Annotated in this window: 121 protein-coding genes, 1 other RNA gene and 1 pseudogene (2 of these 123 cut by a window edge); 23 read left to right on the plus strand and 100 right to left on the minus strand. The window is 43.3% G+C overall.

Annotation, left to right across the window (positions count from 1 at the left end):
* A protein-coding gene (locus tag CHH48_RS02960; protein WP_095217836.1) for a GAF and HD-GYP domain-containing protein crosses the window boundary here: on the plus strand, positions 1-611 show its 3' portion. Its footprint begins 496 nt before the window's first position; 611 of the gene's 1,107 nt are visible here — the last part of the coding sequence; the start codon falls outside the window, past its left edge; the stop codon is at positions 609-611.
* 194 nt (positions 612-805) lie between these two features.
* Here CHH48_RS02960 and brnQ read toward each other — a convergent pair whose 3' ends face one another.
* On the minus strand, positions 806-2,155 hold the full coding sequence (brnQ, locus tag CHH48_RS02965; RefSeq protein ID WP_095217837.1) for a branched-chain amino acid transport system II carrier protein: 1,350 nt from the start codon (positions 2,153-2,155) through the stop codon (positions 806-808).
* Between the two features lie 199 nt (positions 2,156-2,354).
* Between brnQ and CHH48_RS19405 the strand changes: the two genes are divergently transcribed.
* Positions 2,355-2,504 (plus strand): hypothetical protein, encoded by a 150-nt coding sequence (locus CHH48_RS19405; RefSeq protein ID WP_175073074.1) that lies wholly within the window; start codon positions 2,355-2,357, stop codon positions 2,502-2,504.
* Positions 2,505-2,543: 39 nt separating this feature from the next.
* Here CHH48_RS19405 and CHH48_RS02970 read toward each other — a convergent pair whose 3' ends face one another.
* The gene (locus CHH48_RS02970; protein WP_095217838.1) at positions 2,544-3,764 is read right to left on the minus strand and encodes a DHH family phosphoesterase; all 1,221 of its coding nucleotides are present in this window, start codon (positions 3,762-3,764) and stop codon (positions 2,544-2,546) included.
* 65 nt (positions 3,765-3,829) lie between these two features.
* A complete protein-coding gene (spoVB, locus tag CHH48_RS02975; RefSeq protein WP_176466353.1) occupies positions 3,830-5,356 on the minus strand; it encodes a stage V sporulation protein B in 1,527 nt (508 codons plus the stop codon).
* Positions 5,357-5,772: 416 nt separating this feature from the next.
* On the opposite strand from spoVB, the gene CHH48_RS02980 reads away from it, so the two are divergent.
* The 4 genes from CHH48_RS02980 (at position 5,773) to abc-f (ending at position 10,546) form a co-directional block, all read left to right on the plus strand.
* Positions 5,773-6,477: a DUF5058 family protein gene (locus CHH48_RS02980; RefSeq protein WP_245840290.1), complete on the plus strand. Its 705-nt coding sequence runs from the start codon at positions 5,773-5,775 to the stop codon at positions 6,475-6,477.
* Positions 6,478-6,495: 18 nt separating this feature from the next.
* Positions 6,496-7,230 (plus strand): small-conductance mechanosensitive channel, encoded by a 735-nt coding sequence (locus CHH48_RS02985; protein ID WP_095217840.1) that lies wholly within the window; start codon positions 6,496-6,498, stop codon positions 7,228-7,230.
* Positions 7,223-8,641: an amidohydrolase gene (locus tag CHH48_RS02990; RefSeq protein ID WP_095217841.1), complete on the plus strand. Its 1,419-nt coding sequence runs from the start codon at positions 7,223-7,225 to the stop codon at positions 8,639-8,641. The genes CHH48_RS02985 and CHH48_RS02990 overlap by 8 nt, the downstream gene beginning before the upstream one ends.
* A gap of 270 nt (positions 8,642-8,911) precedes the next feature.
* The gene (gene abc-f / locus CHH48_RS02995; RefSeq protein WP_095217842.1) at positions 8,912-10,546 is read left to right on the plus strand and encodes a ribosomal protection-like ABC-F family protein; all 1,635 of its coding nucleotides are present in this window, start codon (positions 8,912-8,914) and stop codon (positions 10,544-10,546) included.
* A 469-nt stretch (positions 10,547-11,015) separates the two neighbouring features.
* Here the strand turns inward: abc-f and CHH48_RS19410 are convergent, their stop codons facing one another.
* Positions 11,016-11,162 (minus strand): hypothetical protein, encoded by a 147-nt coding sequence (locus CHH48_RS19410; RefSeq protein ID WP_176466759.1) that lies wholly within the window; start codon positions 11,160-11,162, stop codon positions 11,016-11,018.
* 324 nt (positions 11,163-11,486) lie between these two features.
* Between CHH48_RS19410 and CHH48_RS03000 the strand changes: the two genes are divergently transcribed.
* The 5 genes and pseudogenes from CHH48_RS03000 (at position 11,487) to CHH48_RS03020 (ending at position 17,003) form a co-directional block, all read left to right on the plus strand.
* Positions 11,487-13,406, plus strand: a complete 1,920-nt coding sequence (locus CHH48_RS03000; RefSeq protein WP_095217843.1) for a glycoside hydrolase family 3 protein — start codon at positions 11,487-11,489, stop codon at positions 13,404-13,406.
* 49 nt (positions 13,407-13,455) lie between these two features.
* Entirely contained in the window at positions 13,456-14,673 is a 1,218-nt protein-coding gene (locus tag CHH48_RS03005) for an exo-beta-N-acetylmuramidase NamZ family protein (protein ID WP_095218084.1), read from the plus strand.
* A gap of 249 nt (positions 14,674-14,922) precedes the next feature.
* Positions 14,923-15,269: pseudogene (locus tag CHH48_RS03010) on the plus strand (recombinase family protein); the annotation flags it as partial.
* Positions 15,270-15,332: 63 nt separating this feature from the next.
* On the plus strand, positions 15,333-16,295 hold the full coding sequence (locus CHH48_RS03015; protein WP_095217844.1) for a helix-turn-helix transcriptional regulator: 963 nt from the start codon (positions 15,333-15,335) through the stop codon (positions 16,293-16,295).
* A gap of 75 nt (positions 16,296-16,370) precedes the next feature.
* The gene (locus CHH48_RS03020; protein ID WP_095217845.1) at positions 16,371-17,003 is read left to right on the plus strand and encodes a type 1 glutamine amidotransferase family protein; all 633 of its coding nucleotides are present in this window, start codon (positions 16,371-16,373) and stop codon (positions 17,001-17,003) included.
* A gap of 500 nt (positions 17,004-17,503) precedes the next feature.
* Here CHH48_RS03020 and CHH48_RS03025 read toward each other — a convergent pair whose 3' ends face one another.
* From CHH48_RS03025 to CHH48_RS03040, 4 genes are all read right to left on the minus strand, one after another.
* Positions 17,504-18,475: an NAD(P)H-quinone oxidoreductase gene (locus CHH48_RS03025; RefSeq protein WP_095217846.1), complete on the minus strand. Its 972-nt coding sequence runs from the start codon at positions 18,473-18,475 to the stop codon at positions 17,504-17,506.
* Between the two features lie 202 nt (positions 18,476-18,677).
* Positions 18,678-19,832 (minus strand): glycosyltransferase family 4 protein, encoded by a 1,155-nt coding sequence (locus CHH48_RS03030; RefSeq protein ID WP_095217847.1) that lies wholly within the window; start codon positions 19,830-19,832, stop codon positions 18,678-18,680.
* Positions 19,833-19,841: 9 nt separating this feature from the next.
* A complete protein-coding gene (locus CHH48_RS03035) occupies positions 19,842-20,990 on the minus strand; it encodes an NAD-dependent epimerase/dehydratase family protein (RefSeq protein WP_095217848.1) in 1,149 nt (382 codons plus the stop codon).
* Positions 20,991-21,110: 120 nt separating this feature from the next.
* A complete protein-coding gene (locus CHH48_RS03040) occupies positions 21,111-22,628 on the minus strand; it encodes an FAD-dependent oxidoreductase (RefSeq protein ID WP_095217849.1) in 1,518 nt (505 codons plus the stop codon).
* Positions 22,629-22,743: 115 nt separating this feature from the next.
* On the opposite strand from CHH48_RS03040, the gene CHH48_RS03045 reads away from it, so the two are divergent.
* Positions 22,744-23,016 carry an acylphosphatase gene (locus CHH48_RS03045; protein ID WP_095217850.1) on the plus strand — a complete coding sequence of 91 codons (273 nt, stop codon included), beginning with the start codon at positions 22,744-22,746 and terminating at the stop codon, positions 23,014-23,016.
* A gap of 36 nt (positions 23,017-23,052) precedes the next feature.
* Here CHH48_RS03045 and CHH48_RS03050 read toward each other — a convergent pair whose 3' ends face one another.
* Together CHH48_RS03050 and CHH48_RS03055 are read right to left on the minus strand one after the other, a co-directional pair.
* Complete coding sequence (locus CHH48_RS03050; protein WP_095217851.1) at positions 23,053-24,564, minus strand: FAD-dependent oxidoreductase; 1,512 nt, start codon at positions 24,562-24,564, stop codon at positions 23,053-23,055.
* An 88-nt stretch (positions 24,565-24,652) separates the two neighbouring features.
* Positions 24,653-24,892 (minus strand): indolepyruvate ferredoxin oxidoreductase subunit alpha, encoded by a 240-nt coding sequence (locus CHH48_RS03055; RefSeq protein ID WP_095218085.1) that lies wholly within the window; start codon positions 24,890-24,892, stop codon positions 24,653-24,655.
* A gap of 232 nt (positions 24,893-25,124) precedes the next feature.
* Between CHH48_RS03055 and CHH48_RS03060 the strand changes: the two genes are divergently transcribed.
* Complete coding sequence (locus tag CHH48_RS03060; RefSeq protein ID WP_175073061.1) at positions 25,125-26,312, plus strand: M14 family metallopeptidase; 1,188 nt, start codon at positions 25,125-25,127, stop codon at positions 26,310-26,312.
* Here the strand turns inward: CHH48_RS03060 and CHH48_RS03065 are convergent.
* The 11 genes from CHH48_RS03065 to CHH48_RS03115 all read right to left on the minus strand — a co-directional run bounded on the left by CHH48_RS03065 (position 26,309) and on the right by CHH48_RS03115 (position 36,482).
* On the minus strand, positions 26,309-26,860 hold the full coding sequence (locus tag CHH48_RS03065; protein ID WP_095217853.1) for a histidine phosphatase family protein: 552 nt from the start codon (positions 26,858-26,860) through the stop codon (positions 26,309-26,311). The two genes, CHH48_RS03060 and CHH48_RS03065, sit on opposite strands and share 4 nt — an antisense overlap.
* A gap of 131 nt (positions 26,861-26,991) precedes the next feature.
* A complete protein-coding gene (locus CHH48_RS03070; protein WP_095217854.1) occupies positions 26,992-27,195 on the minus strand; it encodes a DUF6501 family protein in 204 nt (67 codons plus the stop codon).
* Positions 27,195-28,265: an AbrB family transcriptional regulator gene (locus CHH48_RS03075; RefSeq protein WP_095217855.1), complete on the minus strand. Its 1,071-nt coding sequence runs from the start codon at positions 28,263-28,265 to the stop codon at positions 27,195-27,197. Before CHH48_RS03075 ends, CHH48_RS03070 begins: the two co-directional genes overlap by 1 nt.
* A 5-nt stretch (positions 28,266-28,270) precedes the next feature.
* Complete coding sequence (locus tag CHH48_RS03080) at positions 28,271-29,029, minus strand: TerC family protein (RefSeq protein ID WP_095217856.1); 759 nt, start codon at positions 29,027-29,029, stop codon at positions 28,271-28,273.
* A gap of 76 nt (positions 29,030-29,105) precedes the next feature.
* Entirely contained in the window at positions 29,106-30,059 is a 954-nt protein-coding gene (gene msrA / locus CHH48_RS03085) for a peptide-methionine (S)-S-oxide reductase MsrA (RefSeq protein ID WP_095217857.1), read from the minus strand.
* 67 nt (positions 30,060-30,126) lie between these two features.
* Positions 30,127-30,690 (minus strand): VrrA/YqfQ family protein, encoded by a 564-nt coding sequence (gene vrrA / locus CHH48_RS03090; RefSeq protein WP_095217858.1) that lies wholly within the window; start codon positions 30,688-30,690, stop codon positions 30,127-30,129.
* A 167-nt stretch (positions 30,691-30,857) separates the two neighbouring features.
* Positions 30,858-31,106 carry a DUF2584 family protein gene (locus CHH48_RS03095; RefSeq protein ID WP_095217859.1) on the minus strand — a complete coding sequence of 83 codons (249 nt, stop codon included), beginning with the start codon at positions 31,104-31,106 and terminating at the stop codon, positions 30,858-30,860.
* Positions 31,107-31,119: 13 nt separating this feature from the next.
* On the minus strand, positions 31,120-34,227 hold the full coding sequence (locus tag CHH48_RS03100; RefSeq protein ID WP_095217860.1) for an AAA family ATPase: 3,108 nt from the start codon (positions 34,225-34,227) through the stop codon (positions 31,120-31,122).
* Position 34,228: 1 nt separating this feature from the next.
* Positions 34,229-35,380 (minus strand): exonuclease SbcCD subunit D, encoded by a 1,152-nt coding sequence (locus tag CHH48_RS03105; protein WP_095217861.1) that lies wholly within the window; start codon positions 35,378-35,380, stop codon positions 34,229-34,231.
* Between the two features lie 72 nt (positions 35,381-35,452).
* Entirely contained in the window at positions 35,453-36,190 is a 738-nt protein-coding gene (locus CHH48_RS03110; RefSeq protein WP_095217862.1) for a YqcI/YcgG family protein, read from the minus strand.
* A gap of 73 nt (positions 36,191-36,263) precedes the next feature.
* Positions 36,264-36,482, minus strand: coding sequence for a transcriptional regulator (locus CHH48_RS03115; RefSeq protein ID WP_095217863.1), 219 nt, complete (start codon positions 36,480-36,482; stop codon positions 36,264-36,266).
* A gap of 113 nt (positions 36,483-36,595) precedes the next feature.
* Between CHH48_RS03115 and CHH48_RS03120 the strand changes: the two genes are divergently transcribed.
* On the plus strand, positions 36,596-36,928 hold the full coding sequence (locus CHH48_RS03120; RefSeq protein ID WP_095217864.1) for a YolD-like family protein: 333 nt from the start codon (positions 36,596-36,598) through the stop codon (positions 36,926-36,928).
* Positions 36,929-36,976: 48 nt separating this feature from the next.
* Here the strand turns inward: CHH48_RS03120 and CHH48_RS03125 are convergent, their stop codons facing one another.
* From CHH48_RS03125 to CHH48_RS03165, 9 genes are all read right to left on the minus strand, one after another.
* Positions 36,977-38,368 carry an L-cystine transporter gene (locus CHH48_RS03125; protein WP_245840291.1) on the minus strand — a complete coding sequence of 464 codons (1,392 nt, stop codon included), beginning with the start codon at positions 38,366-38,368 and terminating at the stop codon, positions 36,977-36,979.
* 197 nt (positions 38,369-38,565) lie between these two features.
* Positions 38,566-40,401, minus strand: a complete 1,836-nt coding sequence (locus tag CHH48_RS03130; protein WP_095217865.1) for an LTA synthase family protein — start codon at positions 40,399-40,401, stop codon at positions 38,566-38,568.
* A complete protein-coding gene (locus CHH48_RS03135; RefSeq protein ID WP_095217866.1) occupies positions 40,401-41,999 on the minus strand; it encodes a GNAT family N-acetyltransferase in 1,599 nt (532 codons plus the stop codon). Before CHH48_RS03135 ends, CHH48_RS03130 begins: the two co-directional genes overlap by 1 nt.
* Positions 42,000-42,005: 6 nt before the next feature.
* Positions 42,006-42,722 (minus strand): glycerol-3-phosphate 1-O-acyltransferase PlsY, encoded by a 717-nt coding sequence (gene plsY, locus CHH48_RS03140; RefSeq protein WP_095217867.1) that lies wholly within the window; start codon positions 42,720-42,722, stop codon positions 42,006-42,008.
* A 9-nt stretch (positions 42,723-42,731) separates the two neighbouring features.
* On the minus strand, positions 42,732-42,947 hold the full coding sequence (locus tag CHH48_RS03145) for a YozE family protein (protein WP_095217868.1): 216 nt from the start codon (positions 42,945-42,947) through the stop codon (positions 42,732-42,734).
* 111 nt (positions 42,948-43,058) lie between these two features.
* A complete protein-coding gene (locus tag CHH48_RS03150) occupies positions 43,059-43,553 on the minus strand; it encodes a dihydrofolate reductase (RefSeq protein WP_095217869.1) in 495 nt (164 codons plus the stop codon).
* Positions 43,554-43,565: 12 nt separating this feature from the next.
* Positions 43,566-44,522: a thymidylate synthase gene (locus CHH48_RS03155; protein ID WP_095217870.1), complete on the minus strand. Its 957-nt coding sequence runs from the start codon at positions 44,520-44,522 to the stop codon at positions 43,566-43,568.
* Positions 44,523-44,536: 14 nt separating this feature from the next.
* Positions 44,537-45,154 carry an HD domain-containing protein gene (locus CHH48_RS03160; protein ID WP_245840293.1) on the minus strand — a complete coding sequence of 206 codons (618 nt, stop codon included), beginning with the start codon at positions 45,152-45,154 and terminating at the stop codon, positions 44,537-44,539.
* 12 nt (positions 45,155-45,166) lie between these two features.
* A complete protein-coding gene (locus CHH48_RS03165) occupies positions 45,167-46,018 on the minus strand; it encodes a DUF72 domain-containing protein (protein WP_095217871.1) in 852 nt (283 codons plus the stop codon).
* A gap of 381 nt (positions 46,019-46,399) precedes the next feature.
* Between CHH48_RS03165 and CHH48_RS03170 the strand changes: the two genes are divergently transcribed.
* The 3 genes from CHH48_RS03170 (at position 46,400) to CHH48_RS03180 (ending at position 47,818) form a co-directional block, all read left to right on the plus strand.
* Complete coding sequence (locus CHH48_RS03170) at positions 46,400-46,600, plus strand: cold-shock protein (protein ID WP_095217872.1); 201 nt, start codon at positions 46,400-46,402, stop codon at positions 46,598-46,600.
* 129 nt (positions 46,601-46,729) lie between these two features.
* Positions 46,730-47,413, plus strand: a complete 684-nt coding sequence (locus CHH48_RS03175) for a queuosine precursor transporter (RefSeq protein WP_095217873.1) — start codon at positions 46,730-46,732, stop codon at positions 47,411-47,413.
* 12 nt (positions 47,414-47,425) lie between these two features.
* The gene (locus tag CHH48_RS03180) at positions 47,426-47,818 is read left to right on the plus strand and encodes a ribonuclease HI family protein (RefSeq protein ID WP_095217874.1); all 393 of its coding nucleotides are present in this window, start codon (positions 47,426-47,428) and stop codon (positions 47,816-47,818) included.
* Here the strand turns inward: CHH48_RS03180 and CHH48_RS03185 are convergent.
* Positions 47,812-48,093, minus strand: coding sequence for a DUF6123 family protein (locus CHH48_RS03185; protein ID WP_095217875.1), 282 nt, complete (start codon positions 48,091-48,093; stop codon positions 47,812-47,814). The two genes, CHH48_RS03180 and CHH48_RS03185, sit on opposite strands and share 7 nt — an antisense overlap.
* A gap of 191 nt (positions 48,094-48,284) precedes the next feature.
* Between CHH48_RS03185 and CHH48_RS03190 the strand changes: the two genes are divergently transcribed.
* Positions 48,285-48,812, plus strand: a complete 528-nt coding sequence (locus CHH48_RS03190; protein WP_095217876.1) for a hypothetical protein — start codon at positions 48,285-48,287, stop codon at positions 48,810-48,812.
* Between the two features lie 34 nt (positions 48,813-48,846).
* On the opposite strand, the gene CHH48_RS03195 is transcribed toward CHH48_RS03190, so the two are convergent.
* From CHH48_RS03195 to CHH48_RS03280, 18 genes are all read right to left on the minus strand, one after another.
* Entirely contained in the window at positions 48,847-50,337 is a 1,491-nt protein-coding gene (locus CHH48_RS03195) for a carboxypeptidase M32 (protein ID WP_095217877.1), read from the minus strand.
* A gap of 17 nt (positions 50,338-50,354) precedes the next feature.
* The gene (locus CHH48_RS03200; protein WP_095218088.1) at positions 50,355-51,488 is read right to left on the minus strand and encodes a THUMP domain-containing class I SAM-dependent RNA methyltransferase; all 1,134 of its coding nucleotides are present in this window, start codon (positions 51,486-51,488) and stop codon (positions 50,355-50,357) included.
* Between the two features lie 94 nt (positions 51,489-51,582).
* An RNA gene (gene rnpB / locus CHH48_RS03205) (RNase P RNA component class B) lies at positions 51,583-51,956 on the minus strand.
* A 62-nt stretch (positions 51,957-52,018) separates the two neighbouring features.
* A complete protein-coding gene (gene gpsB, locus CHH48_RS03210) occupies positions 52,019-52,393 on the minus strand; it encodes a cell division regulator GpsB (protein WP_095217878.1) in 375 nt (124 codons plus the stop codon).
* Positions 52,394-52,468: 75 nt separating this feature from the next.
* On the minus strand, positions 52,469-53,038 hold the full coding sequence (locus tag CHH48_RS03215; protein ID WP_095217879.1) for an SLOG family protein: 570 nt from the start codon (positions 53,036-53,038) through the stop codon (positions 52,469-52,471).
* 80 nt (positions 53,039-53,118) lie between these two features.
* A complete protein-coding gene (locus CHH48_RS03220) occupies positions 53,119-53,559 on the minus strand; it encodes a CotD family spore coat protein (RefSeq protein ID WP_175073045.1) in 441 nt (146 codons plus the stop codon).
* A gap of 80 nt (positions 53,560-53,639) precedes the next feature.
* Positions 53,640-54,680, minus strand: a complete 1,041-nt coding sequence (fni, locus tag CHH48_RS03225) for a type 2 isopentenyl-diphosphate Delta-isomerase (protein WP_095217881.1) — start codon at positions 54,678-54,680, stop codon at positions 53,640-53,642.
* Positions 54,681-54,703: 23 nt separating this feature from the next.
* A complete protein-coding gene (locus tag CHH48_RS03230) occupies positions 54,704-56,173 on the minus strand; it encodes a phytoene desaturase family protein (protein ID WP_095217882.1) in 1,470 nt (489 codons plus the stop codon).
* Positions 56,170-57,291 (minus strand): glycosyltransferase, encoded by a 1,122-nt coding sequence (locus CHH48_RS03235; protein WP_095217883.1) that lies wholly within the window; start codon positions 57,289-57,291, stop codon positions 56,170-56,172. Before CHH48_RS03235 ends, CHH48_RS03230 begins: the two co-directional genes overlap by 4 nt.
* 16 nt (positions 57,292-57,307) lie before the next feature.
* Positions 57,308-57,970: a lysophospholipid acyltransferase family protein gene (locus CHH48_RS03240; protein WP_095217884.1), complete on the minus strand. Its 663-nt coding sequence runs from the start codon at positions 57,968-57,970 to the stop codon at positions 57,308-57,310.
* Positions 57,936-58,667, minus strand: a complete 732-nt coding sequence (locus CHH48_RS03245; protein WP_095217885.1) for a carotenoid biosynthesis protein — start codon at positions 58,665-58,667, stop codon at positions 57,936-57,938. Before CHH48_RS03245 ends, CHH48_RS03240 begins: the two co-directional genes overlap by 35 nt.
* A complete protein-coding gene (locus tag CHH48_RS03250) occupies positions 58,664-59,518 on the minus strand; it encodes a phytoene/squalene synthase family protein (protein ID WP_095217886.1) in 855 nt (284 codons plus the stop codon). Before CHH48_RS03250 ends, CHH48_RS03245 begins: the two co-directional genes overlap by 4 nt.
* Entirely contained in the window at positions 59,487-60,968 is a 1,482-nt protein-coding gene (locus CHH48_RS03255) for a phytoene desaturase family protein (RefSeq protein WP_176466355.1), read from the minus strand. Before CHH48_RS03255 ends, CHH48_RS03250 begins: the two co-directional genes overlap by 32 nt.
* Entirely contained in the window at positions 60,965-62,488 is a 1,524-nt protein-coding gene (locus tag CHH48_RS03260; RefSeq protein WP_095217888.1) for a phytoene desaturase family protein, read from the minus strand. The genes CHH48_RS03255 and CHH48_RS03260 overlap by 4 nt, the downstream gene beginning before the upstream one ends.
* 126 nt (positions 62,489-62,614) lie before the next feature.
* Positions 62,615-63,031: a cytidine deaminase gene (locus CHH48_RS03265; RefSeq protein WP_095217889.1), complete on the minus strand. Its 417-nt coding sequence runs from the start codon at positions 63,029-63,031 to the stop codon at positions 62,615-62,617.
* On the minus strand, positions 63,009-63,416 hold the full coding sequence (locus tag CHH48_RS03270) for a DUF1798 family protein (protein ID WP_245840294.1): 408 nt from the start codon (positions 63,414-63,416) through the stop codon (positions 63,009-63,011). Before CHH48_RS03270 ends, CHH48_RS03265 begins: the two co-directional genes overlap by 23 nt.
* A gap of 45 nt (positions 63,417-63,461) precedes the next feature.
* On the minus strand, positions 63,462-63,677 hold the full coding sequence (locus CHH48_RS03275) for a hypothetical protein (protein WP_038560843.1): 216 nt from the start codon (positions 63,675-63,677) through the stop codon (positions 63,462-63,464).
* 268 nt (positions 63,678-63,945) lie between these two features.
* Positions 63,946-64,905, minus strand: a complete 960-nt coding sequence (locus CHH48_RS03280) for a DUF2515 family protein (protein WP_095217890.1) — start codon at positions 64,903-64,905, stop codon at positions 63,946-63,948.
* Positions 64,906-64,997: 92 nt separating this feature from the next.
* Here CHH48_RS03280 and recU point away from each other — a divergent pair, with 92 nt between their 5' ends.
* Together recU and CHH48_RS03290 are read left to right on the plus strand one after the other, a co-directional pair.
* Positions 64,998-65,606 carry a Holliday junction resolvase RecU gene (gene recU / locus CHH48_RS03285; protein ID WP_428848876.1) on the plus strand — a complete coding sequence of 203 codons (609 nt, stop codon included), beginning with the start codon at positions 64,998-65,000 and terminating at the stop codon, positions 65,604-65,606.
* Positions 65,606-68,227 carry a transglycosylase domain-containing protein gene (locus CHH48_RS03290; RefSeq protein ID WP_095217892.1) on the plus strand — a complete coding sequence of 874 codons (2,622 nt, stop codon included), beginning with the start codon at positions 65,606-65,608 and terminating at the stop codon, positions 68,225-68,227. Before recU ends, CHH48_RS03290 begins: the two co-directional genes overlap by 1 nt.
* A 49-nt stretch (positions 68,228-68,276) precedes the next feature.
* On the opposite strand, the gene nth is transcribed toward CHH48_RS03290, so the two are convergent.
* The 15 genes from nth to CHH48_RS03365 all read right to left on the minus strand — a co-directional run bounded on the left by nth (position 68,277) and on the right by CHH48_RS03365 (position 81,710).
* A complete protein-coding gene (gene nth, locus CHH48_RS03295) occupies positions 68,277-68,930 on the minus strand; it encodes an endonuclease III (RefSeq protein WP_095217893.1) in 654 nt (217 codons plus the stop codon).
* Positions 68,931-68,946: 16 nt separating this feature from the next.
* Positions 68,947-69,654, minus strand: coding sequence for a DnaD domain-containing protein (locus CHH48_RS03300; protein ID WP_095217894.1), 708 nt, complete (start codon positions 69,652-69,654; stop codon positions 68,947-68,949).
* 72 nt (positions 69,655-69,726) lie between these two features.
* Entirely contained in the window at positions 69,727-71,019 is a 1,293-nt protein-coding gene (gene asnS / locus CHH48_RS03305) for an asparagine--tRNA ligase (RefSeq protein WP_095217895.1), read from the minus strand.
* Positions 71,020-71,058: 39 nt separating this feature from the next.
* On the minus strand, positions 71,059-71,589 hold the full coding sequence (locus CHH48_RS03310) for a cell wall elongation regulator TseB-like domain-containing protein (protein WP_095217896.1): 531 nt from the start codon (positions 71,587-71,589) through the stop codon (positions 71,059-71,061).
* Positions 71,555-71,728 (minus strand): YpmA family protein, encoded by a 174-nt coding sequence (locus CHH48_RS03315; RefSeq protein WP_084160690.1) that lies wholly within the window; start codon positions 71,726-71,728, stop codon positions 71,555-71,557. The genes CHH48_RS03310 and CHH48_RS03315 overlap by 35 nt, the downstream gene beginning before the upstream one ends.
* 200 nt (positions 71,729-71,928) lie before the next feature.
* On the minus strand, positions 71,929-74,694 hold the full coding sequence (dinG, locus tag CHH48_RS03320) for an ATP-dependent DNA helicase DinG (protein ID WP_095217897.1): 2,766 nt from the start codon (positions 74,692-74,694) through the stop codon (positions 71,929-71,931).
* 78 nt (positions 74,695-74,772) lie between these two features.
* Entirely contained in the window at positions 74,773-75,159 is a 387-nt protein-coding gene (gene panD, locus CHH48_RS03325) for an aspartate 1-decarboxylase (RefSeq protein ID WP_095217898.1), read from the minus strand.
* 16 nt (positions 75,160-75,175) lie between these two features.
* Positions 75,176-76,045 (minus strand): pantoate--beta-alanine ligase, encoded by an 870-nt coding sequence (gene panC, locus CHH48_RS03330; protein ID WP_095217899.1) that lies wholly within the window; start codon positions 76,043-76,045, stop codon positions 75,176-75,178.
* Positions 76,046-76,047: 2 nt separating this feature from the next.
* Positions 76,048-76,878: a 3-methyl-2-oxobutanoate hydroxymethyltransferase gene (gene panB, locus CHH48_RS03335; protein WP_095217900.1), complete on the minus strand. Its 831-nt coding sequence runs from the start codon at positions 76,876-76,878 to the stop codon at positions 76,048-76,050.
* 4 nt (positions 76,879-76,882) lie between these two features.
* Positions 76,883-77,863 (minus strand): biotin--[acetyl-CoA-carboxylase] ligase, encoded by a 981-nt coding sequence (locus tag CHH48_RS03340; protein WP_095217901.1) that lies wholly within the window; start codon positions 77,861-77,863, stop codon positions 76,883-76,885.
* On the minus strand, positions 77,847-79,016 hold the full coding sequence (locus CHH48_RS03345) for a CCA tRNA nucleotidyltransferase (protein ID WP_095217902.1): 1,170 nt from the start codon (positions 79,014-79,016) through the stop codon (positions 77,847-77,849). Before CHH48_RS03345 ends, CHH48_RS03340 begins: the two co-directional genes overlap by 17 nt.
* Positions 79,016-80,140: an N-acetyl-alpha-D-glucosaminyl L-malate synthase BshA gene (bshA, locus tag CHH48_RS03350; RefSeq protein ID WP_095217903.1), complete on the minus strand. Its 1,125-nt coding sequence runs from the start codon at positions 80,138-80,140 to the stop codon at positions 79,016-79,018. Before bshA ends, CHH48_RS03345 begins: the two co-directional genes overlap by 1 nt.
* Positions 80,137-80,550, minus strand: a complete 414-nt coding sequence (gene mgsA / locus CHH48_RS03355; RefSeq protein ID WP_095217904.1) for a methylglyoxal synthase — start codon at positions 80,548-80,550, stop codon at positions 80,137-80,139. The genes bshA and mgsA overlap by 4 nt, the downstream gene beginning before the upstream one ends.
* 10 nt (positions 80,551-80,560) lie before the next feature.
* Positions 80,561-81,367: a 4-hydroxy-tetrahydrodipicolinate reductase gene (gene dapB / locus CHH48_RS03360; RefSeq protein WP_095217905.1), complete on the minus strand. Its 807-nt coding sequence runs from the start codon at positions 81,365-81,367 to the stop codon at positions 80,561-80,563.
* On the minus strand, positions 81,360-81,710 hold the full coding sequence (locus tag CHH48_RS03365) for a nucleotide pyrophosphohydrolase (RefSeq protein ID WP_095217906.1): 351 nt from the start codon (positions 81,708-81,710) through the stop codon (positions 81,360-81,362). Before CHH48_RS03365 ends, dapB begins: the two co-directional genes overlap by 8 nt.
* Before the next feature lie 144 nt (positions 81,711-81,854).
* Between CHH48_RS03365 and CHH48_RS03370 the strand changes: the two genes are divergently transcribed.
* Together CHH48_RS03370 and CHH48_RS03375 are read left to right on the plus strand one after the other, a co-directional pair.
* Positions 81,855-82,727, plus strand: coding sequence for a YitT family protein (locus tag CHH48_RS03370; protein ID WP_095217907.1), 873 nt, complete (start codon positions 81,855-81,857; stop codon positions 82,725-82,727).
* Between the two features lie 66 nt (positions 82,728-82,793).
* Positions 82,794-83,318 carry a type 1 glutamine amidotransferase domain-containing protein gene (locus CHH48_RS03375; protein ID WP_095217908.1) on the plus strand — a complete coding sequence of 175 codons (525 nt, stop codon included), beginning with the start codon at positions 82,794-82,796 and terminating at the stop codon, positions 83,316-83,318.
* A gap of 25 nt (positions 83,319-83,343) precedes the next feature.
* Here the strand turns inward: CHH48_RS03375 and CHH48_RS03380 are convergent, their stop codons facing one another.
* From CHH48_RS03380 to CHH48_RS03435, 12 genes are all read right to left on the minus strand, one after another.
* Positions 83,344-84,030 carry a zinc metallopeptidase gene (locus tag CHH48_RS03380; protein ID WP_095217909.1) on the minus strand — a complete coding sequence of 229 codons (687 nt, stop codon included), beginning with the start codon at positions 84,028-84,030 and terminating at the stop codon, positions 83,344-83,346.
* Positions 84,031-84,096: 66 nt separating this feature from the next.
* Positions 84,097-84,417 carry a sporulation protein YpjB gene (locus tag CHH48_RS03385; protein WP_095217910.1) on the minus strand — a complete coding sequence of 107 codons (321 nt, stop codon included), beginning with the start codon at positions 84,415-84,417 and terminating at the stop codon, positions 84,097-84,099.
* Positions 84,418-84,490: 73 nt separating this feature from the next.
* The gene (locus tag CHH48_RS03390; RefSeq protein ID WP_095217911.1) at positions 84,491-85,069 is read right to left on the minus strand and encodes a DUF1405 domain-containing protein; all 579 of its coding nucleotides are present in this window, start codon (positions 85,067-85,069) and stop codon (positions 84,491-84,493) included.
* Between the two features lie 143 nt (positions 85,070-85,212).
* The gene (locus tag CHH48_RS03395; protein ID WP_095217912.1) at positions 85,213-85,782 is read right to left on the minus strand and encodes a ReoY family proteolytic degradation factor; all 570 of its coding nucleotides are present in this window, start codon (positions 85,780-85,782) and stop codon (positions 85,213-85,215) included.
* A gap of 44 nt (positions 85,783-85,826) precedes the next feature.
* Positions 85,827-87,080: a tetratricopeptide repeat protein gene (locus CHH48_RS03400; protein ID WP_095217913.1), complete on the minus strand. Its 1,254-nt coding sequence runs from the start codon at positions 87,078-87,080 to the stop codon at positions 85,827-85,829.
* 119 nt (positions 87,081-87,199) lie between these two features.
* Positions 87,200-88,489, minus strand: a complete 1,290-nt coding sequence (aroA, locus tag CHH48_RS03405) for a 3-phosphoshikimate 1-carboxyvinyltransferase (protein ID WP_095218090.1) — start codon at positions 88,487-88,489, stop codon at positions 87,200-87,202.
* Between the two features lie 11 nt (positions 88,490-88,500).
* On the minus strand, positions 88,501-89,598 hold the full coding sequence (locus CHH48_RS03410; protein ID WP_095217914.1) for a prephenate dehydrogenase: 1,098 nt from the start codon (positions 89,596-89,598) through the stop codon (positions 88,501-88,503).
* 1 nt (position 89,599) lies between these two features.
* Positions 89,600-90,700 carry a histidinol-phosphate transaminase gene (hisC, locus tag CHH48_RS03415; RefSeq protein WP_095217915.1) on the minus strand — a complete coding sequence of 367 codons (1,101 nt, stop codon included), beginning with the start codon at positions 90,698-90,700 and terminating at the stop codon, positions 89,600-89,602.
* Entirely contained in the window at positions 90,697-91,071 is a 375-nt protein-coding gene (aroH, locus tag CHH48_RS03420) for a chorismate mutase (RefSeq protein ID WP_095217916.1), read from the minus strand. Before aroH ends, hisC begins: the two co-directional genes overlap by 4 nt.
* Entirely contained in the window at positions 91,068-92,147 is a 1,080-nt protein-coding gene (gene aroB / locus CHH48_RS03425; RefSeq protein ID WP_095218091.1) for a 3-dehydroquinate synthase, read from the minus strand. Before aroB ends, aroH begins: the two co-directional genes overlap by 4 nt.
* Entirely contained in the window at positions 92,147-93,313 is a 1,167-nt protein-coding gene (gene aroC / locus CHH48_RS03430) for a chorismate synthase (protein ID WP_095217917.1), read from the minus strand. The genes aroB and aroC overlap by 1 nt, the downstream gene beginning before the upstream one ends.
* Positions 93,314-93,419: 106 nt before the next feature.
* Positions 93,420-93,713, minus strand: coding sequence for a MerR family transcriptional regulator (locus CHH48_RS03435; protein ID WP_095217918.1), 294 nt, complete (start codon positions 93,711-93,713; stop codon positions 93,420-93,422).
* 117 nt (positions 93,714-93,830) lie between these two features.
* Here CHH48_RS03435 and CHH48_RS03440 point away from each other — a divergent pair, with 117 nt between their 5' ends.
* On the plus strand, positions 93,831-94,064 hold the full coding sequence (locus CHH48_RS03440) for a DUF2798 domain-containing protein (protein ID WP_095217919.1): 234 nt from the start codon (positions 93,831-93,833) through the stop codon (positions 94,062-94,064).
* Between the two features lie 21 nt (positions 94,065-94,085).
* On the opposite strand, the gene CHH48_RS03445 is transcribed toward CHH48_RS03440, so the two are convergent.
* The 24 genes from CHH48_RS03445 to CHH48_RS03560 form a co-directional block, all read right to left on the minus strand.
* Positions 94,086-94,868: a CheR family methyltransferase gene (locus CHH48_RS03445; RefSeq protein WP_095217920.1), complete on the minus strand. Its 783-nt coding sequence runs from the start codon at positions 94,866-94,868 to the stop codon at positions 94,086-94,088.
* Between the two features lie 110 nt (positions 94,869-94,978).
* On the minus strand, positions 94,979-95,428 hold the full coding sequence (gene ndk, locus CHH48_RS03450) for a nucleoside-diphosphate kinase (protein ID WP_038560909.1): 450 nt from the start codon (positions 95,426-95,428) through the stop codon (positions 94,979-94,981).
* Positions 95,429-95,492: 64 nt separating this feature from the next.
* Positions 95,493-96,464 (minus strand): heptaprenyl diphosphate synthase component II, encoded by a 972-nt coding sequence (gene hepT / locus CHH48_RS03455; protein ID WP_095217921.1) that lies wholly within the window; start codon positions 96,462-96,464, stop codon positions 95,493-95,495.
* Between the two features lie 35 nt (positions 96,465-96,499).
* Positions 96,500-97,219: a demethylmenaquinone methyltransferase gene (gene menG, locus CHH48_RS03460; RefSeq protein ID WP_095217922.1), complete on the minus strand. Its 720-nt coding sequence runs from the start codon at positions 97,217-97,219 to the stop codon at positions 96,500-96,502.
* Positions 97,220-97,221: 2 nt separating this feature from the next.
* Positions 97,222-98,004 carry a heptaprenyl diphosphate synthase component 1 gene (locus CHH48_RS03465; RefSeq protein ID WP_095217923.1) on the minus strand — a complete coding sequence of 261 codons (783 nt, stop codon included), beginning with the start codon at positions 98,002-98,004 and terminating at the stop codon, positions 97,222-97,224.
* A gap of 150 nt (positions 98,005-98,154) precedes the next feature.
* Positions 98,155-98,427, minus strand: a complete 273-nt coding sequence (locus CHH48_RS03470; protein ID WP_038560918.1) for an HU family DNA-binding protein — start codon at positions 98,425-98,427, stop codon at positions 98,155-98,157.
* 226 nt (positions 98,428-98,653) lie between these two features.
* The gene (gene spoIVA, locus CHH48_RS03475; RefSeq protein ID WP_095217924.1) at positions 98,654-100,132 is read right to left on the minus strand and encodes a stage IV sporulation protein A; all 1,479 of its coding nucleotides are present in this window, start codon (positions 100,130-100,132) and stop codon (positions 98,654-98,656) included.
* Positions 100,133-100,469: 337 nt separating this feature from the next.
* Positions 100,470-100,730 (minus strand): stage VI sporulation protein F, encoded by a 261-nt coding sequence (locus CHH48_RS03480; RefSeq protein ID WP_095217925.1) that lies wholly within the window; start codon positions 100,728-100,730, stop codon positions 100,470-100,472.
* Positions 100,731-100,787: 57 nt separating this feature from the next.
* Positions 100,788-101,825, minus strand: coding sequence for an NAD(P)H-dependent glycerol-3-phosphate dehydrogenase (locus tag CHH48_RS03485; protein WP_141230048.1), 1,038 nt, complete (start codon positions 101,823-101,825; stop codon positions 100,788-100,790).
* A 21-nt stretch (positions 101,826-101,846) separates the two neighbouring features.
* A complete protein-coding gene (der, locus tag CHH48_RS03490) occupies positions 101,847-103,157 on the minus strand; it encodes a ribosome biogenesis GTPase Der (protein ID WP_095217927.1) in 1,311 nt (436 codons plus the stop codon).
* A 105-nt stretch (positions 103,158-103,262) separates the two neighbouring features.
* A complete protein-coding gene (locus CHH48_RS03495) occupies positions 103,263-103,850 on the minus strand; it encodes a YphA family membrane protein (RefSeq protein WP_095217928.1) in 588 nt (195 codons plus the stop codon).
* Positions 103,851-103,958: 108 nt separating this feature from the next.
* A complete protein-coding gene (gene rpsA / locus CHH48_RS03500; protein WP_095217929.1) occupies positions 103,959-105,104 on the minus strand; it encodes a 30S ribosomal protein S1 in 1,146 nt (381 codons plus the stop codon).
* 108 nt (positions 105,105-105,212) lie between these two features.
* Entirely contained in the window at positions 105,213-105,797 is a 585-nt protein-coding gene (locus CHH48_RS03505) for a lysophospholipid acyltransferase family protein (protein WP_095217930.1), read from the minus strand.
* A 12-nt stretch (positions 105,798-105,809) separates the two neighbouring features.
* Complete coding sequence (gene cmk, locus CHH48_RS03510; protein ID WP_095217931.1) at positions 105,810-106,490, minus strand: (d)CMP kinase; 681 nt, start codon at positions 106,488-106,490, stop codon at positions 105,810-105,812.
* Between the two features lie 85 nt (positions 106,491-106,575).
* Positions 106,576-107,250, minus strand: coding sequence for a flagellar brake protein (locus tag CHH48_RS03515; protein WP_176466356.1), 675 nt, complete (start codon positions 107,248-107,250; stop codon positions 106,576-106,578).
* Between the two features lie 85 nt (positions 107,251-107,335).
* A complete protein-coding gene (gene ypeB, locus CHH48_RS03520; RefSeq protein ID WP_095217933.1) occupies positions 107,336-108,688 on the minus strand; it encodes a germination protein YpeB in 1,353 nt (450 codons plus the stop codon).
* A gap of 15 nt (positions 108,689-108,703) precedes the next feature.
* The gene (sleB, locus tag CHH48_RS03525) at positions 108,704-109,534 is read right to left on the minus strand and encodes a spore cortex-lytic enzyme (protein WP_095217934.1); all 831 of its coding nucleotides are present in this window, start codon (positions 109,532-109,534) and stop codon (positions 108,704-108,706) included.
* 106 nt (positions 109,535-109,640) lie between these two features.
* Positions 109,641-110,309 carry a glutamic-type intramembrane protease PrsW gene (gene prsW, locus CHH48_RS03530; RefSeq protein WP_095217935.1) on the minus strand — a complete coding sequence of 223 codons (669 nt, stop codon included), beginning with the start codon at positions 110,307-110,309 and terminating at the stop codon, positions 109,641-109,643.
* A 101-nt stretch (positions 110,310-110,410) separates the two neighbouring features.
* Positions 110,411-111,373 (minus strand): asparaginase, encoded by a 963-nt coding sequence (locus tag CHH48_RS03535; RefSeq protein ID WP_095217936.1) that lies wholly within the window; start codon positions 111,371-111,373, stop codon positions 110,411-110,413.
* Positions 111,374-111,387: 14 nt separating this feature from the next.
* Positions 111,388-112,365, minus strand: a complete 978-nt coding sequence (locus tag CHH48_RS03540; RefSeq protein ID WP_095217937.1) for a YpdA family putative bacillithiol disulfide reductase — start codon at positions 112,363-112,365, stop codon at positions 111,388-111,390.
* 88 nt (positions 112,366-112,453) lie between these two features.
* Entirely contained in the window at positions 112,454-113,725 is a 1,272-nt protein-coding gene (locus CHH48_RS03545; protein ID WP_095217938.1) for a Glu/Leu/Phe/Val family dehydrogenase, read from the minus strand.
* Positions 113,726-113,887: 162 nt separating this feature from the next.
* Positions 113,888-114,469 (minus strand): genetic competence negative regulator, encoded by a 582-nt coding sequence (locus CHH48_RS03550; protein WP_095217939.1) that lies wholly within the window; start codon positions 114,467-114,469, stop codon positions 113,888-113,890.
* 194 nt (positions 114,470-114,663) lie between these two features.
* On the minus strand, positions 114,664-115,026 hold the full coding sequence (locus CHH48_RS03555) for a hypothetical protein (RefSeq protein WP_095217940.1): 363 nt from the start codon (positions 115,024-115,026) through the stop codon (positions 114,664-114,666).
* Positions 114,990-115,343: the end of a RecQ family ATP-dependent DNA helicase gene (locus CHH48_RS03560; protein WP_095217941.1), read on the minus strand. 1,167 nt of this gene lie beyond the right edge of the window; the window shows 354 of its 1,521 coding nt (coding positions 1,168-1,521); the start codon falls outside the window, past its right edge; the stop codon is at positions 114,990-114,992. The genes CHH48_RS03555 and CHH48_RS03560 overlap by 37 nt, the downstream gene beginning before the upstream one ends.

A 115,343-nucleotide genomic window follows, 5' to 3' on the forward strand; every position in this document is an offset into this window, starting at 1 on the left:
TTTATAAGATGTTTCTCAGTATGATACGTATGCTTGCAGAAGCACTTGATGCACGTGATCCCCTGACAAAAGGGCATTCGGAACGAGTAGCCCGCTATGCCTGGCTGATAGGAAAAAGGATGAAGCTCGATCCACAGGTTTGCTTCGAACTATATCAGGCAGCGATTCTGCACGATATCGGAAAAATCGGAATTGAAGATCGGATATTACGTAAAACGACTGGCTTAACCGACAGTGAATACGAGCTAATGAAGAAGCATACCGAAATTGGAGCCCGTATTCTTTCCGCAATCAAACCGAACCGCTTCTTCCAGAAGTCCATTGATACTGCGTTGCTCCATCATGAAAGGATGGATGGCAGCGGTTATCCGAACAAGCTGAAAGGGGAAGAGATACCGTTGTTTGCGCGCATTGTCGGTGTGGCGGATGCTTTTGACGCAATGACAACAGTACGTACTTACAGTGAAGGTATGTCTGTCCAAGAAGCGGCAGCTGAATTGATACGCTGTAAAGGCAGCCTATTCGATTCGGAAATCGTCGACACCTTCATCGAGATCCTGGATGACTGTTCCTATGATCTGCAAGCTTTTCCAACAGAAGACGCTGTTTAAGAAATTATTTATACGCGAAAAAGACTGATTTTAAAGTCATTATTAATCCGTGGTAACACTACTGTCAAAGGTTGTGTTTACCATTTTTGTATTAGCTTTGTTATTTCATGAATTAAGCTTCATAACAATCCTGGTAAACGAAAAAACGCCTGGAAATTATCCAGGCGTTTTTTCGTTTTAACATATTGATGCAATTATCTTGCATCTGCTTTTTTAAGTTCACTCTGACTCGGCTTTGTAACTAGGTAAATGATGTACCCGATAACCGCTCCAATAATCGCTGGTAAGAGCCAACCAAGACCTAAACTGTACATTGGCAGGTTATCTGTTAAAAATTCCTGTACACCAGGAATCGGAATTCCAGCTGCATTCAAGCCTTCCATTAAGCTTACTGCAAAAGTGAAAAGCAGACTAATCAAGTAGACGGCTCTGCTGCCACCAATAACATTATGCAGGAATGTCAAGAAAATAAGAACGATCGCCAGCGGATAAATGATAGTCAGTACCGGTACGCTGAATGTGATGATGTTAGCCAAACCTGCATTCGCAATAACAGCACTAAAGACGGATAGAACAACAGCAATAACATTGTAAGAGACTTTAGGAAACAGACGGCTGAAATAGCTGCTGCATGCTGTAACCAGCCCTATACTTGTTGTAAGGCAAGCGCCGAGTACAATCAGACCAAGCAAGACGTTGCCCAGTGATCCATAGTAGAAATCGGAAACCCCAGCCAGTACGGCACCGCCATTGTCCAGCTGGCCGATTCCAGCTACACTTGTTGCCCCTAGATAGGATAAGGAAGTGTAGATTATAGCAAGCAGGATAGCAGCAATTACAGCTGCTTTCCATGTGAACCCAAGAATACTTTTGCGATCAGTGATACCAATATTCTTAACAGAATTGATAACGATGATTCCGAATACGAACGCTGCCAAAGTATCCATTGTCAGATAACCTTCCTGGAAGCCTTTGAAGAAAGCGTTGCTGCTATATGCTTCCGCTGGTTCCTGCGGGCTGCCAATTGGATTGACAAGGACAGTGATGATTAAAACTGCAATGGATATCAATAAAGCGGGTGTCAAATATTTACCAACAACATCGACAATTTTAGCTGGCTTCAAAGAGAAGAAGCAGGTAATCCCGAAGAACAAGACAGAATAGATGATCAATGGCCATGGGCCTGCATCAGGAGATAAGAAAGGCTGGATGCCAATTTCGTATGATACAGTACCTGTACGCGGCATTGCAAAAAGCGGACCGATGGATAAATACAGAATGACCGTGAATGCAAGTCCAAAAATCGGATGAGCTCGGCTCGCTAAGTCCTGCAAATCATTTTTCCCAGAAATAGCAAAGGCCAGGATACCGAGTAGTGGCAGTCCGACACCAGTGATGATAAATCCAAGATTGGCGGTTAATACATTAGTTCCAGACGATTGGCCAAGCAGAGCAGGGAAAATTAGGTTACCCGCTCCAAAAAATAAAGCGAAGAGCATGAAACCAGTAATAATGACATAAGAAAATGGAATTGATTTTTTCATGATAAATGCCTCCAAGCAAGTGACGTTTTCTAAATAGTTAGACAATTTAATAGATAATATTTTGAAAATATTTAAAACTATGTTAAAGATTCTACCATAGTTCATTTATTGCAACAACTATAAATAATATTACATAAGATGTATAATTTCTGCTGTATTCGGCATATATAAGTAAAAAAGCCATTTGGAGGCAGGAATCGTGCACTATACTGAGATGGACATATTCTACGCAGAACTGAAGCGACTGGAAGATGAGTATAAGAGATGCCCTGAACCACAAATCCGGAGCTTGATTCATGATGATATCCTTTTAATAGAACAAGCAATCGCAACTGCTGAAGGACCATAAAGAAAAGGCGGAAAACACTTAGGTGCTTCCGCCTTTTTATTAGTTATCTTGATTTTTTTGGATCGGCTGATTTACTATGAGATCTTGTTTCTTCACTCGTTCACTTAAGTATCTCACATAACGGTGATCAGTAACGAGAAAAGCAAGCTCTTCCCGTTTTAGATGCTTCTCAGCCTCTTCGAAGGAATCGAATCCAATCTCTGCAGGCTGTTGATTTTTCATAATATAAAATTTGCGGTTTTGCTGCACAATGAGGAACTTGTCATTCTGCTCATTAACATACAACGTCCCAAGATCGTTCTCTGGTACGTTAAATTTGTTATCTACGGCATCAGGTCGCAATGTCTGCAAGTCGAAAGCATTCTTCACAAACAATTCAAAAGCTTCGTCAGTTAGCGAAGCCCCAGAAGCCTTCTGATGGCCGCCTCCACCGTAATTACCTGCAATAGCGGATACATCCACATCATCATGGATTGTCCGGAGGCTCAACCGTTTTGTCCCCATCATAATCATGATGATCAAATCCAGATGCGGGAACGTCTTACCTAAATCATTACCTAATTCAGAGAGATAAGATTCTGCATGTACGACACCAGCCAGATATGTATCTGTCTTAACAGGAACAACTTGTTTCCTTTTCTTTCGAATATAGCGAGCAGTCTGAGCGTCTTGTACTTGGAGCAATTTTTCCTCCAAGTCGCTGAAAACGAATGTATCATTATGCTGCAGACGTTGTATCATCTCATCAGCAAATTCTTCGATGCTTTGGAGGAAGAGCAGTGCGTTCAGCTGTTTGGCAGCTTCATTATTGCGTTTCTCCCATTCCCATGTATCGTATTGGCGAACAAGCTCGACAAATTCGCTTACCGCCTTGTTTTTTTCCATATATCCTTCTTTGACAAGGACGTCATATAACATACTTGTAGCTGACGTAAGTGTTCCATCATCTTCCTTTGTCGAGATCCACGCCCAGTCATGGGCATTCAAATGCTCACTTGTTTTGTGATGGTCCACAAGTCGGGCTTTACCGCCAGATCTAATGAAATTGCTGATAGCAGCCTCATTTTCTTCATTCACAGCTAAATCCGTTACCCAAAGTTCTTTCTCATGCTGTGTTTCATCGGCTAGGAATTTCTTTACTTCTTCATTCAGACTGCTGATGGAATTATACCGGATATCAACATCCTCTCCAAAAGCAAGTGTAGCCAAAATACCGCAGCCGACACCGTCCAGGTCATTATGTGTTAATAGTTTATACAATTTCTTCACCTCAATTACTAGTATAAGTATAACCCAGCGGAATTATCGGCTTCAAGCATGATTCTTTACAGCTCTTGTTTGAACAGTCGGAATCTGTGAAGAAGGAGCATATAGAAACTGGCAGAAACGAGTAGTACACTGCTTAGCAGCACATAACCATTTGAAATGTATGAGTCCAGTGTCATATAAAGGAAGATTGCACATGATGCCATACAAACTATGGCAATAAGCAGCTTATAGAACCTGGCAAAGCTAAATGGAAAGCGTACAGCCTGGTATAGACTCGCAAAGTGAAGCACTGTCCCGAGAACCTCTCCTAAGTTAAGGCCGAGTATGACTCCATTTACACCCATGCTCGGTTGAGAAGCAACAAAGTAGATCATCACCAGACTGGCAAAAGCAGCAATTAAATTGTTGTAAAGGACGACACTGCTTTTCCCGATACCAATCAGAACTGCCTGCAGCGGAATCTGCAAATAGCTGAGCATAAAGCAGAAGATCATCTTCTGAATAAGAAGACCTGCCTCCTCAGAGTGATAGAATAAACTCGTCAAATCGGTTGCGAAGAAGTAAAGAAACAGCGCCCAGGGAATACAGATCATCATCGTAACGTTGATTACTTGGTTTATATTGCTGTACATCTGCTGAAATTGACGACGGGCATACAAGTCACTGATGGACGGGAGCAGATTGGTTGATAAGGAATGTGTGATGAATGTCGGTACGAAAACCAATGGCATGACATAGCCCATTAATAGGCCGTATGTTTCAGTAGCTGTCTCGGCAGTAAGCCCAGCTGTTAAAAAACTATGGGTAATAATTATCGGCAATAGGACACCTGCAAAGCTATTGACCAAATGACTGCCGGTATTCGGTAATGCGACACGGATCAAGTCTCTTGTATGCTGCTTTCCGTCGCGGACGAGATCCCGGATAATATGAAAGAAGCGCCATTTGAATTCTCTTTGCCTGTTAAATGCTACGATTAATACACCTAAAGAAATTGCTTCACCGATGACCATGCTGATCACTGCACCTGCCGCGGCAACGCCTAATCCGTAAGGAAGCAAATATTGAACGAGCATATAGGTGACGACTAGCTGTACACTCTGCTCAAGAATCGAAGCGAAGGCTCCAGGCGACATATACTGTTTTCCATGAAAATAGCCTTTTAAAATGGATGAAATTGCAACTATCGGGATAATCGGGATGATAGCTGTGAATGTGTATATAGCACGTTCATCAGCAAATAAAAGTCCTGGAACATAGTGGATCAGTCCTAGCAGCAATAAGGATGTGACAATACTTAATGTCCCTGTTATCAAAAAGGAGATTGAAAGGACATGCCGAAGTCTTGTCCGATTATTCGTCGCATTATTCTCTGCCACCAAATTGGCTACGGCCACTTCCAAACCGAAGCCTGTGATCGCGATCAGCAGACCGGTTATCGGCATTGCCATCATCGCAAGTCCAATTCCTTCTGGTCCCAAAAGCCGTGACAAAACGATTCCGTTTATGAATCCGATCAACTTGCTGTAGCAAGCAGCAACTGCAAGAATGATCGTACCTTTCAATAATGATTGTTTTCCCACATTTGTCACCTCAACTTGTCCATGGTTTAGATGTATGTGGGGAAGGGGTTGTTTATGTCATGGAGTAGTAAGCGGACAGTTTAAATGCCATTGTTAGATAAAGGTAAGTACTTATTAATCGAACTTTCTTTTAAAATAGAGTCATTAAATCAGGGCATTACTGGGACAAAGCCCGGAGTTGCTCTCTTATGCATGAGGGCAAGCACTTAATAGTCGTTAGCCAAAGGATCATCAATGCTTGTTACTTATCGAATGTCTCTTGATAAAGAAACTGACAAGTGATAGGTACGATTCCGTATTGATTTATCTGCATCCTTACTCAGAAAGGCCTGTTTTTCATAAAGGTTTTGACAGTGGGGAACAACACAATTAACATAATAATCAGAATTATTAATTATATTAAAGGAGGCGAAAAATTGCCGATATCTGAGATCATGAACAGCGGTGTTATATGGGTGTTCTGTCTGCTCGTCGTATCTATCGTTATTTTTCAAGGTGTTGTATTCATGCGATCAGCGTTTCAGGTGAAAGAGGCGGTTGGTATGACAGATCGTGAGGCCCGAAGTGCGATGAAGACAGGTGCTATTGCAGCCATCGGTCCTGCCTTAGGCAATATTATCATTGCCGTCTCACTGATGACTTTGATCGGAAATCCGCTTACGATGATGCGCAGTGCAATTATCGGATCCTCCGCAACCGAGTCACTTGGTGCCCAGATGGCATCGACAGCTTATGGCACAGAGCTGGGATCAGCTAATTTCGGTCCTGAGGCTTTCACAACTATCGCTTGGACGTTGTGCATAGGCGGTGCAGGTTGGCTGATCGTCACATTTTTCTTTACGAAGTCGTTAGGGTCATTTCAAAAGAAAATTACAGCACGTAAGAATGGTACAAAGAAGATGGTTATTATTTCGACCGCAGCCATGCTTGGTGCATTCGGTTACTTTGCAGCAAATGAAGCAGTGAAAAGCAGCGGCCATACCTTAGTCATCATGACAAGCATCATAATAACAATCGGAACCTTACTGCTGGCAAACAAATTGCAAATGAACTGGCTGAAAGAATGGGCTTTAGGCTTTGCTATCATCGGCGGACTCACAGTCGGCTACTTTATTGGATAAGAAAGGGAGGAGAAGAAAATGGCTAAAACAGCGGAACATGTAGTAGTACAGGAACAGCTGATTGAAACGCAGCAGCAATCATTCGATGCTTTTCATGTGAACGCTCATTTCTGGGGCAGGCTCACGATTGGCTGTGTGATCGTCTTATCGGCAGCATTGCCTCTTTACCTATCATTTGTCGCAGGCTATCATCCCGGCTGGCAAGCCATATTCGCAGCCTTTCTTGCGTATATCGCCCTTGTTGGATTTGCTTGGGTGGTGGAGCCGGTCAGCTACTACGCAACACTAGGAGTCTCTGGAACGTATCTTAGTTTCCTTACAGGAAACATCGCTAATATGTGTCTGCCGTCTGCAGCAGCTGCTCAGCAGGTAATTGGCGCAGAGCCAGGTACAAGGAAAGGAGAGGTAGCAGCAACCCTCGCAATCGCAGCTGCCAGCTTTATGAATATTGCAGTGCTCATTCCTGTTATATTGGCAGGTTCTTATATCCTTTCCGTTATCCCGGAATCCGTTCAGGCTGCATTCACCTATATCATTCCTGCAATCTTTGGTGGGATGATCGCTCAATTAGCTATGAGAAAACCACTTTTCGGTGTGATCGGTATCGTTTTCGGCATCCTGATGACACAGCTGCCAATCCCAGTCTTCTTCAAAGGCTTGGTCTGTATGTTCCTGACCGTCATTATCTGTGTTCTTTTAGATAACAAGCAGGGATCTAAAACTAAAAATGAAGGAGAGATAGTTCATGAGTAAAAAAGAGCTGGTTCGTAATCTAGAGGAGTTGGAGCACGTCACAGGAAGTTTAGCACTAGATATATGGCAGCATCCTCAAATCGCTTATGAAGAGACGTATGCAAGTGCGGCGCAGAAGAGCGTACTTGCTGACGCTGGTTTCCGCATTACAGAAAACATCGGTGGTATGCAAACTGCTTTTTATGCGGAATACGGGAGTGGGTATCCAACCATCGGCATACTAGGCGAATTTGATGCACTGCCAGGTTTGTCGCAATCGAGCAAGCCTTACAAAGATCCTGTCAGTGAGAACGGACCTGGTCACGCGTGCGGCCATCATCTGCTTGGGACCGCTGGTGTAGAGTCCGTGCTAGGGCTTAAGCAGCTCATCGATCAAGGCAAGGTGAATGGTACGATCCGCTATTATGGCTGTCCCGCTGAAGAGGTGCTCTCTGGAAAGACATTTATGGCCAGAGAAGGTGTATTTGATGATTTGGATTGCTGTCTCACCTGGCATCCAGGAACGAGCAATGTGGTTCAAAATTATAGCACTCAAGCAATGATCTCCATCAAATTCCGTTTTCATGGTGTCCCGGCACATGCAGCAGGTGCACCGCATGCGGGAAGAAGTGCGCTTGATGCTGTTGAGATCATGAACATCGGTGCCAATTATCTGCGGGAGCATTTAGTAGACGGCACACGCATTCACTATAGCATCACTAACGGTGGTCAAGCGCCTAATATCGTTCCGGATGAAGCCGAAGTTTGGTATTACCTGCGAGGAGCGAACCGGGATCAAGTAGAGGATATGCTGATGCGAATGCATGATATCGCCAAAGGGGCAGCATTGATCACAGGCACGAGCACTTCTCATGAACTTTTGGCGAATTGCTATCATATGCTGACAAATGACACAATGGATACGCTGAACTATCGCAATATGGAGGATTACCCTATGGAAAGCTTCACTTCGGATGAAGTTGCTTATGCTGCCATTCTGCGTAAGTCAATGGATCCGAAACTCATCGAAGCATCTCGTCGTCAGCTGCAGCTTGATTCAAATGATATACTTCCTACCAAGAATTTCTATAACATAGCAATGAAAGATACAACGATGCCTGGCTCGACAGATGTAGCCGACGTAAGCTGGATTACACCACTTGCCAGTATCGGTACAACTTGCGGACCGATTGGAACCCAAGTACATGCATGGCAGGCTACGGCAGTATTCGGAACAAGTATTGGACTGAAGGGTATGCATTATGCTGCGCGTATCATGGCTTTAACAGCATATGATCTTCTGACAGAACCGGCATTCGTCGAGCAAGCGAAAGCGGAATTCATAGAGGCGACTGCTGATAAACCTTATCAAGTCGGACTTGATGAGACAGTATTAGCGCCAGGAACAGAACGAAAAGAGCAATTAATCTAATTGTAATTGACTTCGATTTTACTTTTGATATACTGTAACCAACAAACACGAGAGGATGATGGGTGACCGATGATTGATTAATCTTATTTTTTCACGAATTGAAAAGTCATTTTCAACGCGTACAAAATAGGATTAGTCTGCCCATTTTCAACTCAAACGGAAACGTATACTTCTCGTTCAGATGTATGTGTCTTTCTGGTACGGCTAATCCTTCCAATTTATTTTGGGAGGATTTTTTTCTGTCCTCCTATCATTAAGGAGAGGTTATTTATGAAAGAATTAATCAAATTACAGCAAATCAGCTACATGTACGGGGAACGTCTTATTGTACAGCAAGCGAATGCAACTGTTCATCAAGGTGATGTGATCGGTATAACCGGAAGGAATGGCGTTGGTAAAAGTACATTGTTGGAACTTTTGGCAGGCAAGAAGCATGTGACCGAAGGGGCAGTATGGAAAGAAGATTCAATTGAGATAGAAATGGTAGAGCAGGAAATGGATATTTATAGTACTGATTCAGTTCAGTCCGAAGCAGCAATACTGCGCGGCAAATGGCGAGTTCCATATGTTTCTTATCGTAATATGAGCGGCGGTGAGAAATTGAAAGCAAGGCTTGCGAACGGCTTTTCAAGTAGGGCAGACGTATTGCTGCTTGATGAACCAACTAATCATTTAGATGAAGACAGTGTGAACTTGCTTGTGGAAGAAATTAAAAAAACTGACAAAACAATTCTGATTGTCTCTCATGACCGCTATTTACTAGATCAAGTGGCTACAAAGATATGGTCTATAGAAGAACAAAGGCTTTATACTTTTGCTGGAAATTATACTGCTTATGCAGATCATCGACAAAAAGAAAAAGCGGCACAGCAGCATGCCTATGAAAAACAGCAGAAACGCATCAAACAAGTAGAGGGCCAAATTTCTTCGCTACAAAACTGGAGCGCCAAAGCACATGCACAATCCACCAATCAGGAAGGCGCCAAGGAATACTACCGAAAGAAAGCAAAACGAATGGATAAAGCAGTAAAATCTAAGCATAAGAGACTGGAAAAGGAATTGGAAAAAGAGAAGGTCGAAGCAGTCGTACCTGAGCAAGGCATATCCTTTGAACTAAGCTCCGTCCGTAAAAAAGGGAAACGATTTTTGGAATGCAAAAACGTAACCAAGCAATATGATGGTAAGATACTCTTTCAAGAAGCCAATTTCACAATCAAACATGGGGAGAAAATTGGTTTGCAAGGTCCAAACGGATGCGGAAAAACAACTTTTTTCCGCATGATAACGGATAACGAACCATATACAGGAGAAATATGGATTTCGCCAACAGCAAACATCGGGTATCTTTCACAGGATGTCTATGATCTCCCCTTAGATAAGGCACCTACAGAGATCTTTCACCAGGAATCATTTGCAGAAAGGGGAAGGGTACAAACGCTGCTTCTGCATCTTGGTTTTGAGACAGAAAGCTGGACGCTTCCGATAGCAGAAATGAGTATGGGAGAGCGGGTGAAGCTGAAGCTAATGCAGCACATCTTGGCAGATAAGGATGTCCTTTTGCTAGATGAACCGACAAACCACATGGACCTTCCATCCCGGAAGCAGTTGGAACAAACACTCGCAGCGTACAGCGGGACATTGCTTGTTATCTCACATGACCGCTATTTCCGAGAGAAAGTGACAGATACGCAGTTAATCATACAGGAAGGCACTATATGGAAGAATCTAGGTACTACAGCAGCGGAATCAGACACAGAGGATGATGTTCTTCAAATGCAGCTGGAAAACGAACGTCAGGAAGTGTTAGGGAAGCTGAGTATGCTGACACCTGGAGATACGGCGTACAAGGATTTGGATGAGCGTTTTAATCAACTGACAAAAAGAATTAGACAACTGAAGAATTAGGTAAAAAATAGAAGAGCTGTGAATTCAAAAACACAACTCTTCTTTCCTGATATATTCTGAATTGCAGACCTTCAGTCCTATATAATAGGTAATAGTCAAGTTTTCCTGAATTTAAAAGAAATTCTAATATTGAACCATCTTATAATGGAGTATGTTAAACTTGGGAAAAAAATAAATATGGAGGTCATAATATAACAGAAAATACTACCACTTAGTTTTAGTATCTATCGTTTACTGCCGATCCCTCCTCAGAGTTTTCAATTATATTTGAAGCTTCCCGCTGATTAAAGCACCCAGCTTTAGAATAGCCCAATTCTCAATTATAAGAACCAATATTCAGGGTTAATAAAAGAAAAATCGTTCGTTTTTGTAGTATAGGTGCTTCAAATACAATAGCGAATGCCCAACAGAAATTACTCCGCATTTATTAAGGTACAACAGCTTTACTATTAAGTATCAAATTGCAAGCTTAATAGCCAATGTAAATCTGGACGATGTCTAGTCCGTTACCTCTTTTTCCTACAAAATAAAGAAAATCCTTTAAGTGCTCAATCTTGTAAAAGAGAGTGGCGATAAAACCATCGGGCTTACTCACTTTGATCGATCGCTTTTTCAATGTGCGATGTTCCCCTCAATATCTTTTAAATGAAGCTCTTTTCCCGATTGCAGCTATCAAATCCAAGACAAAAAATATAAATAGGTATCTTCAAAGGACCCTAGGATCTGAAAGGAAAACAGAACCTATTTTCAAACACTTAATGGTATCTCATTTTCGATCTAACCATCATTGACTTGGGAAGTGTCCTGACTAACGCCTGTCAATCCTACTGAAAACTGCAATCCAATTTACGGAGATCTTGTCACAACAGGAAACTACCGGAGTGTAGTGATAGCTATTTACAAAGCTTTAGCATCAAATAATTCATAAGGGGATGGGAATATGTTTAAAAAGAAATGGGCAGCGGCCGCTTTGGTTGCAGTTCTTTCAGTTACAGCTTTAGTTGGAATCAAACCTACAGATGTGAAGGCTGAAACAGATGTGAAGGCAATTGTTGAAGGAATGTCGGTCGAACAAAAAGTGGGTCAAATGCTTATGCCGGACTTTCGCAACTGGCAAAAGCAAGGGGAAAGCAAAGCAACTGGTTTTACAGAGATGAATGATGAAGTGGGAACTATCATTCAGAAATATCATTTAGGAGGCGTTATCCTATTTGCCGAAAACGTCGTGGGTACTAAGCAAACAGTCCGTTTAATAGATGGCTTGCAAAACGCAAGCCCGGAACTACCGCTCTTCATCACCATTGATCAGGAAGGCGGAATCGTGACACGTCTACAAACGGGAACGAACCTACCCGGCAACATGGCGTTAGGTGCAACAGGAAGTGAAAAATATGCTTATCAAACTGGCAAAATCATTGGGGAAGAATTATCGTCTCTTGGTGTGAATGTAAATTTCGGCCCGTCATTGGATGTAAACAACAATCCTGAAAATCCTGTAATCGGTGTCCGTTCATACAGCTCTAATCCAGAGCTCGTCTCAACGCTAGGTATTCAGACTATAAAAGGACTGCAACGCCAGAATGTTGCTGCTACGGCAAAGCATTTTCCCGGACATGGCGATACCGCTACTGACAGTCATTATGGTCTGCCGCTTGTTACGCATGACAAGGATAGATTACAGGCTGTAGAGCTTCTGCCTTTTCAGAATGCAATTGATGAAGGCGTAGATATGATTATGACAGCACACGTTCAATTTCCTGCTTTTGATGATACAACGTATATCAGCAAAAAAGACGGTCAGGAGATTTTGGTTCCAGCCACACTTTCCAAAAAAGTTTTGACAGGTTTGCTACGTGAGGAAATGGGGTTCGAGGGTGTCATTGTCACAGATGCTCTTAATATGAAAGCGATTTCAGATAACTTTGGCCAGGAAGAAGCCGTAGTATTAGCTTTAAAATCAGGTGTAGATATTGCGTTAATGCCTGCACAAGTAAACTCTTTGGAAATGGAAAAGAATTTGGCTTCCGTTTATAACGCAGTACTAGAAGCAATCGAATCCGGAGAACTCCCAATGGAGCAAGTAAATGCATCGGTTGAGAGAATTCTAAAATTAAAAGAAAAACGCGGTATTTTGGATCCTGCCAAAGCACCAATTGAAGAAAAAGTAACTAAATCGTTAAAAGTAGTAGGCAACAAGGAGCATTTGAAGAAAGAAAAGAACATGGCGGAGGATGCTGTTACTCTTTTGAAAAACGAAGACAAGACACTCCCTTTTAAACCGAAAAAAGGTGACAATGTTCTTGTGCTCGCTCCATTTGATGATCAAGTAGAAGCGATGACAAGAAGCATAAATGAATTAAAAGGCAAGAAGAAAGATGTTGAAATTACTGGCTATGCTTTCTCTGAAAAGTCTTTCAATGAAGAGGTGGCAGCCATGATTGATGAAGCAGACTATGTTATTACCGGTTCCTATGTTGTGAAAAATGACCCTGCTGTAAACGATGGCGTCATTGATGATAGTATTCAGGATTCAAGCAAATGGGCAACGGCTTTTCCAAGAGCTGTCATGAAAGATGCTGAAGCAAAGAATAAAAAGTTTGTGTTAATGAGTCTGCGCAATCCTTATGATGTCGGAAATTTTGAAGAAGCAAAAGCTGTGCTTGCGGTCTATGGTTTTAAAGGCTATTCAAATGGAGCATATAGACAGCCGAACATTCCGGCCGGTATTAAAACGATTTTTGGTGAATCAAAGCCAAAAGGTAAATTACCAGTAGATATTCCATCTGTCAATCAACCTGAAGAAATTCTTTACCCATATGGTTATGGACTCGATATTCGTTCAGGCAAGCTGCTTAAATAATCCGATTTAAAGGGGAGGAGTTCCATTGAAAAGGGGATTGTTGCTGGTCATGATGCTGATGCTCGTTCTAAGTGCTTTTCCTGCAGACAAAGAGGTTGCTGCCCATAAAAAAAAGAAAGATAATAAAGTAACGCCTGGTGTTGAGGTCCTTTTAGATGATCAGAAAGAACTTTTAAAAGGCAAAAAAGTTGGCTTAATCACCAATCCGACCGGTATTGACTCAAAAATGAACAGCATTGTTGATTTGCTGCATGATGATTCGGATATTGAACTGACAGCTTTATTCGGCCCTGAGCATGGCGTACGCGGTGATGCTCAGGCAGGGGAATATGTTGAATCTTATATTGACGAAAAAACAGGACTACCTGTATACAGTCTCTACGGACAAACAAGAAAACCAACACCTGAAATGCTTAAAAACGTAGAAGTGCTTGTCTTTGATATTCAGGACGTCGGCACACGCTATTACACATACATCTACACAATGGCTTATGCCATGGAAGCAGCAAAAGAAAACAATATTCCAATTGTCGTGCTTGACCGTCCGAATCCTCAAGGCGGACTTACAGTTGATGGTCCTGTACTTGAGCCTGAGTTCTCTTCTTTTATAGGGATGTATCCAATTCCAACAAAGCACGGAATGACAGTCGGAGAGCTTGCTTCCTTCTTCAACGAAGAATTTAATATTGGAGCAGATTTGAGAGTCGTTAAAATGAAAGGTTGGAGGCGTTCCATGGATTTCGATGATACTGGACTTCCATTTGTCCTACCGTCACCAAATATGCCGACAGTATCAACAACATTTGTTTATCCTGCAACTGGTCTAATTGAAGGAACAAACCTGTCAGAAGGGCGGGGAACAACCAAGCCATTTGAACTGATAGGCGCACCTTTTATCAACAGCACAAATCTTGCTGCAGAATTGAACTCACTTAGTCTATCAGGTGTGAAATTCAGGGCTGCATCCTTTACACCGACATCTTCAAAACACGCTGGAAAACTCAGCCATGGTGTTGAAATTTATGTAACAGATCGCGCTGATTTCGATGCGGTAACTACAGGACTTTACATCATTAAAACAATTCATGACATGTATCCGGACGATTTCGAATTTCTTTCAAACAACTTCTTTGATAAATTGATTGGAAACGATCGGGTCAGAACAATGATTCTTGAAGGGGCATCCGTTGAAGAAATCATGAAAGGACATCAGAAAGAACTGCATGAATTTAAGAAGGTTCGAAAAGAGTACTTAATTTATAAGTAATTGTTTAAGAAAGGGTGAAATCATTGAGATTCACCCTTTCTTAGTATAGGAAAATACTTGTTTCTCCATCGACTTTGAAAAAGGCAGCTGAAGCGGACGTCTCCAAGGGGTATTAACATGGGGAAGCGATCACTTGTACACTCTATTGATATATAATTGAACTAATTAACTGAATAATCACAGAAACGAGATGATACTGTATGAAAATGGCGAGAGGTAGAGAATTACTTACAGCGGAATAGCGACAATTTAATCGATAACATACGGAGTAAAAAGGCAAATTTAAAATCCTTAAAAGATACATGGCTAGATTTATCAGAAGATAATCCCTACAGCCAATTCTTAATTACGGTTATGGCGGGTATAAACCAATTAGAACGTGATCTTATCCGTATGCGGCAGCGTGAATGGATTGAACTGGCTAAGAAAGATGGAAAGTTTAAAGGTCGGTTAAAGAAGTACCATAAAAATCATGCAGGAATGAATAGTGCAGTAAAGCTTTATAAAGAGGGAGATATGACTGTAAATCAAATTTGTGAAATTACAAATGTGTCTAGGACTCATTATATAGAAAGCTATCGGAAAAGAACAGTTGATCAGTTATACCAAAAATCGGAAATATAAAATGGAAAATAAATTTCATATAGAGGTGGAATTATATGGCTAAAATTGACAATGTGTTAGCAATTCTATGGATGCTTCGTTCAGGTGAAAAAATTACTGCAAAACAAATCTCAGAAAAGTTAGAGATGAATATAAGGACTGTGTATCGTTATATTGATACAATTTCAACAAGTGGCGTACCTATAATTTCAGAACCAGGACATAACGGTGGATACACTTTACTGAACAATTTTATTGAGGCTCCTCTTTTTTTTGATTTTGAGGAGCAAACTTCACTATTTCACGCTGCTGTTTTTGCAGAAGAAGCCGGATATTATGGAGGTGAAGCACTAAATAGGGCCATTTCAAAACTAAGCAATTACTCAAATCAAGAGCAGGAAACAAAGATAAACCAACATTTAACTAGTCTTGAAGTAATAAGTCGATTAAGTTCACTCTCTATGGAAACTTTTTTGAAGGAGTTGGAGCAGGTCGTAGCTGACGGGTACTCAGTAAAAATTCTTTACCGTAAAAGTGGCGAAAAGCAATTAAATTATAGATTGGTCGATCCGTACAGAATTATCTATTGGAATAATAAGTGGTATGTAATTGGATTTTGTCATCTTAGGAATGATATCCGTAGTTTTAGAGTAGATCGAATTGAAAATCTAATGCTAACCGAAAATAAGTTTAACCGGCCAGAAAATTTTTCAGCACGTGACTTTTTTATGAAAAATCTTCTTCCAACTATCGAAAATAAAGAAGGGATTATTTCTTTGGTTATTAAAGGGGATAAAAGTGTATTGGCAGATATCAGCCAACATTGGTTTTTAGGACATTATTTACAAGAGTGGAATTCAAATCAAGCAGTATTTCTTCTTGAGAAAGATATGATACATACATATGTACCTTATTTACTTTTAACGTACGGTAAATCTATTCGAGTTATTGAGCCAATCAGCCTTAAGAAAAGAATGATTGAAGTTTTGTCGGAATTAATAAATTTTCATCAAATTTGAATACTTCCCTGACGCTAGATGTCAGGGAAGTATTGTTATATTTGGCTATATCAATTGTGATTGGAGTGTTATTAGATGCAAACAAAAAAAGTTTTTCTATATGTATTTAATACAATGTCGGACTGGGAATATGGATATTTAATTGCTGAACTAAACTCAGGAAGATATTTCAAAAAAGATTTAGCACCTTTAAAAGTAATTACAGTAGGAGCTAATAAAGAAATTATTACTACTATGGGAGGACTGAGCATAGAACCAGATATTTCCCTTGAAGAATGTACTCTTGATAATACAGATCTTTTAATTTTACCAGGAGGGAATTCTTGGAGTGAAGAAATTCATCAACCTATCTTGGATAGAATTGGCCAAGCTTTAAAGCTTGGCACTATTGTTGCTGCAATTTGTGGTGCAACTGAAGGCCTTGCGAATATGGGATACTTAGATACTAGAAAGCATACAAGTAATAACTTAGAATATACTAAAATGGTATGTCCTAACTATAAAGGAGAAAAGTTCTATAAGTTAAAATCTGCGGTATCTGATGCGAATTTAGTTACTGCATCAGGAATAGCTCCTCTGGAATTTGCAATGGAGGTACTGAAAAAAATAGATGTATTTGCACCAGATGCATTACATTCATGGTATAACCTAAATAAGACTCATAAACCCGAATACTTCTTCCAGTTAATGGATTCAATAAATAGATGAGCTAAAAAAAGCAACTTAGCAGATTTATATTAGTTTAAATAAATACCATGCTTTAGACAATGTCAAAGCATGGTATTTGAATATAATGCTTATGGAGTAAGAACAATAGTGTTTAATAAAACTAACGCAGGTAACGATGAACATTAGTTCTTATCCAGAACAAATGAAGAAATATCATCTGGAAACACAGTAGCTATCGACAGCTGAAATTAAAGGGATATCAAAGAACAGAGCTCGATAATACTGTGAGAAAGAGAATTTATAATAAGTACAGGTGAATCCACAACTGCAAATCATTGATATTTGATATGAAGGAGTAAGCCGAAGTAAGTTAACTATTAGTAATCGTTATTAAATAACTTAGTTTACATAATATATATTATCGGAAGTTATAGAAAAATGCTGTTTCACATCTCATAATCCAAGTATTCTTAAGATAGTGAGACAAAATAAAAAAATCAGACTGCGCAACGAGTTTACTGCACAATCTGATTTTTTTATCAATCTGCTACATGTAATACAATTTTGCCTGTGTTCTTGTTGCTTTCCATATACTCATGCGAATCTGCAACTTCTGCTAACGGAAATACTTTGTCGACAATTGGTTTGATTGCTTGAGATTCAAATAATGGCAATACATTATCAATCAGATCAGCCGTTAATCTGGCTTTGTAATCAATGCTTCTTGTACTTAATAATGTTCCTTTTACATGTAAGCGTTTTGCAAGTAATGGCGTGATATTCGCATTTTCAAGCTTTGTACCACCTAGGAAACCAATTAAGATCAATCTGCCATCTGTTTTGAGCGTTTTTATATTCTGATCCCAGTATGTTGCTCCAATGAAATCCAATATAACATCAGCACCTGTATCGGCAAGTTTTTCAGCAAAATCTTCTTCTTTATAGTTAATGGTGATGTCAGCGCCTAGTTCTTTGCAGAAATCAAGCTTTTCTTTAGATCCGGCTGTAACTGCAACTGTTGCACCTGCTTGTTTAGCTAATTGAATGGCAGCTGTTCCGACGCCGCTAGCACCAGCATGAATTAAGACAGTTTCACCTTGTTTAAGCTCACCGAGCCAATGTAGCGTCTGATAAGCTGTCATAAACACTTCTGGCACCGCCGCTGCCTCTTCGTAGCTCAAATGCTCCGGAATGGGCATTGCAAGCTTGCTGTTAAGTACAGCGTATTCTGCGTAGCCGCCGGATGGAATGAGTCCGAATATACGTTCTCCCTTTTCCCATCCGTATGCTTCCTCTCCTGCTTCTTCCACAACACCAGCAATTTCCAATCCTAAAATTGGATCAAAATCACTTGAAGGGTAATTTCCTTTTCTTTTTTCTATATCTGCACGGTTAATTGCTGAAGCCTTTACGGAGACAAGAATTTCGTCTGGTTTTATTTTAGGTTTATCGGCTTCTTCCAGTTTTAGTTTCTCTGTGCCGCCGAAACCTTGTAATGTGATTGCTTTCATAGTTATTACTCCCTTTCACTCTTCATTCTCAACCTTTACGGAAGAAAAGTAAATAAATCAGCACTATCCAGAATGGTATAGCTAACAAGATCCCGATTAGCAGTCCTTTGAAGAATTTCATGCTGCTGCACCTCATTTCGTGTGCTTTTTCTTATTGTTAACCATATGATAAAAAGCTTAAACATGCAAAAACCCGGCTCCGTTATCTGGAGCTCGGGTTTTGCACTGCTTGATATACGGGGGATCTTGCTTGAATAGTCTCTAAATAGTAATCGAATAATTCACTAGAAGCATTCGTCCAGGAATGCTTCTCAGCTTCAATTCGTACATTCTGTTTCATTTTAGCTGTTAAATCTTGATTATCAAGTTTACCAACCGCTTTACTCATACTCGCTACATCTTCATTCTCAAAGAGGAACCCTGTCTTACCTTCCTCTATTTGTTCCAATGTCGGTCCGCTTTTAGCAGCAATGACAGGAATTCCGGAAGCCATTGCTTCTAGTATGACTAGACCTAGTGTCTCGGTAATAGACGGAAACAGAAAAGCATCAGCAGAAGCAAACGCCTGGGATAGCTCTTCTCCATGAAGAAAGCCTGTAAATAGCGTGTTTGTTCCCGCAAATATCTTCTCCAATTCTTTACGTGCTGGACCGTCTCCGATAATAGCTAATGCTAAGTCATCCCGTTCATCCAATAAAGGACGAATCTTATGGATTTCCTTCTCAATTGCCAGTCTACCGACAAAGATGAGCAGTTTCTTACTATGGTCTCCTTGCAAAAGCCGCTCACGCATACTTTCTGAATAAAAATCCGGATGACGCTTCTCTACATCGACACCTCTGCGCAACACATGCATCCGCTCAAAGCCATGCGCATCAAGCTCTTGCTTTATAGCAGCAGACGTACACAGATTGATGTCAGCTGTATTATGAAGCCTTCGGAAATGCCACCAGAATAATGGTTTCAAAGGTTTATAAAGCTTGTAGTAATCAAGGTATTTCGGTACATGCGTATGATAGGATGCCAAAAGCGGCAGTCCTTTCTTATGTGCATAATGGATTCCTGCTACTCCGACTAAGGCCGGATTCGCTACATGCACGAGATCCGGCTTGTGCTTCTCCAGCAGAGTTTTAATACGTCTTGTCGGCATGGAGAATTTCTTGGAACGGTAAAATGGCATTGTTACTGTTCCAACCCCTTCCACAAGCGCACCTTCATATTCAGTTACACCTAAATCCGGAGCAATGACGACGACTTCATGCTTCTGGCTGCGTAGGTACTTAATCGCTTCGGTGAGCCGGGTGACGACACCGTCAGTCGATGGCAGAAATGTCTCGGTGATAATGACGATTTTCAAAGTGTACTCCTATTTCCACGTAACCGTAGGAAGCACATTTTCTTTAATGACGCGATCTTTATGTTCAAGAGCCGTCTCCAAAATCTCGCGTAGCACATCGTCAGTAAGCAGATTAGGCTCGAGACCAAGATCACGCAGCTTTGTATTTACCGCGTTATAGTAATGATCCTCTGCTTCCACCCTCGGATTTTCGATAGATTTGATCTCTGGATCAAGACCTTTCTCCCGGCTGACTTTCTGCACCTTCTCAGCAAGCTCCTTCACAGAGAAGCTCTCCGTGAATTGGTTGAATACACGGAATTCCCCTGCATCTGCTGGATTCTCTGCAGCGATTTCCACACAGCGGATCGTATCGGTAATATTCAAGAAGCCTCGTGTCTGACCGCCGCTGCCGTAAACAGTGATGTCATGGCCGGTAGCAGACTGAATGAGGAATCTATTCAATGCTGTACCGAAGACACCGTCATAATCAAATCGGTTTGCTAGAACCGGATCGAGTTTTGTTTCTTCTGTGTGAAGACCATATACGACACCTTGGTTCAAATCTGTTGCACGAATGCCCCAGATTCTACAAGCAAGCATGATGTTATGACTGTCATGCACTTTGGATAAGTGATAGAAAGATCCCGGCTGTTTCGGGAATGGCAGTTTATCCTTCCTGCCTTTATGTTCGATTTCAATATAGCCTTCTTCAATATCGATATTAGGGGTACCGTACTCTCCCATCGTACCAAGCTTGATCAGATGACAAGATGGAGCGAATTCCTTGATTGCATAAAGTACATTCAAGTTGCCGATCACATTATTCTGCTGTGTATAGACAGCATGCTCACGATCAATCATGCTGTACGGAGCTGACCGCTGTTCCGCAAAGTGAACGAATGCGTCAGGCTGTGTCTGACGGAATACTTCCGCTAGAAAATCATAATGATTTAAGTCGCCTATGTATGTCTTGATTTCCTTGCCAGTCTTCTCTTTCCACTTCGCGACCCGCTCTTTCAAGGAATAGATTGGTGTTACGGAATTGGATCGTAATTCTTCATCATACTTACGTCTTACTAAGTTATCGACGATTGCTACTTCATGACCTTGCTTGGATAGATAAAGCGCTGTCGGCCATCCACAGAAACCATCTCCACCAGCTACAACAATTTTCATGACTCATCCTCCTGTGACATCAACATTTCTTGGTACGTTCGTTAACAATTATATGCTAACGATGCTGCAATGAAAAACAATATGGTGTTAAGGAAGATTTGAGAATTTGTAAACAAGTTGTTAACTGTTTAGCCCACGGTCCAATTTTTTTAGTGGTTTTTTCGCTGGACCTTCGAGAACTTCTCCTGTTCCAGAAAAACGTGATCCGTGACAAGGACAATCCCAGCTGGATTCAGCACTATTCCAATTGACTTCGCATTTCATATGGGTACAAGTTGTATCGACTTGGTGAATTTCTCCACTTTCGTCCTTATAGACACCTAGCAGAAGGCCATTAAACCGTACTTTGGTCGCTTCGCCCCGCTTCAGGTTAGGGACATACTCATAAGGCTGTTCCAGTTTACCTATCACAAATTCCTTCGCCACTTCCATAACATTCTTAGTTACACTACCCAAATCCGGGTCAGCCTGAAACCTTGATGGCTGATAAATATTTTTGTAACGGCTGGTACCTGCTGTAATAAGCGACGTAATTTCCAATCCGGCAACGATACCGCTTGTCATTCCCCATTTGCGATATCCTGTTGCGACGAAGATATTATCGTTGCCTTTGCTGATATGTCCTATATAAGGAAGATTATCTAGTGTGACGATATCCTGTGCGGACCACATATAGATAGGAGTCTCGGTACCCATATACGCAGCAAAGTCCGTTAGCTCCTTATAGTATGTTTCTTCTGGATGACCTTCGCCTGTACGGTGAGATTCCCCGCCTATGAGAAGCAAGGTGCCGTGTTCTTCTGTTTCAATGCTGCGTATAGACCGGGAAGGTGTATCTGCATTGATATACATGCCGCCTGGATAAGCCGTTTTTGGCTTAGCAGCTACTACGTAAGATCTATCTTGATACAATCTGGCAAAGTAAAAGCCTTTACCGTCGTAGAATGGAAAATGAGAAGCGACGACTACCTTTTTACAGTTTACCTTCAATCCGCCCTTTGTAACGACGACGGGGTCTTGTCCTTCTTCAATAGTGTCGACTGGAGTATCTGTATATACCTTACCTCCATTATCCAGAAACACTTGCAGCAGGCCATTAAGAAATTTCAGCGGATGATATTGATACTGTCCCTTCATAGTCAATGCTTTCTCTATGTCAAAGCCAAGTGGAATCGAATCAGTTAGTTCTCCTTGGATTCCGAGCTTCTGATATGCTTCGTATTCTTTCTCCAGCTTATTGATGTTCTGCTTTTCCTTAGTATAGATATAAGCGTCCTGTTCCGCTAAATGACAGTCAATGTTATGGTCCTTTGTTGACTCTTTGACAAATTCGATCGCATTCATGCAAGCTTCATAATGTGTTTTAGCTGTATCGGTATTAAAATGCTGGATATATTCATCATAAATGATTCCATGCTGTGCAGTTAGCTTTGCTGTCGTATAGCCAGTTGTTCCGCTATAGAGACTGTCTGCTTCCAGTATGGTAACCTGCCGACCTTCCTTGGCAAGCATATAGCCTGTGACAACACCGGTAATACCACCTCCAACAATGACGATGTCACTTTCTGTGTCGTAACGGAGTGGTTCAAATTGGGGAATCTCCGTCTTCTCCCGCCAATAGCTTTTATTATGTGTCATGATTATCACTCCATCTGTTGTAATAGCACCATTTTTGCCAAAGAAATGATGTGTTAATCAGACGTTTTTTGTATACGCTATCAGGGAAGACTTTCTGCAAGGAGGCGGTATAGAGATGAAATGTGTACAGATGATAGTCGGCGGAAAGGTTCAAGGTGTCGGTTTTCGGCTTTCTGCTGCAGAAATAGCCCGAAATCTTGAATTAGTAGGTTTTGTCCGTAACGAAGCAGATGGTACTGTTCGAGTTGATGCTGAGGGAGATCCAGACCGAGTGGAACAATTCATCCAGCAGATCCGCAAAGGTCCGAATACTTTTGTAAAAGTGAAACAAGTAGATTTGAAATACTTAGAAAAACAGCAAGGCTTCAAACGTTTTGAAGTAAGATAACCTAAAAACGCCCGGCTATTATGCCGAGCGTTTTTTTCAATCTACTTTTTTCAAGTCTTTTACTGCTGGTCCTTCAATGACTTCGCCGCTTGCTCTGAAGCGGGAGCCATGGCAAGGACAATCCCATGTCGTTTCCGCATCATTCCAGTGCACTTCACACCCCATATGGGTACATGTGGTGTCTACTTTATGGACAGTACCTTCGTTATCTTTATAAATGCCTATAAGCTTTCCGTTCTGCCGGATTTTCCCTGCTTCTCCACGATCCAGCTCTTCAATGGTCTTCTCTGTTTTCTCAAGCTTACCAGACACGAGCTCCTTACCTACTTCAACCATGTTTTTAGCTAGTGAGCCGATTCCTTTTAACGCGTCCTGCCGCGCTGGATCATAGATATCGTTGTACAAGCTCTTGCCTTTTTCAATCAAGGAAGTGATTTCCTTTGCTGCAGTGATTCCCCCTGACATTCCCCATTTACGGAAGGCGGTTGCAACATACAGATTTTGTGTTCGTTTTGTTATACGACCGATATAGAAAAGCTGATCCAAGCTCATAAAGTCCTCAGAGGACCAATTATACTCATACTCACCTATATCAAATTCAGAGTGTCCCCAATTACGAAGATTGCTATAATGCTCCTTCATGCTGCTCCCTTTACCAGTGCGATGTCCCTCACCGCCTATCAGCCAAATTGTATCTCCATTTTCATCCTGGGCACTTCGCACAGATCTGGACGGGCTATCAATAGAGATATACATGCCGCCTGGATAAGCAAGTGGACTTTTACCTGCAACAATATAAGATCGTGCAACCTCCAAACGTGCAAAGTAAGCTCCTTTGAAATCATAAAATGGGAAGTGAGTAGCTATTACCACATGCTTGGCTGTTACACTCCCGCCATCCTTCAGCTTAACAGTAGCTAGTTCACCTTCTTCAATCGTCTCTGCACGAGTGTCTTCGTAGATACGGCCTCCGTGGGAGCTGATGTACGCTGTCATTGCTTGAAGGAAACGAAGCGGATGGAATTGCGCCTGATTTTCCATCCTTACTGCCTTTTGTACGGAAACAGGAAGCGGCATTTCATCTTCTAAAGCTCCTGGTATTCCAAGCTTCTTATATGCGTTCCATTCCTTCTCAATTTTGCGGACATTTTTTTCTTCATCAGTGAAGACGTAAGCTGGCTCTACACTCAATTGAAAGTCTGCTTGCAATTCCTTTTCTGTTTCCCTTACGAAGTCGATTGTTTCCATTGCTGCTTCATAATGGATCCTGGCAGTTTCTTCTCCAAACTTGCTGATAAGCTGATCATAGATCAAGTCATGCTGAGCTGTCAGTTTGGCGGTTGTATAACCAGTTGTTCCATGGCCAAGTTTCAAGGCTTCAATTAAAGTGACTTTGTAGCCCTTTTTTGTAAGTAAATAAGCAGTCGTGATTCCTGCGATGCCACCGCCGACTACGCATACCTCTGTTTCCGTATCCTCTTGCAGCTTCTCGTAGTTCTGAAACGCGCTTGTTTCAATCCAATAAGATTCATGCTTGCCAGTCGACATATAGCGACAACTCCTTTTTTTGTTACACTTAACCTATTTGAGGAAAAGATAAACAAAAAAATCCACTGCCTCTTGGCAGTGGATTTGCTTAGTTTTCCTGGAAGAACTTGCGGTTGATTTCAATATACTTACTTTCTTCCGCTGGAACTTCATCTTCCATGAAGATCGCTTCAACTGGGCATACCGCTTCACATGCACCACAATCGATGCAGATGTCAGGATCGATATAGAACATATCTTTGCCTTCCGCGATACAGTCAACCGGGCAAACTTCCATACATTCGCCGGCTTTCTCCACTTCACATGGAGAAGTAATGACAAAAGCCATGTGTACAGCCTCCTCTACTACTATAAATGAACCGATCATTCGACGCGGTTTTTATCCAGGTATACTGCGACTTCGCAAAATACAACGAACTATATGTATTTATACCCTATCGATTCAAATTATAACAACAATATTCGATAATAACAACGGGCGTACTCAATATTTGACAGCTTGCCCGTTCTGCCTAAATACTTCATACTTGACATACACTGTAGCAAAGGAGGCGATTCAGATGGAAATAACTCTACAGGAAAGCTGTCAGTTAAGCACGGTGGCAACACTATTCCACCTCCCGACGTATGTCCTGTTCGCTGCAAATCCGTTTCTTTCCACGCACGTAAAATCACAGCACCCTATTCAGGTCCCTGGCTATGCTCCCAAGTCAGTTACACTCGATAAGGAGATGACAGATTCTGTGTTTGCATCTGCTTATAAGCTTCCGCTTCGACTAGTTCATCTATTGTATAACGCATCCTATTTCCCAGCAGGTGCTGAGCTCGTACTCCCCCAGCGGGTGACCTATCCAGTAACTTGCTTCCGTCAGCACTATGATTATGCCACTTGCCTTCACGATATAAGAGCGCTTCATCAGCTTTTTCCATTTTTTCGTATGCGTACAGTATACAAATCGATACTGGGAAAACCAGTAACGGAACTCCAAATTGGCAAAGGAAAGAAAAAGATTCATATAAATGCGAGTTTCCACGGCAATGAATGGATCACTTCTTTGGCTCTTATGCGGTTCGTAAATGAGTACTTGCTTGCAGTCACCCATGACAAAAAGATTTTCGGGCACCCTGCAAGCAAATTATATCGTGATGTGACGCTCTCTATTGTACCAATGGTTAACCCGGATGGTGTTGATCTTGTTATTCACGGAAGTAAGGCTGCGTATGATTATGAAGAACTTGTCCACTTCCTAAACGAAGGTTCTTATGACTTTCAAGGGTGGAAGGCAAACATAGCAGGTGTGGATTTGAATAAACAATATCCCGCCAAGTGGGAATATGAGCAGCTGAGGAAACCGAAATTGCCTGGACCTCGCGACTTTCCGGGCCTTACGCCTTTGACAGAAGCGGAATCAATCGGTATGTATGAGCTCGTTGTATCAGAAGATTTTGATTCTGTTGTGGCGCTGCATACGCAAGGAGAGGAAATCTATTGGAGCTTTGAGGAAAAAGAGCCGCCTTCAACGGAAGATTTAGTGACTCAAATGGAGCATATCAGCGGATACAGAGCTGTTAAGGAACTTGATAATTATGCGGGATTCAAGGATTGGTTCATTGGTTCCTATCAGCGATCTGGCTTTACGATTGAACTGGGCAAAGGACAAAATCCCTTGCCCCTTGAACAAGTTGATACAATTTATGAAAAGCTGTGTACCATTTTAATGGTCATACTCGCAAGTGATACTATTTAAGCATTCCAGATACGTTCGACCATATAACTGCCACCAGTGCGCTGCACGAGAAATACATCCGGATTAGAAAAACCTTTCCAATGGGAAAAACCTATATCAGTCTGGAATTCCTTCATAAGGATTGCCAGAAGATTTCCATGTGTGACTAGAACTACATTTTCCAGTTTGTCTTCTGCTTCCAGTTCATCGAGCAGGGCACGTACCCTGACTCTGGCATCATTTGATGATTCACCGCCAGGCAGCCGCATATCAAAGTCAGCGAACGACTCTTCCAATACTTCCAGCCAATCGTCAACAGGTTCTTCGCTCAATATGCGCTCCTGCAACCGCCGGTCTAGCTCTATTGGTACATCTGCTGCATCGGCGAAAGGTTTAATTGTCTCGACGGCCCGGAAGAAGGGACTGGAGAGGATGCGTTGAATTGGATAATCCAACCTTTTTAGAAAAGCAGCAAGCAATCGGGCTTCATTGATTCCTTCATACGTTAGCGGCGAGTCTTTATGCTGTCCTTGTGCATTGCAATGACGAACAAGAATAATCCTTTTCACAAGCCCCATCTCCTTCTAGCTATGCTTAGCCTTATTATCGGTTAACCATTAGACAATTACAAGCATAGGAAAAAACTAGCCAACAAAAAAAGGCTAACCTCTACTAGGTTAGCCTTTACTCTGTCAATTTATTACACTTCCTTGAAATAATCTTTCCTGAAAGCTCCAACGCGGTTCGTGTTGTCGATGATGAAGATGAATTCTTCTGTTTCATTTTTAACATCGTAGATCTTTCCTGGTGTCAGAGTTGTATTAACAACATATTTTTTTGCGTTAGTGTGGATGCATTCCACTTGTTTGATTGTTTCTGTATCTTGCCAGTTTTTATGGATCATTACGTTTCTTCCTTTCGTTGATGTTTCTCAAGCTTCGGTAGCGTCCATTGCAGCAGAAGCGGCAATATAAGTACGACCAGAAGTAGCCTGATCGTCTGCAAAGAACTGACAATAGATGGGTCTCCGCCAGTTGTCTGTGCTGTGAGCGCCATTTCAACTAGTCCTCCTGGTGCCATGCTTAGCACGGAGGTAGCCATGTTCAATGATGTTAACTTACTGAACAAAAACCCTAGTCCAAAGCAAAGTAAAATAAGTAGTATAGACAGACCAGTATAATAGAGACAAAGTCTGCCAGCTTTTTTTAAATCTCTTATAGAAATAGAATGACCTAAGTAGACGCCGATTGTCAACTGTGCCGCGACAAAAAACAGATGCGGAAACTGATACAAATGCATCCCGCTTACTTGCAGTATTGCTGTAAGCAGCATCGGGACGATAACAAGCGATGATGGAATGACTCTGTTTGTCAGACGAGCGATTATGTACATGATGACATATAACCCGATTGTCCACCAAGCTCCTTGCTCTGTCTGTGGCAGCTGTACTGGTCCTTGACTCCCTGCATCCATGAACAGATGCGTAGCGGCAAACGGAATGATGAATAGAATGCTGACAAGACGAATTGTCTGGAATATGGTCACAAGGCCGGTATTTGCCTTCATAGACTCGCTCAGTGCCGTTACAGCAGACAAACCGCCAGGTATACTGCCGAGCATGCTTGTTTTCATATCCACGTTCACCCATTTACTCACCATATAAGCATTGACCATGCAAATTGCAATCAATAGTAATGTCAAAAGTGTATAGATCAAAAGATAAGGCTGTACATTATGGAATGTATGCACCGTAAATGTGTTACCAATCTGGATACCAAGCAGCCAATAGCTCACTTTACGAAGCGGCTGTGATGCAGCTGTCCGGTTATTCCAGAAGATTTTGGAGAGCAAAAGGCCCGTTACCGGACCAAGTATCCAAGGAAGCGGCAAATGCAGCAAAGTGAAAAGGCCGCCGCCTATCAAGGCAATCAGATAAGACTTTACGATGGAACGTAATTGACCGTTTTCCCCCATCAAAGTCAGGCTCTTTCGCTTTTAGGTTTATAGAACCAGCCGGTAATGGCAATAACAGCCATCACAATCCAGAATGTAGCATTCCAGCCCGTAGATTCAGGGAATTGTTCTGCAATGATCTCTAATGCAGGGTGCGCCAATGTGTGGATAGCCAATTTGATTGCTACCCAGCCGATGATTAGATATGCAGCTGCCTCAAGGCCAGGACGCTTGTCCAGGATTTTTACGATATAAGAAGCCGCAATTCTGATTAGAATTAGGCCTATCATGCCGCCTGCTAATACAACAAGGAATTGACCGCCATCCATTCCGCCAATATGAGGAAGTGGTGTAGCTGATAGGGAAGCTGCAAGTGCTACTGCAGTAAGAATAGAATCCACCGCAAAAGCGATATCCGCTAATTCGACTTTTAATACTGTCATCCAGAATCCGGAGTTTTTCTTGCTGAACGGACTTTCGCCATCTTCCTCGCCGCTGTTTTTCTTCAGTTTAATAAGGTTCGATACACAAATATAAAGTAGATAAAGAGCACCTAAAGCCTGGATTTGCCAAATGTTCACTAAGAAGCTGACAAAGAACAAGGAAGCGAAACGGAAGATGAACGCCCCTCCAAGACCGTACAATAGAGCTTTGCGCTGCTGTTCAGCAGGCAGATGTTTTACGATAAGCGCCATTACAAGCGCATTATCGGCTGCTAGTAATCCTTCCAGTCCAATCAGGACTAGCAAAATCCAGCCATATTCAATTAATAATGAAGAATCCATTCTCCTACCCCTTGTCCAAAACAATGCTCTTGTTCCATTGTGTAGCGAACAAGAGCATTGTTGTTACTGTATTTATTTACTTGAAGAGATACAAATACTCTCCATAACCTTCTTTTTCCATATCGGTGACAGAAATGAATTTCATTGCTGCAGAGTTCATGCAGTACCGCAATCCGCCTGTCGCTTTCGGACCGTCATCGAAAACATGACCGAGATGGGAATCACTCTCAGCCGATCTTACCTCCGTCCGAACCATTCCGTGTGAAAGATCCATATTCTCCTTCACTTCGTATGAATCAAGCGGTCTAGTAAAGCTTGGCCAACCACAGCCAGCGTCATATTGGTCCTTGGAAGAAAACAATGCTTTGCCGGATACGACATCCACGTAGATTCCTTCCTTGGTATTGTTCCAATACTCGTTCTCGAAAGGACGTTCTGTTCCATTCTCCTGCGTAACGTGATACTGGATCGGAGTCAATGTTTCTCTCAGCTTCGCTTTGTCCTTTTTAGGAGCCCAGTTCTTCTTGATGAAATCCTCCCGACCGGAACCACGCTTGTACATCTTATAATGGTACTTATTCTTCTTGTAATAATCCTGGTGTTTCTCTTCTGCCGGATAAAACGGCTTGGCAGGCAGGATCGGGGTCACGATATCCTTCTGGAAACGTCCGCTCTCCTGCAGCTTCGCTTTGGATGCCTCTGCCACTTGCCGCTGCTGTTCATCATGGTAAAAGATCGCAGTTTTGTAAGATTCGCCACGGTCGTGGAACTGACCGCCAGCATCTGTCGGGTCGATCTGCTGCCAAAACGTTTCCACCAGTTTCTCATAAGAGAAAACATCTGGATCGAAAGTAATCTGAACGGCCTCGACATGACCAGTTGTGTTCGAGCACACTTCCTCGTATGTGGGATTTGGTTTGTCGCCGCCTGTGTAACCGGAAACTACTGCTTCGATCCCAGGGCGCTCCGTAAATGGTTCGACCATGCACCAGAAACAGCCTCCTGCAAAGGTAGCGTGTTGTAATGCCATAATAAATCCCTCCTTCATCGTATGCTATATATTTTCCTCTTTTGCAGAAAAAAATCAAGTAGCACGCTTAAATATACATTTTCGGAAGAGACTCTCCAGATCCGCTTTTCTTCGGTTCCTGTTTAGATGGTGGTTTTTCATCCTTAGAGATAGAGGTTAAGATCTTGTCGCCTTCGCCTTCCTCGCTTTTATCCTTTACCTCATCCTTATCCTTTGCTTCGGTCTCAGATGCTGTTTCCTCATCGTCTTCATCAAAGTTGATGTCCTTTAAAGCTTTCATCATCTTAAGCATGGAAGGCAAGTTCTTCACCATCGGCCCATATTCCTGTACCATCGGCATGAAGGACTCAGCCGCTCTTAGTGCGCTTTGTGTATGATTCAGCATGTCAAGTAACGATACTCCGCCAGTAGAACTGCTCCTAGCAGGAAGAGCTGCCCCAACCCCAGTTTGTGCGCCTCTGCTTCCCCGGTTGAGAATCTTTTGCAGAACACCAGGTAAACCGCCAGATGTACGCTGAGGCTGAGGTTGGGGCTGAGGTGCAACTCTTTGGTGGGAAAGAAATGGGTTCCTTCTTACAGGTGGCTGGCCTCGTCGCCCAAAGGCGGAAGGACCGAATAGATTTCTTGCCATTCACATACCTCTTCTCACGTCAATATTTCTACCAGTCTACGCAAGCAAGAAGTATTTTGTTCCATTCTATTCCGTAAGCAGGCAATATATTTCCCTATCCAGCTCCTATTTCCCGGGCAAGCGCAAAATTCTCCCTCTATCTCCTTTTAAAGCAGGGTATTATGTCGTTAATTGACACTTGATAACGAAACAAGCTGATAAGTACAAATAGTTTGCTCCTCTTTCAACGTCAATTCGACAATGATTGCTCTGCCAATTTCGTCGGTATCTTTCGCTCGCTTGATATCAATCGGTTGATGAAGGGGAAATATATGATATCCCTGCAGTTTTAGCTGAAAAATATTTTCTTTGCTGTCAATTCGTTTTTCTTTTCCTTCTGTACGCAGAACTGTTTCAAAATTGATTGGTGTTCCCAAATTGTCTTCCTCCTTATTGGAAAATAAATTTTGCAGATGACCCTGTCGGCGAAGTATCAATCTGCAGTTTTGTATGAATCTCCTCTTTCAGCTGTGGTACATGTGAAATGATGCCGAGTACACGATTGCTCGCCTGCAATCCTTTCAAACTGTCAATGGCCTGCTCAAGTGACACTTCATCCAGTGTACCAAAGCCCTCATCAATGAATAAGGTTTCGAGTTCAACCCCGCCTGCATGCGCTTGAACAACATCAGACATGCCAAGAGCAAGCGATAATGCTGCTTTAAAGCCTTCCCCGCCGGATAATGTCTTGACTGGGCGTTCCTGTCCAGTGTGATGGTCGATCACTTCCAAATCCAATCCGCTTTGAGCACCACGTTTGGCAATCTGCCCGCTTCGTTGGAGCTGATAGCGGTGATCTGTCATTTCTTCTAATCGAATATTCGCCTGAAGAATGATTTCATCCAAGAAGCTGGTTAGCACATAGCGCTCAAAGGAAAGTCGCAGGCTGTTATCTCCTTTTGCTAAATTAGCTAGTTCGCCAATATCGTAATACTGTGTTTTTTGCTCTGCGGCTTCTTCCTGAAGACGTATTAAGGATGTCATAATATCTTTATGGTGAGAGGCGTAGCTTCTTGCCATATTCAGGCTGCTATTTTTTGCTTCGAATACTTTCTCCGCTTCTGTCACTGCTTGTTCAAACAGATTTAAATCTGGCTTTTCCTTTTTATCGGTTTGCTTGAGCAGTGACTCAATCTGTTCAGTAACACTGCGGCGCTGCTGTTCATGCCGCTCCAATTCTTCTTGAAGCTTCCTTACGTTTAGCTCCGAACCGCTGGCTTGCCTGAAAGATTCCGTATCAGAAAATCCTGCTTCTTCGAGCTTAGCGAGAAAAGCTTTTTCCTCCTGGAAGTATGTTTGCTCCAAATCTGCTGTGAATTTTGCAGTTGATTCCAGAGCTGCTGCTATTTGCTGTCTGCTTCTGGAGATCTCCTCGAATTGGTGCTGCAATGCTTCCCATTCGTTATTTGCAGCTTCGATTGCAGCTTCTTCTTGCTTGATTTGATGTTCCCATTCGGAATGATCCTGAAGCACTTCAGGCAGCTGTTTGCGTTGATAACTTATTTCTGCCTCAGCGCGGGTATACGTTTCTTCTAATATACGCAGATCATTTTGGAGCTCTTCTGCGGCCTTCTGCTCTTGTTCAAACGTTTGTTTAAGCTGCTCAAGTGTCTGTCTTTTCTGTTCCAGCTGCTTACGCTCTGCCTGCTTCACACGAAGGGAACCAGTTATTTTGTCCTTTTTCGTTTGTATATCTTGTTTCAGCTCATCCAGTTTTATCTGATCATAAGAAGCTTCTCCAGTGATGTTCTGGTATAGCTCATCTGTCACCTGGCGGATAGCCTGCCCATTCGATTTTGCTTCTACATATTTTTTCTGTACTTCATCATATGCACGCTGGGCCTCTTCGAGCATCATTCTCTTTTGTTTCAGCATCTCAAATGATTGGATATGTGTTGTTGTCTGAGCCGGTGATGGATGCTCGGTAGATCCGCAAACAGGACAAGGTTCACCAGATGCAAGCTGTCCGGCAAGATGGGCGGCGTGATGGGCAGCCTGAGCTTCTTCCATCTCAGCAATCTCACGCCGCAGTTGCTGCACGTTGTTCTCGTTTTCTTGCAGCAGCTGTTTGGTTTGCTGATAAACGGTGCGCATTTCCTGTAACTGGCGGAAAGCATCTTTCAATCGCGCTGCTTCCTCCAATTGTCGTCCAAGTTTCTCAAGTTTTCCCTGATCCTCATAGAATGCTTGAATCAGAGCAGCTTCCTGGCTTAAATCTTGTTCCAGTTTATTTTGCTGGCTCTTTTTATCTGTGTGTGACTCTTTTAACTTATGCAAACGCTGCTGCTTATCTTCAAGCATCTTTTGAAGGCGTGATAACTCTAGTTTGCGCTTCTCATATTCTTTCCATTGTTCGAGCTGCTGCTTTTGTAGCTGCAGCTTTTCTTGGCGGCTTTTTCGCTGCGGTTCCTGCTCTTTTGCTTTTGTGTAAGAAGAGGAGATGGTGGTGTACCGCTGCTCTAGCACATCTTTTCTTTCTTTTGTCTCTTGCTGGGCTTTTACTTGACGCTGCCATTCCTGTTTACGGGTGACGAGCTGCTGCTCGTACGGCACTAAGCGGTTTGCGCGCTCCATATCATGAAGGCGCTGCTGTTTTTGTTTGATATCAGGAAGCTTGTGCACGAGCTGTTCTTTTTGAACAAGCGCTTGCTCCAACTGTTTGAACGTGTCAAGAAGGTGCTTTGCTTCATAATATTGTTGCTGACGTTCCTGCCAAATATTTTTATGCTGTACAAGTTCCTGCTCGCCCTGCCTAACAGCAGTTGTTATAGCCTCAAGTTCTATTTGCAGCTTCTGCATCGTCTCGGGTACACTGTCTGTCTCCGCTGGCTCCTGTGTACGCCATTCGATTTTGCTGATTTGCTGCTGTTCTTTCCATTCAGTCTGCTGCAAACTATCTTTCAGTTGTTTGGCTTCGTCCTTTAGTGCATCTGTCATTCGTTCATAAAAGTACGTGCGGAAGATGCGTTGAAGAATTTCTTCCCGTTCTTTGCTGTTCTCAGAGATGAGCTTCCGGAATTCTCCTTGAGGAATCATGATCATTTTACGGAATTGTTCATAATCGAGGCCAATTTTCTCTTCGATTGCCTCGTTCACTTCCTTGATCCTGGAAGTGATGAGTATCTGCTCCCCATCTTTCCACTCATAAAATTCTGCTCTTGCCGGATCATCCGTAAAGCCGTCTCCGCGTTCTTTCTTTTTCTGCTGTTTCGGATAACGGATGACTTCATATTCCGTACCGCGAAGTGCAAAACGGTATCGTACCTCTGTTGTTTCACCTGGTGCTGCGTAATGGCTGCGAAGAGAATCTTGGTCACGATCACTTCCACTGGCCCGTCCATACAAACTGTAACATATCGCATCAAAAATGGTTGTCTTTCCTGCACCTGTCGGACCTGTGATTAAGAAGATGGATTCTGCTCCAAGCTCTCTGAAATCAATGGTCTGTGGTTTATGATATGGACCGAAAGCGGTCATATTCAATGTAATGGCACGCATATCAGCTTCTCCTCTCTTGCTCGATCAGACGCTGGATGACCGCTTCCATATGAGTCTGACGGTGTTCCGGTATAGCTTCACCTTTCATTTCCTCATAAAAGGCAGCAAATAGCTGCATATGCGACATGCGCTGCTTTTCCTTGATTTGTTTGATATCAGACATGGAGCTGGCGCCGACCTTAGCCTTTCGTTCTAATCGAAGGATATTTGGATACAGTTTACGGAGTTTCCCCATAGGATCCAGCAGCTGCCCGTCATCCAATAAACGTATATGCAAGTAATCGTTTGGATTTCCTGCCGATCCTTCCATTAAATCATCAAAGTATCCTTCCACAATGCGCATATCACGTTCAGGTACAAGATCAATCTTCTCAAATGATTTGAATCCGGCAGCATCAAGCTCCACCATCGTCACCGATTTCTTATGATTTGCCTCCGAAAAGGAATACTTGAGCGGTGAACCGCTGTAGCGTATATGATCACTGACGATTCGCTGTGCCTGATGCAAATGCCCAAACGCTGCATACGTAAATGGTTTAAAAAGAGCTGCATCCACATACGGACTTCCGCCAATCATGGAGAGACGTTCTTCAGAGTCAGATTCCATACCGCCTGCCAAAAAGGCATGTCCAACAAATACATGACGTTCTGTCATGTCATATGTGTCTGTAATATAGGAAATTATTTGCTCCATTGCTCGTTGATGGGTAGTAATGCTGTTATCTCCAAAGAACGCACGTACATCAGCTGGCTCTGTATATGGAATAAGGTGAAAATGGACGGGACCATGTGCATCTACCAGTGTGACTGATGTCATTCCAGGCCTCAGCTTCGTTTCAATGTACAGCTTACTTGCCTTGAACAGTTGGCTGCCAAAATCGAGGCGATCCGGGCTGTCATGGTTGCCGCTAATGGACAATACAGGTATTTCCTTATCACCGATAAGCCAGTTCCATGTATTGTTGAGCAGTTCCACTGCATCTCGGGGCGGAATAGCCCGATCATATAAATCGCCTGCTACGATGACCGCATCAGGCTGTTCTCTATCAATTATCGTTTTGATCTGCTCCAGGATAAGAGCTTGGTCTTCTGTCATATGTACGCTATTGACAATCTTACCAAGATGCCAATCAGCGGTATGCAATAGTTTCATAACGAATTCCTCCTGCTATTATTCTAGCATGATTTAGAAAAGGGTGGTATGGGAAGAACCGGCAGGAAACTGCTAGTCTTGCTTTCTTCTATGAAAAGGGCATTTGGAAGGCGAACTATTGTCATCATGGAGAAAGTACTGCTTCCATTCGAGATTGTCCTTATTGCCGTATGCATTCAAATCCGGATGTATATCACTTGAATCGTATTTGAGGATACGTTCCCGGATTTTCTGCTTGATACCAGCAGCAGCTTTTGGTTTTGATTCGAATGTCTCCAGTACCCATCTTGGTGTTATGGCTAACATCATACACGGGAAATGCCGGCTTTTCTTATTGGAATGTACTGGCGTGGCACAATACATGAAATATTGCTCACCCCCAAAGCAATATTCCCACAATGCATTTGCTGGATCATTTGGAATGTGAATTGGCCAGCTCTGTTGATCGTGAGCTGTCGTCTTGCTGAGCAGATTCCAAAAAATATCGAAATAAGCAGGTACATCAAGGTGTAGCTCCTGCTGCTTCGTTGTATCAAAGAAAATAATGAGGGAAGTATAAGAACCAAATTCCTTTGCTTGCTGTCCGTATGTGTGCAAAAAATCCGCCAGCTGCTTAGTTGCATCCTCTGTCGTAGGATCAACCGCAAAACCGTAACGGAATTGTCCAAGCCTATGGCCTACCGTGGCCGGTATGCAAGGGAACAGGGATTGCTGATCGTATAATTTACTATGGAAGGCGAGTAGTGCTTCTTGCTGCCAAGAAGTCTTGAGGTGATTTTCAGCATTAGAGCTGTCGAACAAGATCGTCATCACATGTTCTCCTTTTCCTGGGTTTATCCCTAGTAATTTATTCAGGATGGAGATAGCAGGTGAATAACAGGAATTATGAAGATATGCGCCAAACGTTCTGCTGTGGATGAATGGCAAGAATTCGGTCCAGTCTGAATGTGCGCAGCTGTTTGCGCAAAAAACAATAGCCAGTCACTGATGCGTCATTGATTCGTTCGATCTTTACCTGGCGCTTCGTCAAGGAGCCATCCTTTGCCATATAAATCATCGTAACCTGCTGCTCTATGAATTTCGCCAATGCGGCTCTTTCCATTAAGATCCCTGCTTTCTGTATAAATTCATATATTTATTATATACGAACGTATGTTCCGTGTCACTTGAAAAAGAACACACGTTCGATTATACTATTTACAGGAGGAATGACGTATGGTGAATGATCGCGGGAAAATCAAATGGACATCCTTGATGCTGCCTGAGCATGTGGAGATGCTGCAGCAAATGGGGCGGGAGATCGGAAAAGCAACTCCCCCGATCATGGATGAACAGCAGCTGGAAGAATTGGAACAGAAGGTTCGTTATATTCAGGTAGGCAAAACGAAAGCCAGTATGATGTACCGAAAAGGGCGCAATGTGGAAAATGCGTCAGGCATCGTTACAGGACTGAAGCAGTCCGAGCAATATTTGCTTCTGGATACAATGGATAGGCTGTATCCTATTCGCATTCCATTCGACCATATTATAGATATCACATTGCATTAAAAAGAGCCGCTCCCATCTGGGAGCGGCTCTTTTAGTGCAGCAGAAAAATTAATGTGTCATATTTTCCGCTGGAGCTTCATTGGAAGTATATGTTTTTGTGTCCAATTCGCCAAGTGTTCGGCTGGTAACAAGTCCTGATACCATTGATCCGCTAACGTTGAGTGCTGTCCGCCCCATATCAATCAGTGGTTCAACCGATATTAACACTCCTGCTAAAGCTACGGGTAAATTCATCGTAGAAAGAACAATCAAAGAAGCAAATGTTGCTCCTCCGCCTACTCCTGCTACACCGAATGAGCTGATCATAACAACTAGTATTAAGGTTACAATGAATGACGGTGATAAAGGATTTATTCCTTGAGAAGGCGCAATCATAACCGCGAGCATAGCTGGATAGATTCCAGCACATCCATTTTGTCCGATTGTGATACCAAATGATGCTGAGAAATTGGCGATAGATTCTGGTACACCTAATTTATTTCGCTGTGCTTCAACGTTCAGCGGCAGAGTTCCAGCACTCGTACGGGAAGTGAAGGCAAAAGCCAATACCGGAAAGACCTTTTTTAGATACTGCTTTGGACTTAGTCCAAGTACAGCCAGAACAATCAAATGAACAACGAACATAGCAATCAGCGCGACGTAAGAAGCGATAACAAACTTACCTAATGTTGCGATTGCGTTAAAATCACTGCCTGCAACTGTCTTTGCCATCAAAGCAAGTATGCCATATGGCGTTAAACGCAATACCAATGTGACAATACGCATGACAAGACTATGCAGCGCTTCAATTATTTTTTGGAAGAAAGCAGCATGCTCAGGTGTCTTTCTCTTTATTCCAAGGTAAGCTACTCCAACAAATGCCGCAAATATGACTACTGCAATCGTGGAAGTAGGTCTTGCTCCTGTCAAATCCAAGAATGGATTAGCAGGTAGGAATTCTAATATTTTTTGTGGGACTGTTGTACTTTGTACTTCAGTCAGGCTTGTTTCCAAATCTTCTCCGCGCGTTATTTCCGCATCACCAGCAGTTATATCAATTGCTTTCAGATCGAAACCTGCAGCAGCTGCAATACCGATTGCTGCGGCGATTGCTGTAGTCACCATAAGTGTACCGATGACAAGTCCACTTATCTTTCCAAGATTAGAAGACTTCTCTAGTCTCGTGAAAGCAGCTACAATCGAAATGAAAACTAGCGGCATAACGATCATCTGCAAAAGCTTCACATATCCGCTTCCCACCAACCCAAACCAATCATTTGTCATGACGATGGTTTCAGAAGCCGAGTCATAAACCAACTGCAATATAACTCCGTATACAATACCGAGACCTAACCCGGTCAGTACTCGTTTAGAAAAGGAAATATGCTTCTTCTGCATGTAAAAGAGTAAGCCGATTAAGCCTAAAAGAATAATAATGTTCACAAATGTGAATAAGTCCAATTAAATCATCCTCCTTATTAAATGATATAATTCCAATCAACTAAGTATGAATTGACCTTTTACACAATACCATGATGGAAAGATTATGTAAATATGAATCTGTGATTAGGAAATGAGCAGGTAAGGTGTTGGATACTGTTTAATCATATGAATTCACCACAACAAAAACCGGTTCCTCTAATCGGAACCGGTTTTCATCAATCAGCGAAACGTAGAAGATTACCATTCAGGATTGCATCTGAATAATATAAATCTTTATTGCGCTTTTCAAAATAAGGAGAGCATTTTTCCATTTTTGTCTGTTCAGCTGAAGTCTTATCATAGCAAAGCTGTTTTGTGTAGATAACTTCCTCCGAAACAAAATCACCATCTCGAAAAACAACGAATGGATCACGATCAACAGCTAGCAGATCCTGGCCGAAATTAGGAAAAGCAGCCGTATCCACGCCAAGCAGATGCAAGATGGTTGGCTGGATATCAATCTGTCCTCCAGGACTATGAAAGGTTTTTCCCTCCTGTCCAGGTACATGAATGATCAGCGGAACCCGCTGCAAGTCAAGCTCTTCCGGTGTCGAGAGATTCTCATTCAGATAGGATGCAATTCCATCATAATAATTCTCTGATATCCCATAATGATCACCAACTAGCACAATGATGGAATCTTCGTATAAGCCGGTGCGTTTCAGTTCACCAAAAAATTCTTTAAGTGCTTCATCCTCATATCGTACAGTCTGGAAGTAGCGGTCCACGACATCGAGACCTGTATCTGCTTCTTCTATTAGTATATCCTCTTCATCCAACAGAAATGGGAAATGGTTCGTAAGCAACAGAAACTTGCTGTAAAACGGCTGTTTCAGTTCTTCCAGATAAGGCATGGATTGCTCGAGGAAAGCCTCATCCTTTATACCGTAATTAACGGAATTTTCTTCGGAAACTTGATAAGAATCCTTAGAGAAGAATTCATCATAGCCAAAAGCATCATATGCTTCCTCCCGATTCCAGAAACTGCCGACATTGCCGTGGAACGAAGCGCTGTGATATCCAGATTTTGTAAGGATTTCGGGCATAGCAATAAACTCATTCTCCGGCCGTCTTACATAAACAGAACCGCTTGGAAGCGGATAGAAAGACTGATCGAACATGAATTCAGCGTCCGAGGTCTTTCCCTGAGCAGTCTGGTGATAAATCTGATCGAAATAGAAACTTTCCTCTATCAAACTGTTCAGGAAAGGAGTGATTTCCTCTCCTTTCACTTTTCTATCGATGACAAATTGCTGGGTGGATTCCAAGTTAACTAAGATGACGTTCTTTCCTTTTGCAACGCCAAAATATTCTGATGTGATATCTGTGTCGGCAGCTGCCAAGTACGCTGCAGCTTTCTTGTAATCCTGTTTTGTCGCAAATGTACTGCTGAGCTCTGCGCGCGTTGTTTGGTAAATGTCATATCCATGATAATATACAGGTCCTAGTGTACTCACCATTGCTGATCGGTTATAACTGCCATCATGCTGATCTCCTCCGCCGATAAAGGAACATCCGACATTAATACCAATTAATAACGCAGTGCACACAACGAGAATACCCTTTCGTTTCCACTTGAAAGCTGCAGGATGCGGACGTTTGAAGATCCACCATAAAAGAAGAATCATAGCATCTGCAAAAAGCAATAAGTCCAGCGGATCAATCAATTCAGCAGTGCTTTGGCTGAGTCCCCCGACATTTTTGAACTGAAAAAGAATAGGCAGTGTTACAAAGTCGATATAAAAACGAAAATACAGCAGATTTCCGTATAAAATTCCAGTTATGATGATATGTAAAATAAGAAATGCGCCTGCGCGCAGCTTTCTGGCAAATAGATACAACAGGACAAACAATACTGCAACGGATGACATACAGGACAGGAATAGCAGCATGTAATCAAATGGTTCATATAGAGGTAAATCGAAATAGATGATACAAATAAAGTACATTTTACATAAAAGGAGAACTGCCCCTACCGAGCAGAATCCTTTAGCGGTAGCAAGAAAATTCATTAGGCGATTGTTTCCTTCTTTCCGATCAGAACGGCAAGCGCATCTGTCACATGCTCCAAATCCTTCTCCTTATGATGTCCCATGACGGAAATCTGCACCCAATTGCGTTCGATAAGGTAACTGCTATTGCAGCTTATCAAATAGCCTTTCTTTGCGAGCTCACGGCCTACGATGTCCGCGCGCTGCTCCTTCGGCAGAACGATAGTAACAATTCCAGGTGCCCAGGCTGCATCTGCTAAGAGTGTCAATCCCTTCTCTCTGCAAAGTTTGATCAGTATTTCTGTCAATTCACCGACCCGATGCAGCAGCTTTGCATCTTCCCATTGATCTATTGCAGCAGACAAAGCTCTGGTCAAGTTAGATGAATGCGTGAACGGCGCGCTGTCATATGTATGGTAAAGACCGAGGTCCAGATATCGCGGCATGCTATTAGATATTTCAATTGTGTGGTGATAAAACACGAAAGCCAATCCAGCATAAGACGCTATGCCCTTTCCGCTGCCTGCGGTGGCTAGGAACACATCTTGCAAATTAAGTGGTACATTGCCTAGGGAGCTGCAGCAGTCCAGAACCAACCTGCTGCCTGTCTTCTTCGCAATGTACTTCAGCTGATCTAAGTCTTGCAGCACACTGGTTGAGGTTTCCAAATGGACAGCCCATATCCAGTCGGCATTACAAGCTTTTGCCTCTGCCAATATGTGTTCATAATCAAAGCTTTCACCCCAGGGTATTTCCACTGTGCTGAAATGCAGACCCGCCCGCTGCGCATGATCTGTCAGCCTCGAGCCGAACTCTCCATTAACAAGAATCAGGCCCCGCTGATTCAATATGTGTAACTGAGCTGCTACGGCATCGTTTCCTAGTGTCCCGGTTCCAAGCAGTATTTGGACATGCCTTGTTTGGGTCAAACTTTTCAATCGCCCTCGCAGGTGATGGAGCTGATCAAGAAACGCAGGTGCACGGTGAGAGCATGCTGTCTCACCCATTGCCTTTTTTACTTGGTCAGCCATTGGAACAGGACCTGGCAGGAAACTGATCGGATCTTGGCTTTGTAGAATGCGCTGAAAAGCTCGCGCTTTGCGCTGGAACAGTTCTTCCGTCACATACATCGGTTGGTATTGTGCCTCTCCTGACCCAGTTAACGGTCCGAATGGAACGAATCCCATATGCTTATACAGCTTTTGCTGACGCAAGATGCCGGAAATTACAGCCATATCAAACCCATTATTAAGACAGTATTGGATAATCGCTTCTGCAAGTCTGAAAAATACAAATCTATCCCGATATTCTTTTTCGACTGCCAGCAATCTGATCTCACATTTAGTATCATGAGGAGGCAAATAATCGTCCAACCCCTCTACTTTTTCATCAAGTGAAAACGGCCTGACAGAGCGGATAGCGATCATCGCAACGACCTTCTGATCATCAAGCCCAATAATATATGTATTTTCCAAATTGAACTTATCGATTCTTTTACGTTCCTGATTGGGTTCGAACTGTGGAATTTCCTCCGTGAAGGTGCGGTAATTTAGCGCATGCACCTGTTCAATCTCCCAAGGTTCTGTGGCAATCTTGTATTGTAGTTGTGTCGAATTCATCGTATGTCACCTTTCGTTACGTAATAGCATATAGCTCCAAGCAGCTTTCAGATGCGTATGGTGGGCTACCAGGATAAGGACAGTCACTACAACGTAAACAGCGATAGTTAGCATGTCCAATCGTAAAAATGGGAGCAGCAGAGCAGTGCATGCATAAGCAAGTAACCCTGAGATGCTAAATTTTCTAACAAAAAGATAGATACATAGAAAAACAGCGAGCAGCAGGAAAGTTGCTTGGTTAGAGAAGATGACAAGTGCTCCGAGGGAAACTGCTATTCCTTTGCCTCCTTTAAAACGAAGCTGAATGGGAAATATATGACCCAGAACTGCTGCAATCACACCCAAACCTGCAATAATCTCAGTCTGACCGCTCCAGCGGATAAGCAGCACAGCTAGCATACCCTTAGCTAAATCGAAAACAAGCACCCACAAGAAACCTTTCTTTCCCATCGCTCTTCCGGCATTCGTTGCTCCTGCATTCCCGCTTCCAGTCGAGCGTATATCGATTCCATGCTTCCATTTCACCATATAATAGGCTCCATTTAGAGAGCCCAGCAGATATGCCAATATGAGACTTATTATAGCAAGCCCGACGACTTCCATAAACTTACACCACCTTGCATTAGTTCCATAGTATAAATAAATATCTGAAACTTCAATGACATTTGACAAAATTTTACCTAAAGATGGAATAAAAATGCCTGTATCTGCTGATACAGGCATAATAATCACTTATTCTGTTGTTTCATAAGTTCGCCATAGACGATCAAAAACCTGCAGCGCTCCATGGAAAGGACTGTTCCATTCCAAGTATTCGCTGATTTCGTCATAGGATGAGCTATGCTTCGGAAAATTATGATCTCCAAACATCCAGTCAGCAAGACGACTCTCATCTGTTGGCTTCTTCCGTCCTCGGTATGTCATCATAAAATGATAAAAAGAACGCATTTATTCACCTTCTTTCGGTAGTACTCCTCTCTTCTTCCTCCACACAGGATAATAAATTGTCAGCACTATAAGTAAGAAGAAAAAAACAGGTGGCAAAAATACATACAACATTTAGTGCCCTAACCGATCATATTGAATGAAGTAGTAATCGTATGGATTTCGTTCATCTTTGACGCCCTTCTCACGTGATGTTTCCTGCCACTTATTCAAAGGAAAGTCAGGGAAGTACGTATCTGCCGGAAAGCTTTCCTCTATATACGTCATATAAATACGATCAGCGATCTCCAATGTCTGGGAAAAAATCTCGCTTCCACCGATAATGAAAATCTCTTTTTCGGAGTGCTCGTCCGCTAATTCCTTTACTGCATTCACATCATGCAAAATTGTAACACCATCTGCTTTGAATGCTTTATCCCTCGTGAGCACGACATTCGTCCGATTCGGCAGTGCACCATTCATAGAATCGAGCGTCTTCCTCCCCATGACGATGATTTGACCGGTCGTCTTTTCTTTGAAGAATCGCAGATCTCGCGGAAGTCTCCACGGAAGGTCATTCTCATACCCGATGCCTCGGTTCTGATCCATTGCAAATAATAATGAAATCATACTTGTCCCTCCTTAAACGGCGACTGGTGCTTTGATGGCAGGATGTGGTTCATATCCGATGATCTCCAAGTCTTCCATAGAAGCATCGAAAACAGAATGCAAGCTGTCTTTAATCTGCAATGTTGGCAATGCTTTCGGTGTACGGCTTAGTTGCGTCTCCACTTGCTCAAGATGGTTCGTATATAAATGGGCATCTCCAATTGTATGGATGAATTCCCCGACTTCCAATCCACATTCTTTGGCGATCAAATGTGTCAGTAAACTATAGCTGGCAATATTGAATGGGATACCAAGGAAAATATCGCCGCTGCGCTGATAAAGCTGGCAAGAAAGTTTATTGTCCGCTACATAGAATTGGAACATTGTATGACAAGGCGGGAGCGCCATCGATGGTACATCTTCTGGATTCCATGCGGAAACTATCAATCTTCTGGAGTCTGGATTTTTCTTGATCGTTTCAATTATGTCTTGCAATTGATCGATACTTTCTCCTTGTGTCGTCTTCCAGTTTCGCCACTGCTTTCCATACACGTCCCCAAGATGGCCAAAACGTTCGCTAAAGACATCATCGGTTAGAATCTGCTGCTTGAAGCGTCCCATTTGCTTTTCATAGGCTTCACGGAAGTTATCATCTTGCAGTGAACGGCGTCCAAAATCGGTCATATCCGGACCGTCATATGCTTCACTTTCCACCCAATTCTTAAACGCCCATTCATTCCAGATGTTATTGTTATGCTGCAGTAAATAACGGATATTTGTATCTCCCTTTAGGAACCAAAGCAGTTCGCTTGCGATAAGCCGGAAAGGGACTTTTTTTGTTGTCAGCAATGGAAAACCTTTTTGCAGGTCAAAGCGCATCTGGTAGCCGAATACAGAAACTGTGCCAGTGCCTGTACGATCTTCTTTCTTTGTGCCATTTTCAAGAACATATCTGCATAGATCCAGATAAGCTTGTTCAGAGGTTGTCATAAGATATCATTCCTTTATCGTATATCATCACACGGCATTTCCCATTCCTCAAAAAATCGGTTCAGGAAGTCTTGCATGTAAGCATGTCTCGATTCAGCCATACGCAATGCTGTTTTTGTATGCAGTGTTTCTTTCAATTTCAATAGTTTATCATAAAAATGCTGAACGCTCGAATGCTTGGGGTCATTTGGCCAATGGATTAGGCGGCTGGCTGCTCCGCCAAAAGCGAACGTCCGGGCGATCCCGATAGCACCTATTGCATCCAGACGATCCGCATCCTGAATGATCTTTCCTTCCAATGTATCAGGTGTGCGTCCTTTACTGAAGGGAATATTGCGGCATGCCTGGAATATTTCCCGCATTACGTTTTCTTCCAACCCGATACGCCGCAGAAAACCTTGAGCCTCAGCCACAGCGTCTGCTGGCTCGTCAAACAGTTTATGGTCGCCAATATCGTGCATCCATCCAATTGCCTCTGTCAGGAACGGATCTGCACCTTCTTCGAATGCGATTTTCCTTCCCATCTTAGCTACCCGTTTCATGTGATAGAAATCGTGTCCTGTCGCATCTTTACGGAAAATGGTATATGCATAACGCTCCATCTCTTCCAATTGTCTTTTCTGTTCCATCATTCATCGTCCTTCCTAGTCAAATAGGTTCAGCTGTTCTGGCGGCGGGTCCGGCAGCTGCTGACCGAGGAGCTGCATCATCTCTTTAGCATTATCACTGGCATCACCGCCGGAATTATTATTGAATAGTAAAATGACACGTATGCTGGAATGTTCCAATTCCAATGCAGTTTCCCGCCATTCCTTCAATTCAGTCTGATTATATCGATAAAGAAAACGGACCTTTCGCCAGTCTTCACGGCCGTTTTGGTTCCAGCCATGCACATTTCGTCCGTGAAAACGGACGAGTGTCAACTGGTCGTTCGTTGCTTCTGGAACAGCAGGAACGGAACCGCTCCCTGCCTGCGGTTCATCGCAAACTGTATGTATGAATCCTAGTTCACGCAATAGACGCAGCGTTCTATCTCTGTATTCTTCTGCATACCAGGACTGATGCCGGAATTCAATCGCTACCGGCAGCCCTTTCGTCAGCTCACGAATAAACCGGAGCCTATCGATGCTTGTCTTTTCCACCTGGAACCAAGGCGGAAACTGGAAAAGGACTGCAGCTAGTTTATCTGCTTCTATGATTGGCTGAATCGAAGCTAAAAAGTAATCAAATAGAGCTGCTGCTTCTGCTCGCGTCATCTTTTTCCGACTTTGGCCAGTCATGTCCTGATGCGCTTTAATAATAAAGGAAAAATGTTCGGGAGTTTCCTCTGCCCATTTCGTATAATTACTGACAGACTGAATGGCATAGAAAGATGAATCCACTTCGACAACTTCAAAATGGGTCGCATATGTTTTCAATTTCTGCTGTCTGGCTTTTGCGTCCGGATAAAGTTTATCGTGATCTCCCCATCCGGTTACGCCGATTTGAATTGTCAAACTTTCGCCTCCTTCCGACAATATACGATTTATTATATTGTAATAGAATCGTATCAACCCATCAATGTAGAACGTTACTTGTCATGAAAAAACACAAGATGTCGCAAATTGATAAGAAAGAAACAGCAATATAGTATTTCAATTCAGTCAGGAAGCGATTACTTTCCCAATAAACCAACATTTCCCCCTACTTGACGCATTTTTCAAAATAAGCTATATTTGTGTCAAGCAAACAAGATGAGCGGAATAAACACATTGGCAGCTTGCTAGAAGGCTAAGTAATTCCGCCCTTCTAGCAGACTGCCTTTTATAATTCATGCACGTCTTTTTTGCATTACTACATGCGTTTTCTGTGAAACGTCTTTTAGGAGGATAAGGAATATGCCAAACGGAATTGTAAAGTGGTTCAACGCTGAAAAAGGTTACGGATTCATTCAAGTAGAGGACGGTAACGATGTGTTTGTACATTACTCCGCCATCCAGGAAGAAGGCTTCAAGAATCTTGAAGAAGGTCAGGAAGTATCCTTTGAAGTAATCGAAGGCGAAAGAGGACCTCAAGCAGCTAACGTAGAAAAACTTTAATATAACTCTAAGCGGCAATCCACTGGGTTGCCGCTTTTCTGTATACATATCTTTCCTTAAGTTGCATCCGTTTGGAAAAGCGCGTATACTCTTCCATTGTCTAATATTTTTTCACTAGGAGGAGCAGCATTGAATAACGATTTACTTTGGATTATCTTTTCGATTATAAATTTTGTCCTGCTGTTAATCATGTATCGGCTGTTCGGACGTCTTGGGTTGTTCGTGTGGGTTGGTATGGCTACAGTATTGGCGAATATCCAGGTGACGCAGACAATCGAGCTGTTCGGTTTGACAGCGACAATGGGAAATATCATATATGGAACCATCTTCTTGGCATCAGATATACTAAATGAGAATTATGGTAAGAAAATCGCAAGAAAAGCAGTTGGTCTTGGCTTCTCTACCCTGATTATCATGACAATCATCATGCAGATTGTTCTCGTGTTCGACCCGGCGCCAAGCGACATTGCGCATTCATCCCTCAGTACAATATTTGGATTCCTGCCGCGAGTCGCACTTGGAAGCTTGATTGCATACGGTATCAGTCAATATGTGGATGTCTGGCTATATGCCCTCGTCAAGAGAATGCTACCAGATGATAAGTTTCTTTGGGTGCGAAACAATGGCAGCACGATGCTCAGTCAGCTGCTGGATACGCTCGTTTTCTGTACAATCGCCTTCGCAGGGACATATGAATGGTCAGTATGGATTGAGATCTTCATCTCGACGTATTTGTTGAAATTCGTGGTTAGTATCATTTCGACGCCGTTTCTTTACGGCGCAAAACGGATGTACAGGCAAATCAACGATTAGGGGGAATAGATATTGATCGAGGTATATACGGATGGTGCCACTAGTGGTAATCCTGGGCAAAGCGGTGCTGGTATCGTAATTATAAATGATAGTACACGTCAGACTTACAGTGTACCGCTCGGAATGATGACAAATCATCAAGCCGAGTTTTGGGCCATCATCAAAGCACTGGAAATTTGTCAGAGCGATTACCCCGACGCTATCATTTCCTTGCGTTCTGATTCCCAAGCGGCAGTACAAGCAATCGATAAGGAACATACGAAGAACAAGGAATTCCAGCCACTATTAGAACAAATCATGCAGGTTAGCAGGCAGTTTCCTTATTTCTTCATTAAATGGATACCGGAAAAACAAAACAAAGCAGCTGATCAGCTTGCTCGGGAAGCGATTCGGCAGAATCAATGATATTGAAGTTGGAACCCTTTTCTCGCAAGCAGATCTTCTGCTTGTTTTTTTGTATGTATCTTATCTTCCCCTATTAAATCAAGCACACTAAGATAGAAGCTGCCATCAAAGGCATGCTGGAATCGCAACGTCACTTGCACAGCAAAAATAACCTTCCAATCAGGAGCATTGGCATAATTTTTACCAAAATAGATGAATTGTACGTCTTCGTCTGTCAGTTTGAATCCTTTTGCCCATAAATCGTCCAGAAAATAGGCCAAGCTATGTTTCGTCAACTTGCAAAACCCCTTTATCAGAATCCGACTTTTATTATAGCATTCTTGTTTGCGGTTTCAATGATTTAATGATAATTCTGTTTTATCGGAGTTATTAGATTTTTCTAACTTGCGCAACATTTCTCCTAAGTATTTACAATTCAAAAAGTTAGCATTAAACTAAAAAAGCCAATTAGAAAGGGGATGTTAGCGTGAAAAAGCTTATGTATTTGCTTGCGTTAACGGCTATCGTAGCCATTTTTGCAACAGGTTGTTCAAATGCTGAAGAAAGTAAATCTGACAGCGGTTCGGAAAAAACAGAAACGACCGATGTCAAAAAAGAACTTCTGCATACGCAAATGGATTTCACAGCAGATTTCAGTCCTAACTATTCACCAATTGCAGCTTATCAGACAGCTCTAGCTGACGAAGCTTCAACTGAAGATGTTATCAAGACTTCCGCTGAGGCTGCCAAGAAAGCAGCGGAAGAAGGTGCTGCAAAGCTTGCAGATTACAAGCTGGAAAGCAATCTTCCAGATGAAGAGAAAGAAGCCTTCACTGCTTCGCTTGATTCTTTGAAAGCATACTTTGAGGAAGTGAGCAAAGCAATCGATGCTTCTCAAACAGAGCCAAACTTAGATGCAGCTCAGAAACAATTCGATACTTTCCAGTCTGACTTGGAAGGAATCTATAAAGATGCTGGACTTCAAGTACCGGATATGGCAACAGCTCTAAGCTAAAGAAAAACGATGCAGACTAGTCTGCATCGTTTTTTTATAATTGATAGATTTTGCTGTATTTCTCAGTTAGATAACTTACAAGATAATCAGCATTCAATCCTTCACCTGTAACATCCTGCAGCAATTCCAACGGTTTTTTAGCTTTTCCATATTGATGGATTTGATCTGTCAACCATTGCTTGATCGGGGCAAAGTCGCCTTTTTCTATCAGATTATCTGTATCCAAAGAATCCTGCATTTTGGCATGGAACTGTGCTGCATACATATAACCTAGTGCATACGATGGGAAATAGCCGAAGTCCCCGCCTGACCAGTGGATATCCTGCAGCACGCCTTGAGCATCACTATCAGGCACAATACCAAGGTATTCTTCCATCTTACTATTCCAGATTTCCGGCAGATCCTTTACAGCAATTTCGTCTTTGAATAATGCCTTCTCCAGTTCATAGCGAATCATAATATGCAATGCATATGTCAATTCGTCAGCCTCAATCCGGATAAATGATGCTTTTACTTCATTCACCGCCTGATAAAAGGTGTCAAAATCGATTTCCTTTAATGATGCAGGTGCGTAAGTTTTGAATTCCTCGAAGTGCCCCTTCCAGAATGCTTCGCTTCGTGCGACGAAGTTTTCCCAGAATAAAGACTGAGATTCATGGATTCCCATGCTCGTTCCGCTTGCTAAAGGTGTTGCCGCTAATGCTTCTGCTATGTTCTGTTCATAAAGCGCATGTCCGCCTTCGTGAATTGTACCGAAGACAGCCATACGAAAATCTTCTTCATCGTAACGAGTTGTAATTCGGACATCCTTCGGGTTCAGTGTGATTTCAAACGGGTGAATTGTATCGTCCAGTCTTCCCGCTTCAAAGTCATATCCCATTTTCTTCAGGACAGAAATCGTGAAAGCTTTTTGCTGTTCTTTAGAAAAATGTGTCTGGAGCACACTAGTGTCTGGTTTCACATTCGATTGTTTGATTTGCTCAAGTAAATTTGTAAGGGATTTGCGTAATGCTGGGAACACTTCATCCAGTGTCTCCATCGTCACGCCGGGCTCATACATATCCAACAGAACGTCATAAGCATGCTGTTCAGCATTCCAATAGGAAGCGAATTTCTTCTTATAAGTGACCAGTTCCTCCAAATATGGCTGGAGCAAACTGAAATCCCCTTTCTCCCTTGCTTCTCCCCAGACTGATTCAGCTTTGGATTGAAGCATGATATATGCTTTAAACTCTGCCTCAGGAATTTTCTTGTTGCGATCGTATTCTTTTTCACTTTCCGCTAGTGATTTGATTAGAATGTCGTCCTCGGCGATGGGCTTAAGTTCATCAATCAGTTCTTTCAGTTTGTCAGATGTGGATAGACGATGCGACTGCTGTGATAAGTAGCTAATCGCTTCAGCCCGATATTCCATACCGGATTTCGGCGCTTTCGTCCGCAAGTCCCAATGCATGAGGGCAATTGCTTCTTCATAAGCTTTTTGTTCCTTGATCAAGTCCCAATATTGCTGTGTTGCATCTGACATACTATCCGCTCCCTTTTTCAGATATGTTTACCGAAATACTGATAATAATCGGTTTTGATAAAACCGTTGAAAAGCTTGCGTTTCTTAGTTGCCTGCTTGCCATAGAATGTTTCAAAGCCTTCGTGAGATGTTAAGATATAACCGCTCCAAGAAGGGTTATCCTTCATGATGGAACCTAGCTCTTTATAGGCCTTTTCCACCTCAGGGCGATCTCCCAATCTTTCCCCATATGGCGGATTCGTTATCATATAGCCATTATCCTGCTTCGGATTCCAATCCGCCACCTGCATTTGTCTCCAGTTGACCAATTCGCCAAGACCCGCTTCAATACTATTTGCCTTCGCAATTTCCACCATTTTATGGTCGATATCCGATCCAGAAATATAGAGTTCTTGATCATAATTAGCTAAATCCTCCGCTTCTTCCAATGCCTTTTCCCATAAGTCGGATTTTATCCAGTGCCAGTTTTCGGCATCAAATTCTCGGTTAAATCCAGGGGCAATGTTCTGACCGATTAGTGCGGCTTCGATGGCAATCGTTCCGCTACCGCAGAATGGATCATGAAGTGGAAATTCCGGACGCCAATTCGTCAAAAGTACCATCGCAGCTGCAAGAGTTTCTTTAATCGGTGCTTCGCCTTGCCCGACGCGATAGCCGCGTTTATGCAACCCTGTACCGCTTGTGTCCAATGTCAAACTGACCGTATCCTTCAAGATAGCCACTTCAATCCGGTGTCTTGGACCTGACTCATCCAACCAAGAAGCAATGCCATGCTTCTGTTTCAGTCTTTCTACTACCGCCTTTTTTACAATACGCTGACAGTCAGGGACACTATAAAGCGTCGATTTGACGCTTTTTCCAATGACTGGGAATTCTCCATTTTCCTGTATGTACGTTTCCCATGGCAATGCCTTTGTCTGTTCAAAGAGCTCATCAAAAGTAGTCGCCTTGAATTCGCCGACCAGCACTTTAATACGATCGGCTGTCCGCAGCCAGAGATTGCAGCGTACAATAGCGGACGGATCCGCTTGGAATACTACTCTGCCATTATCTACTTGTACATCTTCATAGCCCAGTTGCTTCACTTCGCGTGCAACAACTGATTCCAGTCCCATCGCAGCAGTGGCAATTAGGGTCACTTGCCTTTTCATCATGTAAAACCTCGCTTTTATGTATTAAAAAGCCCTCTCTAGCTGAAACCAGTTAGAAAGGGCTGTTTGTTGTATACAGTGGACCAAATGAATGTTCTGTAAGCCATGTTCTGTACCGATGCACTGCGAGCGGTGGTCAGCCTCGTACAACGGCAGTAATCATCTATCTACAAGCTCATCGCTTGTCCCTTTTTAGGTTGAATTCCCATAATCAAGGGTGCCCCTACCAACATTTGGGTTGCTCACTCGTGGGGTTTACCTCGTTCCACTCAGCAAGTTTCCAAGCTGACTACGTCACTGTGGCACTTTCAAGACATGTCAGCCATATCCGAAGACTTAGGCTTTCTGCCTGCCGTTAGCATTACTGCTACCTTGGCTTATGAATTCGCCAAGCACGAACACTACAAGCATCTCAGCCTGTGTGAGCATGGACTTTCCTCTGCATCACTGCAGCGATTACTCAAACATTCATTTTTAAGTTGCTAACCTATTGTACGCGGTTCGACGTCAATAGTCAAGACCGCCCAGCATCAAACATCATTCTCTGCGAATTTTTTTCCGAAAACGGCCTTTTCCAAATTGGACAGACGTTTAAGGATGTCATAATTCACTTGATGATTCATCTGTGTCTCTCGCTCTCGCACAGGAGCAGCTGGCTGTGGAGCTTGTTCTTTCGGCTGCTGTGCAGATCTGGATGATCTGGTCGTGTCGTTCGAGGACTGCTGCTGTCTAAGACGTTCATTCTCACTTTTCAGCCGATCGATTTCTTTTTGGAATGTTTCATAATCCTGAATGATCTTATCCAAATACTCATCGACTTCATCTTGGTTATAACCACGCATACCTGTTTTAAAATTCTTTTCAAAGATATCTTTTTGTGTCAGTTGGATGTTTGCCAAAGCCATACACAAGTCACCTCATTTATACAATTGTATATAAGTCCATTCTTTCAAAATCATCCGCAATTGTCAATTTTCTTCTCATGTCTGGTCCCAATAATTAGGATCGTTCATTTGTTCCCGCTCAAGTGTGTCCTGCAAATCCAGCGCGGTTATATAGTAGAGCCCATAATCATGCGCTTCTTGATAGCTGCGTGCTTCTTTTAGGAAAAAATCGACACTTCCTGTCTGGTTTTCGTCAAACATGACAAGAGCAGCCTCTGTTTTAGACAGCATCCATTTATCACGTGCCTTGAATTGGTAAGGTCCCTTATAGTCACCTTCATATATCGGCTGGTAAAAATCAGCAAGCATGATCACTTCTTGGTACTCTTCCTGCAGATCTTCGGACCAGCGCGCGTCCTGATTATCAAAAGGCGGGATGACAGCAAGCTGGATATCATATTCCTCTTCCTTTAAATCAAGTACAACCTGGGCTGTCCACAACTCTACACCAGTTTGTCCTGACAGGAGCACCCATTCCAATCCAGCTTCAATCAGACCGAGCAGCTTGTCCCGTATTGTTTGCTTGATATAATGCACTCGAGGATCACTCATTTTAAAGATTCCCATTTCGTAGTGCTTGTATCCAGTAACGTATAAATTCTTCATTTGGGACATGCGCTCCTCTTCTTTTCACTGTTTCTATCTAAACATAAAAGAGCTGGCTGACGCCAGCTCTAATAGGACTATTAGTACCACTTTTTCTGCGTTGGTTTAGGTTTTGGTGCCATTTGCGGTTTTGGCTGCTCAGGCATTGGCTGGTACATTTGCGGGCTTACCTGCTGCGGCATTGGCATAGGTGCCGGAGCCTGCATAGGCATAGCCATTGGCATCGGACCGCAGTCCTTGCAAGGATTCGGTCTCGGCGGGCTGTTGTGAGTCGGGCTAAGATGTGTCTGCTCCATCGATTGTTCATTAGCAAAAGAAGTCGTGTGCGGATACGCGTGGACATTCTTCACCTTATGATGGTTCACCACTGTTGTATGAACTGGGTGTATATGCTCAATTACCTCTTCAGAGTAAGTGTGTTCTACATTGTTGATAACAGGATCGACTATCGTCTTCGTTCCGCAGTGCACTGGACCACAATGGACTGGGCGCGGAGGAGGACAGCAATGTCTTTTACGCATGTTCTTTCCCCTTTCTGTATTGGATTCTCTATAACATATGAAAGGGCGAAAGAACATGTACTATGACAATCACCTATATTTCAGGCGTTTTGACTGATTAACCTGTCCGTATTTTTTAATGCTTCCAAGTTTTGAGCTCCAATTCCGAACATGCTGATCCGCAGTTCAAGCTCCAGCTGCTCGAATCGTTGGAGCAATGCTTCTTTCGAATCCACAGCTTCCGGCAAAATGGAACGTCCGTAACCTGCCATGTCAGCTCCTAAAGCTATCGCTTTAGCTGCATCAACGCCATTTGTTATTCCTCCGCTGGCAATCAGGCAGTCAGGAGGTTTTGGCATTCCGCTCAGCCTTTTAACGCATTTAGCAGTCGGAAGGCCCCAATCAAGAAATGCTGACGCGGCTCTTTGTTTTATAGTATTCTGAGAACGATATTTCTCTACTTCTATCCAAGAAGTACCTCCAGCACCTGCTGTATCAATGAATTGTACGCCTGCTCCAATTAGCTGACTGCATGTGTCAGGAGCAATCCCGAAGCCCACTTCCTTGACTCCGACAGGCACAGACAATGTATCTGCTACTTTCGCAATTTTAGACAAAAGTCCGCTGAAATTAGTATCTCCCTCATCTTGGAAAATTTCCTGCATGCTATTAAGATGCAGCACAATGGCATCTGCGCCTGTCAGACGAACGATTTGACTGCATTCTTCAGGTCCATAACCATAATTCAGCTGGACAGCACCGATATTTGCGAAAATAGGAATTGTCGGCGCTTCTTCCCGAAGCTGAAAACTTGCAGCGGCCGCCTTATTTTCCAGCGCCACTCGACTAGATCCAAGCCCGAGTGCCCAGCCTTTTTCCTCGGCAGCACTCGCTAAGTTCCGGTTAATTTCATGGGCACGGGGCGTACCACCTGTCATACTGCTGATCAGAAAAGGCACTTTCACTTGTTTATGAAGAAATGTGGCACTAGTATCAATTGAATCGAAGCTGATTTCAGGAAGAGCCTGATGCTCGAATCGGTATGATTCGAAGCCAGTTGAGATACCTTTTCCTTGTACTTGTTCATTCAACGTAATATGTATATGTTCATCCTTACGGTTATGTATGGATCTGTCTGTCATCCTGTTTCCCCCTGGCTCTAAACCTATCCCTGTATTATTGCTTGCGCTGTCAGTTTTCCGCTTAATGTGACCATTGGTGTACCACCGCCGGGGTGAGTCGAACCACCCGCAAACCAAAGACCTTTGATATGTGTATCTTTATTTGGTATTCGGAAAAAGGCTTGCTGAAGATTATTGGAACTCATTCCATAGATAGCTCCCCGAAAAGCACGAGTGCGTACGGCTAAATCAGCTGGAGTCTGAAGTTCTTCTATGATAATTGATTCCGATAGAGCAGTAAGCCCTTTATCTTCAAGCTGCTGTATAAGCTGTTCTTTGTACCGTTCTTTATCCTGCAACTGGTTCATACCAGTAAGATACGGTGCGTTTGCAAGAACGAATAAATTGCTCATGCTTGCAGGTGCAAGGTCCGGTTCACTTGCTCCAGAAAAACAAATATAAAGTGTCGGCTCCTTGATAAAATTTTTTTTCTTAAAAATCGATGTGAATTCTGCTTGATAATCGGAAGGGAAGAACACATTATGGTGAGCTAATTGTGCGTAGCGCTTTTTAATACCTAAAAGCATTGTAAAGCCAGACAAAGAAGGCTCTACTTTCTTTATTTTATGATCAGAAAAATGCGGTCGATCAGACTTATCCAGCAGTCCGCTGTACATACTGAGGGCATCTCCGTTTCCGATAAGCGTATCACAAGCATAGTCACCTTTGGTAGTCGTAACCCCTGTTACAGCCCCTTTACTTGTCTCTATACTGGTCACATCTGTTTCTTTCTCGACGGTAACCCCTAATTCCACAGCCAGCTTTTCAAATGCTTCCACAAGTTTATACGTGCCACCTTTAATGCCATAAACTCCTTCCCCTGCTTCCAAAAATGCAAGCATTGCAAAAATGGATGGCGCCTGAAATGGAGAAGACCCAACATATGTGGCGTACCTGCCGAAAAGACGTAATGTATTTGGATGTCGAAAGTACTGTTTTAATAAAGCTTGAAATGATTGTATCGGACGAATCTTGGCAAAATTACGCAAAAGTTCAGGCTGCAGCTTTTCCTCCCACAGAAAGAGTGGTTTATGAAGAAATGCCTTTTCTGAAATCTGAAACAGCCTTCTGCTTTCAGCAAGGAAAGCAGGATAAGCTTTTGCATCAGCTTTGCTGTAGGCGGCTAGCTGCTCCTGCATCCTCTCAACATCTGGTGTCAGTTCGACGACGTTCCCATCCGGAAAAAAATTCTTTCCGATTGGGGAAATTGGATAGAAAGATAAATAATTTCTGCTGTCTCGCCCCGTATCATGAATTACTTGTTCAAAGATATGCTTTAGTGTGATGGTGCTGGGTCCCAGATCAAAGTGAAAGCCACCTTTATTAACCTGTTGGAGCTTGCCGCCAAGTGTTTTGTTCTTCTCAAGTATTTTAACATCCCAGCCAGCGTGGGCAAGGTAAATACTGGTCGTTAACCCCCCTAACCCGCCACCTATAATAACAGCTCGTTTCATTCGTAATATCTCCTGCCTTTCCATTCATATCCCTCTCTTTGCTTATGAATCCGTATTGCATCCAGAGCAAGCAAAATAAAGCAGCTGCATCCAATAGGAAAGAGAAAGGACGTATACCAGCTTGTCTTCGCCTGGGAATCAATGAAAACCTTAATGACTGCTCCAATTAGATAAGCTGTAACAGCCGCGAGCACTATCTGCATGTCTCCAGCTATCAATCCGAAAAATATGCAAACCGTCGGCAGCACATACACTAGTGCATATAACAAACAAATAAATAAAGTAAGGAAAATATTGCTTCCCGTCCCCGTGAAGATATTTTTACGGAATCCTAGCCATACAGAACGGTTCGTTTCGTACATCCGCATACTGGCGAACTTCTCTCCGCGAAGCAACGCGACTGGAAACTGAGACCGCTTCATAAGACGCATCAGTTCCATATCATCCACTATGGCTGATTTGATCGCTGCATGACTGCCTGCGTTTTGATAACTTTCCTTGTGGATACAGATAAATGCGCCGTGAGCTGCTGTAAATTTAGGATCTTGAGTTTTTGTTACTTGTCGGATTGGTAAGTGGCAAATAACGAGGAAAATCATGAACGGAACAAGCATGCGTTCAAGAAAAGTATGAACACGCTGCCTCGGAAACGCGGATATCATCCGATAATTCCTGTCAAGAAACGGCTGAAGTAGCGCAAGTCCGTTTTTTTCCACTGTTACATCCGCATCTAGGAACAACAGCCATTCCCCTTCCGCATGTTCCCCTAATTGCTGACAAGCAAAGTTTTTCCCAGTCCAGCCTGAAGGCAGGTCCTTGCCTTGATAAAGTTTTAAGTTTGAAAGCTTGTACTGGAATTGACGTACAACAGCAGATGTTCCATCTGTGGATTGATCATCCAATACAAGGATTTCTTTTATGTAGTCCTGTTGTGGAATCAGGCTTTCAAGTAAGCGTTCAATATTATCTGCTTCATTACGTGCTGGTATCAATATACACAGTGGCTTTATCGGTGTATTCGCTCTTAATGAACTTTTCGGAAAAGCTGTACTGTTGTAAAGCACCCAGATCAGCTGAAAAATAAGTAGGGAATGAATGACAAGTAACAGTACAAGCATAAATGCTTCTCCCTCCCTAGCAGATCTGTTCCTGGGGCTCTATATGCTTCCCGCCGATGATCGTCTGTTTATGCTCGTCTGCTTGTTCCTCCAGCAGTTTCGATAAATACAAACTCACACTGGACCTCGTCATTTTTTCCCAGTCGTCTTGAATTGGTTCACCGAAGTGTATTGAAGCAATAGGTTTCTTTTCTTCTCCAAAATGATAATGCAAAGTAACCGGAACAACCGGGACCGGCATCTGATGCAGCAAATACCCTATTCCCGTCTCAAAAAAATATGGTCTCTGATCTTGATGCAAAATCTGTCCCTGCGGAAAGATCCAAACGTAGCTGCCCGCTTCCAGCAGCTGTCGCGCATACTGAAGGGAAGCGACAACATCGCGAATTCTTGATTTATCAATTGAGAAAGCACCGAGCTTGCGAAAGAAACGATACGTTTCCAGTCCTTCTTGGGCCATAAGCATAAAATGATTACCCTCTAGATGCTTTTCAGTGGCTTGAAAAATTAACAGACCATCCCACCAGGAGCTGTGGTTTGCAATATATATTGCTGGTTTTTCTGGTACATGGACGTGTCCGGTAGCTTCAACCCGCTCAAAGTTACGGGGAAGCAAATAATATCGTTGATAAGCGGCGAAAAGTTTAATGAACCAGCGCTTTTTTTCTGCTTGAATCATGTACTTTCCTCCCTTCTGTAAAAAGAATGAACAGAATGGCTAGACAAGCAACAAGGATGAATCCTTTTTTCAGAGCCAGCAGACCGAAAAACAGGAACATCAATTCCAACAAACGATAAGACTGGACTGTCGGCTTTGCACCCTTTTGTAACGGAAGCAAAAATGACAGAATCGCAGCGAGGAAGAACCATGTAGTAAAATTCGTTGCCGGAATACCATAATAAAAGCCACCGTTATCCCATTGCCAGAAATCCCAAGCTAATGCGACAGGATCGAGTATGAGATCGATAAATACGACCCATACGCCTGTTTCTAAAGCCCGAAACCACTTATTTTGCTGTGTGCTGATCATAGTGCTGTTAATAATAAAACCAACCCAGGCAATGGCGATTGTAAAAGGTACTCCTAATATATGATAGCCGAGCATTGTCGTGTATTCGTATTCACCAAAGGGAAATCCAGTATAAACGCTTAGTGCCTCAATCAACAGTGTGGTAGCTCCAATAATAAACAGAACGGTGAACATCTTACTCATTTTCGTTTTACTGAAAAAGAAGGTTTTGCTTTCTACCAGTACCGCTGCCGTATAGAGAATCATAAAGATACTATTAGCGAAATACAGCCATTCCGGAAGTTCCCAGAATAAAAGAAGCAACAGCCCAATAACCAACCAAACAGAAAAGATACGGTACGTCATGTAATTGATTCCCTTTTCCTTGCCTTCTTAGCTATTTGGTAGAGTGCTAGTTTACGAGACTGCGATACATAAGCACGCTTATGGAACACGTCATAGTCATTCTCTTTGATTACATCCATAATTGCTGCATAATAGCTGCTAGCCAATGTGATTGCGAATGCGCTCGATTCAGGATAGGTATTCAGACCTTCCAGTCCTTCTTCAAACCAATTGTTAGCTGTATTTATCAGGTCGTCAATTACTTGGCGAAACGATATGGATAATTCCTGCGCATAAAATGCTTCTTCTGTATAGTCGTATGCCGACAAAATGGATAGCGGTATATATCGTCGGCCCCGCTCCAAGTCTTCCCCGATATCCCTTAAGATATTGACGATTTGCATCGCCTTTCCAAGATTTATTCCTGCTTGTACAATTTTTTCCGAAGGATAATCGTGCAATACCGGCAGCAGCATTTCGCCGACAGATCCGGCTACATGGTAGCAGTAGTCTTCCAACTGTTCAAATGTCTTATAATGAGTATGCATCTCATCCATACGCTGACCTTTAATCTGAGTGAAGAACGGCGCTGGTTCCAGATTCGGAAAAGTGTCGAATAGCCAGCGCAGGGAAGGCCAGATAAAATGCCCTTCAGCTTTACTGAGATGTTGAAAGTTCCACTCCAGCTCGTCTAGGGTATAAACGCTATTTTCAGGTTCATCCATGCTGTCATCAATCATCCGACAGAATGTATAAATAACGAACACAGCTTCCTTACGCGGTGAAGGAAGCTCGCGAAAAGCCTGATAAAAGCTCGCAGAATGCTGCTTCATCGCCTTTTCACACGCTTTTGCGTACGGTTTCTTGAGCATAGTCTCCCACCTCACTCATAATTAGATCACTTAAATTCTTTGCACCTTGCATGACGATCGGTACACCTCCACCGGGGTGGACAGAAGCGCCGACAGCATAAAGTCCTTCAATGCCAAATGGCTTGTTCTGTGGGCGAAAACCTCCAGATTGCAGCAGGTTGGGAGCGATCCCAAAGCTTCCCCCTTGGTACAATCCAGCCTGACTCGCATCCGCCGGTGTCCTCAACTTCAGCCATTCGATCGAGTCCAATAATCCTGGCAGCAGTGTCTTCTCTGCTTTCTGAAGAACGCGTTCAACGAGCAGATCTTTCTGCTGGTCCCAGTTAATATGGTCACCAGATGGAACAGGAACAAGAAAATATAAAGCCGACTTTCCCGAAAGCGCACAAGTCGCATCTATGGAACTTGGGTTGAATACATAGAATGAAGGATCTTCTGGAATAGTTCGAGATTCAAAAATAGCCTCCATATTTTGCTGGAACTGTTCAGGAAGAACAAATTGATGCGTTTGCAACTCTTCCCATCTCCGATTGGTTCCTGCATAGATGAGCAGACAGCCACTGGAGGCCGAAGGCTGCTTTTTCTTTTTTGCTTTTTTATCGTCAAGTAAGGAATGAATGGCAGGAAAATCACCGTTGTACACTACATTATTAAAAGGCTGGAAAGCTCCGTCCACCTCTATTCCGCTCACCCTTTTCCTTTTTTGCTGAATCTTTTCAACTTTTGCGTTGTATTGAAGTGTGACTCCGCGTTCTTCACAATAAGAAACCAAAGTGTCAATCAATCCCGCATAGCCGCCTTTGACATACCAGATTCCGTGGGCATGCTCACTATAAGAAATCAGACCATAAATAGCAGGTGTCGTATAAGGAGATCCTCCTATATACAGAGATTGCAGCGCATATGCATCCTGTAGCTTCGGTTCATTAAAATAATCACTTATGAAGCTATGAACGTCACGGTAAGCTTTTGATTTATAAAGGAAGCGCAGATTGCTTGACGTAAAGAAGCGAAGCCTGTTAGAAAATCCTTGTTCCAAAAACTGACTTACTCCAACCCGGTATACGTTTTCCATATCGTGCATGAATTGATCATATTGCGCTGCTTGATTTGGAAACTTTGTCAGCAATTCTTCTTTCTGTTTTGCTGGATCAGAGTATTTTGTATAAGCAGTACCATCTGCATAATGAATTCTGTAAAGCGGATCACACTTTATTAGCTCAAGTTCATTCTGCGGAATAGCACATGCATCCAATACATTGCGAATCATATCGGGCAGGAGGACGATTGTCGGGCCTTGGTCAATGCGAAAGTCGCCGTCTGTTTCGTATTGCATACGCCCTCCCGGATTCGCTTGCTGTTCAAAGACTGTAACTTGATGTCCTTGTCTTTCAAGAAGCAATGCAGTTGTAAGCCCGCCAACACCTGCACCGATTATAGCCGTCTTCACATTGTCACCTTCTCTTGAGATGGTTTTATCGATTGAGTAGTTTTAGCTCCACTGTTTTTCTCGACTAAATCGGCACTGATCTTAGCTGACTGAAAAATAGTCGGCAGTCCGCTGCCTGGATGCGTTCCTCCTCCGACAAGATAACAATGGGAAAGTTCTTTCACCTGGTTATGTGGTCGGTTGTACATCATCTGATCTAGTGAATGTGCCAGATTAAATACTGCCCCGTGCTGAATGTTCATCGCTTCCCAATCTGACGGTGTGATACAATGTTCTGTTTCAATCAGAGACTCGATATTCTCTATACCTGTTTCACGTGCAAGAATATCAAGCATTTTCTGACGCATACGAGGACTCGCTTCTTCCCAATCAATGTCAGCCTCTGTATTTGGAACAGGCATCAGCAAATATGCTGTAGACTTTCCAGCAGGTGCTGTTGTTGGATCGAGTTTAGTCGGATAATGGATGTAAACAGAAGGATCTTCAGAGAGGACAAGCTGTTCTGTCATCTCTTCTACATTCCTTTTGTAATCATCAGCAAATACAACCATATGATGTGGCAGATTAACTTCTTGCTTCAAACCTAGATAAAGCATAAAGGTTGAGCAGGAATATTTTTTGTTCTCCATTTTCTTTTGGAATTTCTTTTTCCATTTCTCCTCGAACAAGTGCTGTACACTATAGCTATAATCTGCATTTATAATAACTTCGTCAGCTTGAACATCAAGTCCATTTTCCAGACGAAGACCTGTGGCCTGCTTGCCTTCAGTAAGAATCTGAGCAACAGGTTTTCCAGTATGAACCACGCCTCCGTATTCCTCAATCACCTGTCGCATCGCTTCGCAAATTCGGTTGACGCCTCCAATCGGATGATACAGACCGAACTTATGTTCAAGATACGAAAGTATCGTGAACGTCCCCGGACACTTCCAAGGAGACATTCCTAAGTATTTTGCTTGGAAAGTAAAGGCATATTTCAACCGTTCATCATTAAAATAGGAAGAAAGCTTACTGTATACTGTCTGGAACATATCGAGCTTCGGCAGGGCATACAGTACATCCTTGCTCAAATAAGTGCGTCTATGTACGAAAGGGCGGCGTAGAAGCTTTTCCACTCGGTCGAACTTCTCTCCCTCTTTTTCCATGAACTGAATAAAACCTTGGCTTTCGCCCGGAAAGACCCGTTCTATTTCATCCAGCATATCTTGTCTATCAACTCGCGGTGTAAATGTGACGTCCCCAAACCGGAGCGTATATAATGGATCCAGCCGATGCAGCTGAACATAATTGTAAAGGTTGCGGCCAGCTTCCTCGAAAAGCTCCTCTAGAAGCTTGGGCATCATAAAGAAAGTTGCACCAAGATCGAATTGGAACTCACCATGCTTCAAACGTGAAGTCCTGCCGCCGATTACATCATTTTTTTCATATACTTCTACTTTGTATCCTTTGGCTGCAAGCAGCATCCCTGCTGTCAGACCCCCAGGACCAGCACCGATGATTGCTACTTTTTTCTTAGTCAACGGTCAGACCTCCATTCTGAATAGTTCTCTATACCCTGTTCGCCTAATGGAGAAACCTATCGAACGATAAATTAAAAAAGACCTAAAGTGTAAAAACACTTTAGGTCTTTAGATTACATTTGATTTTTACTGGGATGCTTTTTCGTCAGAAAAAAGATCTTCTGGCTGGAAAGAAAACGGAAGCAGCTCTTCCATAGTAACTGTCTTCGAAACACCACTCATGTTCGAAATATGGATGACAGCATCCTGAGGGAAGAATTCAGCCATTACTTGCCGGCATGATCCGCATGGAGGAACTGGACGTTCTGTATTCGCTACAACAGCGATCTCAGAAAAATCTCTTTCGCCATTTGCAACAGCTTGGAAAATTGCAGTTCGTTCCGCACAGCATGTCACAGGATAAGCAGCATTTTCAATATTGCAGCCTTGATAAACATTTCCTGCCTTGGTTAGGACTGCTGCACCTACTCCAAATTTAGAATAAGGTATATATGCCCGTTCTCTTGCTTCTTTAGCTAGATTAATCAATTCTTCTTTCGTCATTGTTTTCTTCCTCTCCGTCGTGTCCTTCTAATCGGTCCATATCTTCATCAAGCAACTGGATGACGTAGCCGATCGATTGATGATAATCCATATATCGTTCGGGCCGGATGTCTATGTAGTAGCTATGCAGGATGACTAAGTGGACATTTTCTTCTGTAGACTGTACTTGCTGCGGATGCACACTAATCTCGCGCTGCTGGACAAAGTCCGCTGCAGCCTGATGCCATTCCTGAAGAAGCTGATACATAGGTTCTGTTTCCTTCTTCACCATCTCGAAAAATGCTTTATCATGCTTTTCGCTTGGCGGCTCATGATTAAGGAAGCGTTCTTTCAGTTGTACGATCAAGTCGGATAGCTGCTTATTATATATCTGTAATGTCGTCAATATAACCCCTTCTCTGCTTATCGTGTTGTTCTATTATACAAGCAGTCAGGCTAATTTACCATGCTCATGGTTCCATTTATCATGCTTTTTATCTAGCTGGGACTCTGCTCGGAGCACGCGTTCAATCAAAGGTTGTTTTAGTGTCGTCCTGGAACGGTTCGCCTGTACGGTGAGTCTTTGGTCCAATTTCCGATATGCGCCAGCAAGCTGGAACAAAGCCAGCTGCAATTCTTCTTTGGTTACACCATTTTGCTTGTTCATCCGTATGCCCCCTTTTTCCTTACTGTTTCTGTTAAGAAAAGACTTCTCCTGCACAGCTGACAAAACAACAAAAAATACGGGCACATTCGCATGATTCAGAGCTGTTTCGCTCATCCTATCTATAAAGGAGGGTGAATGATGAAAAAGCAGGATAGAAAGACATCAAATGACCAGAAACGGCCGACAGCTCGCACTGCAGGTGACGGGTATGACAAAAAGCTTGATGGACCAAATCGTCCTTCCATATAAGTTTAAAAAAGCAAAGCGATCAATTGACCGCTTTGCTTTTTTTCTTGATTAATGCGGCTACTTTCATCAACCGCCTTTTCCAATAATAGACGGATCCAGTTGGTCGATAACGCTTTTTTTTTGCAGAGATGAGCCAACTTTCCTTAATGCCCCCATATCTGTACCAATCCGTTCGAATATTATCTTCGTGTGAAATGACTGGATAACAAGTCCGCAGCGGACAACTGCCGGTAGTTCTAAACCGGCCAAAACATTCATAGTCATCACGAGACCCCGTATAAGGAGCAACTTTGGCAAATTGCAGAAAAGAGGTATGAAGCTGCTCATCAAAAAGGAGCTGACTCAACTTAATCCCCACCTGTATCCGTTCATCCACACTTGTAAAATGGTGAGCATACAGTCCATATAATCTTCCATCCAATGTCGGGAAAAATACGGCATTCAGACGGAATAAATCCTGTAGCTGGTATGGCCACCGGCTGAAGATATGCTTTTTATAAAAAGGCTGGACAATGACAGGTGAACCGATGACATGCTGTTCGTTGATAATAAGACAATAAAGCAGCTGCTGCATGTCACCCTCTTTTAAGTAATGCTGCCACGTTTCTTCCATAAAGACAGAAACACGAAAATGGTGCAGATGTTCAACCATATCAATTTGTCCTTTTTTATGAGCTTCATATAAGAGCAGCTGCGGATATGCATCAGAAAAGATAAGCCAATTGGCACGTTCATAAAGAGAGAAAAGCTGTTTTCTTATACGGGCTGACAACAAGTTCTGAAACATATCCAATTGTAGATCTGTCATATTCCAGCCAGCGTTTCTGGAAACCATTGATGCTAGGAATGCCCACTTGATCTCTGGATTCCTTTCATAAAAAGCTTGATAAGCCATCGTTCTTCGGATATTATCTAAGTTTGCAGCGGCTGTTTTCTCTTCGATGGAAGCAAGCAACTGCGCTATGTCAGTAAATGTCATCGAATTGCCCCTTTTTTCAGTTGAGTTACAGGCACAAAGTGAAGTATTCTAAGGAATATGGTATGATCATTCCTATAGTGGGGGGAGAAACCGTGCAATATCCTAACGGGAAAAAGATCATCAGACAAACCGTTGCATCGAGGCTCTCACAGCCTATCGATTTCGGCAACAGGGGGATGACTTTAGAGGAAGATATCAATGAGACAAACGAGTATTACCTCGCTCAACAAAAAGCTATCATCCATAAAAAACCTACCCCAGTGCAGATTGTCCAGGTCGACTATCCAAAACGAAGTGCAGCGGTCATTAAGGAAGCGTATTTCAAACAAGCATCCACTACGGATTATAATGGCGTATATCGCGGAAAATATGTAGATTTTGAAGCGAAGGTCACTAAAAACAAGACCAGCTTCCCTCTCTCCAATTTCCACGAGCATCAGATCGCTCATATGGAGCATGTATGCAGTCATGGGGCTATCTGCTTCGTCATTATGCGTTTCTCTGCACACAATCAAACATTTTTTTTCGAAGCAGAGAAACTTTTTCCATGGTGGAAACGTCAATATGATGGAGGCAGAAAATCTATTCCCTATGAAGTGATTTGTGAGGAAGGATTTCTTATTCCAATGAAGTATCAGGCAAAGGTCGATTACTTGCACATTATCGATCAGCTTCATTTTAGAACGGAGGAAGAGGAGTAATGGCAGAAAAGGGCCAATCTCGTGCATCAAGAAGAAAACAGAAAAAGAAGAAAAGACCTATTTGGAAGAAAATTTTACTTACGATTGTATTAATAGGTGTCCTATGTGTTGTTGCGGGCGGTGCCGTATTTGGTTATTACGCAGCTACAGCGCCTAAGCTGGACGAAGAGAAACTATCCGACCCAGCTTCCAATATCGTCTATGACATGAATGGAGACGAATTTGCGGAATTAGGCTCGGAAAGCAGACGAAAAGTAACGTATGACGATCTGCCGCAACAGCTAATTGATGCAGTAACTGCAACAGAAGATTCCCGATTCTTCGAACATAACGGAATTGATATCATCCGTACTGGCGGCGCGCTGGTCTCCAACTTTAAAAATGGATTCGGTGCTGAAGGCGGAAGTACGATCGACCAGCAGGTAATCAAACGTTCCTTCCTGTCTCCAGAGAAGACAGTAAAACGTAAAATGCAGGAATGGTGGCTTGCTTTCCAGCTTGACCGTCAATACTCCAAAGAAGAAATCTTGGAAATGTATTTGAATAAAGTATTTTACGGTCAATACGCTTACGGAGTGGCAACAGCTGCAGAGACGTATTTCGGTAAAGATGATTTGAATGACCTTACACTGCCAGAGACAGCTTTACTAGCTGGTCTGCCGCAGCGTCCTACTGCCTACAATCCATTTGAAAATCCTGACTTGGCACAGGAACGTATGAACACCGTGCTTGATTTGATGGTACAGCACGAAAAGATTACCCAGGCAGAAGCAGATGAAGCGAAAAAGACGAAAGTTGAAGACTTGCTTACTGAAAAGCAGCCGCAATCTAACAAGTACGGCGCCTTCCTTGATCAAGTACAAAAAGATCTTAGCGAGCGTTTTGAAGATACGGACTTAAACCTTGATGGTATGAAAATCTATACAACTTTAGATCCGGATGCGCAGGAATCTGTAGAAAATGCCCTTAGTGAAGACAGCGGTATTTCATGGGTAGATAATCTTCAAGCCGGCATTACACTGCTTGATACGAAAAGCAGTGCCATCCGCGCAATCGGCGGAAATAAAAATAACGAGCTTGGCGGGTATAACTACGCGATTCAAGGATTAGGAAATCAGCCAGGATCGAGTATGAAGCCTCTATTGGATTACGCCCCGGCGTTTGAAAACGGCGTATATACATCTACGTATGAACAAATCAATGATGAACCTCTTACAATCGGGAACTGGACTCCTGGCAACTATGACGACCGGTTCCATGGGTGGCAGAGCGCAAGAAATGCTTTGGCAAAATCGTATAATATACCGGCAATTAAGACATTTCAAGCTGTTGGTGCAGAAAACGCAGAAAAATTTGCGAATGGTTTAGGTCTGGAATTTGAAGATGGTATCCAGAATGGCGATAGTATTGGTGGCGGATCTAATTTCCATACAATTGACATGGCTGGTGCTTATGCAGCATTTGGAAATGAAGGTATTTATACACAGCCTTACTCTATCACGAAAATTGAATTCAGTGATGGCAGTACGTTGGATATGAAACCGGAGTCTGAAGCAGCTATGAGTGAAGCAACTGCTTACATGGTAACGGATATGATGCGCTCAGTAATGACAGAGGGAACTGGTGTGATGGCAGATGTACCAGGGCTTGATATAGCTGGGAAAACCGGTACAACTAACAAAGAGGGTCAAGATGGAAGTCCTGATTCTTGGATGAATGGTTTGACAACAAACTACACACTATCCATCTGGACTGGTACCCCTGATGATTCAATAATTCCAGGCGGTAAAGCAGGTACAGACGTCGCCAAATATTTATTCAAACAAATTATGACAGATGTCCATGAAGGCAAAGACACAGAAAGTTTTAAGAAACCAAGTGACGTAGTGGAGGCGAAAGTCGAAAGAGGCTCTCGCCCTGCTGCTTCCCCAAGTGCTGGTACCCCCTCTTCCGAGATTCTGACGGAATTATTCCTGAAGGGTAATCTTCCTGGAGCGACTTCAGAAAGATATGAAGAGGAAGAAATTGATCCGGTAACCGGACTTTCTGCAAGCTATGATGAAGCAAGCAACAGTATCAATATCAGCTGGAACTACGATGGCGATGCAAGCTTCAGTGTAAATGCTGATCCAAGCGGCTCTACGTCCACGTCTGATACTTCAGCAGTAATTGAGAACGTCGAAGCTGGACAAACCTACAACATTGCAGTTACAGCATCAGTTGATGGCGAGACTAGTGAGGCGAAATCAACTTCTGTCACCGTCCCTGGTGAAGAAGAGAATGCAGAAGAAGAAGAAGAAAATCCTGATGAAAATGCTGAGGATCAACAAGATCAAAACAATGAAGAGCAGCAAAATGAGGACGAGCAGAACCCGGATCAGAATGATGAACAGAACCAAGACCAGAATGCCGATGAAAACAGTGACCAGAACAATGGCAATGGTAACGGTAATGAGAATAACAACGGCAACGGCAATGGTAATGGTAATGATGAAAACTCTGGTCAAGGCGAGGATTCAGGCAATACAGAAGAAGAACCTGCTGAAGGTGATCAGGGCGCTGATACCGGCGGAGATGCTGATACAGGTACTGATGAAGGCAATACAGATAATCAAGAATAACAAAATAGCAAAATAAAAGACAGTCACTTCATTTTGGAGTGACTGTCTTTTATTTTGCTTCGGCTTTCAGCCGTTTCTTCCCTTCCCGGCAAATGTCGTTCAACGGACATGCCAGGCAGTTTGGGTTTCTGGCTTTACAATGATAGCGTCCGAAAAAGATCATGCGGTGATGTGTATCGCTCCACTCATCACGCGGCACCTTTTTCATTAATGTATTTTCTACTTCGGTCACATTGTCTTTCCAGCGGCAGAAACCAAGCCGTTTGGATACGCGTTCAACGTGGGTGTCTACAGCAATGGCAGGCTCGTGGAACGCAACCGATGCCACAACATTAGCTGTCTTGCGCCCTACTCCAGCCAGTTTGACCAATTCATCACGTGTGTCTGGTACAATTCCATCATATTGATCAATCAGAGTCTGACAGAGCTTTTGGATATTTTTTGCCTTGTTGCGATAAAGACCGATAGAACGTATATCATGCTGCAGCTCTTCAAGCGGAACCGCCAGGTAATCTTCCGGTGTCTTATATTTTTCAAACAAATCCTTTGTAACTTTATTGACAAGGTTATCGGTACACTGCGCAGACAGCAGTACGGCGATCACCAGCTCGAACGGATTACGGTGCACCAGTTCACACGCTGCTTCCGGGAACATGTCACGCATCACATCCAATGCCCGTCGTATCTGTGTTTTGTTCAGCATTGTATGCTTTTCCTCCTCAATCTTCTTCCAGCCAGTTATAGTAAATACTCACATCACGGGCTGGTGCTTGCTGCTCAGAACGTACCGCAGCCGCTGTAGGCCGTTGGTTCTCATGAAATGATTTGCTCTGCTTCCGGGCCTGATCTACGGATCGGATACCTTTGCGCTTCCATTCACGCAGAATACGATCTATATAGCGGAAATTCAATTTACTCATCAATACTGCTTCTCGCAAAGCAGCTTTAATAAGAGATGGAGGCTGCATATCTTCATCCAGCCATAATGTGACAGTTTCTATTTCAAAAGGCGATAACGGACGGCCAAATTCCTGCTCAAAGAGAATAAATATAGCCGCCTCTTCTTCTTTGTCTGTTTTCTTTTCAGGTTCTGGATAGACGGTTTCCGCAAACGCAAGATGCCATAATCCGTTCAGACTATAAGCTTGACTGCGCATATTTTCTTCCTGCACGTCTTCAATCTGAAGCAAATTACGCTGAACGAGCTTGCGTAATATCAGGGCTACATCTCTTTCAGAAAGCGTTACTTTCTTAGCTAGTTCATCAGTAGTCGGAAACATAATGCCTTGCTGCTGGAAAAAGCATATATGCAAAATGACCATCATTTCTGTTTCATTCAGACCAAGAGATACATACTTATTCATTAGGATACCGGGAAATGAAAATGGATTTCCCAGCATTCGTTGGTAATTCAAGTCGTTATTCATATCTGGGTTCTCCTTCCATTAATAGGACAATCCCTCGTCATTTCGACAAGGGATCGTCAGGTAATCTATTTATTATGGGTATAGGCGGTTCAAAAGACGCGGGAATGGAATTGTCTCGCGAACGTGCTCCACGCCGGATAGCCATGCAACTGTCCGTTCCAGACCAAGTCCAAAGCCTGAATGCGGCACACTACCGTATTTACGCAATTCCAAGTACCAGTTGTATGCATCGCTAGTCAGATTATGTTCTTCATAGCGTTTTTCCATCAATTCGAGATCATCGATACGTTGGGATCCGCCAATGATTTCACCATAGCCTTCTGGTGCAATCAAGTCCGCGCACAGCACAACATCCTCCCGATTCGGGTCTGGCTTCATGTAGAATGCTTTGATTGCAGCTGGGTAATGGGTGATGAATACTGGTTTGTCAAAGCTTTCAGCAATCGCAGTCTCATGCGGTGCTCCGAAATCTTCGCCCCACTCAATATCATCAAATCCTTTTTCCTTCAGCAATTCGATTGCTTTATCATACGTGATGCGTGGGAAAGGCGCAGTTACTTTTGCCAATTTCGCTGTATCGCGTCCAAGGATTTCAAGGTCCAGTTTGCAGTTCTTCAGCACAGAAGCAACAAGGTGGCTGATGTAGTTCTCCTGGATTTCCAAGCTTTCTGCGTGCTCAACGAACGCCATTTCAGGCTCGATCATCCAAAATTCGATCAAATGACGTCTTGTTTTGGATTTTTCTGCACGGAATGTTGGACCGAAGGAGAATACTTTGTTAAATGCCATTGCAGCTGCTTCCATGTAAAGCTGTCCGCTTTGGGATAAATATGCTTCTTCCTCAAAGTATTTCGTATGGAACAATTCAGTTGTACCTTCTGCAGAAGAACCTGTCAGAATTGGCGGATCTATTTTCGTGTAGCCATTTTCATGGAAGTATTCATACGTCGCACGAATGATTTCATTACGGATTTTCATAACCGCATGCTGTTTTTGAGAACGAAGCCATAGATGGCGGTTATCCATCAGGAATTCAGTACCATGCTCTTTCGGTGTAATCGGGTAATCTGTTGCCGCATGAATTACTTCTACATTACTTACTTGAATTTCATATCCAAAGGAAGAACGGCTGTCCTCCACTACTTTGCCTGTAACATAAAGGGATGTTTCCTGTGTCATGTTCTTCGCTGTCTGGAACACTTCCTCGGGTACATCGCTTTTCACGACGACACCTTGAACGAATCCTGTTCCGTCACGCAGCTGCAAAAATGCGATTTTCCCGCTGGAACGTTTATTGCGGAGCCACGCTCCTATTGTTACTTCTTCTCCTACATGCTCACTTAGCTTAGCAATCGTTGTCTTCAAAAAGAACCCTCCATTGTCTGTCCTACATATGTAGTTGTGTTATTGATATTGGTTGGATAGAGCAAAGCTTTCCAGCTGCTCGGAACCATCTAGTGTGTAATAGCTGTAGCCAAGACGATCCTGTTCATCGCGAAATGTGACTTCCCATGCTGGTGCGTCATCGTACAATCCTAGACGGACATCCTCCATTTCACAGTCTGCGCCGCATGCTGACTGCCAGCTGCTCTCGACTTGCTGTTCATCAGCTGTGTCGGTTGTATAGATGATCTGTTCTGAATCCTTCTCGCTCTTTTTGACAAAAGCGATAGCATCTTCTCCATCGGCTTGCTTGCCTTTGACGACATGATAGATATGTTCGCCATTAAAGCGTGTCACTTCATCTACGGTTTCTAAGTCCGTATTCTTAAGTGCAAAATCCTCTGAAGCTTCAAAGCCCTCTGTGCGTGCATTTTGTGCAGTGCTATAAACGTATATACCGCAGCCGAGGACAATGATCAAAACAGCTAAAGCGCTGAACAGTGTGATCTTTGCCCACTTAGGTACGGTAAATCGTGAATATCGCCGTATCATGATCTTCCTCATCCAATGCTAATCCGAACATCAAGTCCTTTTCCTTCAGTGTACGGTTCAGTGAATCGACCAGTTTGTACAGATCGCTGCTGTATTGTACACGTACAGTGGACATGGTTTCCATCTTATTATTTTCCATCATCGTTACCTCCGAGCAATTCATTTACATGATTTGTTACTCATAGAGATGGCTTTCTGCAGCAAACTAATGTATGTTGAGAAGCAATCCAATTCTTATTATACCAGTTGTCCTGGTGTAATTCTAAGACGAGTTCAAAGTTTTTTCAACAAAAATCTTCCTTCTCCCCAGCAGTTGTGCGTCCTTGTGACGCACTTTTTTTATAGCCAATCCTCTGCAAGCTCTAAAAGTTCAGCTGTACTTTTATAATGTGTCGGTACATCCGGTATGGAAGCGGTGAAGTAGCTGCCATATCTCGTTTTCATCATTCTGTCATCACAAACGAATACAATTCCTCTATCGTTTGACGACCGGATCAGCCTGCCGAAGCCTTGCTTGAAGCGGATGACCGCATTAGGTAATGCAAGCTCCATAAAGGCATTCTTCCCTTCTGCCTTCAGTTTGGAAGCTTTTGCTTCATAAATTGGGTGATCTGGAGGCTGGAATGGCAGTCTGACAATGACCAGACAGCTCAAGTCTTCTCCAGGAATATCAACGCCTTCCCAGAATGAACTGGTTCCGAATAGGATGGCCTTCTTATTGCTTTGAAAATTCTTTTTCAGCCGATCGCGGCTACCGCTCGTAATACCTTGGGCAATCAAGGTATAATCTTGGTCCTCTGTCAGTTCCTTCACAAGTCCAAAAGCTTTTTTCAGCATGTCATAGGAAGTGAACAGAACGAGCATTCGTCCATCCGTTATAGCGGCAAGACTGAGTATCGCTTCACAAACAGCATAGATGAAGGGATAGTTATCTTTTCCTCGGACATCTGGAAAGTCATTTGGAACGAGCAGCTGCACTTGCTCTTGATACGAGTAAGGAGAATCGAAACGTCTTGTGACGGTATATTCATCCAAGCCAAGTTGTTCCTGAATGAAAGCAAACGATTGCTTCATTGTTAAAGTTGCACTCGTGAGTACAACACTTTTCTTTTCCGAAAAGAAATGTTCAAGCAGCAAATCAGCAATATCTAATGGTTCACTGTATAAATAAACCGCATTTCGGGCGCCGTACATATCGACTTCTATCCATTTCACTTCTTCATCGTCATATAGGAGGAACATCCGTTCAATCGCATCGATAATCGTCTGTAGCTGATCCGCAGCATTTCGTATGGAGTCAGCAATCTTTTTCTCCCCTTGCTTATCGGCTGATTTTATCAGCTGGAGCAAATGGTGGATACAGTCTCGCACACCGAATAATAATCTGTTGCTCATTTCAGCAATCACTAGGACCTGTTTCGTCTCTCGAACATCCTCAAGCCGCAGCTGTAATCTGCCAATGTCATTGGTGCCGAGCTTCTTTTTATGCTGGGATAAAACAAAATCATGGATATAACGGAACATTTCATCTGCTTCTTCTTTGGTTTGGTCCCATAAACTTTGCCAAATCAGCAACTCCGCTTGTGTAATTGGAAGCTCATCTGTTGCTTTCTCGTACACTTTATTCGCATGAGACAGCATATGGTGGATGGAGACATAATCAAGCGCCAACCCGAAATGCTTCGCTGCTGTTGCTTCGAAATGATGTGCTTCATCGATAATGACTCGCTGATATGATGGCAGGAGCTGGTACTCTTCCTGCATATCACTGCAAAGCAAAGCGTGATTAGTAACGATAATATCTGCCTGCCAAGCTGCTTTCTTTGCCCGCTGATAAAAAGAGCGTGAAAACCATGGCGAAAATGGGTCTTGCGTATCCTCTGCATCTGCGGACATATGCAGGAAAAACCGCTTTCCGCTGGAAGGCAGATTCACTTCATCAATATCCCCAGTCTCGGTCATTGTCAGCCAGACAAGTAGAATGGCCTTAGTTAGTACGATATCATAATTGTCATTTGCTGTTTGCTGCAGCTCTGATTCAAACCGGCTGAGACTTAGATAATGCTGCTTTCCCTTCAGCAGTGCTACATTGAAGGAGAACGGCAGGATGCGCTGTAAAAGCGGAATTTCCTTGTCCATCAATTGTGCCTGAAGCTGAGTCAGATGTGTACTGATAACGATGCGATTCTTTTCTTTTACTGCAGTGTAGACTGCTGGCAAAAGATACGCAAGAGATTTTCCAGTACCGGTTTCAGCCTCGAGAAGTGCGTGTCTATTTGATTGGAAAACATCAAAGATCTGTTCACTCATCTCCAGCTGACTTTTTCTCGGCTCGTAGCCTTTCATTCCCTCTGAAAGCCAGCCTTCTTTTTGATACAGCTGATCTGCCATCTCACCAAAAGACTGGGTAATAGCAGAAACGGTATCATCTTCTTCATGGACTTTTCGAAAAGCCAGTCCTCGATAAACCTCAAGCCCATCATCGTGTATATCGTCGAATGCGAGTTCCTCCAAACGATACTCAAGCAAGCTGCGCAAATCACTTTTCAATGATTTTTCCAGTGTTAATAGATGAGAAATTGTCTCATATGGCAGCTTGCCTAGCTCCTCTAAAAGAGACAACAGGAGTTCTGCTGTTACGAGCGTATCGGACAGTGCCCGGTGGGGCTGATCATGTTCAAAAGAAAGATGCTCACTAAGAACACTCAATTTATAGCTCGGTGCCGTTGGCAGCAGAATACGAGCCAACTCGACCGTATCAAGAACTGGGCGCTGGATTGGAGCAAGTCCTGCCACTTCCAAAGCGCTGTTGAGAAACCGCAAATCAAAATTCGCATTATGAGCGACCACATAGCTATCTTTGAAGAAAGCAGAAACCTCTTCTGCTACTTCTTCAAATTGCGGAGCACCAGCCACATCTTCATCAGTAATACCTGTCAGCTGGGAAATGAAAGGTGGAATCGGCATACCGGGATCCAGCATCGTCTGAAATTGATCTGTGATCACACGTCCTTGGATGACGACAATCCCGACCTCTATGATTTTATCGCCATTCGACGGCGCGTGCCCAGTTGTTTCAAGATCCACCACTACAAATTTTTCCATACTCCACCCTCCATACTGCTTAGAAAAGAAAGACTCTTATCACAGATAAGAGTCTTATCGTACGATTCTTTTATGCCGTTACATCATCACAGTAAGCGGCGGTTCTTCCTCGATGATTTCCTGAACTGTATTATCTTCGTTCATCAGGGCGATCTTCGGCTTAAAGTCAGCCAATTCTTTTTCAGATAGCATGGCATAGGAAACGATGATCACTACATCATCTTTTTGTACAAGACGTGCAGCAGCACCGTTCAGGCAGATGACTCCGCTATGCCGCTCACCGGGGATTACATATGTTTCGAGACGAGCTCCATTATTATTGTTCACAATCTGCACTTTTTCATGAGGAAGTATGCCCACTTGTTCCAGAATGTGTGTATCGATTGTAATACTGCCAACATAGTTCAAGTTCGCTTCGGTGACACGAGCGCGATGTATCTTCGCTTTCATCATTGTGCGAAACATCTTATTTCCCCCTATATTAAAAACGGTCCATGATGGAACCGTCAGCTTCCAATACTAGATTGTCGATCAATCTCGCCTTGTCAAAATAGACAGCTGCAGCAATGATAATACGCGCATCTATTTCCTTGACTGGCTTCAATGCGGGATAAGACAAAATTTCAACGTAGTCTATTCTACCACTTGTTTGGCTGTTTATAAATTCTTTTACAGCAGATGCTACTTTTTCAGGATCCTTTGCTCCATCTTGGATGCTTTGTTTAGCCTTCTGCAGTGCTTGGTAAATTGCTGGTGCAACTTGTCTCTCCTGCTCTGACAAATAGACATTACGGCTGCTTTTCGCTAATCCGTCTTCCTCGCGAACTGTCGATACCGGAACCACTTCAAGCGGGAAATTAAGGTCATGCACTAAGGCTTGTACAACTGCTACTTGCTGAGCATCCTTCAGCCCGAAATATGCCCTGTTCGGCTGAATCAAATGGAAAAGCTTTGATAAAACTGTAACCACGCCATCGAAATGACCTGGTCTTGATTTGCCGCAAAGCACATCTACCCGGTCAGCAACATGCAGTTTGATTGTACTATTGCCCGGATACATTGCCGCTGCTTCTGGCATGAAGACGATATCGACGCCTTCTTGTTCTGCAATACGCTGATCACGGACAGCATCTCGCGGATAAGTCTCAAAATCTTCGCCCGCCCCGAATTGCAGCGGATTGACGAAGATGCTAAGCACTGTAATATCATTCTCCGCTTTAGAACGCTTCATCAAGGATTGGTGTCCTTCATGTAAAAAGCCCATCGTTGCCACATAGCCAACTGACTTCTGCTCTTTTGCAAGCTGTACTCTTTCTTGCTGCAATGCTTCTAATGTCGAAATGATCTTCATGTTCATTCTCCTAGTTTAGGTAATGCTGCTTCGTCCATTGTGAAACTTTGATCGTCATTCGGAAAGATACTGTTTTTTACATTTTCGCGATAAGTGGAGAAGACATTTGTAATGGTTTCGTTAAGGTCTGCATAGCTGACTGCGAATTTTGGCAGACGATCAACACCGTACCTGCTTATATCATGGAAAACTAGAACTTGACCGTCCACATCAGCACCTGCGCCGATTCCAATAACCGGGATAGATATATCTTTAGCAATAAGCGCTGCTAACTGCTTTGGAACACATTCCAGTACGACAGCAATTGCTCCGGCTGCTTCGACTTTGCGTGCATCCTCCAGCAGCTGTTTTGCCGTCTGTTTGCTTTTCCCTTGTACTTTATAACCGCCAAGCATATGAACTGACTGCGGCGTCAGACCAAGATGACCGACAACTGGGATACCGCCTGTTGCTAATGCCTTGATACTGTCCAGAATGACCTGATCTGCTCCTTCCAGTTTCAAGGCTTGCGCTCCGGTTTCTTGGAAGATGCGTTTCGCTTGCGGTACAGTTGCCTCCACGGATACGTGGTACGTCATAAACGGCATATCCACTACGACAAACGTTTCGTTTCCGCCGCGAGTGACGGCTTTACCATGATGAATCATATCCTCCACTGTTACAGGTATGGTGCTATCATATCCGAGTACGACCATTCCAAGTGAATCGCCGACAAGCAGCATATCGATACCAGCTTGCTGGGCCAATTTTGCAGTCGGATAATCATAGGCGGTAACCATGGTGATTTTCTCATTGTTTTCTTTCATCTTTTGAAAATCGAGTCTAGTTTTCATTATGTTACTCCTCTTTCCATTCCAATTCAGCAGAATATAAGCGCTGTGTACTGCCATCATCATTTTCAAGAATAAGCTCTCCGTCTTCCCCGATGCCTCTGAAAACTGCTTCAAAGACAGTTGATGGTGTAGCTGCTTTTACTCGGTGCCCCAGACGTAAAGCATACTGCATCCATTCGTCCCGAATTTCTTGAAAACCTTTTTCTATGTATAGCGAATAGACATTCTCGAACTCTTTCCAAATCAAATGAATAAGCTCCTGCCGCTTCCATTCCTTATTTGTCTCGATACGTAAAGATGTTGCTTTATTGCGGATATCCGGGTTTATCTCCGATACTGTCTGATTGATATTGATTCCGATACCCAGTACGATATGCTGAATATAATCCTGTTCCGCCTGCATCTCTGTCAGGATTCCGGCGAGCTTCTTGCCGCCTAGATAGATATCATTCGGCCATTTAATGTGAGCTTCAATATCGTTCTGACGAAATACGCGTGTAAGTGCAACTGCTGCAGCCAGCGTCAGCTGCGCTGCTTCCCGAGGACCGAATTCAGGCCGGATGATCAAACTCATCCATATTCCAGTTCCAGCTGGAGAATACCAGCTGCGTCCTTTAGTTCCCTTACCGCTTGTCTGCTGATCAGCAATAACAACAGTTCCATGTACTGCACCTTGATCTGCCAAAGCTTTGGCCAAAAGTTGTGTAGAATCAAGCTCTTCTTCAAAGATGATTTTGCGTCCGATCCACTCGGTATCAAGCTTCCAGTTCAGCGTATTTTTGCTGAGTTTGTCTGGCGAACGTCTCACTTGGTATCCTTTACGCGGAACAGCATCTATCTCATACCCGTCTGCTTCCAACGCTTTCATATGCTTCCAGACTGCAGCTCTTGAAATACCAAGCTGTTCTGACAGATTCTGACCAGAAATATATGATGTCTTATGATCCTGAAGGATTCTGATGAGACGATTACGTGTTGTATCCATGAATGACCCACTCCTTCAGCTGTTCTTTATCGTTCGGAATCTTGTTTTCTACAACAGCCTTTTCAACAGCAAGCAAAAGATCACGAATCCAGCTCCCCTTTTTTCTATCGGGAAACCAGCTGATCAGATCTCCACCGGAAATGGCCAGTTCTGAACTGTTTCGGATCGGGAGCATATGTCTAATGGATGAAACGTTATCCTGTACATCTTTTTCTTTATAGATTTTTTCAAGTCGGCAAAAACCCTCATCAAGGTGAACAGGCAGCTGATAAACTGCCCAAGCATCCAGATTACTTTGAAGTATGCGCACTAAATGTTGAGCGTCCTGTTTGATAGCATTGGACAGCTTCCATTCCTTAACCCAATCAAGAACTGGTCTTGTACTAAGCAACGAACAAAGGGCAACCAATTCTGCCAAAGTGCCTAGAGGCTCGATTTTTTTGGCTAGCGCATGCATCAGCTCAGGATGATCTTTAAAAATCGGCATTGCTTCCCATAATCCCGTATCATGCAAAAGCTGAATAGCGGTTTTTACATTTTTACCAGAGCATAATTTCTCCATTTCAATGCTTATGCGTTCAATTGCAATACGCGATAACCAAAGACGCTGATCCTCCATCACTTTTCGTGCATTATGATCCAATTTGTACCCTAGCTGTGATACAAACCGGACACCGCGCATCATACGCAGCGGATCTTCTTGAAAACGGTCAAAGGCCTTGCCTACTGTAACCAGCTCTTTCTTTTCAATAGCGCTCCTGCCATCAAAAGGATCTACTAACTCCCCGGTTCTGGCCATTGCAATTGCATTAACTGTGTAATCACGACGAGCCAAATCAGCTGCAACATCAGTAACAAAATTTACGCTATCAGGATGCCGGTAATCAGAATATGCTCCTTCTGTCCGGAAAGTCGTAATTTCAAAGCTCTCCTTCTCGAAACGTACAAGAACAGTTCCATGCTCAATACCAATCGGAATGACCTTATCGAACACCTTCATTACCTGGTCCGGCGTTGCTGACGTTGCGATATCCAAATCGCCGACAGCTTTACCGATGAGGTAATCCCTCACAGCTCCTCCGACCAGATATGCTTCATAACCGTGTAACTCGATTTCCTGTATGACCCGGAATGCTTTTTCAAATATCTTCATTACAAAACCTCTTCATAAATTGCTTCATATTGCGCGACAATTTGATCAGAATGGAAGTTCTCTGCTGCATAACGGATGGATGCATCGGAAAATCGCTGCCACAACTTTTCATCTGTCAGCAAATCCAATGCAAATGCTCCCATCTGCTCTACATCCCCTAGCTGCGATATAAACCCATTCTTTCCGTGCTGTATTACTTCTGGTATGCCACCGACATCAGTTCCAATACACGGCACCCCACAGGCCATAGCTTCTAAGAGAACCAAGCCAAAGCTCTCTTTTTCAGAAGGAAGCAGCATTATGTCTGCCATATTTAAAAGCGCAGCAACATTATTCTGCTTACCTAGGAATAAGACGTTATCTTCGAGACCACGCTGCTGCACATCTCGCAAGATATCCGAATACTCAGGACCGTCTCCAATCAGCATCAGCTTGGCAGGTAATTTCTCCTGTACATACGAAAAAACCTGTACAACATCCTGTACACGTTTCACTTTACGGAAATTGCTTATATGTACGAGTACTTTTTCATCTTCTTTGATTCCGAACTGCTCTCTTATGTCACGCACATCAGCCGGTCGGTATACTTCTTCATCTACAAAGTTGTAAACAACTTCGATTGGACTTGCTACATCAAGCATTTCCCTTGTTTGCTGCACAAGACTTTGTGAAACGGCAGTGACGACATCACTTTCCTCGATCGCATGAATGATCATTTTGCGCAGGCCATTATCAATTCCAAGCACCGTAATATCCGTACCGTGTAATGTTGTAACGATTTTTACATCACGTTTTGCAATAGCTTTAGCCAAGATCGCACATATAGCGTGCGGAACAGCATAGTGGACATGCAGGATATCCAGCTGCTCTTCGTCGATCACCTCAGCCATTTTATTGGCTAGCACTAAATCGTACGGTGGGTATTGGAAAACAGGATAATGACTCATCTCGACCTCATGGAAAAATACATTCGGTAGCAGCATATCCAGCCGGAAAGGGACACTGGATGTAATGAAATGAATGTCGTGTCCCTTTTTAGCCAGTTTTTTTCCGAGTTCTGTCGCAATGACGCCGGAGCCGCCAAGCGTCGGATAACAAGTGATTCCGATTTTCAGCTTTTTCATAGCTCTGGCTCACGATCACGAATGATCTTGCGCCAATCGAAATCGCCTCTATCTAATCCACGTATGAAGATCTCTGCTGCAGCCAGATTGGTAGCGAGCGGTATGCGATGCACATCACAAAGCCGCATAAGTGCACTCACATCAGGTTCATGTGGCTGGGCGGTGAGCGGGTCCCGGAAGAATATAATCAAGTCCATTTGATTTGTTGCAATTTTGGCACCAATCTGCTGATCTCCCCCTAGAGGACCAGACAGGAACAATTCCACCGGCAAGCTTGTAGCCTCCATGATGCGAGTACCGGTTGTTCCTGTAGCATACAAGGTATGTTTCTTCAGCATTTCTTTATATGCGACCGTAAAGCGGACCATCTCAGGTTTTTTCTTATCGTGGGCAATTAAAGCAATATGCATGTCTATCGCCTCATTCCAATATATTTTCTAATCCGTATGCAAGTACTTCCATCTTCATGACGCGATCTACAGCCAGCTCTACACCTGACATAAAGGATGCGCGGTTGAAACTATCGTGTTTGACTGTGAATTGTTCTCCGGGTGCACCGAAAATAACTTCTTGGTGTGCAACAAGACCTGGAAGCCTGACACTATGGATTCGCATGCCGTCTACATCTGCACCGCGTGCTCCCGGCATCGTCTCTTTCTCATCCGGATGTCCTTGTCTAGCCGGTTCACGTACTTCCTGAATCAGCTGTGCTGTTTTTACAGCCGTACCGCTCGGTGCATCTAGTTTCTGATCATGATGCTTTTCAATGATTTCCACTGTTGGGAAGTATTTTGCTGCTTGTTTGGCAAATTGCATCATCAGCACAGCGCCAATTGCAAAGTTTGGTGCAATAATTGCTCCTATGCCCTTTTCTTCACTTAGCTTTTCTAGTTCTCCTACTTGTTCTTCTGTAAAGCCAGAGGTACCGACTACTGGACGCACACCGTGTTCGATAGCAAGTCTCATATGTTTGTAGCCTGTTTCGGGAATGGTCAAGTCGATAAGTACATCCGCTTGCACTTCATCTAAACACACCGCAGCGTCCTCGTAGATAACTGCATCACTTGCAGGCAAACCGTCGATATCACTGATACGCTTTCCTCCATTTTTCCTGTCAATTGCTGCTACAAGCTCAAAATGAGCTGTACGATCGATAAGCTGCAATGCTTCCGACCCCATTCGTCCTCTTGGTCCTGCTACAATAATCCTGATCGTATCCTTAGTCATTATGTAAATCCTCCTGTGTCTTCTTCGTCCATCTGTCTTTATCCCTTGTTTCGAATTTTGTCATCGATTTCTCGAATGCTTCCGACAAATCGATATTCAAGGAATTAGCAAAGCATGTCATCACGAAAATGATATCTCCGAGTTCATCTTCTATTGTATTGGCATCTTCACTAGCTTTTTTCGGCTTTTCGCCATATGTATGGTTCACTTCCCTTGCAAGCTCCCCTACTTCTTCTGTCATTCGGGCAAGCATGCTGAGCGGTGAGAAATAACCTTCTTTAAATTGGGAAATATAAGCGTCGACACGTGCTTGTATTTCTTTTGTCGTATATGCAGTATTCATGCGCGATCTTCCTTTCGCTATATCATTACCATGTTAGCTTAAAAATACGGTCTTTGACAAATGTTTTTACCTATTGGACAAATTTGTAGCAGAAGGCATAGTTGTCTATAATATAGAAGGAATTGTCATCTTAGGAGGTAGATTATGTTCGGAATGCGTTTAAAGAACATCCTTTTTATCCTGTTAGGCGCCGCCATCTTTTCTTTCGGTATCGTCCATTTCAATATAGCCAATAAATTAGGTGAAGGCGGATTCACCGGGATAACGCTTATTTTACTATTCGAATTCGATTGGGATCCAGCAATTATGAACTTGGTGCTAAACATTCCGTTATTTCTGGTCGGCTGGAAATTCCTAGGCCGTACAACATTCGTTTATACAATTATCGGGACAGTGGCCGTTTCCTTATTCTTGCGTTTGTTCCAGACATATTCCTTCCATATTAATTTAGGGAATGATTTACTGATTGCTTCGCTTTTAGCTGGGGTGTTCATCGGTGTCGGTCTCGGTATCATCTTCCGATTCGGAGGTACTACCGGCGGAGTTGACATCATTGCCCGTTTGGCTAACAAGTATGCTGGCTGGACCATGGGACGCACAATGTTTCTCTTTGATGCTGTTGTTATTGTCACATCAGTCCTTACCTATCTTGATCTGATCCGGGGGATGTATACACTCGTTGCAGTCTTCGTTGGGGCGAGAGTCATCGACTTCATTCAAGAAGGTGCCTACTCGGCAAGAGGCGCCACCATCATTTCCAGTCAGAGTGCAGATATCGCCAATCAGATACTAAAGCAAATGGACCGAGGTGTTACTGTTCTTGATGGCAGAGGCAGCTTTACTGGTGAAAAGCGCGATGTACTGTATTGTGTCGTTGCACGGAACGAAATTGTCAGACTGAAAGCAATCATCACCGCAGTAGATCCACATGCCTTCGTCGCCCTTAGCGAGGTACATGATGTAATGGGAGAAGGCTTTACACTCGACGAAAACAAAAAGCCTTATCACACAGACTAGCGTATTGCATGCATTTATACGAATGAATTGGTAAAGTGAAAAGGAATAAAAGAAAGAGGTGAGATGATGGAGCTTACTGGTAAGAAAATACTTTCATTTGTGAGTGAAGATTTTGAGGATCTGGAGCTATGGTATCCCATCTTGAGACTTCGTGAGGCTGGAGCGGAAGTTCATTTGGCAGGTGAAGCTGCCAATACTACCTACAAAGGCAAATATGGTGTTCCCGCTACATCAGATGTAACGTTTGATGAAGTCATTCCGACTGATTATGATGCTTTGCTTGTCCCAGGCGGCTGGTCACCAGATAAATTACGCCGCTATCATAGCGTATTGGAAATCACCCGGCATTTCCACTCCCATAAGAAACCGATTGGTCAAATTTGCCATGCCGGCTGGGTGTTGATCTCTGCAGGTATTTTGGAAGGTGTTAATGTCACGAGCACGCCAGGAATTAAAGATGACATGACGAATGCCGGTGCCATCTGGCATGATAAAGCAGTTATTGTGGACGGTCATATTGTCAGCAGCAGACGACCGCCTGATCTGCCCGACTATCTACGAGAACTCATCAAAGTCATACAAGAACAATAAAAGGCATCCCTCGGGATGCCTTTTATTACTCTTCGTTATTACCGACAAAGAACATAAGGATGAAGCGCACAAGCTCAGCTACAGCTACTAGAGCCGCTGCAACGTAAGTCATTGCTGCCGCGTTCAATACTTTCTTCGTAGAGCGTTCTTCATCGTTCCGGATTATACCCGTTGAAACGAGCTGCGTCATCGCACGGTTCGATGCGTTGAACTCCACCGGCAGTGTGACGATCTGGAACAATACTGCGATACTGAATAGCGCAATACCGAAACCAATTAGACTAAAAGCTTGGAAAATCGCCCCTGCAATGATAAGCATAAAGGAAAGGTTGTTCCCCCATGCAGCAGCTGGTGCAAGCGCAGTACGGAATTTGAGGAATCCGTAACTTTCCGCATCCTGGATTGCGTGTCCTACCTCGTGGGCGGAAACGGCTGCTGCTGCCATAGAATGACCATGATAGTTGTCTGTAGATAGACGGACAACTTTGTGACGTGGGTCATAATGGTCAGACAACATACCGCGTGTTTCTTCGATTTGCACATCATATATACCATTATCATCTAAAATCTTTCTTGCGACCTGCGCACCAGTCATAAGAGATGACGTTTCAACTTTCGAATACTTCTTATACGTGCTTTTCACCTTCGATTGAGCCCATAAAGGGATAATCAGAAGAAGTGCTATATAGATTATATAAGCACCTAGTGACATATACATTCCTCCGTAAAATTATTTGGAACTTATTAAGGTCAATTTTAGTCAAAAATTCGAAAAAAATCAACTATTAGGATCGTTGTTCACACTTTTGTCATTTTCAGCTCGATACTTTTTATAGCCAACATACACAAGTGTCCCTACAATGCTTGCACTAATACCAAGTATTCCCCAGAACCGTCCTGTTCCATAACTGTTTTTATCAGGCACAGAAACACTATACAAATGTGCAGGCAGCGATTCATATTGTTGATCAAACGTTTGACCTATTTTGTCGGAAGATGACGGCAGTGCCTCTGTATGCGGTTGCAGCAGCAATTCAGCAAGGTTAGCAAGTACAAAAAAAGAGGCTGTCAGAACAATGACGAGAAGCAGCTTTTTCATAAGCATCCCCTCTTTTTTAGATGTTCCTACAGCCTATGCAATTAAGCACTTGCGTATGTCGGTATTCGCCTTATTAGTATTTGTTTCTTAATGAGTTCCGCTGTGTGACAAAATAACCGACTAAGATGGATACAATACTCAGCCAGAAAGTGAAATAACCTATCACTTGCATATAATCCATCAGATTACCGTAAATCGGCATCATACCGAAAACATAATCGATAATATCATTATGCAAGACCACGATGGCAGCCACTGCAAGATGCCGCAGTTTTACTCGATAAAGCGGTGCATACAAAATGCCTTGTACAGCCATCGCTAAATGGGAGGCAATCAGCATATACCCTTGCCAGGAAAGTGTACCATTCACGGCTAAAGTGAGAAGGTTCATCACAACAGCCCATATGCCGTATTTAAATAATGAAACTACTGCCAGCGCTTCGATATAACCATTCTGTTTTCCAATCAAAAATAAACCTAGAAAAATTGTAAAAAAGAGACTTGCTGTTGGGCTGTCCGGAACAAAAGGCAGGAAAATAGCTGGCGTAATTTCAAGCTGCCAACCATACCACATATACCCGTATATCGTTCCAAAGAGATTGATGATAAACAATAACATGATGCTGTAACGATGGAATAAAAGATGATACATGATGTGCTTATCCTTTCATTTCAATTATGTATTCCGATTTGCTCGAATAAAAGCAGTCACTTTATTTTAGCAGAAACCTTCTTTTCTATTGATACTTTTAACAAGAAAGATAAAAAATAGATGCGCTGTTAAAGCGCATCTATTTATGTGTTTTCAATTTTATCTTCGGCCTCTTCTTTTAATTGACGCATCGCCCTGCTCAGCAACTGAAATTTACCTTCATCCCTCTTATCAAGAGCCAAATCAATTGCTTCTTGCAGCTTCTTCTTCTTGTATTGATAATGCGAAGCATCCAGAAGCTTCGTTGCCAGCTGCCGGTCCTCTTTTGTCACGTAATGATCTTCCGGCAAGAAAGGATTGTCTTCCAGAACTGCAACATACTCCATGCTTTGATGGGAGTTCTTGAAATTGAGTTGAATATAGACCGGGTCTTTCTTGTTCATACGAATATCATGGAATGATTTCTCTGCATCTGTTGTAACGATGTTGTCCTTGTAAAAGCGGAACGGTACTTCTTCGGAACAATGGGCGGATATGATGATTCCTCTGGGACTGAACCTTGCTTCACGGATGAAATGCACATTATCAAGAAACGAATCATGATTGATCAAGTAGTTCAAGATCCAGACACTTTCCCTGCGCTTCAATTGGTAATTATCTAAGAACCAGCGAATGAACGTCTTCTTATCCTGCATGGTAACGGAAATATTCATATGTGCCCCCTCCCAGAAAGCGAAATGATTTCAATTCAATGCATTTATTGAGACAAGAGCCGGTTGATATTCTCTTCTACTTCGATATCTGATGGCTCCAGACGAAGATACTCTTTTAGTATTTCGACAGCCTCTTGCATCCTCCCTTCTTCCAATAGGAAATATCCATATTCTTTTAGAAAATCGCTATCATCTTTGAAGTTAGTATATGCTTCCCCGTATGCCTTTAATGCCTCATCAAAGCTTTCAGTTTCATTATAGGCACGTGCAAGCTCCCAACGGTATGCTGCATCTTCTTCATCTGTTTCCAAGATATGCGTCAATAACTCGATGATTGCATCGTGGTCTTCATCCAGCTTGAAATTCTCAATCAAATAGAGTATCGCTTCTTTATACCCTGGGTCGAGCGCAATCGCATGACGAATCAGGAAATAGCTGCGATCATTTTTACCGAGCTGTCTGGCAAGACGGCCTGCAGTGAAATAGAGTTTCTGATTGTACTCATCCAACGACAATCCTTTTTCAGCAGTTTCGAATGCCTTTTCCGTCAAACCCTCTTCTTCATAGGCTTTAGCAAGATACTCATAGACAGAAAGATAGTCCGCTTCCTCTTTGAGGAGCTTTTCCCAAGTACTGATGGCAATATCGTATCTGGATAGCTTGAAGGCAGTAAAGCCGAAGCTGAACAGCTGTTCCACGTCATTAACGTCTGTTTCCTGATAGTAAGTCAATGCTTTCTCGAATTCACCTGTAGCTGCATAAGCTTCCGCGAGGCGAAGTGCGATATCGATATCACCCATGACAGGCTGCTTTTCGTAAACTTTTTCATAATAAGTGATTGCTTTTAAATAAGAAGCAGTCGATAAAGCAAGCTCCCCTAACGCCAAATCGATGACTGGCTCGGAAGGATCGAATCGCTTTGCTGCCAACAGTTTTTGCTCTGCTACTTCAAATAACCCTTGCGCTTCATACAAATCAGCAAGCTGCATCTGAGCTGGGACAAAATAGTCCTCATCCTCCACAATTTGATCAAGCTTATCAATTGCTTCCTGATCTTCATTCAAATCAATGAAAAGCTCAGCTAGCATCATTTTAAGCTCCATCTCATCCGGGAACATTTGCTCAAGCTGAAGCAGGACTGCTTTTGCTTCTTCATGCATACCCCATTGCATATATAATTCAGCTATCGTAAACTTTTCTTCTTCATTGGCACCTGGTAAATAAGCCTCCAATGTATCTACTGCTTCTTGCGGCTGATCATTTTCCATATGCGTTATTGCTTTTCTTATTTCTTCCATTTTTAACACTTCCTTCTATTTACACGCCTCTCGGCTTTTCCATCTGTCTTCAGTGTAACCTAAAGCAATAGCTTTAGAACAGCAAAAAAGTCTGATTCCCGGTTGGGAATCAGACATATTCAATTTTGCAGTGCACGGAGATCCTCAAAAAATGTAGGGTAAGAGATATTGATGCTATCTGCATCACCAAGAATTGTTTCCCCTTTTGCAATCAAACTCGCAATAGCAATCATCATTCCAATCCGGTGATCACCGAAAGAATCAGCAGTTGCACCTTTAAGAGATTGATTTCCAGGAATTCTTATCCCATCCGGCGTTGATTCCACTTCTGCACCAAAGCTCCGCAGTGTAGCTGCAATTGCTTCGATGCGATCCGTTTCCTTGTACCGAAGTTCCTCCGCGTCTTTAATGATTGTTTCCCCATCAGCCTGAGTTGCCAGTAATGCCAAGATTGGCAGCTCATCGATAAGCCGAGGGATAATGTCCCCGCCAATCTCTGTACTTTTCAAAGGACGATATCGTATCGTGATATCTCCGATTCGCTCTCCAGCCTGAATATCATGCTCATTTATTTCCATATCGGCACCCATTTGCTTCAGCACATCCAAAATACCTGTACGTGTGTCGTTCAAACCAGTATTCGTTAGTACGACTTCACTTCCGGGCACGAGACATGCGGCAACGAGGAAGAAAGCAGCCGAGGAAATATCTCCGGGAACATAGACATCTGTAGCAACGAGCTGCTGACCGCCTTGAACCGCGACAGTCGTTCCTGCTACATCAATACTTGCTCCAAAGCTTTCAAGCATCTGTTCGGTATGATCCCTTGTCTTGACATCTTCTGAAATCCGCGTTTCGCCATCCGCTAACAAACCTCCAAGCAGCAAAGCAGATTTCACTTGTGCACTTTTGACTGGTGTATGATATGTAAGAGCAGAGAGCTTTTGTCCATCAATGGCCAACGGCAAGTACTTTCCTTGTTCCCGTCCATTAATTTTCGCACCCATCTGACGCAAAGGAATAACAACTCGATCCATCGGCCGTTTGGTAAGTGATGCATCTCCATATACTGTTATATGAAATGGCAAGGCTGCAAAAACACCGAGCAGAAGCCGAGCTGTTGTTCCAGAATTTCCAAAGTAAATCGGAACGGTTGGTTCTTTGAAGCTGTCTTTTCCCGCGCTATCGATGATAACGGTGTCACCGCCCTGCTCAATCGAAACGCCGAGCGCCCGGAAAGCATCTATCGTTCGAAGACAATCCTCTCCAGTCAAGAAATGACGGACAGTAGTTTTTCCTTTGGCCAAAGCCCCAAAAATGATGCTTCGGTGAGAAACCGATTTATCGCCCGGAACTGTAATTGATCCGGAAAGTCCCTTCGCTGTCGGTTGTAGTCGTACATCTGTCACTGCTTTCACCTTCAATCTTCTATCTTGACTTCATAGCCGAAAACTTCCAGTACGCCTTTAGCCTTCAGCTGGATTTTTTGCTCTGAAAAGCTGAGGCGAAGAACACCTGTCAGCCCCTCACGAAGCTCGAGTATATGGATATTTACGATACTCAAACCTGCATCGGCGACAATGGTGAGTACTTTTTGCAATGCCCCTGGCCTATCAGTTATATCGACATACAAATCGTAGTAGCCTGGGATTGCTCCTTTTTTCCGAGGTTCCAAGCCGTCACGATATTGCTTCGCTTCTTCCAAATAGGTATGAATCTGCTGTCCCTGATCTTCTGCTAAAAGCTTTCGGAAAGCCTGCATTTCCTCTATCCAGTCGTCAAGCAGGATCCCCATCTTTTCTTTGTTCTGAAAGAAGATGTCTTGCCACATACCGGGATTGCTCGAGGCAATCCGGGTAATGTCACGGAATCCTCCCGCAGCGAGCTTCGGCAAGAAACTATGTTTGGCTTCCCATTTCTTTGCCTGCTGTACTAAAGCAGATGCAATCAAATGAGGGAAATGAGAAACAACTCCTGTCATCTCATCATGCTCTTCTGCAGATAATGTGATAAAGGTGCTTTTCGTACCATCAAGCAGGTTTTCCACCCGCTTAATATCGCTTTCTTTAGCCCGCTGGACAGGTGTCAGAACATAAATGGCATTCTCAAACAAATGAGCTTTTGAAGCCTCAATTCCGTGTTTATGGGAACCTGCCATTGGGTGGCCGCCTACGAAAAAAACTTTGTCGGACTGTAGTGACGCAGCCTGCTGGAAGATCGGTCCTTTAACCGAAGAAACATCCGTTACAAGCACGTCTTTTTCAAGCTTCATGTTATCAAGTTCTTGGAGCAGCTCTACAGATTTGGAAACTGGGGCAGCAAGTATAATTATATCTGCCTTATGTGCAGCTTCTTGGAAAGAAGACGACGCTTCATCAATGATTTCATGCTTTAAGGCATACTCAAGGGTACTTTCCCTTTGATCTACTCCTATAAGATGAACTTGCTTGTGCATTTGGATATTACGGGCAAGCGAGCCGCCGATCAAACCTAGTCCCGCGATAACGACCGTCTCCATCTTAGCTTTCTTTCACGCTAGTCAGGAATTGATCAAGCAATACAGTGAATTCTGTCATGTCTTGCTCATTACCGATTGTAATTCGGACGCTGTTCGGAATACCAAGGGCATCGCCGGAACGGATGATGAAGCCTTTAGAAAGCATATGCTGGAAGACAGCATCTCCACTAACAGGTAGATCGTATATCAAAACAAAGTTTGTATGAGATTCATAATATTTGATTTGGTGAGCATCACAGAATGCTAGGAAGCTATGCTTCACTTGGTTATTTTTTGCGATGGAATCCTTGATGAACTCCTGGTCGTCAAGTGCTACAATCGCTGCTTTTTGTGCAATTGTCGTATTATTGAACGGACTTCTTACAACGTTAATCTTGTGGATAACTTCCGGATGACCGATTCCGTACCCAACACGCAATGCAGCAAGTCCATACGCTTTAGAAAAAGTACGGAGCGTTATTAGATTCGGATAATCGCTCAAAGCAGCTAGTGTATCAAAGTAGTCATCTGTTTCCAGAAAATCGACATAAGCCTCATCCGCAACTACCAGAACCTCTTTCGGAACTTGGCGAAGGAAGTTTTCAAAGTCAGCTTTGGCAATATGGTTTCCTGTTGGATTGTTTGGTGTACATAGCCAAACAATCCCTGTTTTCTCATCAATTGCTTCTAGCATTGCTGGAAGGTCGTGGAATCCGTTCTTCGTTTCAATAGCTCGGACCTCTGCTCCTTCAATCAAGGCATGATGAGGGTATTGAGAGAAAGAAGGATGCGCCATAACAGTGTTCAGGCCGGGCGCAAGGAAAGTACGGCAAAGCATCATAATAATCTCATCAGAGCCTGCTCCGAGAACAAGTTGATCTAAGCCAACATTAAAACGCTTCGCCAATTTTTCCTTCAACGCTGTACCATATCCATCCGGATAAATCTCCTGTTCATCAGCGAATGTCGGCAAAGCCTCTTTTACCTTAGCTGAAAAGCCGTATGGATTTTCATTAGATGCGAGTTTAACGATTCGGTCCAATCCAAATTCTTTCCGAACCTCTTCCATCGGTTTTCCTGGTTTGTAAGCTGTCAATTCATTCAAAATCTGTTTTGCTCTCATTGATGCTCCTCCTTTAAGTCGGGACGTAACTTAATTGCTTCCTCATGATAAACGTGATGAATGTCCTGCTGCGCCAAGTCAGTGCGTGCTGTCAGCATCACGCGGATGCATTTTGGCAAGCCGCCTTCGATTGAAAGCTCCTGCATACACATAACAGGTACGTATGTCCAATCCTCACGAAAAACTCGCAATGCTTTTGCCGGGAATGTTTTTGTCAAATCGGGAGTTGCCGAAATGAGTACTTGGACAACATCCTCTGGAACTATAGCATTCTTGGAGACCATTTCATCCAGCATTGCCGCAGTAGCTTCAATAATTTGCTTTTCTTCGTTCTCTGTTACAGTTGTAGCTCCTCTGAAACCTCGTATCATGCTCTCCTCATCCTCTCAAGAAACGATGTGACAGCATTATGAAGCGTGTCATGATCGACTTTTTCCGTCACCGGATCTCCAATTTCCCGAAGCAGCACCATATGGACTTCCTTGTTCTCCGATTTCTTATCCATTTGCATTCTTATGACAAGTCTTTCTGCAGAAAGATCAGGTAAGTGCATAGGATAATCGTTTCGTTCCATCCAGCTGCGGAATTCACCTAAACGCAAATCAGCTCCGAATCTTCTCTCACTCAGTTCCAAAGCAAACAGCATTCCGATCGCGACTGCTTCACCGTGAGTGAATGTGCCATAGCCTGCCTCAGCTTCAATAGCGTGACCAAGTGTATGACCTAAGTTCAGAAACTTGCGCAGGTCATTTTCTTTTTCATCCGCCTCAACGATTTTCGTTTTCACCCGGATTCCTAGAGATAGATCCTCGATCAGCTGTTCCTCATTTTCTTTGTCGAGTTTTTTTCGTTCAAGCAGCTGGCTAAGGAAATCAGCGTTTCCGATATAAGCTTCCTTTATCAGCTCAGCATAGCCACTTCGCACTTCCTTTTCCGGAAGTGTGGTAATAGTGTCAACATCGTAGACGACAGCAACAGGAGGATAGAAGCTCCCAATCAGATTTTTACCAGTTTCATGGTTGATCGCAACTTTACCACCGACACTCGAATCATGGGCAAGGATGGTTGTCGGCAGCTGAACGAAATCGATTCCTCGCATATATGTACTTGCCACAAACCCAGCCAAGTCACCGATAACGCCTCCACCTAAAGCAAGAACAAGCGCTTTTCGATCAAGTTCTGCCTCGAACATACTATCCAATATGTCGAAATACATGTCCTTACTTTTCGCTGCTTCCCCTGGCTCGATGATTTTCTTTGTAATCTTTGCATCCGGCAGAAGTGAGGATACATAATCATCCAGATAATGAGGAGCAATGCTCGTATCGCTTATTACAAATACATTTTGATAGGACTTGGGCAGGAGTTCAGACAATTTATGTCTGATACCTGCGCCTACAGAAACTTTGTAACTAGACTGACTCGCTTTTACTGTAATCTGTTCCATCAAAACACCCGGATTTCTTCTCGGTAATTTTTTATCGCTTCTTGAAGCTTTGGAAACTGATCATGAGGAAATTGTTCCAAGATCGCTTTTGCAATCTCGAATGCGACTACATGCTCCATTACTAGAGCTGCTGCCGGAACGGCACAGCTATCTGAACGTTCGATACTCGCATTGAACGGCTCCTTCGTTTCTATATCCACGCTCTGAAGCGGTTTATAAAGAGTAGGGATCGGTTTCATAACACCTTTGACAACTAGTGGCATACCTGTTGTCATACCGCCTTCCAATCCACCTAGACGGTTCGTTTTGCGGTAATAGCCATGTTCTTTGTCCCATGCAATTTCATCATGCACTTGGCTGCCTGGCAGTCTGGCTGCTTCAAAGCCGATTCCGAATTCAACACCTTTGAATGCATTGATGCTCGCTACAGCTCCTGCAATACGTCCATCAAGCTTCCGGTCATAGTGAACATAAGAACCGATGCCTGCTGGCAGTCCTTCTACAAAGACTTCCACGACACCGCCAATAGAATCTCCGTCTTTCTTTGCTTGATCAATCGCATTTACCATTTGTTCTGCAGCTTGTGGATCAAGGCACCGTACAGACGATGCCTTCGATTTATTGTCTCTTTCTTCATATGTATAATCAGGAAACTCAACTGCTTTAATGCCGGCGATTTCTTTTGTATAGCCGACAATATTGATATCCAATTCAGCTAGGAGTTTTTTAGCTACAGCACCAGCTGCAACGCGCGCTGCTGTTTCACGAGCCGATGAACGCTCCAGTACATTCCGCATGTCGCGATGGCCGTATTTTAAGGCTCCATTTAAATCTGCATGTCCGGGTCTCGGACGTGAAACGATACGACGGACAGCTTGAGGATCTTCGACTGGATCCTCACCCATTACATCAATCCAGTGCTTGAAATCATCATTATGTATAACAAGTGCGATAGGCGAACCTAGTGTATATCCATGACGGACACCGCCTACAATGTCGACCAAATCTTTTTCAATCTGCATTCGCTTGCCTCGGCCATGGCCTTTTTGTCTTTCAAGCAAGGATTCGTTGATGTCTTCGGTAGTCAACGGTAAATAGGAAGGAACACCTTCTACAATTGTTGTAAGCTGTTTACCATGTGATTCACCTGCAGTTAAGTAGCGCATGTATATTCCTCCGTTGTCTCTGTTCTTTGTAATTTTATTTACTATAACATAACTTGTTTCTTAAGTGGGAACTATTCTGACAATATTTTCGAGCTGTATCTTATCATTATTTTCTGCTGTGTTCATCGAATACATGACGCAGAGTGCTAAGACGGGCTTCCGCTTTGTTAGAGGCAGCTTCCACAGTATAACCGTCTTCTAGCAATTCCTTCATAAGAATAATTTTCTTGATCATATAATAATCGAATCGTCTAGTAGTATTGGTCTTTTCCTCTACACTATCGATATAACCTTTATCTTCCCAGTATCTAAGCTTCCTTATAGGGATATCAGTAATTCTAGCTGCGTCTCCAATTGTTACTGCCATCTGCAAAAGCAATTCATAATCAATTTCATCCATTCAGAATTCTGCCCCCTCCTTGCAGCTTTAGCCTCATTATACGTCATTTAGTTCATTTGACAACTTTTGAAGATAATATATAATTATTGGAGATTAGTTACAAGAAGGAGCACGAACATGATTGTCAATTCGAAAATTCACCGCGTTCTTTGCAGTGCTGTCACTGCTGCCATTATGACCGCTATCATATCTTTCACATTAACAGCTGTTAATTCAGGATTACATGCATTCCAGTTTTCGAACTGGCTGCGCGCATGGATTATCGCTTTTTCTTTAGTATTTGCCATTTCTTTCTTTCTTCCAGCATTCGTCAATCGACATGTATCGAAGATAATACGCATCAAAGAATAGGAAAACAGACTAGGAAGTATCCTAGTCTGTTTTTTGTTTTTGATAGAAGAATGTATCGACTGCTCCTAAGCCATAAACGTTTGGGTTAAATATCTGCTCAGTACTTCCGACAAAAAGATAACTATTATGTGCCAGTGATTTACTAAATTTATGATAGATATCTGCCTTCGCTTCTTCTGTAAAATAAATAAGAACATTCCGGCAAATAATCAAATCGTAGTTCGTATCATAAGCATCTGCCAGCAAATTATGCTGTTTGAATTGGATATGCTGCTTCAATTCATCTTTTATTTGGAATACAGATCCGTCTTGGTTGAAATAAGTGGATTTAATTGCCGCTGGCATTTCTTTCAATGCCCTTTCGTTATACTTACCAACCTTAGCGGTTTCCAGTACGCGCTGATCCAAGTCGGTTGCGTGAATTGTGTAGGAAGTTCCTTTCGCATAACGATCCAGAAGGATAGCTAATGTGTAGGGTTCTTCGCCAGTAGAGCAAGCAGCACTCCATATCTTCAGCGGCTTCTTCTTCTTAAGCAGATCAGGAAGGATGCGTCGCTCTAACACTTCCCATCGCTGATAGTTACGGTAGAATTCAGAAACATTAATGGTCATACGATCAAGGAACTCCTCCATTAGAGCTGCGTCACCGTTAATTGCATGGAAATATGCCTTAAAATCTTTAAAGCCTCTCTTTTCCCGAAGAGTCGTCAAACGCCTTAGCATCTGTGCTTCTTTATATTGAGATAAATCGATACCCGTATTTGTTTTGATTTGCTGTACAAAGTAATCATAATCTGTTGCCACGTCATGTTCCCCTGTCTATATGTATCTAGTTCTATTTTACTGCATATATAGGTTTGTTGGTAGAAGAAAATAACAAAAAAAATGCAGGCACGTTTGCCTGCATTTTTCAATTATTCATATAACCATTTCGCTGTTGCTTGTTCATAAGAAACAAGTTCATCGGCTTTAAACATATTTGCGATTTCACGTTCAGCACTTTCCACACTGTCAGAACCATGGATAAGGTTACGGCTCATTTCAACTGCGTAATCGCCTCTGATCGTACCTGGTGCTGCATCTGTTGGTTTAGTCGCCCCAATCATACTTCTTGTCAGTGCGACACTATCCTTGCCTTCCCAAACCATTGCAAATACCGGACCGGATGTAATGTAGCTGATTAACGAACCGAAGAAGGGTTTGCTTTCATGTTCTATGTAATGCGTCTTCGCTTGCTCTTCTGTCACAACCATTATCTTGCCTGCCAGAAGCTTTAAGCCCTTCTTTTCAAATCTTGTTACGATTTCACCAATCAATCCACGTTGTACGCCATCCGGCTTAACCATCAAAAATGTCTTTTCCATACTAATTCTAGCTCCCTTTTATGAACTTTACTGTCATCATACCAGTAATGTAAGCGTTTTACAATCAGGAGCTGCGCTTACCTATATGTCTAGCAATTTGTTTCAGTGTATTACGATCTCTTGTTGGCGGCAATTTATCCAATTCCTGATATGCTTTCTGTAAGTAGCGGTCACTGATTTCCAACGATCGCTTGATGCTGTCTGAAGTTTTAATGTGCTGGATAAATGGTTGCAAAGTTTCCTGATCCAAAGCTTCGGGATTGCGAAATGCTTGCGTAAGCCGCTCTTTAAAGAAGCGATCTTCGCATGCCAATAAAGCAGGAAGTGTCATATTCCCCTGCAGTAAATCGCCTCCGGCAGGCTTGCCCAAATCAGCTTCGGATGCAGTGAAATCAAGCACATCATCAATGATCTGATAGCTCATCCCCACATAGTACCCATACCGGTACAAAGCGCGCTCATGCTCGCGCGGTGCACCGGATGCAATCGCGCCGAGCCGGGCACTTGCTGCGATGAGAATCGCTGTCTTACGGCGTATGCGTCGAAGATAATCCTTCAAGTGCTGCTCAATCCGATATTTATCACGAATCTGTTCCACTTCACCGACACACAGCTCGACAATCGTATGAGCAAGAATCTGGTGTGCCCTTGGCTCTTCCAACTTAGAAAGGTATTCCAGGGAACGAGCGAAGATATAATCACCTGCATACATGGCCACTTTATTGTCCCATTTCGCCTTTACGGTCGGTTTTCCTCGACGGAGTTCCGCATCGTCAATAACATCATCATGGACAAGCGAAGCCATATGGATTAATTCGAGTGCGACGGCCACCGTTTGTATCCGGGGCAGTTCATACGTGCCAAACTTACCGCTCAGTAAAACGAAAACCGGCCGTATCCGCTTGCCGCCAGCACGGAGAAGCTGTACCGACGCATCCTCCAGGACAGGATGCTCTGCGCGAATCGTGTTGGTCATCGCATCTTCGATTCTGTCCAAGTCCTTTTTTATATATGAGTAGATCATCGGTAATTTCATTCATGTCACCTTCATCCGTCCAGACATATTACCAGTCAGTCCCTGACCGCCGGCTTTTCTCCCATATGCATAGCTGCTACGCCGCCTGTATATGTCTTAATCTTCACATTCGTCAGTCCGGCTTGCTGGAAAAGTCCGCGAAGCTCCTTCTTGCCCGGAAAATCCTTTGCAGACTCCTGCAGCCAGCTGTACTCATCATAACTTTTCGCCAGAAGCTTACCTAAAACTGGCATGATTCGTTTGAAATAAAAATAATATACTTGTTTGAAACCGAACATTGTCGGCTGGGATGTTTCCAGACAAACCACTTTGCCACCAGGCTTGACAACTCGATACATCTCCTTCAGTACTTGGAGATAATCAGGAACATTCCGCAGGCCGAAGCCGATGGTCACGAAATCAAAAGAATTATCCTCAAACGGCAGCTCCATCGCATTTCCCCAAGTGAACGATAACTGCTCAACTGACTTTTCCGTGTTTTTCTTTTCTGCTACTGAAAGCATATTCTTGCTGAAATCAAGACCTGTAACCTGCCCTTTCGGACCAACAGCCTTAGCAAGAGAAAAGGACCAGTCACCAGTTCCACAGCATACATCTAATGCTGCATCTCCTGGCTGTACCTGCATTTTCTTCATCACACTCCGTCTCCAAGCACGGTGACGCCTGAAGGAAATGACAGAGTTCATAAAATCATAGCGATCGTATATCTTTTCGAAAACGTGATGTACACGCTGTTCTTTCGTTTCTTGTGCCATAATTACCCTTCTTCCAGAAATAACTCTTCCTGCCGATTCCCCTGAAGCAGCAGCTTACGGGATAGCTTCGCAAAAGCTGGCGGCAGTGTAACCAGCCCTGCTAGTAGCCTACGTTTAGCAGCTTCTATCTCCTGTTGTATCACTTGCATCACAGTTAGTCCGCTCTTTTCCATTTCGATGATTGAAGCAAGCTTCACGAGAAGAGACGTTTGCTTCCCTTCTCTGACTTCCTGCTGCAATCTGCTTATCAAGCAATAGTCATCCAGCGAATCAAGTCTTGCTGTATCAATAAAACGGGAAGCTGCTGTTCGGAACAAGCAGCCCTCCAGCTGTCCAAGCTTTTTGAAAAATGCTTCAGACGTTGTCGCATCATAATGGAGTGACATCTTCTGTTCATTGATTTCCTTGATACTGGTAGCTAATAAGGCCACCATATCAATGTCCTCCAACCCAGCAAGTATCTGATAATACAGCGCACTGTAATAAGTACCGGCTAAAACGGTCAGCTGTCGGTTCTTCCGTTCATCAGCTGTCTCGTCGGATTTCGTAGTAACAATCACTTTATCGTGCGTATCCAGCGCCATCTGGATCAGCATAATGGTAATCGTATAGTCTGTCTGCTGCTTATCGGGCAGGTTCGTTTGACCAAATAGCGTCTGCAATAGCAACAGTTTATTCTCGTCCAAGAATGGCGCTTCTGTATTCTTGTCCAGATAATCCTGCTGCATGCGCTTCTCTATTTTATTTCGTAGTGTGTGTAGCTCTTCCATGGATGCATAGGACAAAACAATCACCTGCGCCCTTTTTCGTATTTCAAACTGTATAAAAAGTATTATAACATAGCATGTCCTGATTCGTCTTGTATGTAAGCTTGTCAAATAAAAATGAGGGACGCCTGATGTATTCAGGCATCCCTCATCCTAGCCCATATGTAATTACTTCACGTTATCCTTAAGGGCCTTGCCGGCTTTAAACGCTGGCACTTTGCTCGCTGGGATTTCGATTTCATTCCCAGTCTGCGGGTTACGGCCTTTACGTGCAGCACGCTCTCGTACTTCGAAGTTACCGAAACCGATCAATTGTACTTTGTCACCTTGTTTAAGAGAATCCATGATTGAATCGAAAACCGCGTCAACAGCTTTCGTAGCATCCTTTTTAGAAAGATCGCTTTTCTCAGCAACAGTATTGATAAGATCTGTTTTATTCATAATTACACCTCCCTGACATTACCTTGAACAGTAAGACAATAGCATTTGCTATCATTTGTTCACCATAAAGATAGGTTTTATACCTACCAATACCGCTCATGTTGCGATATCAACGCTTATAATATACGACTTAGCGTCATAATTCAACACAAAACGCCAGAAATCCTTAAATTTATCGCTTTACAGCATAATATTTGACAAAAAAATAAAGCGGCTCATTTGCCGCTCATAGAATGATCGCTATTAAACCGCCCGATCCTTCGTTAATGATTCTTTCCAGAGTTTCTTTCAATTTATATCTGGCATTTTCCGGCATCAAGCTAATCTTACCTTGAATACCTTCTCTGACGATGCTATTAAGTGAGCGACCGAAGATGTCTGAATCCCAGATTGAAAGCGGATCTTCCTCGAAGTCCTGCATCAAGTATCGAACCAGCTCTTCACTTTGCTTCTCCGTGCCGATGATCGGTGCAAATTCGGAATGGACATCTACTTTGATCATGTGAATACTTGGCGCGACAGCCTTCAGCCGAACACCGAAGCGGGAGCCTTGACGAATGATTTCAGGTTCATCCAAAGCCATATCCTGAAGACTTGGTGCAGCAATGCCATAGCCTGTCTGTTTTACCATATGCAGTGCATCGGATACTTGATCATATTCGCGTTTCGCATGAGAGAAATCCTGCATCAGCTGCAGAAGATGATCTTTACCGCGGATCTCTTCGCCGACAATCTCTTTCAGTACTTGATCATACAAAGCATCTGGAGCATGTAAATCTATCTCTGCTACTCCTTCGCCCAGTTCCATCCCTGCAAGATTCGCTCTTTCGATATAATCATATTCATCAAAGTATCCCACAACACGATCAACATCACGAAGGCGTTTGATATCTTTGACCGTTTCCTGGATGGCAACCTGGTAATTGGAACGAAGCCAATGGTCTTCCTTGAGCACCATTACCCAGCTCGGTAAATTGACGTTTACTTCCAGGACCGGGAATTCATACAGCGACTCACGCAGCACGTTATAAACATCATGTTCCGTCATGCTTTCAACACTCATCGCGAGTACTGGGATATCATATTTTTCACTCAATTCCTGGCGAAGCAGCTCGGTGTTTTGGTTATGCGGTGTTACTGAATTGATCACCATGATAAATGGCTTGCCAACTTCCTTCAGCTCAGATACAACACGCTCTTCCGGCTCCACATAGTCGGTGCGTGGAATTTCACCGATTGAACCGTCTGTCGTCACGACGACACCAATGGTGCTGTGCTCTTGAATCACTTTACGCGTTCCAATCTCGGCAGCATCATGGAATGGAATAGGTTCCTCATACCAAGGTGTGTTGATCATGCGCGGTCCATTCTCGTCTTCAAAACCTTTCGCACCTGCCACTGTATATCCTACACAATCGACGACCCGGACACTTACTTCCAGACCTTCGTCCACTTGAAGGGAGACAGCGTTGTTTGGAACGAATTTCGGTTCTGTCGTCATGATTGTCCGGCCTGCTGCACTTTGCGGCAATTCATCCTGGGCACGGGCCCGCTCTGCTTCATCCTCCATGTTAGGCAGGACAACTAATTCCATGAATTTCTTGATAAAAGTCGATTTCCCAGTTCGGACGGCCCCTACCACCCCAAGGTAGATATCGCCGTTTGTCCGTTTCGAGATATCTTTAAAAATATCTACTCTTTCCAAAAGATCCCCTCCCGATCTACTTTCGATGCATGGACAGTCTTAGCTACATACACTAGCAGTTTATGATGTTGTCCTATCCAAATATGCTAGAAATAATGGATTCCTTGCCTGCTGGCATTAAAGGGCGGTTTTGCAGGAAAGGACGAACAGCATATTGCCCTCTGCGGATAATCTATGCACTGCATTCAGGGTTCATGCCAATAAAAAAAGAAGAAGCAGACGCTTCTTCTTGAAATAGACTAAATATACCCAAGGCAACCTAGAAAAATATGCTGGTGCGAGTTAGTTTATGCGTAAAGGGCAAGGAATGGTAAGTTGTTCTGCCCAATTGCCACAGTTAGTTTTTGAATAATTTGCTAAGTGTGTTCATATCAGCTGGCATATTGTTGCCAATGATCGCTTTGACGATTTTATCTTCTTTCGCCTGTGTAAGCGGCTTGCCTGCCATTGCAGCCAATTGCTTCACCAAACCACGCACCGTTGCTTCGTCTTGGAAGTTCGCACTTTTAACAGAGTTTGCTACCTTGTAGATATCATCAGCCTTTACATTCGATTTTTTCTGAATCTGATCAATCAAGTTCTTTTGAAAGTCTGCCACGTCCATTCCTCCTTGCAGATTAGCTACGAAACAGTATATGCAAGAAGAGAAAAAACGTTAGCGGGCATTCAGAACATCTTGAAGATCATCCATTTCATGCTTCGGCAAACGTGTCATAAGCTGATCAACGATGTCCTTCGCTTTCGCACCATGGAAGAGTACCTGGTTGATTCCTTTGGTGATAGGCATATCAACACCAGCTTTATCAGCAAGCTCAGCAACTGCTTCCGTTGTTCGAACACCTTCTACAGCCATACCCATCTGAGCAAGTGCTTCATCCAATGTCATGCCTTTACCGAGCATATTACCAGTGCGCCAGTTGCGGCTGTGGACACTCGTACATGTCACAATAAGATCTCCCATACCGGATAAACCAATGAACGTGAGCGGATTTGCTCCAAGCTTCGTTCCAAGGCGGGCGATTTCAGCGAGTCCTCTTGTAATCAATGCCGCTTTTGCATTATCCCCATAACCCAGACCATCTGAAATACCTGCTCCAAGTGCAATGATATTCTTCAAGGAACCGCCAAGTTCCACACCGACCATATCCGTGATGGTGTAAACACGGAAATTTTCATTCATGAACAGCTCTTGAACCTTCTTAGCTTCTTCCATTTCGACAGAAGAGGCACTTAGCGTAGTCGGCTGTCTTTTCGCTACTTCCTCTGCATGACTCGGACCAGACAAAACGACGACAGGACGATGTGTAACATGCTCCAGTTCTTCCTCGATCATTTGAGAGACACGTTTACTTGTTTTTGGCTCTATTCCCTTTGTAGCGTGCGCAATAACGGCTTCAGCAGGAATGTGTCCCGCAAGCTTCGCCGCTACTTCACGAGTTGCTTTTGCAGGTACGACGAGGATGACAGCAGCTGCATCACGTACAGCCTCTTCTATATCCGCAGAAGCAGTAATAGCCTCAGGTAGTGTCACTCCAGGCAGGTATTTCTCATTCTGGCGCTTCTCGTTAATTTCAGCAACCTGATTCGGATTATGAGACCAGAGTCTCACATCATGTCCATTGTCCGCCAAAACCATGGCTAGGGCTGTTCCCCAGCTGCCGGCACCGAGTACTGCTGCTATCTGTTGTGTCATATAAATCCTCCTCGTCCCTGTTTATGATCTTCTTCTAGGGAAAATCTTTATTGGTGTACCGGTGAATCCAAATGCTTCTCTGATTCTGTTCTCCAAGAAACGAACATAAGAGAAATGCATCAGTTCCGGATCATTGACGAATACAGCAAAAGCTGGCGGCTTGACTGCCACTTGGGTAGCATAAAGCACTTTTAGACGCTGGCCTTTGTATGTCGGAGCTGGATTCATTGCCAAAGCATCCATGATGACATCATTCAATACATTTGTCTGGATACGTTTCGCGTGGTTTTCACTTGCCGTCAAAATTGCAGGCATTAGTGTGTGTATCCGCTTTTTTGTCTTAGCAGATAAAAAGACGATCGGTGCATAATCCAGGTAAAGGAAATGCGCCCGAATTTCATCTTCGAATTCTTTCATCTTCTTCTCATCTGATTCGACCGTATCCCATTTATTGACGACGATTACAACCGCCCTACCTGCGTCATGGGCATAACCAGCGATTTTTTTATCTTGTTCGATGATGCCTTCTTCCGCATTAATAAGCACAAGGACGACATCAGATCGTTCAATTGCTTTTAACGCACGGAGGATACTGTATTTTTCTGTTGTTTCATATACTTTTCCGCGTTTTCGCATACCTGCGGTGTCGATGATAACAAAGTCTTGATCTTCTCTTGTGAAAGATGAATCGACTGCATCACGCGTCGTTCCTGCAACATCACTTACGATTACACGCTCTTGATTCAGCAACGCGTTAACAAGAGAGGATTTACCGACATTCGGTCTTCCGATCAAGCTGAAATGAATTGTCTCTTCATCTTCCTGCATCTCAGCACGCTCTGGGAAATGCTGGACAGCTGCGTCAAGCAAATCACCTAGACCTAAACCATGTGTACCAGAGATCGGGAATGGTTCCCCAAAGCCAAGGCTGTAAAATTCATAAATCTGATCTCGCATTTCAGGATTGTCCACTTTATTGACAGCCAGTACAACTGGTTTATTAGAACGGAATAGAATTTTAGCTACTTCTTCGTCCGCCCCTGTGATACCCTCGCGTCCGTTCACCATGAAAATGATGACATCTGCTTCCGCAATGGCAAGTTCCGCCTGTTCACGGATTTCCACTAGAAATGGTGCATCTCCGATTTCGATACCACCGGTGTCAATTATGTTAAACGGCTGGTTCAGCCATTCAGCTTCCGTATAAATTCTGTCACGTGTCACACCAGGTGTATCTTCCACAATGGAGATCCTTTCCCCGGCTAGACGGTTGAATATGGTTGATTTTCCTACGTTTGGTCTGCCTACAATGGCAACTACTGATTTCCTCATGAAAGGAACATCCTTTCCTACTTTCCTTTATGTGCTGGTTCTTCTGTTGCAACCTAACTGTTTTATTCTAGCAAAAGCATCATAGGGACACAATATTTTTCGACATCATGTTCGTCCGGGCGTCCATTTCGACTTATTTCGAAGATACTTTCTAAGCAGGTTAAGCAGCTTTGCCGAGATTAATAACAGCAGTACTATTCCCATTACATCCATAGCTTTAAAGCTGCCGGCATCTTGCTGGAGACCATAAATATCTAATAGTAAAAGATAAACCACTTCCCCGATGGAAAATCCTAAGCATATAATGCCAATCTGTAAATGGAAATTCCGAGTCAGATAAATGACAAGTGCAAATAATGTCAGCGAGAACAGAAGAATACGCGGAATAAGCAGTGCGACTGGATTTGTCAGCTCCCAAAGCAGCATTCCCGCATAAGCGATTCCTAAGCAAATGCTTCCAAATGTTCCGCGTCCCACTCGCTTACTGGCAAAAATAAATAGGAAGCCAATAACAGCAAGCAGAAAAACAGTAGCAAAGATCCGATGGCCGGCAAAATTAAAGGAAAAACCAGATAATGAAATAGTAAGCAGTATGGCAAATGCAAAAAGTACCCGTGCCAATGAGTGACGCATGAAAAAGGTTACCAAGATCCAGCTTATCCACGTAGCCCAAAAAAAGTAGAATCCGTCCATTTTTCACTCCTCCTTTTATCTGCATTATGACAAGTGAGGAGTGAAACTATACACGGATGACAAAAAAAGACCAAGGCTGTCCAGAGGACAGCCTTGGTCTTTTAATTTTTATTGCTTATACTTATTCAATTTGTCACCGAGAATATCTCCAAGCTGGAAGCCGGAATGCTCTTCTTCTTTTTCATATTCTTTGATGACAGCATCATTTTCATCTTGTTCTAATTCCTTGATGCTCAAACTCATGCGTTTTTCGCTTTCGTTGACTTCAAGAACTTTCACTTGCACTGTTTGACCTGGCTCAAGCACTTCCTGCGGCGTACCGATGTGACGGTTAGCGATTTGGGAAATGTGTACAAGGCCTTCAACACCAGGAAATACTTCAACGAATGCTCCGAAGCTCACTAAGCGCTTCACTTCGCCTTCTAGTACATCCCCTGCTTGTGCACGGTCACTAATGTTCTCCCATGGTCCAGGGAGTGTCTCTTTCAGGGATAGACTGATGCGCTCGTTTTCTTTGTCGACACCAAGTACTTTGACTTTGATCTCTTGACCTTCTGTCACGACATCAGATGCTTTTTCCACATGCTCATGTGAAAGCTGAGAAATGTGTACGAGACCGTCAATTCCGCCACCGATGCTGACGAAGACACCAAAGTCAGTCAAACGCTGTACAGTACCGTCAATTACCTGACCAGCTTCTAAACTGTCAAGCACTTCCTGCTTCTTGGAAGCTTCCTCTTCCTCGGCTACTGCACGGTGAGAAAGGATGACGCGGTTCTGTTCACGGTCAAGCTCGACCACTTTAAGCGTAAGCGGTTTGCCTTTGTATCCTTCAAACTCTTCAACAAAATATGTTTCTACGAGTGAAGCAGGGATGAAACCGCGAAGGCCCACATCTACAACAAGACCGCCTTTAACGACTTCCTTGACTTCTGCTTCGAAGATTTCTCCGGATTCGAATTTCGCTTCCAGGTCATCCCACGCAAGCTCAGCAGTAACTGCACGCTTGGATAGAACGACTTCTTCGTCATCTACTTTTTTCACTTTTAGTGTTAATTCTTCACCTTCACTCACTGCATCAGCAGCGTGTTCAACATGAAGACTGGATAATTCGCTGATTGGCAGGATACCTTCCACTTTGTAGCCAATGTCTACCAAAGCTTGTTTATCTTCCACTTTCACCACTTTACCGGTTACAGTATCGCCTACAGACAATTCCTTGAAATCCGTAGCTTGCTCATTCATTTCATCCATCAAAGAGACCTCCTTCAGTTTACGAGACAAAACATAAGTAAAAAAACATAGAAATGTCCTTTTTTCTAACTTCTAACATTTGAAGATATTTGTCAAGTGATAGGGCATCTATCCGACATGCTTGTTTATTAGAAGTTGAATCTCATCCATGATCACTTCTGATACTTCTTTAGCTGGTGCTTTACGCTCTTTCAGCTCTTCCATATCGATTGGTGGGCCATAGATGACTTTCAATGCTTTTACCCCTTTATAGGAGCCGATAATCGCACAAGGTACAACTTTTGCTTCCGAGCGCATGGCAAAGAAACCTATTCCAGGAAGCGGACTGCCGAGTTTTCCGTCCTTACTTCTTGTTCCTTCTGGAAACAGACCCATCGTCTTGCCTTCTGCCAGAATATCCAGACCTACACGCAGTGCTCCTCGATCCTGCATACCGCGTTTTACTGGGAAAACATTTAGATTTTTCATGAGCCAGCCAAGTGGCTTGGGTTTAAAAAGCTCACTTTTACCCATGAAAGCTATATCACGTGGACATGTAATACCTAATATGGGCGGGTCAAAATTGGAAATATGATTGGAACAGACCAAAACCGGTCCTTCCTTAGGAACATGTTCCTTGCCATACACTTTTATACGGAACATCGGGTAAAAGGCGGCACTGAGGATCATTTTACCTATGGTATATAATGACATAATCCCTACTCCTTATCTTCCGAGAGCCTCGTGTACGGCTTTGAGGATTTTTTCTACAACACCATCAATCGATAGCGAAGTTGTATCAATTTCAACAGCGTCTGCCGCTTTTACTAACGGAGATGCTTCCCTTTCGGAGTCGAGCTTGTCACGAAGACGTATTTCCTCTTTCAGCTGCTCCAGATCCGCCTCGAATCCTTTGGAGATATTTTCTTTATAACGGCGCTCTGCACGTTCCTGGACAGAAGCGATCATAAAAATCTTAACTTCAGCATCAGGAAGGACCCGAGTCCCAATATCACGGCCATCCATGACAATTCCATTATCAGCTGCAAGTCTCTGCTGACGTTTTACCATTTCTTCGCGTACCAGTGCATGCTTAGCGACAATGGATACATTATTTGTTACTTCATTTGTGCGGATAGCTTCGGTTACATCTTTACTGTTTACAAATACTTTTTGACCGTCTTCATGCTGCATTAAGACAATATCTATACCTTGCAGCAAGGAAAGTAAAGCTTTCTCGGATTCCAGATTAGCTCCAGCTTCGAGTGCAGTCAGTGTAAGCGCTCGATACATAGCGCCAGTATCCACGTAGACAAATTTTAATTTCTTAGCTACTAGTTTAGATACCGTACTTTTACCTGCAGCAGCAGGTCCATCAATTGCGATAGCGATAGTTTTCGAATTCATTCAATTCAATCCTTTTTCTCTTCATAATCTTGGAATAAAACCTAATAAAGCATAACACAGGATAGCGGCTTGGTCTATTTGAAGTCTACCTGATCCGGAGCCCTTTTTTCCGCTGTTCCCGCTGACGCTCAAAGCAGAAACGGATGATTGCTTGTCTGTCCCGTTCCAGAATTTCATCGAACTGAATACTAGCGATGATTTTTCCGTTTTTTTCATTACGGACGATTCGGACGATGCTTCCGGATGCAGTCAGAAAGGAAGCCCCTTCTTTTTGCAGGGAATATGCAAGATAAAGCGTCACGCTCATTCTTTCCTTGAAACCATGTTTTTCTGGGAGAAGTACGGATAGACCGCCACCGCTAACATCAAGCGTAATGGATGAGATTGGAGCGATTCCCGCTTCATCACTATGAAGTGCGACATCCGTAGTCGTCAAAATCCGTACATACTGACGGCGCTGTATTTTCCGGATATCGTTTTCCTTTGGCATTGTCAGTTTCAATGCCGGCACCTTCATCATTTCCCTGCCTTGGATTGATGTCCCAAACGTGAATGCGCTCTCCTCTTCTGTGACATACAATGCTCTGAAAGCTGTACCTACCGGAAAGATATCTGTCCGTTTTGTCTGTTCATTTATCGGATAGTCTATATAAATTGTATCATCAGCTAAGTCGATTACTTTCGCTCGATAACGCGACCATTCCTCATTTTTTGATATATCCTTTTTTTCTAATACTAAAGTACTACCAATTTTCAGCAAACGCCTCTCCTCTTCCCCTGAATCGTTCTTTATTCCTATTATTGCAAAAATAATCAAAAAGGGGAAGGCTGTTTGCCTTTCCCCTTTACGTGCTTTGCAAGAAACGCGCTTCAGTTGTTGTCTGTTTCTCGATTTCCTCTTCTCTTCCTGTATCGGCATTCATATAAATGCGATAAGTTTCGTCGTCATTCCGTGTACCCATGATTTCATAGACTAGCGTTTCTTCGTGTGTATCGTTTTCAATCAAAGCAAGATGTGTTTCCTGAACCTTAACGTTTTGATTCAGTTTTTCTGTTGCTTGGTCTTCCGTTAGCTTTGGTTTCTGTAAATCCCGCTCATGGTGATTCATAAAATAGTCACGGGCATTATAGCCTAGAATATCCCCGTTATCGAGCGCCACTTTTACTTGAACAATATCTGCATAAATACGCACATCGTTTTGGACAGGTACAAAGAAAAAGATACCGACAGAATCATACTGACTACTCTGTACCATTTCCATTTCAGTCAACTTCTGCTCTTCCAGGAAATCTTGTGCCTTTTGCTGGGCATCATGTAATCCGAGTTTCGGCTCCTCCCGATCCCGCTGAATCATAAGCGTGAGAACATGGCCGCCTTTTTGACTTATATCCGCATAGCCGCTTTCGCCGTCTTTTTGATAGGAGAGACTATAAAGCGGTACATCAGAACCTTTACCTGATTTTCCGCCTTCAATGCCGCTGATCGTTTTCAAATCAAAAGCTTTTGCTGCTACAGTCTTTGCCTGTTTTTGATTGATACGTTCTCCTGTCACTCCTTCGAATTTATGCTCTTCATTGGAGGCAGGCAACGCACCGCTATTGAAATCTTTTTCTTCTGAAAATCCGCCTGAAGTATCCTCTACTGTTTGGAAACTTGAGATGATTGTATTATCTGAGTGATCTGGATCATCATCTGATAACGCAAGCTCCACATCGGTCCAATGCAGATTATCTCCCAGCACCGTATTCTGGACATTTCGCAGTTCATCTTTGATTTGTCCCGCATTATCATGCAGCTTCTCCAAACGTTGCATTTCTTCTTCAGACAATGGTTCCTTATCCAAATCCCGCACCGCTGTTTTATACGTAAAATCACCTATGTTCGTTAAAAATTTCTCTGTTTTTTCAAACGGTAATAGTGCTAACGGAAGCTGACCGACATCTGTATGTGCTTCAGAAGATAAACGCCAGATTTCCGCTAGCTGAGGAGACAGGGAATCCCTTGAGTTCATCGCCAGCGTCGATCCAATCTTGTCGTGCAGCGTGTCAATCCGGTACGTCAGCTCGTGGAAGGAACGCTGATAATTATTCTCTGCTTGCATCTTGATATCATTTTTTTCCTGCCGTTCATTATAGCCCCAAAAAGCTGTTCCTGTGAGTGCCAAAGCCAGAACACCTATTATCACCCATTTGTACATTCTTCGCTCTCCTTTCTACATACAGAAAATATGCTCACCGATCGTTTTAATCTGAGGTCTTCCCCAAATCCATGGCGAAGTAGCCGTGTTCGGATTGAAGTAATAAATCGCTCCACCAGACGGATCCCAACCGTTGATTGCATCCAGTACAGCTTGTTCTGCTGTTTCATCTGGTGTGAGCCATATTTGGCCATCGGCAACAGCTGTGAAGGCTCTCGGCTCAAAAATCACACCAGAAACCGTGTTCGGGAATGAAGCATCTTCTACTCTATTCAGAATGACTGCTGCTACTGCAACCTGACCAACATACGGTTCTCCTCGTGCTTCTCCATGAACGGCATTTGCCATTAATTTTATATCATTCTGTGAATATCCATTCGGAACATTAACTGCAGACGTATTTGGCGCTTTTGTATTATCACCGCCTCCATTCCCTCCATTACCGCGCTTCTTCACCTGATTTTCCTGAGGAGTCCCGCCATAATAGGTGAATGTATTACCTTCTTGGATTTGGCGCATAACGAAGGCTTTATCAAACTTCGTAATGGAAGCTAGCTTGTCTTTTGCCTGCTGACCTGCAACACCATCAATCTCCATTCCGAACTCATATTGGAAATTGCGTAATGCCCAGTATGTACTCCACCCGAAAACACCATCAATTGTTTTGTTATAGTATCCTGCATATTGTAAGCGGGCTTGCAGTTCCACTACGTCGTCACCTGTGGCTCCATGCTGGATTACCTGTTCGGAAAAGGCACTAGTCTGCACAGGTGCCGATAGGATTGCGCCTATCAGGATCAGACCGGCACAAAACAATTTGCAAAGCCGAAACTTGTTACTTTCCATTGTTCATTTCCTCCAACCTACTATGATCTGATACCAATAGCTTTCTTCTCGTGCGCCCATATTATGCAATAAAAAAAGAGTCAAGCAGATGCACTGCCCGACTCTTTTATTTCGTTGTTTGTATCTGTTCGATAGGATGCTGGATTGCTGCCCGCACTTTACGAAGTCCGATTATCCAAAGGATGATCATGAAAGGTACAAGAACGTATATCCAATTAAAAGTAACAATCAACAATATATAATCGTATAATCCATGCAGCAAAAATGGAATCAGCATCGCTGCAAAAATACGCAAACGAGGATGATAGCTGCCGAATTTAGCTCTGCCGAGGTAATACCCCATCAATACTCCAAAAAGCGCATGGGAAGATACCGGGAAGAGTGCACGCGTAAACGCATAGTCTACTCCGTGAGCAAATAAATAGAGAACATTCTCCACCGTAGCAAAACCTAGGCTGATACTGACACCATAAATGATCCCATCATAAACCGAATCCATTTCGGTATGCCTGAAAGCGGTATACAGGAAGATGAACCATTTAAAGAACTCTTCCATGAATCCGACAGTGAAGAATGAATAAACAATCGGATTCGCACTTATTCCTTCTGCTTTCATCGCATATTGAATGAACATGATCGGAAAAACAAGCAAAGCGCCATATAGGAAAGTCCGCAACACCATGCTGAGCGGCTCGGGCTCCAGACGATCCTTCAAATAGAAGAAGGTGAGGAGCGCGAGGGCTGGTGCAATAGCTGCGGAAAGGATGGTAAGCATGATAGCACCTCTTCCAACAAAACAATCTTTCCTTATCGTACCATGTGCTCTATTTTTTTGGAATATGTTACTGGAAAGAAACAGGAAATAAATCATGCGGTCTATAGAAGTCTATCTGTCTGATCAGATGCCAAAGCTACAGCAAGCTCGATACGAGCCTTCTTACTGTCTTGATCCTTTCCTAGCAGAACACCAGCCTTATACAGATCATAGGCACTGCCTTCATAATCGTAGGTTGTGTATACATTACCCTCTTCAGATGCAGTTGTAAGGATAATTTTAACACCCGCCTGCAAGGCGTGAAGAATTTCGTCTTTCATATTCGGAGCAACTTGTCCTCGGCCAACACCTTCCAGAACAATACCTTTTACGCCTGCTTCACGCGCTGCTTTCACGAATTTACCGTCCGCCTGCAGATAGCACTTAACAATATCCACATCAGGCAGCTTGCTTTTCAGCTCATACGTATTCCGTTTGACCGGTTTTTGATAAAGATACACTTTATCATTGTCGATAATACCTAAATATCCGAATCCAAAAGCATTGAAGCCTTGGATATTAGAGGCATGCTCTTTCTTAACATATTTTGCTGGGAAAATACGCTCATTGAAAACAACAACAGTTCCGCATTCCAGCAATTGATCATCATAAGCTGTCAGAACAGCATGCCGCAGATTGATGAACACATCGGAACCTAGTTCATGGATAGCTCGCTGTGAACCTGTGACTACAACTGGCCGGGCATCCGTTATGGTCAAATCCAGAAAATAAGCCGTTTCTTCCAGAGAATCCGTTCCATGCGTAACCACAATCCCTTTTACTTCTGGATCCTCTAATTGCTGTTCGATCATATCTTTTAATGAAAGCAAGTCATCAAATGTGATATGCATACTTGGTTTTTGAAGTGCACTCACCACTTTGACTTCAATATGATCCGGCAGGTCAATTTGGCTGCGCAATTCCTCGCCAGTCATTTCTCCGGAAGCCAGTTTTCCGCTCTCTTCGTTTGGTACACTGGCAATTGTGCCACCAGTAGTAATCAATACGACTTTCCCTTTTATCATTTATTTCCTTCCTTTCAGTTGCGAGATGCAATTGATTGGGCAATCTGTCCACCATGGAAACGTCCATTTTCAATGAATACTTCATTATTATTATTCCCAGCTGCGATTACACCCGCAATAAAAATACCCGGTACGTTTGACTCCATCGTTTCAGGATCATAGTCAGGCTTTCCTGTTTCTGGATGAATTGAAATACCCATGCTTTGTAGCAACTTCAGATCAGGCCGGTACCCAGTCATTGCAAAAACAAAATCAGCCTCGACTGAATGAGTCTCGCCTTCCACTTCATATATAACCTGTGTTTCGGTGATCTCTTTAATATGTGCATTGAATCTATGGTCGATGTATCCATTTCGAGCCAATGATTCGTATTCTGGCAAAATCCACGGCTTTACACTTTTGGAATATGTACTGCCACGATAGAGTGCTGTAATATTCGCACCGGCTTTATGAAGTTCCAGCACAGCATCGACGGCGGAATTCTTTCCGCCAATTACCGTCACATTTTTTCCGAAATAAGGATGAGCTTCTTTAAAATAATGGAATACGTGCGGCTGATCCTCACCAGGCACCTTCATCAAGTAAGGCTGATCGTAGTATCCAGTTGCCACAATTACATAATCTGCCTTATATTGTTTTTCCTCTTCCTTTATCGTCTTCGTAGTTAACGTAAAGTCATGAACGCTTCCAGACACTTGCATCACTCGTTCGAAAGTATGTATACGCAAATTCTGCCTCTGAGCTACTGTTCGATAATAAGCCAGCGCCTGGTTCCTGACAGGTTTCTTCATTTCGGTAACAAATGCTATGTCGCCTACCTCTAACCGCTCACTGGAGCTGAAGAAAGTCTGATGCGTAGGATATTGATAAATTGAATTGACAACATTGCCTTTTTCGATAAGAAGCGGTTCGATTCCGGCCTTTTGCAGCTCAATTGCTGCGGATAGCCCGCATGGACCTGCTCCTATAATAATTACTCGTTCTTTTTGCATTATACTGCTCCTTCCCATCCCTTTTCCCAAGAAAAGAGAAAGCTCTTATCCTTTTCGCTTCAGGATAAGAGCATGATTTCAACTATGATTAGATCCAGCCTCTGAATCTGGAAGCTTCCGCCATCTTTCGGACACCTACCATGTATGCAGCCAGCCGCATATCAACCCGCCTAGTTTGGGCAGTCTGATATACATTTTGGAACCCTTTCAGCATCACTTTCTCTAATCTCTCTTCTACTTCCTGCTCCGTCCAATAAAAGCCCTGGTTATTCTGCACCCATTCAAAATAGGAAACCGTCACGCCGCCTGCTGATGCAAGTACATCCGGAACTATCAAGATACCGCGTTCGGTCAAAATCTTGGTCGCTTCGAACGTTGTCGGGCCATTTGCTGCCTCAATCACAATCTGGGCCTTTATATTATGTGCATTATCTTTTGTGATTTGGTTTTCTACCGCAGCTGGTACAAGTATATCGCAATCAAGCTCCAATAATTCCTGGTTGGAGATTGTAGACTTAAACAAGTTGGTCACTGTACCGAAACTGTCCCGCCGGTCAAGCAAATAGTCGATATCCAGACCATCCGGGTCATGAAGCGCCCCGTAAGCATCTGAAATACCGATTACTTTCGCGCCAGCTTCGTGCATGAATTTAGCTAGGTAACTGCCGGCATTTCCGAATCCTTGAATGACAACACGTGCTCCTTCGATGCTGATGTCTCTCTTTTTGGCTGCTTCTTTCAAGCAAATCGTCACGCCTTTAGCTGTAGCTGTTTCCCTGCCATGTGAACCTCCCAGTACGATCGGCTTACCAGTAATGAAACCTGGGTTGTTGAATTCATCCATCCGGCTGTATTCATCCATCATCCATGCCATTATTTGAGAGTTGGTCATCACATCGGGTGCGGGTATGTCCTTTGTCGGCCCCACAATCTGGCTGATCGCCCGTACATATCCGCGGCTTACACCTTCAAGCTCGCGAAAACTCATTTCGCGGGGATCACAGATGATACCGCCCTTTCCACCTCCATAAGGTAAGTCGACGATACCTGCTTTCAGACTCATCCAAATGGACAATGCCTTTACTTCATTCTCGCTTACTTCCGGATGAAAACGCACGCCACCCTTGGTAGGACCAACTGCATCATTATGCTGAGCCCGGTACCCTGTGAAAATCTTCGTACTGCCATCATCCATCCGAACGGGAATACGAACTGTCATCAACCGTACCGGTTCTTTCAGTAATTCATAGACTTCTTCTGGATAGCCAAGTTTCTGCAAAGCCGATTGTACGACCCTCTGTGTCGATTCTAATACGTCCCTATGCTTGTTGTTGGTAGATTCCGCAGCGTTGTCGGCCACTGTTCTGTACCTCCTAAATGTTTCCCCATCTTGTTTAGCGATATTACCACATCAAATCTTCACATCCATTCTAACAAAAAAGCAGCCAGATAGATAATGAGAACCGTGTTTTTAATCAAAAATCAAAAAGATACCGGCGGATGCTCCGGTATCTTCGGCAACTTATGCAAAATACGTGCAGATCTGCCGTATTGCATCCTTATCGAAAATCTTCTTGCCGTACTCATTCAGCCTAACCGAGGTGACTATACTTGGGTTAGCGAATTCCGACATGACTGCAATTAAGTTTTCACGCGCCTCCGGATGGAGCAGCGTGCGAATTTCCATATAATAAAGATCGTTCATAAAATACACAGCGGCATCTTCAATGCCGATCTGGTCCAGCTGACGTGAAACGCTGATGATGTCCTCAAAATCTGTGAATGAGAAGATAAGCTCCCTGCTTTCGTCAAGTGTCACTTTCATCTCGATATAATCCTCTTCTTCTTCGAAGTCTTCCGTCTGCGGATACTGTGTTACGATGATCTGCATCCCTTGCGCTTGAAGAATATGCACTTGAACAAGAAGTGTGCCTTCCAATTCGAAGCCCAATTCATCGCTTGCTTCATACATCATATCGTGAAAAAGCTGATGAACGCCCGGAAGATCATGCCACAGATCTTCTTTAGTCAAGCCTCTCTCGATTAAATCGTCGAAGGTAAGAAAGATCTTGAATTGATTTAATGATACGCGCTCTAACTTCATCACTTTTCCCCCTTGGATGCCACTCTAGATATAGATAGCATATGATTCGCTTTATGTTTTGTACGCGGCACTCCCCCATTGGGAGCGTCCATTTTCATGATAGGTTTTAGTCTCGAACAGAAAGGATTTGTACGTATAGTTAGTATATTAATCTTTCAGTTAAAAATACCCTCGTTGTCCAAACTGAAAATGGACTAAAATAAGGCTGGTATCGACAGCGGCACATCCGTATACAGCAGGATAAATACTATCACTGCCAGCACGATGACCGTCAGGAGGATGAACCTGGCAATACCTCCATTCCAGCGCAGGCGGAAGCTTGTCCGCTGTCCGTCATGGATTGTTCGGCGTGGGGGTAAATTAAGAACATCGATACGCTGAACTGCTGGCTCCGATTCTTCTTTCTCGGGTGGTAATTCTTCATCACCGCGAGACTGTGTCACGGATGCCACCAGTTCCTCCAGATTCTGGTCCTTCTCTTCTGTCTTTGCCATGAAGTGTCCATCCTTCCATTTCCGTTTTACTGCTGCAGGAGATGATACAGCTGTTCCCGCCATCCAGTATGCTCCGGCTGTACATTCGTCAAAACCGACTGCCAATCAGCAAGGGTATCACCGCAATTATCGCAGCATCGGCCTTTTGCTGGTCGTACTTCAGATTGGAAGTCAGCAAAAAGTGCCTGTCGTCTGCATGAATCCGTATAGACCCATTCTTTCATACGCTGCAGCTGCTTCAGCTTATGTCTTTTCCTGTTCCCAACAAACTTCTCTATCTGGTCCAGGAAATCCTTCCAAGCATTTGCCTTATAATGCAGATGATTTCCCTTTACTATATCATGTTTCTCCATTTGATAAAGTAAAAATCGCCATTGCGT

The sequence above is a fragment of the Terribacillus saccharophilus genome, from assembly GCF_002272075.1.
GTDB classification, from domain to species: Bacteria; Bacillota; Bacilli; order Bacillales; family Amphibacillaceae; genus Terribacillus; species Terribacillus saccharophilus_A.

Coding starts and splice junctions, on each gene's coding strand:
- brnQ (WP_095217837.1), bottom strand. CDS start 2,155: ATGAAAAAATCAATTCCATTTTCTTATGTCATTATTACTGGTTTCATG.
- CHH48_RS02985 (WP_095217840.1), top strand. CDS start 6,496: ATGGCTAAAACAGCGGAACATGTAGTAGTACAGGAACAGCTGATTGAA.
- CHH48_RS02990 (WP_095217841.1), top strand. CDS start 7,223: ATGAGTAAAAAAGAGCTGGTTCGTAATCTAGAGGAGTTGGAGCACGTC.
- abc-f (WP_095217842.1), top strand. CDS start 8,912: ATGAAAGAATTAATCAAATTACAGCAAATCAGCTACATGTACGGGGAA.
- CHH48_RS03000 (WP_095217843.1), top strand. CDS start 11,487: ATGTTTAAAAAGAAATGGGCAGCGGCCGCTTTGGTTGCAGTTCTTTCA.
- CHH48_RS03005 (WP_095218084.1), top strand. CDS start 13,456: ATGATGCTGATGCTCGTTCTAAGTGCTTTTCCTGCAGACAAAGAGGTT.
- CHH48_RS03015 (WP_095217844.1), top strand. CDS start 15,333: ATGGCTAAAATTGACAATGTGTTAGCAATTCTATGGATGCTTCGTTCA.
- CHH48_RS03020 (WP_095217845.1), top strand. CDS start 16,371: ATGCAAACAAAAAAAGTTTTTCTATATGTATTTAATACAATGTCGGAC.
- CHH48_RS03025 (WP_095217846.1), bottom strand. CDS start 18,475: ATGAAAGCAATCACATTACAAGGTTTCGGCGGCACAGAGAAACTAAAA.
- CHH48_RS03035 (WP_095217848.1), bottom strand. CDS start 20,990: ATGAAAATTGTTGTAGCTGGTGGAGATGGTTTCTGTGGATGGCCGACA.
- CHH48_RS03040 (WP_095217849.1), bottom strand. CDS start 22,628: ATGACACATAATAAAAGCTATTGGCGGGAGAAGACGGAGATTCCCCAA.
- CHH48_RS03045 (WP_095217850.1), top strand. CDS start 22,744: ATGAAATGTGTACAGATGATAGTCGGCGGAAAGGTTCAAGGTGTCGGT.
- CHH48_RS03050 (WP_095217851.1), bottom strand. CDS start 24,564: ATGTCGACTGGCAAGCATGAATCTTATTGGATTGAAACAAGCGCGTTT.
- CHH48_RS03055 (WP_095218085.1), bottom strand. CDS start 24,892: ATGGCTTTTGTCATTACTTCTCCATGTGAAGTGGAGAAAGCCGGCGAA.
- CHH48_RS03060 (WP_175073061.1), top strand. CDS start 25,125: ATGGAAATAACTCTACAGGAAAGCTGTCAGTTAAGCACGGTGGCAACA.
- CHH48_RS03070 (WP_095217854.1), bottom strand. CDS start 27,195: ATGATCCATAAAAACTGGCAAGATACAGAAACAATCAAACAAGTGGAA.
- CHH48_RS03075 (WP_095217855.1), bottom strand. CDS start 28,265: ATGGGGGAAAACGGTCAATTACGTTCCATCGTAAAGTCTTATCTGATT.
- CHH48_RS03080 (WP_095217856.1), bottom strand. CDS start 29,029: ATGGATTCTTCATTATTAATTGAATATGGCTGGATTTTGCTAGTCCTG.
- msrA (WP_095217857.1), bottom strand. CDS start 30,059: ATGGCATTACAACACGCTACCTTTGCAGGAGGCTGTTTCTGGTGCATG.
- vrrA (WP_095217858.1), bottom strand. CDS start 30,690: ATGGCAAGAAATCTATTCGGTCCTTCCGCCTTTGGGCGACGAGGCCAG.
- CHH48_RS03100 (WP_095217860.1), bottom strand. CDS start 34,227: ATGCGTGCCATTACATTGAATATGACCGCTTTCGGTCCATATCATAAA.
- CHH48_RS03105 (WP_095217861.1), bottom strand. CDS start 35,380: ATGAAACTATTGCATACCGCTGATTGGCATCTTGGTAAGATTGTCAAT.
- CHH48_RS03110 (WP_095217862.1), bottom strand. CDS start 36,190: ATGACGATCTTGTTCGACAGCTCTAATGCTGAAAATCACCTCAAGACT.
- CHH48_RS03115 (WP_095217863.1), bottom strand. CDS start 36,482: ATGGAAAGAGCCGCATTGGCGAAATTCATAGAGCAGCAGGTTACGATG.
- CHH48_RS03120 (WP_095217864.1), top strand. CDS start 36,596: ATGGTGAATGATCGCGGGAAAATCAAATGGACATCCTTGATGCTGCCT.
- CHH48_RS03130 (WP_095217865.1), bottom strand. CDS start 40,401: ATGAATTTTCTTGCTACCGCTAAAGGATTCTGCTCGGTAGGGGCAGTT.
- CHH48_RS03135 (WP_095217866.1), bottom strand. CDS start 41,999: ATGAATTCGACACAACTACAATACAAGATTGCCACAGAACCTTGGGAG.
- plsY (WP_095217867.1), bottom strand. CDS start 42,722: ATGCCTGTATCAGCAGATACAGGCATTTTTATTCCATCTTTAGGTAAA.
- CHH48_RS03145 (WP_095217868.1), bottom strand. CDS start 42,947: ATGCGTTCTTTTTATCATTTTATGATGACATACCGAGGACGGAAGAAG.
- CHH48_RS03150 (WP_095217869.1), bottom strand. CDS start 43,553: ATGATTTCATTATTATTTGCAATGGATCAGAACCGAGGCATCGGGTAT.
- CHH48_RS03155 (WP_095217870.1), bottom strand. CDS start 44,522: ATGACAACCTCTGAACAAGCTTATCTGGATCTATGCAGATATGTTCTT.
- CHH48_RS03160 (WP_245840293.1), bottom strand. CDS start 45,154: ATGATGGAACAGAAAAGACAATTGGAAGAGATGGAGCGTTATGCATAT.
- CHH48_RS03170 (WP_095217872.1), top strand. CDS start 46,400: ATGCCAAACGGAATTGTAAAGTGGTTCAACGCTGAAAAAGGTTACGGA.
- CHH48_RS03195 (WP_095217877.1), bottom strand. CDS start 50,337: ATGTCAGATGCAACACAGCAATATTGGGACTTGATCAAGGAACAAAAA.
- CHH48_RS03200 (WP_095218088.1), bottom strand. CDS start 51,488: ATGAAAAGGCAAGTGACCCTAATTGCCACTGCTGCGATGGGACTGGAA.
- gpsB (WP_095217878.1), bottom strand. CDS start 52,393: ATGGCTTTGGCAAACATCCAACTGACACAAAAAGATATCTTTGAAAAG.
- CHH48_RS03215 (WP_095217879.1), bottom strand. CDS start 53,038: ATGAAGAATTTATACGTTACTGGATACAAGCACTACGAAATGGGAATC.
- CHH48_RS03220 (WP_175073045.1), bottom strand. CDS start 53,559: ATGCGTAAAAGACATTGCTGTCCTCCTCCGCGCCCAGTCCATTGTGGT.
- fni (WP_095217881.1), bottom strand. CDS start 54,680: ATGACAGACAGATCCATACATAACCGTAAGGATGAACATATACATATT.
- CHH48_RS03230 (WP_095217882.1), bottom strand. CDS start 56,173: ATGAAACGAGCTGTTATTATAGGTGGCGGGTTAGGGGGGTTAACGACC.
- CHH48_RS03235 (WP_095217883.1), bottom strand. CDS start 57,291: ATGCTTGTACTGTTACTTGTCATTCATTCCCTACTTATTTTTCAGCTG.
- CHH48_RS03240 (WP_095217884.1), bottom strand. CDS start 57,970: ATGATTCAAGCAGAAAAAAAGCGCTGGTTCATTAAACTTTTCGCCGCT.
- CHH48_RS03245 (WP_095217885.1), bottom strand. CDS start 58,667: ATGACGTACCGTATCTTTTCTGTTTGGTTGGTTATTGGGCTGTTGCTT.
- CHH48_RS03250 (WP_095217886.1), bottom strand. CDS start 59,518: ATGCTCAAGAAACCGTACGCAAAAGCGTGTGAAAAGGCGATGAAGCAG.
- CHH48_RS03265 (WP_095217889.1), bottom strand. CDS start 63,031: ATGACGAAAGAAGAATTGATTAATCTAGCTAAAGAAGCAAGAGAACGG.
- CHH48_RS03275 (WP_038560843.1), bottom strand. CDS start 63,677: ATGAACAAGCAAAATGGTGTAACCAAAGAAGAATTGCAGCTGGCTTTG.
- CHH48_RS03280 (WP_095217890.1), bottom strand. CDS start 64,905: ATGACATTTACTGACATAGCGCAGTTGCTTGCTTCCATCGAAGAGAAA.
- CHH48_RS03290 (WP_095217892.1), top strand. CDS start 65,606: ATGGCAGAAAAGGGCCAATCTCGTGCATCAAGAAGAAAACAGAAAAAG.
- nth (WP_095217893.1), bottom strand. CDS start 68,930: ATGCTGAACAAAACACAGATACGACGGGCATTGGATGTGATGCGTGAC.
- CHH48_RS03300 (WP_095217894.1), bottom strand. CDS start 69,654: ATGAATAACGACTTGAATTACCAACGAATGCTGGGAAATCCATTTTCA.
- CHH48_RS03310 (WP_095217896.1), bottom strand. CDS start 71,589: ATGATACGGCGATATTCACGATTTACCGTACCTAAGTGGGCAAAGATC.
- CHH48_RS03315 (WP_084160690.1), bottom strand. CDS start 71,728: ATGGAAAATAATAAGATGGAAACCATGTCCACTGTACGTGTACAATAC.
- dinG (WP_095217897.1), bottom strand. CDS start 74,694: ATGGAAAAATTTGTAGTGGTGGATCTTGAAACAACTGGGCACGCGCCG.
- panD (WP_095217898.1), bottom strand. CDS start 75,159: ATGTTTCGCACAATGATGAAAGCGAAGATACATCGCGCTCGTGTCACC.
- panC (WP_095217899.1), bottom strand. CDS start 76,045: ATGAAGATCATTTCGACATTAGAAGCATTGCAGCAAGAAAGAGTACAG.
- panB (WP_095217900.1), bottom strand. CDS start 76,878: ATGAAAACTAGACTCGATTTTCAAAAGATGAAAGAAAACAATGAGAAA.
- CHH48_RS03340 (WP_095217901.1), bottom strand. CDS start 77,863: ATGGATACAACACGTAATCGTCTCATCAGAATCCTTCAGGATCATAAG.
- CHH48_RS03345 (WP_095217902.1), bottom strand. CDS start 79,016: ATGAAGATATTTGAAAAAGCATTCCGGGTCATACAGGAAATCGAGTTA.
- bshA (WP_095217903.1), bottom strand. CDS start 80,140: ATGAAAAAGCTGAAAATCGGAATCACTTGTTATCCGACGCTTGGCGGC.
- mgsA (WP_095217904.1), bottom strand. CDS start 80,550: ATGCATATTGCTTTAATTGCCCACGATAAGAAAAAACCTGAGATGGTC.
- dapB (WP_095217905.1), bottom strand. CDS start 81,367: ATGACTAAGGATACGATCAGGATTATTGTAGCAGGACCAAGAGGACGA.
- CHH48_RS03365 (WP_095217906.1), bottom strand. CDS start 81,710: ATGAATACTGCATATACGACAAAAGAAATACAAGCACGTGTCGACGCT.
- CHH48_RS03370 (WP_095217907.1), top strand. CDS start 81,855: ATGTTCGGAATGCGTTTAAAGAACATCCTTTTTATCCTGTTAGGCGCC.
- CHH48_RS03375 (WP_095217908.1), top strand. CDS start 82,794: ATGGAGCTTACTGGTAAGAAAATACTTTCATTTGTGAGTGAAGATTTT.
- CHH48_RS03380 (WP_095217909.1), bottom strand. CDS start 84,030: ATGTCACTAGGTGCTTATATAATCTATATAGCACTTCTTCTGATTATC.
- CHH48_RS03385 (WP_095217910.1), bottom strand. CDS start 84,417: ATGAAAAAGCTGCTTCTCGTCATTGTTCTGACAGCCTCTTTTTTTGTA.
- CHH48_RS03390 (WP_095217911.1), bottom strand. CDS start 85,069: ATGTATCATCTTTTATTCCATCGTTACAGCATCATGTTATTGTTTATC.
- CHH48_RS03395 (WP_095217912.1), bottom strand. CDS start 85,782: ATGAATATTTCCGTTACCATGCAGGATAAGAAGACGTTCATTCGCTGG.
- CHH48_RS03400 (WP_095217913.1), bottom strand. CDS start 87,080: ATGGAAGAAATAAGAAAAGCAATAACGCATATGGAAAATGATCAGCCG.
- CHH48_RS03410 (WP_095217914.1), bottom strand. CDS start 89,598: ATGGAGACGGTCGTTATCGCGGGACTAGGTTTGATCGGCGGCTCGCTT.
- hisC (WP_095217915.1), bottom strand. CDS start 90,700: ATGAGAGCAAAACAGATTTTGAATGAATTGACAGCTTACAAACCAGGA.
- aroH (WP_095217916.1), bottom strand. CDS start 91,071: ATGATACGAGGTTTCAGAGGAGCTACAACTGTAACAGAGAACGAAGAA.
- aroB (WP_095218091.1), bottom strand. CDS start 92,147: ATGGAACAGATTACAGTAAAAGCGAGTCAGTCTAGTTACAAAGTTTCT.
- aroC (WP_095217917.1), bottom strand. CDS start 93,313: ATGCGCTACTTAACTGCAGGTGAATCACATGGTAAACAGCTTACAACA.
- CHH48_RS03435 (WP_095217918.1), bottom strand. CDS start 93,713: ATGGATGAAATTGATTATGAATTGCTTTTGCAGATGGCAGTAACAATT.
- CHH48_RS03440 (WP_095217919.1), top strand. CDS start 93,831: ATGATTGTCAATTCGAAAATTCACCGCGTTCTTTGCAGTGCTGTCACT.
- ndk (WP_038560909.1), bottom strand. CDS start 95,428: ATGGAAAAGACATTTTTGATGGTTAAGCCGGATGGCGTACAACGTGGA.
- hepT (WP_095217921.1), bottom strand. CDS start 96,464: ATGAAATTACCGATGATCTACTCATATATAAAAAAGGACTTGGACAGA.
- menG (WP_095217922.1), bottom strand. CDS start 97,219: ATGGCACAAGAAACGAAAGAACAGCGTGTACATCACGTTTTCGAAAAG.
- CHH48_RS03470 (WP_038560918.1), bottom strand. CDS start 98,427: ATGAATAAAACAGATCTTATCAATACTGTTGCTGAGAAAAGCGATCTT.
- CHH48_RS03485 (WP_141230048.1), bottom strand. CDS start 101,825: ATGACACAACAGATAGCAGCAGTACTCGGTGCCGGCAGCTGGGGAACA.
- der (WP_095217927.1), bottom strand. CDS start 103,157: ATGAGGAAATCAGTAGTTGCCATTGTAGGCAGACCAAACGTAGGAAAA.
- CHH48_RS03495 (WP_095217928.1), bottom strand. CDS start 103,850: ATGGACGGATTCTACTTTTTTTGGGCTACGTGGATAAGCTGGATCTTG.
- rpsA (WP_095217929.1), bottom strand. CDS start 105,104: ATGGATGAAATGAATGAGCAAGCTACGGATTTCAAGGAATTGTCTGTA.
- CHH48_RS03505 (WP_095217930.1), bottom strand. CDS start 105,797: ATGTCATTATATACCATAGGTAAAATGATCCTCAGTGCCGCCTTTTAC.
- cmk (WP_095217931.1), bottom strand. CDS start 106,490: ATGAATTCGAAAACTATCGCTATCGCAATTGATGGACCTGCTGCTGCA.
- ypeB (WP_095217933.1), bottom strand. CDS start 108,688: ATGTACAAATGGGTGATAATAGGTGTTCTGGCTTTGGCACTCACAGGA.
- sleB (WP_095217934.1), bottom strand. CDS start 109,534: ATGGAAAGTAACAAGTTTCGGCTTTGCAAATTGTTTTGTGCCGGTCTG.
- prsW (WP_095217935.1), bottom strand. CDS start 110,309: ATGCTTACCATCCTTTCCGCAGCTATTGCACCAGCCCTCGCGCTCCTC.
- CHH48_RS03535 (WP_095217936.1), bottom strand. CDS start 111,373: ATGATAAAAGGGAAAGTCGTATTGATTACTACTGGTGGCACAATTGCC.
- CHH48_RS03540 (WP_095217937.1), bottom strand. CDS start 112,365: ATGCAAAAAGAACGAGTAATTATTATAGGAGCAGGTCCATGCGGGCTA.
- CHH48_RS03550 (WP_095217939.1), bottom strand. CDS start 114,469: ATGAAGTTAGAGCGCGTATCATTAAATCAATTCAAGATCTTTCTTACC.
- CHH48_RS03555 (WP_095217940.1), bottom strand. CDS start 115,026: ATGGCGGGAACAGCTGTATCATCTCCTGCAGCAGTAAAACGGAAATGG.